The organism is Rugamonas rubra, from assembly GCF_900114705.1.
In the GTDB taxonomy this organism is placed as follows: Bacteria; Pseudomonadota; Gammaproteobacteria; order Burkholderiales; family Burkholderiaceae_D; genus Rugamonas; species Rugamonas rubra.
Map to the genome: position 1 here is coordinate 113,664 of NZ_FOTW01000016.1, position 83,344 is coordinate 197,007.

Annotated in this window: 77 protein-coding genes and 1 pseudogene (1 of these 78 running past the window's edge); 43 read left to right on the forward strand and 35 right to left on the reverse strand. The window is 66.1% G+C overall.

Annotated features, from left to right (window positions below):
* Positions 1-84, reverse strand: a pseudogene (locus BM252_RS17330) (LysR family transcriptional regulator); its annotated part reaches 69 nt to the left of the window's first position; the annotation flags it as partial.
* A 215-nt stretch (positions 85-299) separates the two neighbouring features.
* On the opposite strand from BM252_RS17330, the gene BM252_RS17335 reads away from it, so the two are divergent.
* The 4 genes from BM252_RS17335 to BM252_RS17350 all read left to right on the forward strand — a co-directional run bounded on the left by BM252_RS17335 (position 300) and on the right by BM252_RS17350 (position 6,815).
* Positions 300-932 (forward strand): FABP family protein, encoded by a 633-nt coding sequence (locus tag BM252_RS17335; protein WP_093388916.1) that lies wholly within the window; start codon positions 300-302, stop codon positions 930-932.
* A gap of 9 nt (positions 933-941) precedes the next feature.
* The gene (locus tag BM252_RS17340) at positions 942-1,412 is read left to right on the forward strand and encodes a GNAT family N-acetyltransferase (RefSeq protein WP_093388917.1); all 471 of its coding nucleotides are present in this window, start codon (positions 942-944) and stop codon (positions 1,410-1,412) included.
* A 145-nt stretch (positions 1,413-1,557) separates the two neighbouring features.
* Positions 1,558-3,645: a 3-hydroxyacyl-CoA dehydrogenase NAD-binding domain-containing protein gene (locus tag BM252_RS17345; protein ID WP_093388918.1), complete on the forward strand. Its 2,088-nt coding sequence runs from the start codon at positions 1,558-1,560 to the stop codon at positions 3,643-3,645.
* Between the two features lie 197 nt (positions 3,646-3,842).
* On the forward strand, positions 3,843-6,815 hold the full coding sequence (locus BM252_RS17350) for an EAL domain-containing protein (protein ID WP_093388919.1): 2,973 nt from the start codon (positions 3,843-3,845) through the stop codon (positions 6,813-6,815).
* Between the two features lie 151 nt (positions 6,816-6,966).
* Here the strand turns inward: BM252_RS17350 and BM252_RS17355 are convergent, their stop codons facing one another.
* Positions 6,967-8,670 carry an MFS transporter gene (locus BM252_RS17355; RefSeq protein WP_174900569.1) on the reverse strand — a complete coding sequence of 568 codons (1,704 nt, stop codon included), beginning with the start codon at positions 8,668-8,670 and terminating at the stop codon, positions 6,967-6,969.
* A 318-nt stretch (positions 8,671-8,988) separates the two neighbouring features.
* Between BM252_RS17355 and BM252_RS17360 the strand changes: the two genes are divergently transcribed.
* The 6 genes from BM252_RS17360 to BM252_RS17385 all read left to right on the forward strand — a co-directional run bounded on the left by BM252_RS17360 (position 8,989) and on the right by BM252_RS17385 (position 15,299).
* Positions 8,989-10,167, forward strand: coding sequence for an acetyl-CoA C-acyltransferase (locus BM252_RS17360; protein WP_093388921.1), 1,179 nt, complete (start codon positions 8,989-8,991; stop codon positions 10,165-10,167).
* A 147-nt stretch (positions 10,168-10,314) separates the two neighbouring features.
* Complete coding sequence (locus BM252_RS17365; RefSeq protein ID WP_093388922.1) at positions 10,315-12,231, forward strand: acyl-CoA dehydrogenase; 1,917 nt, start codon at positions 10,315-10,317, stop codon at positions 12,229-12,231.
* A gap of 20 nt (positions 12,232-12,251) precedes the next feature.
* Positions 12,252-12,554 (forward strand): Dabb family protein, encoded by a 303-nt coding sequence (locus tag BM252_RS17370; RefSeq protein ID WP_093388923.1) that lies wholly within the window; start codon positions 12,252-12,254, stop codon positions 12,552-12,554.
* A 32-nt stretch (positions 12,555-12,586) separates the two neighbouring features.
* Positions 12,587-13,369: an SDR family oxidoreductase gene (locus BM252_RS17375; protein WP_093388924.1), complete on the forward strand. Its 783-nt coding sequence runs from the start codon at positions 12,587-12,589 to the stop codon at positions 13,367-13,369.
* Positions 13,370-13,380: 11 nt separating this feature from the next.
* Positions 13,381-14,376 carry an NADP-dependent oxidoreductase gene (locus BM252_RS17380; RefSeq protein ID WP_093388925.1) on the forward strand — a complete coding sequence of 332 codons (996 nt, stop codon included), beginning with the start codon at positions 13,381-13,383 and terminating at the stop codon, positions 14,374-14,376.
* Complete coding sequence (locus BM252_RS17385) at positions 14,376-15,299, forward strand: SDR family oxidoreductase (protein WP_093388926.1); 924 nt, start codon at positions 14,376-14,378, stop codon at positions 15,297-15,299. The genes BM252_RS17380 and BM252_RS17385 overlap by 1 nt, the downstream gene beginning before the upstream one ends.
* A 102-nt stretch (positions 15,300-15,401) precedes the next feature.
* Here the strand turns inward: BM252_RS17385 and BM252_RS17390 are convergent, their stop codons facing one another.
* Positions 15,402-15,920, reverse strand: coding sequence for a hypothetical protein (locus tag BM252_RS17390; RefSeq protein WP_139236568.1), 519 nt, complete (start codon positions 15,918-15,920; stop codon positions 15,402-15,404).
* A 117-nt stretch (positions 15,921-16,037) separates the two neighbouring features.
* Between BM252_RS17390 and BM252_RS17395 the strand changes: the two genes are divergently transcribed.
* The 4 genes from BM252_RS17395 to BM252_RS17405 all read left to right on the forward strand — a co-directional run bounded on the left by BM252_RS17395 (position 16,038) and on the right by BM252_RS17405 (position 17,381).
* Positions 16,038-16,226 carry a DUF1737 domain-containing protein gene (locus BM252_RS17395; protein ID WP_093388928.1) on the forward strand — a complete coding sequence of 63 codons (189 nt, stop codon included), beginning with the start codon at positions 16,038-16,040 and terminating at the stop codon, positions 16,224-16,226.
* 100 nt (positions 16,227-16,326) lie between these two features.
* Positions 16,327-16,722, forward strand: coding sequence for a VOC family protein (locus BM252_RS17400; protein ID WP_093388998.1), 396 nt, complete (start codon positions 16,327-16,329; stop codon positions 16,720-16,722).
* 60 nt (positions 16,723-16,782) lie between these two features.
* Positions 16,783-16,857 carry a DUF7661 family protein gene (locus BM252_RS32225; protein WP_425442335.1) on the forward strand — a complete coding sequence of 25 codons (75 nt, stop codon included), beginning with the start codon at positions 16,783-16,785 and terminating at the stop codon, positions 16,855-16,857.
* Positions 16,858-16,907: 50 nt separating this feature from the next.
* Positions 16,908-17,381 carry a GNAT family N-acetyltransferase gene (locus BM252_RS17405; protein ID WP_093388929.1) on the forward strand — a complete coding sequence of 158 codons (474 nt, stop codon included), beginning with the start codon at positions 16,908-16,910 and terminating at the stop codon, positions 17,379-17,381.
* Between the two features lie 638 nt (positions 17,382-18,019).
* On the opposite strand, the gene tnpC is transcribed toward BM252_RS17405, so the two are convergent.
* Genes tnpC through tnpA form a run of 3 tightly spaced genes read right to left on the reverse strand, consistent with a single transcriptional unit; the run spans position 18,020 to position 20,354 of the window.
* Complete coding sequence (tnpC, locus tag BM252_RS17410) at positions 18,020-19,561, reverse strand: IS66 family transposase (RefSeq protein ID WP_093388930.1); 1,542 nt, start codon at positions 19,559-19,561, stop codon at positions 18,020-18,022.
* Between the two features lie 29 nt (positions 19,562-19,590).
* Positions 19,591-19,938: an IS66 family insertion sequence element accessory protein TnpB gene (gene tnpB, locus BM252_RS17415; RefSeq protein WP_093388931.1), complete on the reverse strand. Its 348-nt coding sequence runs from the start codon at positions 19,936-19,938 to the stop codon at positions 19,591-19,593.
* Positions 19,935-20,354: an IS66-like element accessory protein TnpA gene (gene tnpA / locus BM252_RS32230; protein WP_139236570.1), complete on the reverse strand. Its 420-nt coding sequence runs from the start codon at positions 20,352-20,354 to the stop codon at positions 19,935-19,937. The genes tnpB and tnpA overlap by 4 nt, the downstream gene beginning before the upstream one ends.
* A 418-nt stretch (positions 20,355-20,772) precedes the next feature.
* Here tnpA and BM252_RS17430 point away from each other — a divergent pair, with 418 nt between their 5' ends.
* The 5 genes from BM252_RS17430 (at position 20,773) to BM252_RS17450 (ending at position 27,572) form a co-directional block, all read left to right on the forward strand.
* Entirely contained in the window at positions 20,773-22,113 is a 1,341-nt protein-coding gene (locus BM252_RS17430) for a sensor domain-containing protein (RefSeq protein ID WP_093388934.1), read from the forward strand.
* A 131-nt stretch (positions 22,114-22,244) separates the two neighbouring features.
* Complete coding sequence (locus BM252_RS17435) at positions 22,245-23,342, forward strand: Acg family FMN-binding oxidoreductase (RefSeq protein ID WP_245774314.1); 1,098 nt, start codon at positions 22,245-22,247, stop codon at positions 23,340-23,342.
* Positions 23,343-23,570: 228 nt separating this feature from the next.
* Positions 23,571-24,491 (forward strand): prolipoprotein diacylglyceryl transferase, encoded by a 921-nt coding sequence (locus tag BM252_RS17440; protein ID WP_093388935.1) that lies wholly within the window; start codon positions 23,571-23,573, stop codon positions 24,489-24,491.
* Between the two features lie 133 nt (positions 24,492-24,624).
* Positions 24,625-27,006, forward strand: coding sequence for a DNA polymerase II (locus tag BM252_RS17445; protein ID WP_093388936.1), 2,382 nt, complete (start codon positions 24,625-24,627; stop codon positions 27,004-27,006).
* Between the two features lie 128 nt (positions 27,007-27,134).
* Positions 27,135-27,572 (forward strand): GNAT family N-acetyltransferase, encoded by a 438-nt coding sequence (locus tag BM252_RS17450; RefSeq protein WP_093388937.1) that lies wholly within the window; start codon positions 27,135-27,137, stop codon positions 27,570-27,572.
* A gap of 75 nt (positions 27,573-27,647) precedes the next feature.
* On the opposite strand, the gene BM252_RS17455 is transcribed toward BM252_RS17450, so the two are convergent.
* From BM252_RS17455 to ygfZ, 4 genes are all read right to left on the reverse strand, one after another.
* On the reverse strand, positions 27,648-28,034 hold the full coding sequence (locus BM252_RS17455) for a Gfo/Idh/MocA family oxidoreductase (RefSeq protein ID WP_093388938.1): 387 nt from the start codon (positions 28,032-28,034) through the stop codon (positions 27,648-27,650).
* A 511-nt stretch (positions 28,035-28,545) separates the two neighbouring features.
* Positions 28,546-29,289, reverse strand: a complete 744-nt coding sequence (locus BM252_RS17460) for an NRDE family protein (RefSeq protein ID WP_093388939.1) — start codon at positions 29,287-29,289, stop codon at positions 28,546-28,548.
* The gene (locus BM252_RS17465) at positions 29,280-29,570 is read right to left on the reverse strand and encodes a DUF4936 family protein (RefSeq protein WP_093388940.1); all 291 of its coding nucleotides are present in this window, start codon (positions 29,568-29,570) and stop codon (positions 29,280-29,282) included. Before BM252_RS17465 ends, BM252_RS17460 begins: the two co-directional genes overlap by 10 nt.
* A 1-nt stretch (position 29,571) precedes the next feature.
* Positions 29,572-30,645 carry a CAF17-like 4Fe-4S cluster assembly/insertion protein YgfZ gene (ygfZ, locus tag BM252_RS17470; RefSeq protein WP_093388941.1) on the reverse strand — a complete coding sequence of 358 codons (1,074 nt, stop codon included), beginning with the start codon at positions 30,643-30,645 and terminating at the stop codon, positions 29,572-29,574.
* A 161-nt stretch (positions 30,646-30,806) separates the two neighbouring features.
* Here ygfZ and mltG point away from each other — a divergent pair, with 161 nt between their 5' ends.
* The 5 genes from mltG to BM252_RS17495 are packed head-to-tail and all read left to right on the forward strand — an operon-like array spanning position 30,807 to position 34,441.
* Entirely contained in the window at positions 30,807-31,793 is a 987-nt protein-coding gene (mltG, locus tag BM252_RS17475) for an endolytic transglycosylase MltG (protein WP_093388942.1), read from the forward strand.
* Positions 31,794-31,807: 14 nt separating this feature from the next.
* Positions 31,808-32,440 (forward strand): dTMP kinase, encoded by a 633-nt coding sequence (gene tmk, locus BM252_RS17480; protein WP_093388943.1) that lies wholly within the window; start codon positions 31,808-31,810, stop codon positions 32,438-32,440.
* Between the two features lie 10 nt (positions 32,441-32,450).
* The gene (locus tag BM252_RS17485; RefSeq protein ID WP_093388944.1) at positions 32,451-33,488 is read left to right on the forward strand and encodes a DNA polymerase III subunit delta'; all 1,038 of its coding nucleotides are present in this window, start codon (positions 32,451-32,453) and stop codon (positions 33,486-33,488) included.
* 17 nt (positions 33,489-33,505) lie between these two features.
* Complete coding sequence (locus BM252_RS17490; RefSeq protein ID WP_093388945.1) at positions 33,506-33,883, forward strand: PilZ domain-containing protein; 378 nt, start codon at positions 33,506-33,508, stop codon at positions 33,881-33,883.
* Positions 33,884-33,922: 39 nt separating this feature from the next.
* On the forward strand, positions 33,923-34,441 hold the full coding sequence (locus BM252_RS17495) for a GNAT family N-acetyltransferase (protein ID WP_093388946.1): 519 nt from the start codon (positions 33,923-33,925) through the stop codon (positions 34,439-34,441).
* 146 nt (positions 34,442-34,587) lie between these two features.
* On the opposite strand, the gene BM252_RS17500 is transcribed toward BM252_RS17495, so the two are convergent.
* Positions 34,588-34,998 (reverse strand): tellurite resistance TerB family protein, encoded by a 411-nt coding sequence (locus BM252_RS17500; protein WP_093388947.1) that lies wholly within the window; start codon positions 34,996-34,998, stop codon positions 34,588-34,590.
* 124 nt (positions 34,999-35,122) lie between these two features.
* On the opposite strand from BM252_RS17500, the gene nhaR reads away from it, so the two are divergent.
* The 5 genes from nhaR to BM252_RS17525 all read left to right on the forward strand — a co-directional run bounded on the left by nhaR (position 35,123) and on the right by BM252_RS17525 (position 39,043).
* Positions 35,123-36,022, forward strand: a complete 900-nt coding sequence (nhaR, locus tag BM252_RS17505; RefSeq protein ID WP_093388948.1) for a transcriptional activator NhaR — start codon at positions 35,123-35,125, stop codon at positions 36,020-36,022.
* An 89-nt stretch (positions 36,023-36,111) separates the two neighbouring features.
* Positions 36,112-36,891, forward strand: coding sequence for a TatD family hydrolase (locus BM252_RS17510; protein WP_093388949.1), 780 nt, complete (start codon positions 36,112-36,114; stop codon positions 36,889-36,891).
* A 7-nt stretch (positions 36,892-36,898) separates the two neighbouring features.
* Positions 36,899-37,597 carry an ankyrin repeat domain-containing protein gene (locus BM252_RS17515; protein ID WP_093388950.1) on the forward strand — a complete coding sequence of 233 codons (699 nt, stop codon included), beginning with the start codon at positions 36,899-36,901 and terminating at the stop codon, positions 37,595-37,597.
* A 138-nt stretch (positions 37,598-37,735) separates the two neighbouring features.
* Positions 37,736-38,659, forward strand: coding sequence for a class I SAM-dependent methyltransferase (locus BM252_RS17520; protein ID WP_093388951.1), 924 nt, complete (start codon positions 37,736-37,738; stop codon positions 38,657-38,659).
* 138 nt (positions 38,660-38,797) lie between these two features.
* Positions 38,798-39,043 (forward strand): hypothetical protein, encoded by a 246-nt coding sequence (locus BM252_RS17525; protein WP_093388952.1) that lies wholly within the window; start codon positions 38,798-38,800, stop codon positions 39,041-39,043.
* 7 nt (positions 39,044-39,050) lie between these two features.
* Here BM252_RS17525 and BM252_RS30240 read toward each other — a convergent pair whose 3' ends face one another.
* The 4 genes from BM252_RS30240 to BM252_RS17535 form a co-directional block, all read right to left on the reverse strand.
* Positions 39,051-39,329, reverse strand: a complete 279-nt coding sequence (locus BM252_RS30240; RefSeq protein WP_139236572.1) for a hypothetical protein — start codon at positions 39,327-39,329, stop codon at positions 39,051-39,053.
* A gap of 290 nt (positions 39,330-39,619) precedes the next feature.
* Positions 39,620-40,129, reverse strand: coding sequence for a DUF8051 family protein (locus BM252_RS30245; protein ID WP_139236574.1), 510 nt, complete (start codon positions 40,127-40,129; stop codon positions 39,620-39,622).
* A gap of 64 nt (positions 40,130-40,193) precedes the next feature.
* Positions 40,194-40,811 (reverse strand): TetR/AcrR family transcriptional regulator, encoded by a 618-nt coding sequence (locus BM252_RS17530; protein WP_174900570.1) that lies wholly within the window; start codon positions 40,809-40,811, stop codon positions 40,194-40,196.
* 433 nt (positions 40,812-41,244) lie between these two features.
* Complete coding sequence (locus tag BM252_RS17535; RefSeq protein ID WP_093388954.1) at positions 41,245-42,150, reverse strand: LysR family transcriptional regulator; 906 nt, start codon at positions 42,148-42,150, stop codon at positions 41,245-41,247.
* A gap of 122 nt (positions 42,151-42,272) precedes the next feature.
* Between BM252_RS17535 and BM252_RS17540 the strand changes: the two genes are divergently transcribed.
* The 3 genes from BM252_RS17540 to BM252_RS17550 all read left to right on the forward strand — a co-directional run bounded on the left by BM252_RS17540 (position 42,273) and on the right by BM252_RS17550 (position 44,454).
* Positions 42,273-43,133, forward strand: coding sequence for a pirin family protein (locus BM252_RS17540; protein ID WP_093389000.1), 861 nt, complete (start codon positions 42,273-42,275; stop codon positions 43,131-43,133).
* Between the two features lie 102 nt (positions 43,134-43,235).
* A complete protein-coding gene (ycaC, locus tag BM252_RS17545; RefSeq protein WP_093388955.1) occupies positions 43,236-43,862 on the forward strand; it encodes an isochorismate family cysteine hydrolase YcaC in 627 nt (208 codons plus the stop codon).
* Positions 43,863-44,253: 391 nt separating this feature from the next.
* The gene (locus tag BM252_RS17550; RefSeq protein WP_093388956.1) at positions 44,254-44,454 is read left to right on the forward strand and encodes a hypothetical protein; all 201 of its coding nucleotides are present in this window, start codon (positions 44,254-44,256) and stop codon (positions 44,452-44,454) included.
* A 44-nt stretch (positions 44,455-44,498) separates the two neighbouring features.
* Here the strand turns inward: BM252_RS17550 and BM252_RS17555 are convergent, their stop codons facing one another.
* Positions 44,499-45,614: a phospholipase A gene (locus BM252_RS17555; RefSeq protein ID WP_093388957.1), complete on the reverse strand. Its 1,116-nt coding sequence runs from the start codon at positions 45,612-45,614 to the stop codon at positions 44,499-44,501.
* A 203-nt stretch (positions 45,615-45,817) separates the two neighbouring features.
* Here BM252_RS17555 and fusA point away from each other — a divergent pair, with 203 nt between their 5' ends.
* Positions 45,818-47,929, forward strand: coding sequence for an elongation factor G (gene fusA, locus BM252_RS17560; RefSeq protein ID WP_093388958.1), 2,112 nt, complete (start codon positions 45,818-45,820; stop codon positions 47,927-47,929).
* 12 nt (positions 47,930-47,941) lie between these two features.
* Here fusA and BM252_RS17565 read toward each other — a convergent pair whose 3' ends face one another.
* Positions 47,942-48,454, reverse strand: a complete 513-nt coding sequence (locus BM252_RS17565) for a hypothetical protein (protein ID WP_093388959.1) — start codon at positions 48,452-48,454, stop codon at positions 47,942-47,944.
* Between the two features lie 210 nt (positions 48,455-48,664).
* Between BM252_RS17565 and BM252_RS17570 the strand changes: the two genes are divergently transcribed.
* Positions 48,665-50,833 carry an EAL domain-containing protein gene (locus BM252_RS17570; RefSeq protein WP_093388960.1) on the forward strand — a complete coding sequence of 723 codons (2,169 nt, stop codon included), beginning with the start codon at positions 48,665-48,667 and terminating at the stop codon, positions 50,831-50,833.
* An 85-nt stretch (positions 50,834-50,918) separates the two neighbouring features.
* Here the strand turns inward: BM252_RS17570 and BM252_RS17575 are convergent, their stop codons facing one another.
* Together BM252_RS17575 and BM252_RS17580 are read right to left on the reverse strand one after the other, a co-directional pair.
* Positions 50,919-52,001 (reverse strand): acyltransferase family protein, encoded by a 1,083-nt coding sequence (locus BM252_RS17575; RefSeq protein WP_093388961.1) that lies wholly within the window; start codon positions 51,999-52,001, stop codon positions 50,919-50,921.
* Positions 52,002-52,037: 36 nt separating this feature from the next.
* On the reverse strand, positions 52,038-53,279 hold the full coding sequence (locus BM252_RS17580) for a DUF5009 domain-containing protein (RefSeq protein WP_093388962.1): 1,242 nt from the start codon (positions 53,277-53,279) through the stop codon (positions 52,038-52,040).
* 236 nt (positions 53,280-53,515) lie between these two features.
* On the opposite strand from BM252_RS17580, the gene BM252_RS17585 reads away from it, so the two are divergent.
* The 3 genes from BM252_RS17585 to BM252_RS17595 all read left to right on the forward strand — a co-directional run bounded on the left by BM252_RS17585 (position 53,516) and on the right by BM252_RS17595 (position 57,054).
* Entirely contained in the window at positions 53,516-54,172 is a 657-nt protein-coding gene (locus BM252_RS17585) for a response regulator transcription factor (RefSeq protein ID WP_093388963.1), read from the forward strand.
* A complete protein-coding gene (locus BM252_RS17590) occupies positions 54,169-55,560 on the forward strand; it encodes an ATP-binding protein (RefSeq protein WP_093388964.1) in 1,392 nt (463 codons plus the stop codon). Before BM252_RS17585 ends, BM252_RS17590 begins: the two co-directional genes overlap by 4 nt.
* A 93-nt stretch (positions 55,561-55,653) precedes the next feature.
* Positions 55,654-57,054 carry a DUF2799 domain-containing protein gene (locus tag BM252_RS17595; protein ID WP_093388965.1) on the forward strand — a complete coding sequence of 467 codons (1,401 nt, stop codon included), beginning with the start codon at positions 55,654-55,656 and terminating at the stop codon, positions 57,052-57,054.
* Between the two features lie 54 nt (positions 57,055-57,108).
* On the opposite strand, the gene BM252_RS17600 is transcribed toward BM252_RS17595, so the two are convergent.
* From BM252_RS17600 to BM252_RS17635, 8 genes are all read right to left on the reverse strand, one after another.
* Positions 57,109-59,790, reverse strand: a complete 2,682-nt coding sequence (locus BM252_RS17600; RefSeq protein ID WP_093388966.1) for a cation-translocating P-type ATPase — start codon at positions 59,788-59,790, stop codon at positions 57,109-57,111.
* Positions 59,791-59,915: 125 nt separating this feature from the next.
* The gene (locus BM252_RS17605) at positions 59,916-60,854 is read right to left on the reverse strand and encodes a sodium:calcium antiporter (protein ID WP_093388967.1); all 939 of its coding nucleotides are present in this window, start codon (positions 60,852-60,854) and stop codon (positions 59,916-59,918) included.
* A gap of 169 nt (positions 60,855-61,023) precedes the next feature.
* Positions 61,024-61,383 carry a carboxymuconolactone decarboxylase family protein gene (locus BM252_RS17610; RefSeq protein WP_093388968.1) on the reverse strand — a complete coding sequence of 120 codons (360 nt, stop codon included), beginning with the start codon at positions 61,381-61,383 and terminating at the stop codon, positions 61,024-61,026.
* Positions 61,384-61,416: 33 nt separating this feature from the next.
* Entirely contained in the window at positions 61,417-61,608 is a 192-nt protein-coding gene (locus tag BM252_RS17615) for a YgaP family membrane protein (protein ID WP_093388969.1), read from the reverse strand.
* Between the two features lie 115 nt (positions 61,609-61,723).
* Complete coding sequence (locus BM252_RS17620; RefSeq protein WP_093388970.1) at positions 61,724-62,551, reverse strand: SCO family protein; 828 nt, start codon at positions 62,549-62,551, stop codon at positions 61,724-61,726.
* Positions 62,532-63,827 (reverse strand): methanethiol oxidase, encoded by a 1,296-nt coding sequence (mtoX, locus tag BM252_RS17625; RefSeq protein WP_093388971.1) that lies wholly within the window; start codon positions 63,825-63,827, stop codon positions 62,532-62,534. The genes BM252_RS17620 and mtoX overlap by 20 nt, the downstream gene beginning before the upstream one ends.
* A 133-nt stretch (positions 63,828-63,960) precedes the next feature.
* Complete coding sequence (locus BM252_RS17630; protein WP_093388972.1) at positions 63,961-65,286, reverse strand: ABC transporter substrate-binding protein; 1,326 nt, start codon at positions 65,284-65,286, stop codon at positions 63,961-63,963.
* Positions 65,287-65,359: 73 nt separating this feature from the next.
* The gene (locus tag BM252_RS17635; RefSeq protein ID WP_174900571.1) at positions 65,360-67,417 is read right to left on the reverse strand and encodes a TonB-dependent receptor plug domain-containing protein; all 2,058 of its coding nucleotides are present in this window, start codon (positions 67,415-67,417) and stop codon (positions 65,360-65,362) included.
* Between the two features lie 301 nt (positions 67,418-67,718).
* Between BM252_RS17635 and BM252_RS31095 the strand changes: the two genes are divergently transcribed.
* The 3 genes from BM252_RS31095 to BM252_RS17650 are packed head-to-tail and all read left to right on the forward strand — an operon-like array spanning position 67,719 to position 73,147.
* Positions 67,719-68,210, forward strand: a complete 492-nt coding sequence (locus BM252_RS31095) for a YfiR family protein (protein ID WP_174900572.1) — start codon at positions 67,719-67,721, stop codon at positions 68,208-68,210.
* Between the two features lie 9 nt (positions 68,211-68,219).
* Positions 68,220-70,976: a response regulator gene (locus BM252_RS17645; RefSeq protein WP_093388974.1), complete on the forward strand. Its 2,757-nt coding sequence runs from the start codon at positions 68,220-68,222 to the stop codon at positions 70,974-70,976.
* Positions 70,973-73,147 (forward strand): putative bifunctional diguanylate cyclase/phosphodiesterase, encoded by a 2,175-nt coding sequence (locus tag BM252_RS17650; protein ID WP_093388975.1) that lies wholly within the window; start codon positions 70,973-70,975, stop codon positions 73,145-73,147. Before BM252_RS17645 ends, BM252_RS17650 begins: the two co-directional genes overlap by 4 nt.
* 11 nt (positions 73,148-73,158) lie before the next feature.
* Here the strand turns inward: BM252_RS17650 and BM252_RS17655 are convergent, their stop codons facing one another.
* The 3 genes from BM252_RS17655 to BM252_RS17665 form a co-directional block, all read right to left on the reverse strand.
* Positions 73,159-73,545 (reverse strand): ArsR/SmtB family transcription factor, encoded by a 387-nt coding sequence (locus BM252_RS17655; RefSeq protein WP_093388976.1) that lies wholly within the window; start codon positions 73,543-73,545, stop codon positions 73,159-73,161.
* Positions 73,529-74,035 carry an SRPBCC family protein gene (locus BM252_RS17660; protein ID WP_093388977.1) on the reverse strand — a complete coding sequence of 169 codons (507 nt, stop codon included), beginning with the start codon at positions 74,033-74,035 and terminating at the stop codon, positions 73,529-73,531. Before BM252_RS17660 ends, BM252_RS17655 begins: the two co-directional genes overlap by 17 nt.
* A 93-nt stretch (positions 74,036-74,128) precedes the next feature.
* A complete protein-coding gene (locus BM252_RS17665; protein WP_093388978.1) occupies positions 74,129-75,031 on the reverse strand; it encodes a LysR family transcriptional regulator in 903 nt (300 codons plus the stop codon).
* 140 nt (positions 75,032-75,171) lie between these two features.
* On the opposite strand from BM252_RS17665, the gene BM252_RS17670 reads away from it, so the two are divergent.
* The gene (locus tag BM252_RS17670; protein WP_093388979.1) at positions 75,172-76,623 is read left to right on the forward strand and encodes an MFS transporter; all 1,452 of its coding nucleotides are present in this window, start codon (positions 75,172-75,174) and stop codon (positions 76,621-76,623) included.
* Here BM252_RS17670 and BM252_RS17675 read toward each other — a convergent pair whose 3' ends face one another.
* The gene (locus BM252_RS17675) at positions 76,624-79,752 is read right to left on the reverse strand and encodes a patatin-like phospholipase family protein (protein ID WP_093388980.1); all 3,129 of its coding nucleotides are present in this window, start codon (positions 79,750-79,752) and stop codon (positions 76,624-76,626) included. It lies immediately after the preceding gene.
* Between the two features lie 161 nt (positions 79,753-79,913).
* Positions 79,914-80,339, reverse strand: a complete 426-nt coding sequence (locus BM252_RS17680; protein ID WP_093388981.1) for a RidA family protein — start codon at positions 80,337-80,339, stop codon at positions 79,914-79,916.
* Positions 80,340-80,475: 136 nt separating this feature from the next.
* Here BM252_RS17680 and BM252_RS17685 point away from each other — a divergent pair, with 136 nt between their 5' ends.
* Positions 80,476-81,408 carry a LysR substrate-binding domain-containing protein gene (locus BM252_RS17685; RefSeq protein ID WP_093388982.1) on the forward strand — a complete coding sequence of 311 codons (933 nt, stop codon included), beginning with the start codon at positions 80,476-80,478 and terminating at the stop codon, positions 81,406-81,408.
* 105 nt (positions 81,409-81,513) lie between these two features.
* Here BM252_RS17685 and BM252_RS30250 read toward each other — a convergent pair whose 3' ends face one another.
* Positions 81,514-81,810: a hypothetical protein gene (locus BM252_RS30250; RefSeq protein WP_139236576.1), complete on the reverse strand. Its 297-nt coding sequence runs from the start codon at positions 81,808-81,810 to the stop codon at positions 81,514-81,516.
* Positions 81,811-81,845: 35 nt separating this feature from the next.
* Positions 81,846-82,700, reverse strand: a complete 855-nt coding sequence (locus BM252_RS32235; RefSeq protein ID WP_425442333.1) for a C1 family peptidase — start codon at positions 82,698-82,700, stop codon at positions 81,846-81,848.
* On the opposite strand from BM252_RS32235, the gene BM252_RS31100 reads away from it, so the two are divergent.
* A complete protein-coding gene (locus tag BM252_RS31100) occupies positions 82,588-83,028 on the forward strand; it encodes a hypothetical protein (RefSeq protein ID WP_174900574.1) in 441 nt (146 codons plus the stop codon). The genes BM252_RS32235 and BM252_RS31100 overlap by 113 nt on opposite strands.
* Position 83,029: 1 nt before the next feature.
* Here BM252_RS31100 and BM252_RS17695 read toward each other — a convergent pair.
* Positions 83,030-83,344: integrase core domain-containing protein (locus BM252_RS17695; RefSeq protein ID WP_245774316.1), on the reverse strand; the 315-nt coding region annotated here is incomplete at its 5' end.

An 83,344-nucleotide genomic window follows, 5' to 3' on the forward strand; every position in this document is an offset into this window, starting at 1 on the left:
GGTGGCGAACTGCAACAAACCGCCGGCCATCGCCAGGTTCTTCAGCAAATGGATCAGCTGGTTCTGGTCGCCGATGGCGTGGTATGGGGCGGCATGTCCCGCCACATGGTGGCCGACGATCTGGCGCGCGGCGCGCTGGTGGCCATTGAGTTGGAGGCCAGCCCGGTGCGTGGCGCCGCCTTCTTGCGGGGCTGGCGCTGGTGCTTGGGCCGGGTATGCGCCGGGCGTGGGCTTTCACAGGCGCGCGCCCATCGCATACAATGCTTGCGATCGACGACACACAACGACAGGGGCAAGCCATGAGCGAATTTTCCGAAGACGTCTTCACCGAAGCGTCCAACATCGACACCAACACGCTGAACAACCTCGGCCCGCTGCGGCCGATGGCAGGCGTGTGGGAAGGTACGCGCGGCCTGGACATCAAGCCGAAGGCCGACGGCCCGCGCAAGCAGGCCTATGTCGAGCGCATCGAGCTGCAGCCGATCGACCCGGTGACCAACGGCCCGCAGCTGTTCTACGGCCTGCGCTACCTGATCCTGATCACCAAGCCGGACCAGGTCAAGACCTACCACGAGCAGGTCGGCTACTGGCTGTGGGAACCGGCCACCAGCACGGTGATCCAGACGTTGGCGATCCCGCGCGGGCAGATCGCCATGGCCTCGGGCGTGGTGGCGGCGGACGCCAAGAGCTTCGAGCTGGTGGCGCTGCGCGAGTCGGACACCTACGGCATCCGTTCCAACCCCTTCCTGGAGTTCGGCTTCAAGACCACCGAATACCACATCAAGGTCACCATCAACGACGACGGCACCTGGGGCTACGAGGAGGACACCGTGATGCTCATTCGCGGCAAGGAGGACGAGCCCTTCCACCATGTCGACCGCAACCTGCTCAGCAAGGTCGCCGAGCCGACGCCGAATCCGATGGTGCGCTGAGGAGATAGCATGGAATTGGATGTGCGACTCGCGGCGGTGACGGAGGAGAACTTCGAAGCCATCATGGACCTGCCGCTGCTCAAGCAGCAGGAGGACTACCTGGCCAGCAATGCCTATTCCATTGCCCAGGCCTCGTTCTATCCGGACTTCCAGGCCCGGGCGATCTACGCCGGGCCCGAGCTGGTCGGGTTTTTGATGTACGACCGGCAGTCCAACGACCGGGTCGGCGAATACGGTATCTATCGGTTCATGGTCGACCATCGACAGCAGGGCAAGGGCATAGGCCGGCGCGCGATGGAGCTGGTGTTGGCCGAGATCCGCGCCTGCGCCGACGTCGAACGCATCACCATTTGCTACCACCCGGAGAATCCGGTGGCCAAGGACTTCTACGCCAGCTTCGGCTTCGTCGAGGTGGGCTTGGACGACGACCACGAGATGATCGCCGAAATCTTGCCGGGCGCGGCGGGCACGAAGACATGACGACGGCCGTGGTGATTGCTGAGTCTGTGTCCGAATGTCGGTATCCGACCCCGGGGGGCGTAGAAAAAATAATACGACCGTTCTTTTATGCGGTATAGTTAGCTACTCGCATCCCCATCGACTTCACCAATTACAAGGAAGAGACATGAGCGCCGAATACCAAGTTAGCGGTTCCGTTGCCGTCATTACGCTGAACAATCCGCCGGTCAACGGCCTGGGCCTGGCCACGCGCGCCGCCGCCGTCGACGGCATCCAGCGGGCGCTGGCCGACGCGGCCGTCAAGGCGATCGTCATCACCGGCGCCGGCAAGGCCTTTTCGGGCGGCGCCGACATCAAGGAATTCAATTCGCCGAAGGCGCTCGCCGAGCCTAGCCTGGCCACCCTGATCGCCACCGCCGAGGGCGCGTCCAAGCCGGTGGTGGCCGCCATCCACAGCGTGTGCATGGGCGGCGGGCTGGAGCTGGCGCTGGGTTGCCACTACCGCGTGGCCCTGCCGGGCGCGCAGATCGCCTTGCCGGAAGTGAAACTCGGCCTGCTGCCGGGCGCCGGTGGCACGCAGCGCCTGCCGCGCGTGCTGGGTCTGGAGATGGCGCTGAACATGATCGTCTCCGGCACGCCGGTGCTGTCGGAAAAACTGGCCAAGACGGCGCTGTTCGACGAGGTGTTCGCCGCCGGCACCGACCTGCTGGCCGCCGCCGTGGCCTTCGCCGGCAAGGTCGCCGACGCCCGTCCGCTGCCGAAGGTGCGCGAGCGCAAGGTCGACTATCCCAACCACGAGGCCTTCCTGCAGTTCTCCCGCAACACCGTCAAGGCCATGTCCGGCCCGTTCCCGGCGCCGCTCAAGTGCGTCGAGACGGTGGCCGCCGCCGTGGCGATGAAGTTCGACGACGGCGTCAAGTTCGAGCGCGAGTGCTTCCTCGGCCTGATGCAGACCACCGAGTCGAAGGCGCTGCGCCATGCCTTCTTCGCCGAGCGCGTCGCCAGCAAGGTGCCGGACGTGCCGTCGGACACGCCGACCCGCGCCATCAAGCAGGCCGCCGTGATCGGCGCCGGCACCATGGGCGGCGGCATCGCGATGAACTTCGTCAACGCCGGCATCCCGGTGATCCTGCTGGAAACCAAGCAGGAGGCGCTCGACAAGGGCCTGGCGACGATCCGCAAGAACTACGAGAACACCATGAAGAAGGGCAAGTTGACGCAGGAGAAATTCGACCAGCGCCTGGCCCTGATCAGCGGCACCCTGTCCTACGAGGAGATCGGCCAGGCCGACATCGTCGTCGAGGCCGTCTTCGAGGACATGGGCGTCAAGGAAACCGTGTTCCGCAAGCTCGACGAGGTGATGAAGCCGGGCGCCATCCTGGCCTCCAACACCTCGACGCTGGACCTGAACCAGATCGCCAACTTCACCAAGCGTCCCGAGGACGTCGTCGGCACCCACTTCTTCAGCCCGGCCAACGTGATGAAGCTGCTGGAGATCGTGCGCGGCGCTAAGACCGGCAAGGACGTGCTGGCGAGCACGCTGGCACTGTCGAAAAAACTCAAGAAGACCGGCGTGGTGTCGGGCGTGTGCGACGGCTTCATCGGCAACCGCATGATCGAGCAGTACAGCCGCCAGGCCGGTTTCCTGCTGGAGGAGGGCTGCCTGCCGGAGCAGGTCGACAAGGCGGCCGAGAAGTTCGGCTTCGCCATGGGGCCGTTCCGCATGGGCGACCTGGCCGGCAACGACATCGGCTGGTACATCCGCAAGCGCCGCTACGTGGAATCGCCGGAGATCAGCTATTCGAAGACCGCCGACCTGCTGTGCGAACTGGGTCGCTACGGCCAAAAGACCGGCGCCGGCTGGTACGACTACAAGGCGGGCGACCGCAAGGCCTATCCGTCCGAGCTGGTCAACGCCATGATCGTGCAGCATTCGGCCGAACTGGGCGTGGCGCGCCGCAAGGTCAGCGACCAGGAGATCGTCGAGCGGCTGGTGTTCTCGATGGTCAACGAGGCGGCGCTGATCCTGGAGGAGGGCATCGCCATGCGCGCCTCCGACATCGACATGGTCTACCTGACCGGCTACGGCTTCCCGCTGTTCCGCGGCGGCCCGATGTTCTACGCCGACACGGTCGGCCTGCCCAACGTGCTGGCGGCGATCGAGAAGTACGCCAAGGGCCACCACGGCGAGGCCTGGCGGCCGGCGCCGCTGCTGGCGAAGCTGGCGGCCGAGGGCAAGTCGTTCAACGGCTGAACCCGCAAGTAATAGTTTGAAAAATTCCAAGCCGCTAGCGATAGCGGCTTTTTTCTTGCTAGTGTTGCGCGGATGGCGGCGGCCTTCTAACAGGCAATTGGCGAAATAAAAACGCGGTAAGATTGATTTCAGGTTCATCTTTTCGCGCATGTTCTGCGCCTTGTCAAACAGGAGCCACCCGATGAAATCCCCGCGCCATGGCAGCACTCGCTAAGTTCCAGCAGAAGTTCCAGCAGCTGAGCCTGCGCACCCGCCTGCTGGTCGGCATGGCCGCCCTGGTGGCGCCGGTGCTGCTGGCGATACTGGCGGTCACCGCCAGCCAGCAATACCTTTCCTCCGCACTACAGGGATTCGTCGAGCGCGACAACCGCATCGTCGAGCTCAGCCTGCGCGCCAGCGCGGCGCTCTTGCAGGGCGCCGTCGATGGTCCGGCGCGGCTCGCGGCGCTGCGCGACGTGCGCGAAAACATGCGCCTGGCCGCCGCCGTGGCCGCCGAGCCGCTGCGCAGCGAGGCGCAGGACATCGGCCTGCTCAGCTACCAGGCCGGCGCCTATGCGCAACTGGCCCAGCGCATCGCCGCGCTGAGCGAACACGCCACCGAGGCCGGCCTGGCCGGCGAGCGGCGCCTGGGCTGGCTGCGCCACCAGGCCACGCTGCTGGCCCTGCTGGCGCCGCTGGTGGCGCTGGGCATCGGCCTGATGCTGGCCTTCGCCGTGGTGCGCGGCATCGACCGCACGCTGCGCGAATGCGTCGCCTTCGCCCGCGACGTGGCCGACGGCAAGCTGCCCAAGCGGCTGCAGGTCAACAGCGCCAGCGAGTTCGAGCAACTGGTCAACACCCTCAACGACCTGGCCGTCGACGCCCGCCACAACGAGGACGTGCGCCACCAGCAGGCCGCCAGCCTGCTGGTGCTGGAGCGCGTGGTGGCGCTGCGCGGCGCCTGCAACGCGGCGCTGGCCGGCGCCGTCGACGAGATGGCGATGCTGCAGGCCTTCTGCGAGGCGCTGGTCGAGGCCGGCCACTACCGGCTGGCCTGGATAGGCTACGCCCGCCGCGACGCCGAGCAGCACATCGAGCCGGTGGCGCACGGCGGCAGCGACCGCGACTATGTCGACCAGCTCAAGCTGAGCTGGGGCGAGGACGTGCGCCGCCGCGCCGCCGCCGGCACCGCCATCGTCCAGCGCCGCATCCTGGCCACCAGCGACGTCGCCCACGACCCATTGTTCGCCGCCTGGCGCGGCGGCGCGCTGCCGCGCGGGCTGCTGTCCTGCGTCGCCATGCCGCTGTGCTGCGGCGACGAGGTGATCGGCGCGCTCAACCTGTATGACGGCGCTGTCGGCCGCTTCGACGCCGCCGAGCTGGCGCTGCTGGGCGAGCTGCTGCGCAACCTGGAGCACGGCATCGCCCGCGTGCGCGAGGCGGCCGAGCGGCAGCGCATCGAGGCCTTGCTCGACCACCGCGTCAGCTTCGACACGCTGACCGGGCTGGCCAACCGGGTCACCCTGGAGGGCCGGCTGGCGCAGGCCGCCGAGCAGGCCAGGGCCGGCGGCAAGCAGCTGGCGGCGCTGTTCGTCGACCTGGACCGCTTCCGCGACGTCAACGACAACTTCGGCCACAAGGTGGGCGACCAGATGCTGGCCGAGGTGGCCCGCCTGCTCGAGTCGCTGGCCGGCGAGGGTGCCACGGTGGCGCGGCCGGCCAACGACGAGTTCGTCATCCTGCTGCCCGACGTCGAGTCCGGCGCGGCGGCCGGCGCGCTGGCCACCACCATTCTGGCGCGGCTGGGCCAGCCGCTGCCCGGCGGCCCGCCCAACGTGCGGCCGCTGGCCTCGATCGGCATCAGCCTGTTCCCCGACGACGGCGCCGACCCGACGGCGCTGCTGCGCACCGCCGACCTGGCCATGCAGGACGCCAAGGGCCTGGGCGGCAACACCTTCCGCTTCTTCGCGCCGGCCATGAACGCCCGCATGGCGGCGCGCTTCTCGATGGAGGCCGACCTGCGCCAGGCGCTCGAGCGGCAGGAGCTGCTGATGCACTACCAGCCGCAGGTGAGCCTGGCCAACGGCAACATCACCGGCGCCGAGGCGCTGATGCGCTGGCGCCATCCGACCCGCGGCATGGTGGCGCCGACCGAGTTCATCCGCCTGGCCGAGGAAACCGGCCTGGTGCTGCCGCTGGGCGCCTGGGCCATCGACAAGGTCTGCGCCCAGCTGCGCGCCTGGCGCGAGCAGGGCCTGGCGGTGCCGCCGGTGGCGGTCAACCTGTCGGCCCGGCAGTTCCACCAGAAGGACCTGCTGCAGGTGGTGCGCGCCGCGCTCAGCGGCAACGGCCTGGCGCCCGGCGCGCTCAAGCTGGAGGTGACCGAGAGCGCGGTGATGCACGACGTCGAGGCGGCCGTCGCCATCCTGGCCGAGCTCAAGCTGCTCGGCGTCGGCATCTCGCTCGACGACTTCGGCACCGGCTACTCCTCGCTGAGCTATTTGAAGCGCTTCCCCATCGACCAGCTGAAGATCGACCGCTCCTTCGTGCGCGACGTCACCACCGTGCCCGACGACGCCGCCATCTGCAACGCCGTTATCGGCCTGGCGCACAATATGCACATCAACGTCATCGCCGAGGGCGTCGAGACCGAGGGGCAGATGAACTACCTGCGGCGGCAACACTGCGACGAGATGCAGGGCTTCCTGTTCAGCAAGGCCGTGGCGCCGGCCGCCTTCGCCGAGATGCTGGCCGCGCACAAGAAGCTGGCGTTGCCGAGCGACAGCGCCGAGCGCACCATGTTGATCCTCGACGACGAGGTCAACATCGTCAAGGCGCTGTCGCGCACCCTGCGGCCGGACGGCTACCGCATCCTCACCGCCAACAACGCCGCCGACGCGCTGGCCCTGCTGGCGCTGCACCGGGTGCAGGTGGTGCTGTCCGACCAGCGCATGCCGGAGATGAGCGGCACCGAGTTCCTCAGCCGGGTCAAGGCGCTGTACCCGGAGACCATCCGCATCATCCTGTCCGGCTACACGGACTTGGAGTCGGTGATCGACGCCATCAACCGTGGCGCCGTCTACCGCTTCTTCACCAAGCCGTGGAACGACGAGCTGCTGCGCAACTGCATCGGCGAGGCCTTCCAGCAGCACCGCCTGATGTACCAGCATGAGGTGGCCGAACAGACCTGATGCGTTTTTTTTGATCGACTGCGGGGGCAGTGGCGCAACCCGCAACCCAGGGGTCTGACCCCGTACGGGGTCAGACCCCGTGGGGTATCGGGGTGTGGGGTCAAAAAAAAGCCGCCATCGCTGGCGGCTTTCGTCTTGCTGCGCAGGTGGATCAGTCGGCCGCGTAGATGTCGTTGTCGCGCGTCTCGCTGACGAACAGGGTGCCGATCACCACGGTCGCCAGGGCGATCACGATCGGATACCACAGGCCGTAGTAGATGTCGCCCTTGAAGGCGACCAGCGCGAAGGCGGTGGTCGGCAGCAGGCCGCCGAACCAGCCGTTACCGATATGGTAAGGCAGCGACATCGAGGTGTAGCGGATGCGGGTCGGGAACATTTCGACCAGCATGGCGGCGATCGGGCCGTACACCATGGTCACGTACAGCACCAGCACGAACAGCAGCAAGACCATCATCGGCTTGTTGATCTGCTCGGGATCGGCCTTGGCCGGATAGCCGGCCGCCTTGATGGCGGTGCCGGCCTCCTTCTTGAACTCGGCCTCCTTCTTCTTGCTGTCGGCGTCGAAGTTCAGGCCGTCGGCGGTCATGACGGCGTTGAACGAGGTCAGTTCCTTGTCGCCCACCTTGATGACGGCCATGCTGCCGGCCGGCGCGTCGATCTTGGTGTAGGCGACCGAGCCGGCGGCCAGGATCTGGGTGGCGATGTCGCAGGACGAGGGGAACTTCTTGGTGCCGGTCAGGTTGAACTGGAAGTGGCAGGAGGCCGGGTCGGCCACCACCACCACCGGCGAGTTCTTCAAGGCCGTTTCCAGCGCCGGATTGCCGAAGTGGGTCAGGCCGGCGAACAGCGGGAAGTAGGTCAGCGCGGCGATCAGGCAACCGCCGAGGATGATGTACTTGCGGCCGATGCGGTCCGACAGGGTGCCGAAGAAGATGAAGAACGGCGTCGCCAGCAGCAGCGCGATGGCGATCAGGATGTTGGCGGTGGCGATGTCGATCTTCAGCGTTTGCAGCATGAAGAACAGGGCGTAGAATTGGCCGGTGTACCAGACGACGGCCTGGCCCATGGTCAGGCCGACCAGCGCCAGGATGACGATCTTCAAGTTCTTCCACTGGGCGAAGGCCTCGCTGAGCGGCGCCTTCGAGGTCTTGCCCTCGGCCTTCATCTTGGCGAAGGCGGGCGACTCGTTCATCGACAGGCGGATCCACACCGACACGCCGAGCAGCAGCACGGAGACCAGGAAGGGCACGCGCCAGCCCCAGGCGTTGAAGCCTTCCTCGCCGATCGCCAGGCGGGTGCCCAGGATCACCATCAGCGACAGGAAGAAGCCCAGCGTGGCGGTGGTCTGGATCCAGGCGGTGAAGGCGCCGCGCTTGCCCTCGGGGGCGTGCTCGGCGACGTAGGTGGCCGCGCCGCCGTATTCGCCGCCCAGCGCCAGGCCCTGCAGGATGCGCAGGGTGACCAGGATGATGGGGGCGGCGATGCCGATCGCGGCGTAGCCGGGCAGCAGGCCGACGATGAAGGTCGAGGCGCCCATGATCAGGATGGTGACCAGGAAGGTGTATTTACGCCCGATCATGTCGCCCAGGCGGCCGAACACCAGCGCGCCGAAGGGACGCACGATGAAACCGGCGGCAAATGCCAGCAGGGCGAAAATGAAGGTGGTGGTGGGGTCGCCGATGAAAAATTGCTTGGCGATGATGGATGCGAGCGAGCCGTACAGGTAAAAATCGTACCACTCGAACACCGTCCCCAGCGAGGATGCAAAGATGACCTTGCGTTCCTCGGGCGTGATCGGGTTGGACTTTTGGCCCATCTTGCGCACATCCGCAGAACTGCCGGTTGTAACTGCCATGATTTGTCTCCTTATATTATTTATTGAGCAACGTCGGCGGATTCGGGTGTTCTCCCCGTTTTTATCAGCTTGACTGAGTGTGGGCGCTTAAGCTTACGCCAAGCTTGCTCCAAACTTACGCAAAGCTTACAGAATATTAAGGTGGATCGGGGTGAAAGCTGCTATAAAAAGTTCTCTGAAAATTTGCGAACGACCGTACTAAAATATGCTATTCTCGTCCTTATCAGTGCACACAATACCGCGCCGCGGCGTGCGGGGCGACCCGCGCGTCCGGCTTGCGGATGACAAAACAAAACACTTTTCCTCCAGGAGACTCACATGATAGATGCCGTCATCGTATCGACCGCCCGCACCGCCTTGGCCAAATCGTGGAAGGGCGCGTTCAACATGACGCACGGCGCCACGCTGGGCGGCCACGCCCTGCAGGCGGCCATCGCCCGCGCCAACATCGAGGCCGGCGAGGTGGAGGACGTGCTGGTCGGCTGCGCCAACCCCGAGGGCGCCACCGGCGGCAACATCGCGCGGCAGATCGCCATCCGTGCCGGTTGCCCGGTGAGCACCGGCGGCATGACCATCAACCGCTTCTGCTCGTCCGGCCTGCAAACCATCGCCACGGCGGCCCAGCGCATCATCGCCGGCGAGGGCGACATCTACGCCGCCGGCGGCGTCGAGTCCATTTCCTGCGTGCAGCAGGAGATGAACATGCATATGTATAAGGAAGTCTGGCTGGCCGAGCACAAGCCGGAGATCTACTGGCCGATGCTGCAAACGGCCGAGACCGTCGCCAAGCGCTACAACATCAGCCGCGAACGCCAGGACGAATACGGCGCGCAGAGCCAGCTACGGGCCGCCGCCGCCCAGGCCGCCGGCCTGTTCAACGCCGAGATCGTGCCGATGACAACCATCATGGGCGTGGCCGACAAGGCCAGCGGCATGTTGCTCAGCCGCGAAGTGACCATCTCCACCGACGAGGGCATCCGCGCCGACACCACCTACGAGGCCGTCTCCAAGATCCGCAGCGCCGTGCCCGGCGGCGTGATCAGCGCCGGCAACGCCAGCCAGTTCTCCGACGGCGGCTCGATGGCCATCGTGATGAACGCCAAGACCGCCGCCGCCAAGGGCCTGCAACCGCTGGGCATCTTCCGCGGCTTCGCCGTGGCCGGCTGCGAGCCGGACGAAATGGGCATCGGCCCCGTCTTCGCCATTCCCAAGCTGTTGAAGAAGGCCGGCTTGACGGTCGCCGACATCGGCCTGTGGGAACTCAACGAAGCCTTCGCCGTGCAGGTGCTGTACTGCGCCGACAAGCTGGGCATTCCGCTCGACCGCCTCAACGTCAACGGCGGCGCCATCGCCGTCGGCCACCCCTACGGCGTGTCGGGCGCCCGCCTGACCGGCCACGCGCTGATCGAAGGCAAGCGCCGCGGCGTCAAGTACGTCGTCGTGACGATGTGCATCGGCGGCGGCCAGGGCGCGGCCGGCTTGTTCGAAGTGGTCTAAACGGCCTCGGCCGCGACACGGCTTCAGGGTCAGACCCTAGGGTCTGACCCTATGCTCTGACCCTCGCTGCGCGCCGCCGGGTTTGCCAGCTCGCCATCTCATGCCATCTCACGCCATCAGCACATTCCACCTCCTCAAGGCACCCGAATGCAATCGACCCTGCTGTCGCGCCGCGACATCGAATTCATGCTCTACGAATGGCTGGACGCGGAGGCGCTGAACCGCCGCCCGCGCTTCCAGGACCACAACCGCGAAACCTTCGACGCCGCCATCGACACGGCCGAACAGATCGCCACCGACCTATTCGCCCCCCACAATAAAAAGAGCGACCAGCAGGAGCCGCACGCCGTGCCGGACGGCAACTGCCTGCGCGTGCAAATCGTTCCCGAGGTCAAAACCGCGCTGGACGCCTTCTGCGCCGCCGGCTTGATGGCCGCCGGCCAGGACTTCGAGCGCGACGGCATGCAACTGCCGACGGTGGTGGAAAAGGTGCTGTCGGCCTACTTCACCAGCGCCAACGTCAGCACCGCCGCCTACATCTTCCTCACCGTCAGCAGCGCCAACACCCTGCTCAAGTGCGGCACGCCGGAACAGGTGCGGCGCTTTGTCGAGCCCATGTTCGCCGGCAAGTTCTTCGGCACCATGTGCTTGTCCGAGCCGCAGGCCGGCTCCAGCCTGTCCGACATCAGCACCCGCGCCGAACCGGACCCGGCCGCCGGCGTCGACGGCGAGCGCCAGTACCGCCTGCGCGGCAACAAGATGTGGATCTCGGCCGGCGAGCACGAACTGGCCGGCAACATCGTCCACCTGGTGCTGGCCAAGATCCCCGGCCCGGACGGCAAGCCGATTGCCGGCGTCAAGGGCATCTCGCTGTTCCTCGTGCCCAAGTTCCTGGTCAACGCCGACGGCAGCCTGGGCGAACGCAACGACGTCGTGCTGGCCGGCCTGAACCACAAGATGGGCAATCGCGGCACCAGCAACTGCCTGCTCAACTTCGGCGAGGGCAAGTTCCAGCCGGAAGGCAAGGGCGGCGCCATCGGCTACCTGGTCGGCACCGCCCACCAAGGCCTGGCCAACATGTTCCACATGATGAACGAGGCGCGCATCGCCGTCGGCCTGGGCGCCGCCGTGCTCGGCTACACCGGCTACCTGCACGCGCTCGACTATGCCCGCAACCGGCCGCAGGGCCGCCATCCGGCGCAGAAGGACCCGGCCCAGCCGCAGCTGCCCATCATCGAGCACACCGACGTGCGACGCATGTTGTTGGCGCAGAAGGCCTACGTTGAAGGCGGCCTCGGCCTGGTGCTGTACAGCGCCCGCCTGGTCGACGAGCAACGCAGCGCCGAGACGCCGGAGGCGCGCGAGCACGCCGGCCGCCTGCTCGACTTCCTCACCCCGATCACCAAGTCCTGGCCCTCGCAATGGTGCGTCGAGGCCAACAGCCTGGCGATCCAGGTACACGGCGGCTACGGCTACACCCGCGAATACAATGTTGAACAGTTCTACCGCGACAACCGCTTGAACGCCATCCACGAAGGCACCCACGGCATCCACGGCTTGGACTTGCTGGGCCGCAAGGTGTCGATGCAGGACGGCGCGCTGTTCAAGGCCTTCGCCGGCGAGCTGCGCAAGACCGTGCGCAAGGTGCGCGGCAGCGTCGGCGTGCCGGCCCACGCCGGCGCCGGCCTGCCGGCCGAGCTGGCCGCCGAGCTCGCCAGCGAACTGCTGGCCCACGCCGCCGCGCTGGAGTCCAGCTGGCAACGGGTGGAACAAGTCACGCTGGCCCTGTATGCTGCCGGGGACATGAACAAGACGCTGGCCAACGCCAGCGCCTACCTGGAAGCGGTCGGCCACGTGGTGGTGGCCTGGATCTGGCTGCAGCAGGCGCTGCTGGCCGCCAGCCAATTGCCCGAGGCCAAGGCCGCCGACACCGACTTCTACCGGGGCAAGTTGCAGGCCTGCCGCTTCTTCTTCCGCTGGGAACTGCCCAAGGTCGAACAGCAGCTGGCCTTGCTCGAAAGCATAGACACCACCACGCTCGATATGCAAAACGCGTGGTTTTAACGAATCGATACGAAAAACATATGATCAAACACATCGTCCTCTGGAAACTCAAGGAACACGCCGAAGGCGCCGACCGCGCCAGCAACGCCGCCAAGATGAAAACCATGCTCGACGCCTGCGCCGATCTGGTGCCCGGCATCCTGAAATTGGAGGCGGTGGTGGCCCAGCCCGGCCTGGAGGCGACGTACGACGTGGTGCTCTACTCGGAATTTGCCGACAAGGCCGCGCTGGACGCCTACCAGAACCATCCCTCGCACCTGGCGCTCAAACCATTCTTCGGCGCCGTGCGCGAAGCGCGCCAGTGCATGGATTACGAAATCTAATACCGCAACCCCCACAACAATAAGGAAGAGACATGCGTACAACACAAGAATTGTTTTCCCTCGCCGGTAAAACCGCGCTGGTCACCGGCGGCTCGCGCGGCCTGGGCCTGCAAATGGCGCTGGCCTTGGGCGAGCAGGGCGCCAAGGTGGTGATCTCCTCGCGCAAGCAGGCCGATTTGGACGAGGCGCTGGCTTTCCTGGCCGAGCAGGGCGTGACCGCCACCGCCGTCGCCGCCGACCTGCAGGACGACGCCCAGGTCACCACCTTGGTCGACGCCGCCATGAGCCAGCTCGGCCACATCGACATCCTGATCAACAACGCCGGCGCCAGCTGGGGCGCGCCGGCCGAGGACCACCCGATCGAAGCCTGGGACAAGGTGATGAACCTCAACATCCGCAGCATCTTCCTGGTGTCGCAGGCGGTCGGCAAGCGCTCGATGATTCCGCGCAAGTATGGCCGCATCATCAACATCGCCTCCATCGCCGGCTTCAGCGGCAACCCGCCGGGTACGATGAAAACCATTGCCTACAACACCTCCAAGGCCGCCGTGATCAACTTCACGCGCACCCTGGCGGGCGAGTGGGGCGCCTACGGCATCACCGTCAACGCGGTGGCGCCGGGCTTCTTCCCGTCCAAGATGACCAAGGGCATCCTTGAGAAACTGGGCAGCGACGAGCTGGCCAAGGGCGCGCCGCTGCAACGCATCGGCGACAACGAGGACTTGAAGGGCGTGGCGGTGCTGTTCGCCTCCGACGCCGGCAAACACATCACCGGCCAGACGTTGGCGGTGGACGGCGGCGTATCCGCCGTCTAAGGAGCATCGACATGACTACATTCCAACGCATTGTTCTAGCCCAGCGCCCGCGCGGCGAAGTGTTAGCCAGCAATTTCCGCCTGGAGACGGTTGAGGTGCCCGCCCTGGCCGACGGCCAAGTGCTGGTACGCAACCATTTCCTCTCGCTGGACCCGTATATGCGCGGCCGTATGAGCGACGCCAAGAGCTACGCCGCGCCGCAGCCGCTCGACGAAACCATGATCGGCGGCACCGTCGGCCAGGTGGTCGAGTCGAAGAACCCCAAGTTCGCCGTCGGTGAGCACGTCGCCGGCATGTTCGGCTGGGCCGAAATGGGCGTCTCCGACGGCGCCCTGCTGCGCAAGCTCGACGTCAGCCGGATTCCGCTGTCGGCCTATCTGGGCCCGGTCGGCATGACCGGCATGACCGCCTGGTACGGCCTGAACCAGATCATGCAACCGAAGGCCGGCGAGACGGTGGCGGTGTCGGCCGCCAGCGGCGCCGTCGGCAGCGTGGTCGGCCAGCTGGCCAAGCTGCGCGGCTGCCGCGTGGTCGGCATCGCCGGCGGCAAGGAAAAGTGCGACTACGTCGTCAACGAGCTGGGCTTCGACGCCTGCGTCGACTACAAGGCCGGCAACCTGCAGGCCGACTTGGCCGCCGCCGCGCCGAACGGCATCGACGCCATCTTCGAAAACGTCGGCGGCGAGGTGTTCGACGCCGCGCTGGCGCGCACCAACGCCTTCGCCCGCGTCGCCCTGTGCGGCATGATCGCCGGCTACAACGGCGCCGACGTGGAGATCAAGAACGCCCGCGTCCTGCTGACCAACCGCCTGACGCTGCGCGGCTTCATCGTCACCGAGCACATGGAATTCTGGCCGCAAGGCCTGACGGAACTGGGCATGCTGGTCGCGACCGGCAAGCTCAAGTATCGGGAAACGGTGGCGCCCGACCTGGCCGCCGCCCCGGAAGCGTTCATTGGCCTGCTCAAAGGCAAAAACTTCGGCAAACAACTGGTGAAACTGATCTGATGAAAACATTCAAAGACAAAGTCGTCGTCATTACCGGCGGCGCGAGCGGTTTGGGTAGGGAATTCGCCAACGTGGCGGCGCGCCTGGGCATGAAACTGGTGCTGGCCGACGTGCAGCGCGACGCGCTCGACCGCGCCAAGGAAGAGCTGGCGGCCCAGGGCGCCAGCGTCATCGCCATGCTTTGCGACGTGCGCAAGGGCGAGCAGGTGCAGGCGCTGGCCGACGCCACCGTCGCCGAGTTCGGCGGCGTGAACCTGGTGTTCAACAACGCCGGCGTGGGTTCGGGCGGCTTGATCTGGGAAAACACCGAGGCGGACTGGGAGTGGGTGCTGGGCGTCAACGTCTGGGGCGTGATCCACGGCGTGCGCATTTTCACCAAGCTGATGCTGGACGCCGCCGCCAAGGACCCGTCCTTCGAGGGGCACATCGTCAACACCGCCTCGATGGCCGGGCTGTTGAACGCGCCGGCGATGGGCGTCTACAACGTTTCCAAGCACGCCGTGGTGTCGCTGACGGAAACCTTGTATCAGGATCTGCAACTGGTCGGCGCGCCGGTGGGCGCCTCCGTGCTGTGCCCGTACTTCGTGCCGACCGGCATCAGCCAGTCGCACCGCAACCGGCCCGACGACGTGCGCATGACCAAGGGACCAACCGCCAGCCAACTGGCCTCGCAGGCGATGACGGACAAGGCCGTGTCGTCCGGCAAGGTATCGGCCGTCGACGTGGCCGAGCTGACCTTCAAGGCGATCGCCGACGGCCAGTTCTACATCTACTCGCATCCAGACGCGCTGGCCGGCGTGCAGATGCGCATGGAAGAGATCGTGCAGCATCGCAATCCGAGCGATCCGTACAAGGCCACGCCGCATGTGCGCGAGGCCCTGCGGGCTAAGATGAAGTTGGGCGAGGCTGCGCCCAAGGCCTGAGGCTAGACTTGAATCGGCCGGCGGCGGCCAACGTCGCCGCCGGCCGGCATATGCTTCAAGGTCATATCATTTGGCTTTCTTCAGCCGCAATCCGCATCTACCTTACGGCTTGCCAACTTCGGCAAGCCGTCCATTCTTCAGTACCAACTTGATCGTTGTCCGTTTGCTCGGGAAGTTCGGTGCATCGTCCGGGCCGACTTCCAGTGCAGGGATGGTGATTTCCGCAGTGTGCGTTTTCGGATCGCGCACCAGTTTCGCGGCCAGACTCGTCACGCCGCGCCAGCCCTTGCCGCCGATGGGAATCACGTCCATCAAGGTGTAGTGGGGCCGCTTTCCGTCTTCGTCCGTTTCGTAGCTGAACATGGCGAAATACTGGGTGTGGTTGTTGCCGCCGCCAAATCCTTCCACAGTAAATACCGTCAGCGCCACTTGCTCGCCTTTTTGCGGACTCAGCATCTTGAACAGGGTCGCCTTCGGATAGCCGACCGCGTATGGATCGCGCAGTAGCTCCGTCAAGCGCTCGACCTGATCGATCAGGGGTTTCGGCGCGGTCTCCGTGGCTGGCGCAGCCATGGCGGTCGAGGTGGCAAAGAGGAGTGCAATGAGAAGTCGAAATGGCATGGGAATAATCTTGTAGAATTGACGACGTGATAATACACTTAAAGTTGGCATTGTACTAAGCGAGCTCTTCGGCAATGCTACTGCTAGCCAGCAATCATTTATAGGAATCAGCAAACCATGAGCACTCCACCGGACGACTTGCCAGTGTACCGAGTTCTAACTGGTCCAGACGATGCGAAGTTTTGCCGTCGTGTTAGCGAAGCCCTGGCACTTGGATATGTACTTTACGGTTCGCCGGCACTGACCTTCAATGGCGAAAATGTTGTTGTGGCGCAAGCTGTGGTGTGGCCTGGGGTGGCGGCATAGGGGCCTCAGCTCGGCCAGAATGGTTTTTTGCTTGCTTCGGTAAGTTTAGTGTAAATTAAGCAATTTTCGCCGCTTCTTACATGTTTACGAGGATGAATTGATGCAATTGTCCAACTATCTCTTTTTCACTACAACTTGCGAGCAGGCATTGGAGTTTTACACCCAGTGCGGGCTGGGCCGAGTAAGCGATGTTTTGCGATTTGGCGTTGATGGCATGCCGGTTCGTCATGAATCCATGCGCGGCAAAATCATGCATGCAAGATTTGAAGGGCCGGGTGTTCTGTTCTTTGCCTCTGACAATGATGATGCGGAGCCAATGCGAGGGTCCGCACATATTTTGCAGATGAATGATAAGCAGTTGACGAAACAGATTTTTGACAAATTGGCGGACGGAGGCGTAGTCACCACACCTCTAGATACGCAGGTTTGGGGCGACTATTTCGGTAAGTTGACCGACCGGTTTGGCGTGCAGTGGATGCTGAACTGTTCGGCTTGAATTAAGCCTGTTGAGAGTGGTCAATTTACCAAAACCAGCCGGAAACGCACAACTTCGGAGTTGTGTGAATATTTGGCGGACCTATTTCATGAGAATGCGACACCTCGAAACTGCAATGCGGTTCAATTAAAATAAAGTCGGTGTTCGGCCATGAGCCGCCACTCGAGATTTGGAGGAAAGCAACGATGCTCGTACGCGACTATACTGAACTAGATTTTCGCGCTGTGTGTCGTATCTATATTGACGCAAAACGGGACGAGCTTCAGTTCGAAAGCGGTGAGTTTGAAATCACTCCACTAGACCAAGATGCTGTTATTTTGGCAGCGTTCAAGGAGTCAACTGTAGTGGTTTTCGAAGATAGTGAAGTTTTAGGATTCGCAGCCGTACACGACAATCAATTACGTGCATTGTTCGTTCGCCGGGATGCTCGCGGTATTGGCGTTGGACAAGCGTTGCTTGACGCCGCGTTCTCGATGAATGCGGCTGGTCTTGTTCTTAACGTTGCGAAGTCGAATATAGGAGCGCGGAAATTTTACCTACGCAATGGCTTTTTGGCTGTTGGCGAGGCTGACCGTACGTACCATGACAAGACAATCACTTACATTCAGATGAAGTTTGCTTCGCTAAATGCGAATGTGTGGCAGCAACCTACCGATTGAAGACACTACAATCAGCTTTAGAGTTGAGTCGGTCCGCCCCAGCACTCCGGGTCAGCCCTAACTATTTAATCAAGGAAAGCAAGAATCGTACCGATTCTCGTCCCCTTATCTCAGGCGTTAGGCCTCACGAAAGCAAGCACTCGCACATGACTGTCCGTTCATAGTTCAACACCCACTCCCACCCATGATTGGATGCTGCGCATGCCCCACCACTTATACAACCCGCCCGGCCGATCTATCTGGACGTTCATGACCCTGTGTCTGCTGAGCCCAGCACACGCCCAGCAATGCATAGACCCACCAGCCCAGACCGCACCATACATTCGTGCTGCTGTAACTGCCACTCTAGCGTCAGTGACAAAGTTGGGTTCCGGCAGCGGATTTGGTATCGCCATAGAAGGCGGGATGCGTGACGTCTATCGCCAGTATCCTAATGCTGACAAGTTGGTAGTAATGCAGGCGCTCCTCGCACAATCATGCGAAGTCATCAAGGGACTTTCTCTCTCCGCGCCGGAGAAACTGTCGGCGTACAAGGATACTCAGAGTCGGGTTCTTCGTAAGCGTCTGCCCAGTGACGTCTTGAGCGGGCTGGTGATTTGATCGATGATGGCATCACACCGCTGGGAAGCGGCGTAATCTCAGAGGGCTGCCGGCAGGTTGCAGTTCCAAGGCAAGAAATCATCAACCCGGTTGACGGGATGATCGGCGATATGCGTCAGCACGTGCCGCAACCAGGCTTCGGGGTCGACACCGTTCAGTTTGGCTGTGCCGATCAGGGAGTAGATCGCGGCGGCGCGCTCCCCGCCGCTGTCGGCGCCGGCAAACAGATAGTTGCGTCGGCCGATGGCCACGCCACGCAAGGCGCGTTCGGCCGCCGAGTTGTCAATCTCGACGGCGCCGTCGTCGCAGTAGCGCAGCAGCGCCGGCCAGAGTTTGAGCGCGTACAGGATTGCCGCCGCCGTGTCGGACTTGCGCGATAGCGTGTCGAGCGTGGCGCGCAGCCAGTGCTCGAGGTCGTCGAGCAGTGGGCGCGAGCGGGCTTGCCGGGCATTTTTTCGTTCGTCGGGCGGCTTGCCACGAATCTCGGCCTCGATCACATAGAGCTCGGCGATCCGGCGCAGTGCCTCGGTGCTCAGCGGCGTCGGTCGCGCCGCGTGCAGGTCGTGGAATTTGCGCCGCGCGTGCGCCCAGCAGGCCGCTTCGCGGACCTTGCCGTCGTCGAACAAGGCGTTGAAGCCGGCGTAGGCGTCGGCCTGCAGCACACCTTCGAACTTGGCCAGGTGTGTCTGCGGATGGATGCCCTTGCGGTCGGGCGTGTAGGCAAACCAGACCGCCGGCGGCGCGGTGTCGCCGGAGGGCCGGTCGTCGCGCACATAGGTCCACAGGCGCGCTGTTTTGGTCTTGCCGTTGCCGGGCGCCAGCACCGGAATCGGGGTGTCGTCGGCATGCAACTTCGATGCGGCCAGCACATGGCGTCGAACGGCGTCGACCAACGGACGCAGCAAGGCGCTGGCGGCGCCGACCCAGCTCGCCAGCAGCGCGCGATCCAAGTCGACGCCTTCGCGGGCGTAGATGACGGACTGGCGGTACAACGGCAGGTGGTCGGCGAACTTCGCCACCAGGATGTGCGCCAGCAGGCCGGGGCCGGCGATGCCGCGCTCGATCGGCCGGCTCGGCGCAGGCGCCTGGACGATGGCGTCGCAGCAGGCGCAGGCCAGCTTGGGGCGTACATGGCGGATCACGCGGAAGCTGGCCGGCACGAACTCCAGTTGCTCGGCCACGTCCTCGCCCAGCGGCCGCAGGCCGCCACCGCAGGCGGGGCAGGCATCGGCCGTCGGCGCATACACCTTCTCGTCACGCGGAAGATGCTCGGGCAAGGGCCGGCGCACCGACTTCTTGCGCGGCGCCTGGTCGGCCGCCGGCATCTCGCGGGCCGCCTCGGCCTCGTCGGCCTGCAGGTCCTCCAGTTGCAGTTCCAACTGTTCGATCTGATGGTCCAGCTTTTCGGACTTGCGGCCGAACTGCATGCGCCGCAATTTGGCGATCTGCAGCTTGAGGTGCTCGATCTCGACGGCGCGCGTGTTCAGTTGATCGCGCAGACCTTCCACCAACTCGTCTTGGGCGAGCAGCAGCGCCTTCAAGGCGGCGATGTCGTTGGGCAGGTCGGCAAGGTTGAGCATGGGCCAAGTTTACGCGAGCCCTGCGACGTTTACAAGGCCGACGTCGGTTTCCACGTGCGTTCCGGCCGCCGCCAGTCTATCCCCTCAAGCAGCATCGACAGCTGCGCCGGTGTCAGCGCCACAGAGCCGTTGCTGGCCTGCGGCCAGATGAAGCGCCCGCGCTCAAGCCGCTTGGCCAACAGGCACAGGCCATCGCCGCTCCACCACAGTAATTTGACGAGGTCGCCGCGTCGGCCACGGAACACAAACACGTGGCCGCTGAACGGATCCTCCTCCAGCGCCGTCTGCACTTTGGCAGCCAGGCCATTGAAACCGGAGCGCATGTCGGTGGTGCCGGCGGCGAGCCAGACCTTGGTACCAGTGGGCAGGCCGATCATCGCAGCACCCGATCCAGCACTTGCGCCAGCGTCGATGCATTGGGCTGGCCTTCGATCCGCACGCGGACCTCGCCCAGCTCAAGCACGACAATACCGTTGGCATTGGCGGTGTCGTTACTCGGAGCCGGCACCGTTGACGCCAGCACCACCGGCAACAAGCCATCGTCACGCATTAACGCAGGCACGCCGAGGCGGCCTTGCTCATAAAGACGGCGCCAGCTGAACACCTGGTTGGCGTTGACGCCGTGGTCACGGGCGATGCGAGCGACCGACGCACCCGGCTCCAGCGACAGCGCCACCAATGCGCGCTTGAACTCCAGCGGGTGCTGGCGATAGTGGCCGCGCGCATTCGTGGAAATGATTGGTTGAAAATTTGTGTCCATAATCGAAATGTGTGGGCACAAATGCTGTGCCAAGATTCGATCATGAATGACGCTGTTCAGGTAGTCCAGACGGCGCTGGGAAGACGCTTACAGAAGTACGCAAAGGACGCAGACTTCTCTGTACGAGTTGGCCTGATAACCAACGACTTGTACGCAAAGTACCCTAACGCCGATCGACTCATCCTCGCGCAGGCAATGCTCGCGTCGGTTTGCAGCCTTCTAAATTCAGTGAACGTTCCAGACCGCGAGAAGATTGAGAAGTATTCAGACACCGAAGCCAAAGTACTCTCGCTGTTTGCGAACCCGCGAACGCCAGCGAGTGGCGCAGCCAAGTGAGGCCATCGCCAATCGGGCCCATCCTGCCTGTCAAACGCGCTCAAGTTGTTGGACTTTGGTAACAGCGGCTTGGATACCGGCTTGCGTTTGACAATTTGGACTAGAATCGAGCGATATGAAAAAGTCGTTTTCAGCCACAATCGCCCGCTTCACTGACTTGCTGATGGATGCCGTCTGCATTGTCGACGTCGACGGTCGTTTTGTGTTTGTCAGCTCCGCCTGTGAGCGCATCTTCGGCTACACCCAGCAGGAAATGATCGGCAGGCAAATGATCGATCTGGTGTTGCCGGCGGATAGGGCCCGTACACTGGCGGCGGCGCGCGCCATCACGGACGGCCAGGCCAATTCCAGCTTTGAAAACCGCTACGTCCGCAAGGATGGCCAGATTGTCCACATCATGTGGTCGGCATGCTGGTCCGAGGCGGACCAGTTGCGCGTTGCCGTGGCACGCGACGTTACCGCCATAAAGCAGGCCGAAGCCATGCAGGTCGCCTTGTACGCGATCTCCGAAGCGGCTCATGCGAGCGACGATTTACCGACCCTGTTCCAGCGCGTCCATCAGATCATCGGCGCGCTGCTGCCGGCGCCCGGATTCGGGGTTGCCTTACGGAGAGAAGACGGCCGGCCCCTGCAGTTCACCTACCATGCGAACGCTGACGGTCCCGCGCCGCCGCACCCGTTGGCGCACCTGCTGGGCGAGGAAGTGTTGCGCAGCGGCCTGCCGGTGCGCATTTCGCCGACGACCCTGCCGTACCTGACGGCGCAGTTGCGGGCGGCTGCCGGGCCGGCGCCGGACTGTTGGATCGGCGCACCCCTGGCAACTACCAAGGACCTGATCGGCGTGCTGTTGTTGCAGAGCAGCGGTGGACAAAGCCAGGACAGCTACACCGACCGCGACCAAGACTTGCTGATGTTCGTGTCCAAGCAGGTGGCGACGGCGATTCAGCGCAAGCAGTTGCATAGCAGTCTGCGCTTTATGGCGCAGCACGACGAACTGACCCAACTGCCCAACCGGCGCCTGTTCCACGATCGGCTCGAGATGGCGCTGGCCCGGGCGCAGCGCCACCAGAGCATGCTGTCGCTGCTCTTCATCGACCTGAACAAATTCAAGGAAGTAAATGATTCCTTTGGCCATGCCTGCGGAGACTTGCTGCTGCGCAAAGTGGCGCAACGCCTGAAGGAATGCGTGAGGGAAGCCGATACCGTGGCGCGTCTCGGCGGCGACGAATTCGTCATCATCCTGGAGGAAATGTTGGTGCCCGAGGATGCTGCGCAGATCAGGGACAAAATCCACCAGGTGCTGTTGGCACCCATTCTGCTGCCCGATGGCAGTAGTCTGACTATCACAGCGAGTATCGGGGTGGCGCACTACCCCGAGCACGGCAGTGACGGGCAGCAGTTGCTACGCTATGCCGACCAGGCTATGTACGGCAGCAAGTTGCAGAAGGTGGACTAAACCACCTGGCCGCTCCGGCCGCGTTGCACATATCTAGCATGAAAAGTTATCCGGTAGAATTGATGGGCTGATCATAGCCTCAAAGTTGGCATGATACTAAGAGCAGCACTTCGATCTAGCTGGGGACTATTATGCTGAACAGACGAACAATCCTGCTGGGCGGCGGCGCCGTGGCGCTGGCCGGCGTTGGCGGCGCTTATCTCGGAATGCGTAGCATGGGCTCCATGGAGGAATACAACTCCTCCATTGCGGCAAACCGCGCAGCGTTAGCACGTAGGCCGGAAACGAGCGAGTTGGTACGTTGCGCAGCGCTTGCAGCGAACAGCCACAACACTCAACCATGGTGGTTTAAGATCAAGCAGAGCGGGATTGAAATCCACCCCGATCTGGCGCGGCAGCTTGCCGCCGTGGACCCGGACAATCACCATTTGTATGCAAGTCTGGGCTGCGCGGCGGCAAATCTGGGCGTCGCCGCAGCGATGGGCGGCAGGCCCGGCGAACTCAGCTTCAACCCGGCCGACCAAGGCGCGGTGGTGTTCTCGTTCGGCGGTGGCGCGGCCGCCGAGCCTGCGCTGTTCGAGGCCATCGCAAAGCGGCAATCAACCCGTGGCGACTATGACGGCAAGCCCGTCAGCCCGGCGGACCTGGCAACGCTGGCCAGGGCCGCAGCGCTACCAGGCGTCGATCTGCACCTCATTTCGGATCGGCCGCGGATGGAGCGCGTGCGCGATCTCGTCGTTGCCGGCAACAGCAAGCAGATGGCGGACCCCGCTTTCATGCGGGAACTGAAAACGTGGCTGCGTTTCAGTCCTCGACAAGCGATGCAGACCGGCGACGGCTTGTTCAGTGCCTCGAGTGGCAATCCCCCCTTGCCGGCATGGCTTGGGCCGGTGCTGTTCGATGTCGGCTTTAAGGCGGCGGCCGAGAATGACAAATACTCCCGACAGATCGCGTCATCGGCAGGTGTCGCGGTGTTTGTCGCGCAGAAGAGTGATCCCGAGCATTGGGTACTTGCCGGCATGGCCTGCCAGCGCTTTGCGCTCGCTGCCACCGCGCTCGGCCTCAAGCACGCCTTTATCAACCAGCCGGTGGAGGTGGCCGGCCTGCGACCGGAACTTGCCGCCCTGGTTGGCGTGCCCGGGCGCCGACCGGATATCGTGATGCGCTTTGGCTACGGGCCGGCGCTTCCGTTCTCGTCGCGTAGGCCGGTCAGCGCGGTGCTGGCGTAAGCAGCTTCGGCAAAGTTTCGCAGCGGGGGATGATCGTCTGCGCATGATCACCTGCGCGCGAGGTGGCGGCAATCGACATCTGGTGTAGGCTTGCTGCCAAACAGGCCTGCGCTGGCCACGGCTTAATCCGGGCTGAAGGTTTGCGACCATCTCCGTTTTGACGGGCCGGACGTGCTACATTTGCGGCTTCCGCTCGCGCGGCCACCTGCATCGATGAAGAGAGAATTCATGTCGTATCCGTATTTGAGCGATGTCATCAAGGCCTACACCGGCTACGACCTGCCCATGCCGCTGGCCACCTTCGGCCTGCTGGTCGCCCTGGCGACGCTGGCCGCCGGCGCCTGCATGAAGGTGGAGATGCGCCGGCTGTACCAGGCCGGCCGCTTGGGCAAGGCCTGGCGCCACGTCAAAGGCGCGGACGGCGTGCCCGTGCTGGTCGAGAAGCCGCCGCAGGACATCGTGCCCGACCTGACCATCGCGGTGCTGATCGCCGGCGTGCTCGGCGCCCGCATCTTCCACATCTTCGAGCATCTGGACAGCTTTGCCGCCGCGCCTTGGGACATGATCTTCAGCCGCTCTGGGCTGAGCATCTTCGGCGGCCTCATCTTCGGCACGCTGACCGGCATGCTGTTCGTCAAGCGCTGGAACCTGACACCGCGTCCCTTGCTCGACGCCGCCGCCGGCGCCATGATGTTGGGCTACGGCATCGGCCGCATCGGCTGTCAGATCTCCGGCGACGGCGACTGGGGCGGCGTAGCCAACATGGCCCTCAAGCCGGACTGGTTGCCCACCTGGGCCTGGGCGCAGACCTACGACAACAATATCTACGGTGAACTGATCGCCGCCCCCGGCGTCTATCCGACACCGATCTACGAGACCTTGATGGCCTTCGCCTGCTTCGCGCTGTTGTGGGCGCTGCGCAAGCATCCGTTCAAAACCGGCTGGCTGTTCTCGGTCTATTTGGTGCTGGCCGGCCTGGAGCGGCTGCTGATCGAGCAGATCCGCGTCAATCCGGTGCTCGACTTCGCCGGCATCCACGCCACGCAGGCGGAGATGATCGCCGTCGCGCTGACGGCCTGCGGCGTGCTGGGCCTGTCGCTGTTGAGCCGGCGGGCAAGCCAGCCGGCGCCGCTAGTTGCTACCCGGTAAAGATCGCTCAGCGCGCGTTGGCGCTTTGCTTTAAGATGCGGGGCCGCCGCCCGTGCGCCGCCGGCGGCGCCATGCGATAAGGCATCAAGAATAATGCAAGAACACGCCTGAGCGGCGCTTTGAAGGTAGTACCTTGGATCAACCACAACAGGGCTTTTTGGGTTTCCTATTAACCCGCCACTGGCGCGACACGGCCGCCGGCACGGAGGTCGACTTCTGGCTGGCGACCGACGACGGGCCGCGCCACCTGCGCCTGCCGCCGCAGACGTCGGTGGCCTTCATCCCGGCCGAGCAACGCGAGCAGGCCGAACTGGTGCTGCGCGGCGAGCGCCATTGCGAGCTGCGGCCGCTGGCACTGACCGATTTCCACCACCGCCCCGTGCTGGGCCTGTATTGCCGCCAATACCGCGTGTTGATGAAGCTGGAGAAACGCCTGCGCGAGCACGGTGTCGACGTCTACGAGGCCGACGTGCGGCCGCCCGAGCGCTACCTGATGGAACGCTTCATCACCGCCCCGGTCAGCTTCGACGGCCGCGCCGGCGCCGGCACCAAGGGGCCGCTGCTCGACAGCCACATGCGGCCGGCGGCCGGCTACCGGCCCACGCTGCGGCTGGTGTCGCTGGACATCGAAACCACCTCCCATGGCGAGCTGTACTCGATCGCGCTGGAGGGCTGCGGCCAGCGCCAGGTCTACATGCTGGGGCCGCCCAACGCCGAGGCCGGCGCGCTCGACTTCGAGCTGGAGTATTGCGACAGCCGCGCGCAGATGATCGAGCGGCTGAACAGCTGGATGGAACGGCACGATCCGGACGCCATCATCGGTTGGAACCTGGTGCAGTTCGACCTGCGCGTGCTGCGCCGGCACGCCGAGCGCTACAACATGCCGCTGCGCTTCGGCCGCGACGGCAGCGAGATGGAGTGGCGCGAGCACGGCGGCAAGCAGCAGCATTTCTTCGCCGCCGCCGCCGGCCGCCTGATTATCGACGGCATCGAGGCGCTCAAGTCGGCGACCTGGAGTTTCCCCTCGTTCAGCCTGGAGCATGTGTCGCAGGCGCTGTTGGGCGAGGGCAAGTCGATCGACAATCCCTACGACCGCATGGCCGAAATCGACCGCCGCTTCGCCGAGGACAAGCCGGCCCTGGCGCGCTACAACCTGAAGGACTGCGAGCTGGTCACGCGCATCTTTGCCAAGACCGAGCTGCTGACCTTCCTACTGGAGCGGGCCAGCGTGACCGGCCTGGCGGCCGACCGCAGCGGTGGTTCGGTGGCCGCCTTCGAGCACCTGTACATGCCGATGATGCACCGCCAGGGCTATGTGGCGCCGAACCTGGGCGACGTGGTGGGCGACAACAGCCCGGGCGGCTACGTGATGGACTCGCGCTCCGGCCTGTACGACTCGGTGCTGGTGCTCGACTACAAGAGCCTGTACCCTTCGATCATCCGCACCTTCCTGATCGACCCGGTCGGCCTGGTGGTCGGCACGGCGATGGCGGACGAGGCGGCGACGGTGCCGGGTTTCCGTGGCGGCCGCTTCGCGCGCGACAAGCATTGCCTGCCGGCCATCGTCAAGCAGATCTGGCAGGGGCGCGAGACGGCCAAGCGCGAGCACAACAAGCCGCTGTCGCAGGCCCTGAAGATCATCATGAACGCCTTCTACGGCGTGCTGGGCTCGGACGGCTGCCGCTTCTTCGACCCGCGCCTGGCCTCGTCGATCACCTTGCGCGGCCAGGAGATCATGCACCGCACGCGCGCGCTGATCGAGGCGCAGGGCTACCAGGTGATCTATGGCGACACCGACTCGACCTTCGTCTGGCTCGGCCATGCCCACGACGACGCGCAGGCCGGCGTGATCGGCCGCGCGCTGGTGGCCCAGGTCAACCTGTGGTGGAGCGCCCACCTGCGCGAGGAGTTCGGCCTCGACAGCGCGCTCGAGCTGCAGTACGAGACGCACTACCGCCGCTTCCTGATGCCGACCATCCGTGGCTCCGAGCTGGGCAGCAAGAAGCGCTATGCCGGCCTGGTCGGCAAGCCGGACGGCACGGAGGAGATGATCTACAAGGGCCTGGAGACGGTGCGCAGCGACTGGACGCCGCTGGCGCAGCAATTCCAGCAGGCCTTGTACCAACGCATCTTCAAGGGCGAGGCCTACCAGGACTATCTGCGCGACTATGTGCGGCGCACGGCGGCCGGCGAGTTCGACGAGCTGTTGGTCTACCGCAAGCGGCTGCGACGGCCGCTGGAGGAGTACGAGCGCAACGTGCCGCCGCATGTGCGAGCGGCGCGCATCGCCGACGAGTACAACCGGCGCCACGGCCGGCCGCAGCAGTATCAGCGCGGCGGCTGGATACGCTATGTTATGACGACGGCCGGGCCGGAGCCCTTGGAGGTGCGCCGCGCGCCGATCGACTACGAGCACTACCTGACGCGGCAGTTGCAGCCGGTGGCCGACGCCATCCTGCCTTTCCTGCGCGACGACTTCGCCACGCTGACCAGTTTGCAGCAGACCTTGTTCTAAATGGATGGCTAGAAAGTAATGGCTATCCGGGCGGAGGGGTGAGTATTTGGCGGCCGGTGCTGGGCCGCTTCCATCCGGCGCGGGCGGCGTGCGACAATCGTCGCTTCGCCACCCTTTGCCTCCGCAATATGACCAATACAGCCAAGCACGACATCCGTTTCGGCAACTGGGACGCCCTGAGCGCCGATGCCAAACTCATCCGTTTCGAAGTCTTTGTCGACGAACAGAAGGTGCCGGCCGAGATCGAACTCGACGACATGGACGCCGTCTGCCTGCACGCCGTCGCCTACGACGCCGCCGGCATGCCCATCGGCACCGCGCGGCTGCTGCCGGACGGGCATATCGGCCGCATGGCGGTGCGCAAGGTCGCGCGGGGGAGCGGTGTCGGCGGCGCGTTGTTGCAAGCCCTGATGGCGCAGGCCAAGGCGCGCGGCGACCGCAAGGTGGTGCTGAGCGCACAGACCCAGGCCGCGCCGTTCTACCAGCGGCACGGTTTCGTTATCGACGGCGAGGAATTCTTCGAGGCGGGCATCGCCCACATCCAGATGCAGCTGACGTTCGCCTGATTTTGGCTGCGGGCGAGCGGGGCAGGGTGGCGCCGCCTATGTACCCGGCGGCGCGATGTCGGCTTCGATGTCGGCTTAGTAGCCGGTCTTGCGGCCTTCGATGACGGGCATGGCGTGGTCGCTGATCAGCGCCCCGATCAGCCGGGCGATGGTTTCCGAGGCGATGACGGTGTGGTGGTTGTCCGCCGCGGCGAGCTTGTGGCGCAGTTCGTTGCGCACTTCCGGCAGGCCGCTCAGGTCGAAGATGACGTCGAGCTTGTCGCCCAGTGCGACCAGCTCGTCCAGGCCGACCACGGCGATGCCGGCGGCGACGGCTTGGGCCTTGCCCGGCGTGTCCATCTTCTCCGCGACGTGGGTCAGGTGAACGCCGCCGCGTTTCTTCTTCAACATCTCGGTGAGAAATGCCGATCCAATACGTCCAAGACCAATGATGGCGATGTTTTGATTGCTCTGACTATCCATGCGTTTCTCCGGAAAATAGCTGCGCTTGCGGTGGGTGTGCGGCTGGGCCTTTTGCTGTTGCCTGCCGGTAAAGTATAAACTTGCTATTTACTTTCCCACAATAACTATTTTGGATTAGAACCTTCGACGGATGGACGGTGACGGATGGCCCGGCCCGGATGGCTACTTCGCCCGGCCGGCAACGCTGCCGTAAGCGTTTTCGCAGCTACAGGCGCTGCCCGGTGGCAAGGGATGGCGCAAGCTGCAGCAGCCGGAGGGCGAGCCCCGGCCCCGGGGTCAGTGCCCCGGGGTCAGTGCCCCGGGGTCAGTGCCCCGGGGTCAGTGCCGACATTCGGACACGAGTTCAACCGTAGCATTTGGCAGCAAGGGGGGGGGGGGCTACTGCTGTGTCTGTGTCCAAATGTCGGCACTGACCCCGGCTCTCCTGCTGTGTCTGTGTCCGAATGTCGGCACTGACCCCGGCTCTCGCTGACCCCGGCTCTCGGTCCTTTTCGGGGGGCGTGGGATTAGGCTATTGGACCAGCACTTCGTGCAGCACCGCCGGGGCGTCGGCGTAGAGCTTGACCACGGTCGAGGTGCGCGTGCCGTAGCCCGGCGTTTCGATGCGCACCGCCGACAAGACCCGCTCCAGGTCGAGCGGCACGCCGGTTTCCGGCAGGCGCATGTCGGGCGCCAGCGTGGTGTCGGAGAGCATCTCGAAATAGGCGTCGTCGGGCGCGCCCAGGCACAGCAGGCTGGCGAACTGCGCCTTGGTCTTGAGCACCTTCGGCCACGGCGCGTCGAGTAGGGCGTTGGACAGACCGTAGACGCCGGGCTCGAGCGGTTGGCCGTTGCGCGGGTCGCCCTGGCCCTTGTTGGAGAACCAGATCAGGGTGTCGCGGTCGGCCAGCACCAGGTTGAAGCCGTTGTAGGCCTCGCTGCCGGCGCGGATCGATTCAACATACTGCTGCGGCGTCATATTGCCGGCCAGGTAGTCGGCCACCAGGTGGCCGCGCGAGGGCGCGTCCGGCTTGTGCTCGGCCGGCGCGCGGATGTTGGTGATGGCGGCGAAGCGCGACGACTGTGTCGCCGCCTCGCCCCGGCTGATGCCCATCCAGCTGCCGCCGGCCTTCAGGTCGCGGCCGGCAAAAATCTGCGGCTGGTCCGGCCAGGCGCCGGCCGGCGCGCTGGCGCGCGCGTAAAATTCGTCGCGGTTGGCGGCCGCCACCAGCGGCACGGCCGGGATGACCTTCCAGGCGAAAACGATCAAACACATGAGATTACATCCGTAAAGACTTCGGTGTGGCGCGCGCCGGCGATCCAGGCGGACAGGCCGGCCTGTTCGACGGCCCCCTCCAGCGCGGCCGGAAAGCTGGCCGGCACGGCCGGGTAGACTTCCATCCAGGTTTGCAGGCCGTCCTTGGCCTGCGGCCGCCGCTTCAGCTGGGCGGCGACGCCGTGGCGCTGTGCCAGGCCGGCCTGCATGGCCGTGACGGCCCCTTGCAGGGCGGCCGTGTCGGCTTCGCGCACCTGGTAGTAAATGTACAGGTCGGCCATGTCAGAGGTCGAGCGCGTCCAGCACATACGGCATGGCGAGGAAGCGCAGCGGCGTGCCGGCGGCCGAACCGAGCCGCACGGCGCCCTCGGCGACGCCGGCGTCGATCGCCGCCAGCTTCATCTCGACCAGCGCGTCGACGCCGCCGGCGCCGTTCGGCGCGGCGTTGACCACCATGCCGCAAGGCTGTTCGGGATCGGCCGTGGCGAACACCTCGGCGCCGGGAATGGCGGCCTTGTCGGCGATGCTGACCAGCGTCGTGCGACGCTTCAGCTTGCCCAAATATTGGCTACGGGCGACGATCTCCTGGCCAGGGTAGCAACCCTTCTTGAAGTTGACGCCGCCCAGCAGCTCGTAGTTGACCATCTGCGGCACGAACTGCTCCTGCGTCGCCGCGCCGATCTGCGGCACGCCGGCGTGGATCTCGGACAAATGCCAGGCGTCGTTGCCGCCCACGGCCAGGCGCTCGGCCAGCAGCGGCCAGACGGTGGCGGCGGTGGCGCCCGAGGTCAGCCATTGGTAGCGCGGCGCGCCGAACACGTCGCCGAGGCGCAGCAGCGTGCCCAGCGGATGGTCGATGCGGCTGTACGCTTGCGCCGGCAGCACGTCGAACCAGGTGCGCAGCACGGCCTCGGCCAGGGCGCCGCCCAGGCCCAGCACCACCTCGTTGGCGGGCTGCGCGGTGGCGTCGCTGAGTTTTGTTTTGGCGCGCAGCACGAACATCTGCAGGCGTTTTTGCAGCGGCGCCTGGATCGCGCGCGGCAGCTGCAAATAGATGGTTTCGGCGTCGCGCCACAGCAGGAAGCTGGCCAGCAGCCGGCCCTTGGGCGAGCAGTAGCCGGCCAGGCGCACTTGCTCCGCGTTCAGGTGCTCGACGTCGTTGGTCAACTGGCCGTGCAGGAAGCTGGCCGACTCCTCGCCGTTCAACGCGATCAGGCCCAGGTCGGTGACGGGGGCGGCGAAGCCGGCGGCCAGCTCGGTGGCGCCGAGGGCGCGGCCGAAGTCCAGCACCTGATCCGGCGCCTGCTCGGCGCGGCGCGCACCCTGCGCGTCCAAAAGTTGATTCCAAGTATTCATAATTTCCAATAATTTGACGATTAAAGCATTATCATTACGGGTTCATTATAGTGATGTCGCGCAAAACGCGCCGAACGCGGCCAAAAACCGTATCGGGTTCGGCTGGCTTAGCCTGCATTTCTGGTCCACACTGGTGGATAACCACTTGGCTTGTTTGAGAGATGGCTTTCATAAAAAAAATCATAGTTAGCGGCATGATCGTTGCGGTGGCGGCGGGCGGCTATTTCGCCTATTGGGCGACGGACGCCATCACCACCGAGGAACCGGCCATCGAATTCAGCATCGCCCCCGGCAGCGGCGCCCACGCCGCCGGCCAACAGATCGCCGAGGCCGGCGTGCCGATCGAACCGCTGCTGTTCAATCTGCTGGCCCGTGTCACCGCCAAGAGCGGCAAACTGAAGGCCGGCGCCTACGAACTGAAACCCGGCACCACGCCGCTGCGCTTGATAGATCAACTGGTGCGCGGCGAGTTCGCCCAGGAAACGCTGACCATCATCGAGGGCTGGACCTTCCGCCAGATGCGCCAGGCGATGGCGGCGCACAAGGGCCTCAAGCATGATACCGTTGCCTTGTCGGACAAGGAGTTGATGGCGCGCATAACATCCGACTATAAGCAGCCGGAGGGCTTGTTCTTTCCCGACACCTACCTGTTCGCCAAGGGCGCCAGCGACCTGCAGATCTTCCGTCAGGCGCACAGCATGCTGATCACCCGCCTCAACGCGGCGTGGGAAAAGCGCGACCCGGCGCTTCCCTACAAGAACCCCTACGAGGCGCTGGTGATGGCCTCCATCGTCGAGAAGGAGACCGGGCAAAAGTCCGAGCGCGGCATGATCGCCGGCGTCTTCGTCAACCGTCTCAAGCTGGGCATGCTGCTGCAGACCGACCCGACGGTGATCTACGGCATGGGCGCCAGGTACGAGGGCAAGATCCGCAAGCGCGACCTGGAAACGGACACCCCTTACAATACCTACACGCGCAGCGGCCTGCCGCCGACGCCGATCGCCTTGCCGGGCGTGCAGTCGCTGACGGCGGCGCTGGCGCCGGCCAAGACGCCGGCCCTGTATTTCGTCTCGCGCGGCAACGGCACCAGCCAGTTTTCCGACAACCTGACCGACCACAACCGGGCAGTGAACCAATTCCAACGATAGGCCTTTCAGTTTTCATGACTCAACAACGCGGCAAATTCATCAGTTTCGAAGGCATCGACGGTGCCGGCAAGTCGACCCATATCGGCTTCGTGGCGCAATTCCTGCGCAGCCACGGCGGCGCCGACATAGAACTGGTCACCACCCGCGAGCCGGGCGGCACGCCGCTGGGCGAAAAGCTGCGCGACCTGCTGCTGCACGAAAAGATGCACCTGGAGACGGAGGCGCTGCTGATGTTCGCCAGCCGCCGCGAGCACATCGCCCAGGTGATCGAGCCGGCCTTGGCGCGCGGCGCCTGGGTCATCTCCGACCGTTTCACCGACGCCAGCTTCGCCTACCAGGGCGGCGGCCGGGGCATGGACCGCGCCAAGATGGAGGCGCTGGAGCAGTGGGTCCACCCGCATCTGCAACCGGACCTGACCTTCCTGTTCGACGTGCCGCTGGAAGTGGCCCGCGCCCGCCTCGACGCCACCCGCTCGCTCGACAAGTTCGAGCAGGAGCAGGCCGACTTTTTCGCCGCCACGCGCCAGGAGTACCTGCGCCGCGCCGCCCAGTTCCCGCAGCGTTTCCGCATCATCGACTCGACCCAGACGATCGCCGCGATCCAGTTGCAGCTGAGCGGCATGCTGCAAGCGGAACTTTCAGCATAGAATACTACTGATGAGCAATTCAATTTATCCTTGGCAAGAATCGTCCTGGCAACAGCTGCAACAGCTGCGCCAGCGCATGCCCCACGCCATCCTGTTCCATGGCGCCGCCGGGATAGGCAAGTCCGACTTCATCGAGCGCTTCGCCCAGGGCCTGCTGTGCGAGGCCGTGCTGCCCAGCGGCCACGCCTGCGGCCAGTGCGCCTCCTGCGGCTGGTTCACCCAGCACAACCACCCCGACTACCGCCGCGTGCGCCCCGAGGCGCTGGAGGACGAGCCGCCGGCCGACGGCGAGGAGGGCGGCGACAGCGAGTCCAAAAAGACCGCCAAGTCGGCCAAGGCGCCGTCGAAAGAGATCAAGATCGAGCAGATCCGCAATCTGGCCGACTTCATGAACATTTCCACCCACCGCCAGGGTCTGCGCGTGGTGGTGCTGTACCCGGCCGAGGCGCTCAACATGCCGGCCTCGAACGCGCTGCTGAAGACCCTGGAGGAGCCGCCGCCGGGCACCGTCTTCCTGCTCGCCTCGAACAGCCTGGACCGGCTGCTGCCGACGATCTTGTCGCGCTGCCGCAAGTTCGCCCTGCCCATGCCCAGCCACGCCGAGGCGCTGGCCTGGCTCAAGGCGCAGGGCGTGGCCGACGCCGACAGCTGGCTGCGCGAGCAGGGCGGCGCGCCGTTGGCGGCGATGGCCCAGGCCGAAACCGGCAACCGCGACGACATGGACGCGCTGCTGCAACTGCTGGCCCATCCGAGCATCGAGGGCGCGCTGAAGACGGCGGAAAAATTGCAGAAGGTGAGCCTGTCGGCGCAGGTTTCCTGGGTTCAGCGCTGGCTTTACGACCTGTTTTCCTACAAACTGGCAGGCAGCGTGCGCTACTACCCGCGTTACCAGCGCGAGCTGGCCAGCCTGGCCGACAAGATCCACGTCAGCCGCCTGCTGGCCGCCATCAAGAGCGCCAACGAGCGCCGCGCCACCGCCGACCACCCCTTGTCGCCCAAGTTGTTCATCGAAGACATGCTGCTCGACTACACGGCCTGCTGCGCCTGAAACCTGAAAGGGACGACATGAGCGCCAGCCCCTCCGACCCGAACACCGCGCCCCTGGCGCGGCCGACGGTGCTGTCGCTGGCGATCAAGGAAAAGGCCGCGCTGTACGCCGCCTACATGCCGTTTCTGAAAAATGGCGGCATGTTCGTGCCGACCCAAAAGCCCTACAAGATCGGCGACGAGATCTACCTGATCCTGGCGCTGATGGACGACGTCAACAAATACCCGATCGCCGGCAAGGTCGCCTGGATCACGCCGCCCGGCGCGCACAACAACAAGGCGCAGGGCATCGGCGTACACTTCCCGGACGACGACAGCGGCACCCGCACCCGGCTGCGCATCGAGGAGATCCTCGGCGCCGCCCTGCGTTCCTCGCGGGCTACCCACACCCTGTAGCCGATTTCTGCAAGATTCCACCCCTTCATTTTTCCGCTCATGACCGCATTCCGCCACCGCAACGCCACGCTCGACGACCTGCCCGCCATCGTCGCCATCTACAACAGCACCGTCGCCTCGCGCGAAGTCACCGCCGACACCGAGCCGGTCTCGGTCGAATCGCGCCTGGCCTGGTTCCACGAGCACACGCCGGAGCGCCGCCCGCTGTGGATCATCGAGGCGGCCGACGATGCGTCGGTCCCGGCGGCGACGCTGGGCTGGATCTCGTATTCGAACTTCTACGGCCGGCCGGCCTATTCGGGCACGGCGGAAATTTCCGTCTACATCGCCGAGGCCTGGCGCGGCAAGGGCATCGGCCGCTACTGCCTGGAGCAGGCCATCGCCTACGCGCCCAGCATCCAGGTGCACACCTTGCTCGGCTTCATCTTCGGCCACAACGCCCCCAGTCTGGGCCTGTTCGCCAAGTACGGCTTCGCCACCTGGGCCAATCTGCCCAAGGTGGCCAATCTGGACGGCATCGAGCGCGACCTGATCATCCTCGGCAAGCGCGTCGCCTGAGCTGGGGTTTTGGCATCCAGCCGGAACCAGGCTAAGCTAAGAAGACCCACTGGCGCAATTAAGGGTCAGACCCTCGGGTCTGACCCTGGCTTTGAGCCTGTGGATGGTTTGGAGGCCGCTGGCGTCTTAGCCGGGCCCCGCCCCCCCTAGGCCAGCCGGCGCGGCCGGTCGCTGAAGTTCGACTCGGCCGACCAGGCCGCGCTGGCGCGCGCCAACAGCACCGCCTCGGCGTCGGCCAACCAGCCGTCGGCGTCGGCGATGGCCCACATCGCCTGCAGCAGATGGCGGCGCAGATCGGGCTCGCGGATCTCGTCGAGCAGGCTGTCGATCAAGCCGTGGTCCATCTGCACCGCGCCATGGACGACGGTTTGCAACATGTCGTCGCACAAGTCTTGCAGCAACTGCTCGAAGCCAGCCACGTCGAGTTCGATGTAGGTTAGGATCTTGCTGCGGTCCAAGGCGCGCAATTCGGACGGCGTCAAGTTGCCGTCGACCACCATTGCCAGCGCGAGTATCCGTCCCGCCGCTTGTGGACTGTTTGTTTGGTAAGCGCGCATAGCCTTTACTCCAGTATGAAAAGTTTTTGTCGAAACCGACGAGAAACAGTCTAATGCCCCGCGCCACAAAAGAATAATCGATTAATATTGCACAATACATCGATTTTTTGGAGCTATCGCCGGCATGTCCTCACTCAACTACAAGCATTTGCGCTACTTTTGGATGGTCGCCAAGGCCGGCAGCATCGCCCGCGCGGCGGAGCAGTTGCACCTGACGCCGCAGTCGATCTCCGGCCAGTTGAGCGAGTTCGCCGACACGCTCGGCGTCGAGCTGTTCCGCCGCAACGGCCGCAACCTGGAGCTGACCGACACCGGCCGCAGCATCCTGCGCCACGCCGAGGACATCTTCCGCGCCGGCGACGAGCTGCTCGACATCGTGCGCGACCAGTCGCCGACGGCGACCGTCGCCTTCCGGGTGGGCTGCGCCGATTCGGTGTCGAAGACCATCGCCTGCCGCTTGGTGCAACCGGCGCTGGCGATGGCCGAGCCGCCCCGTTTGATCTGCCGCGAGGGCCGCCTGGCCAGCCTGCTGGCCGACTTGGCGGTGCACCGGCTCGACATGATCATCGCCGACCGGCCCATGCCCAGCCACCTGAGCGTGCGCGGCTACAACCACTTGCTGGGCGAGAGCGGTCTGGCCGTGTTCGCCAACGCGGAGCTGGCGGCGGGCCTGGTGGGCGACTTCCCGGCCTGCCTGCACCGCGCCCCCATGTTGCTGCCCGGCGAGGACTTCGCCATCCGCCACAAGCTGCTGGCCTGGCTGGAGGGCAGCGGGCTGCGCCCGCGCGTGGTCGGCGAGTTCGACGACAGCGCGATGATGAAGGCCTTCGGCCGTTCCGGCGCCGGCGTGTTCTTCGCGCCCAGCGTGATCGCCGCCCATGTCTGCGCGCAATACGGCGTGGTCCAACTGGGCGTGGTCCCCAGCCTGCTGGAGCAGGTCTACGCCATCACCACGGAGCGGCGCATGAGCCACCCGGCCACCCTGGCGATCAGCCAGGCGGCGCGGCGCGAGGTGTTCGTCTAGCGCGGCCGGCGGCGCGGGGATGGCCAGGCGAGGACGGCCGGGCGCGGGCGGGCCAGCGGCGCCGGCACGCTCCGGGGTACAATTGCGCCATGTATATCGATTCCCATTGCCATATCAATTTCCCCGAGCTGGCCGCTCGCATGCCCGAGATCCTGGCCAAGATGGCCGACAACCACGTCACGCACGCGCTGTGCGTGTCGGTCGACCTGCCGGATTTTCCGCAGGTGCTGGCCCTGGCCGAACAGTATCCGCACATCTACGCCTCGGTCGGCGTGCATCCCGACTACGAGGACACGCCGGAACCCAGCGTCGAGCAGCTGGTGCAACTGGCCGACCACAAGAAGATCATCGCCATCGGCGAGACCGGGCTCGACTATTTCCGCCTGACGGGCGACCTTGAATGGCAGCGCGAGCGCTTCCGCACCCACATCAAAGCCTCAAGAATCACCCGTAAGCCCTTGATTATTCACACCCGCGCCGCCAGCGAGGACACCATCCGCATCATGCGCGAGGAGGGCGCCGGCACCGAGGCGGGCGGCGTGGCCGGCGTCATGCATTGCTTCACCGAATCGCTGGAGGTGGCCCGCGCGGCCATCGAGATGGGCTTCTACATCTCCTTCTCCGGCATCGTCACCTTCAAGAGCGCCAAGGACTTGCAGGCGGTGGCGTTGGAGTTGCCGCTCGACCGCATCCTGATCGAAACGGATTCACCCTACCTGGCGCCGATGCCGCACCGTGGCAAGATGAACGAGCCGGGCTTCGTGGCCCACGTCGGCGAGTACATCGCCAAGCTCAAGGGCATTCCCGTGGAGCAGGTGGCGCAGCAGACGACGGACAACTTCTTCAAACTATTCAACGTGGTACGCTGATATTCTCATGCCGAATCCCATCATCAAACCGGCCGCCAAGCGGCGCTTTTGGCTGGCCGCTCTGGCCGCCGGCCTGTTCGCCGGCCACGCCGGCCCGGCCCTGGCCGACGCGGCCGAGGACGCCGTCGACTACTTCCGCGCCGTCCAGATCGACAACGTCGGCGTGGTTCGCCGCGTGCTGGCCAAGGGGCTCGATCCCAACATCCGCGAACCGGAACGGGGCGAGACCGGCTTGATCGTGGCGATGCGCTACGAGGCCAAGGACACGCTCAAGGTGCTGCTGGCCCAGCCCGGCATCGACCTGGACGCCAAGGCGCCCAACGGCAACACCGCCTTGATGATGGCGGCCTTCCGCCAGAACAAGCCGGCCGTGCTGACCCTGCTCGGCGCCGGCGCAAGCATCAACCAGACCGGCTGGACCGCCTTGCACTACGCGGCGGCGGCCGGCAGTATCGAGATCAGCAATTTGCTGCTGGACCGCAAGGCACAGATCGACGCCGAGTCGCCGTCCGGCATGACGCCGTTGATGCTGGCCGCGCGCGAGGGCCAGGAGGAGATCGTCAAGCTGCTGCTGGCGCGCGGCGCCGACGCCACCTTGAAGGACGGCGGCTTCCACCTCACCGCCGCCGAGTTCGCCACCAAGGCGGACAAGCCCTGGATCGCCAAGGCCATCCAGGCCCATCTGGCCGCCCAGCCCAAGCGCTGAGGCGGGTCTTGCCTTGCCGCAAGCCCGCGAACAGGCGGGTCTTTCCCGCTCACCTCCCGGTTTGGCCGTTTAGCAATGTTAACGATAATGGTTGCGTCGTATTGATTCCTCCATGCAATGCGCTAACAAAGGATACCCATGCTGAACGAACGCGAGATTGAGAGCTGCTACCTGGGGCAGTTCATTCCAGTCCACTACCATCACAATATGTTGATGGACCAAAACCGCATGCACGGCTTCAAGTCGGCCATCGACTACGCCGTCAAGCCGGGCGCCAAGGTGCTGGAACTGGGCGGCGGCACCGGCGTGCTGTCCTGGTTCGCCGCCGCCAAGGCGGCCAAGGTGTACTGCGTCGAGTTCAATCCGGACATGGTCAAGGAAGCGCGCAAGATGCTCACCCTCAATCCGAACGGCGAAAAGGTCGAGGTGGTGCACGCCGACGCCTTCGAATACCTGCCGCCCGAGCCGGTCGACGTGGTCATCTGCGAAATGATCCACGTCGCCATGCTGCGCGAAAAGCAGGTCGAGGTGATCGAATCGTTCAAGCGCCGCTATCTGGAACGCTTCGGCGGCCCGCTGCCGATCTTCCTGCCGGAGGCGGTCATCATGGCGGTGCAGCCGCTGCAACAGGAATACGATTTCGAGGGCTTCTACGCTCCCATCGTGCAATTCCAGGAAACCGGCATGATCTATTCCGGCACCCAGGAAATGGCGCCGCCTGCCGTCTACAGCATCATCGACTTCAACCAGCCCAACGAGCTGAGCTACAGCTGGGAAGGCAAGTTCGTGGTCGAGCGCAGCGGCCAGATCAACGCCTTGCGCTTCGTCACCAAGAATATTCTGGCCGTGGTGCCGGAACGCTCGACCACCATCGACTGGCTCAACCACTACATGACCTTGCCGCTGGCCAATCCGGTCAAGGCCAACGAGGGCGACGTGTTGCAGGTCAGCTTCCAGTACCGCGCCGGCGGCTCTATCCCCTCGCTGCAAGCGTCGCTGCGCGCCGACATCCTGTACGAGGCCGCGCTGCAACCGCAGCAATACATGCCGGCCTTCGCCTAAGTACGCTTAGCAAGCGGGCAATATTGCCCAGCGCCCGCCGTCATGCGACGGCGGGCCGCGTCGAAAAAGCTTCCCCCTCGGGCGTTCCGCAGCGTATATTTCGTCTTTTACACTTAACACCGATTAGACGGCATTTATATGGAACAGAACGACCAGCGTTACCTCGTGCGACAAAACAAGATCAGCGATGCGGAGAAACCACCCGTGTTCGCCAAGGTCATGCGCAGCAAGGAGGGCGTGTTCGAGGGCGTGTCCTTCATCAAATCGAAGGAAAAAGCGACGGTGATGACCATCGCCGAGGCCAATGAGGCCATCGCCTGGGCAGGCAAGAAGAAGTCCAACGCCCACGAGTACGTCACCAAGATCATCTGCCTGGGGCAATAAGCCAGTCCTAATGCCGGTGAGTTCGCTGCTTATTGGACTCTGCGGTAGCTGGTCTGGGCTCTATCGGTGGGCGGCGAACCACGACAACTGATTCGTCCGGCTCGAACCAAAATTCACCGTGGGGGCCGTCGAGATGGCCTGTAATCAGTTGAATCAGTCCGTCCACCGAATTGACCTGGGTGATAGCTTCCCAAGCGTAGGTCGGATGTTTGCCAGTGCCAAGTCCGTTGTAAATAATATCGCCGATCCTGGTGTGGTCAGCGGCTACAGTGATCCTGGTTGTCATGCCAATTCCCTCCTAAACCGTCCGCAGCCAGTTTGCGGCCCTTGCTGAGATCATGCTCCCCTCCGAACATTCCCGCTACGATATTTCGATCCTGTCCCAGCTAAGTTCACGCCGCCCGGTAGAACGCCTGCCCCCCTGAGGCGTGACTGACGGTCAGTCGGCCGACGACAGAGATCACCAAATGACCGGGGCTGGCCGAAGCCGGCGGGTGACGTTCAGGATAGCAGCTTGCCTCCTGCAAAATCGAGTCAGTGGCGCGCTTCGCCCGCGCTGACCGCGATCTACTGGATTCATCTATGCATTGCATGATAGCTAGCAAAGATGACGATGCCTGCGCCGATGAGAATTGCCACTCCACCGGCAATCAGAAATGTTGGCTTTGCGCCCATCTTTGTTTTCGGATCATTCCCTGATGAGTTTTCACGTGCCAGTGCGAAGGACGCTCCTATCAGTGCCAGCGAGATGATCATTGCAATAATTTCCCGCCTTTGCAAGAGGCTTGGCATCGGATCAAGCGAAACCGGAAAAATACGTAGGAGATCGAGAGCGTAGACGATGGCAAAGCCTAAACCAGCGATGGCTGTGGCATGCGCAACCCATCGGCTGCCTTTCAGGACAAAGTAGACGAGTGCCAAGCTGCCTATGCCCAGCGTCGTAAGGAATATATTGAATAGGATGACCGAAGCCTCCCCAATACTGGCAAAGTTCCTAGTCTCGATTGGTCCACCTGGAACCATAGTTGAAAACAGCAGAACCGAAACCAAGGTCAGCGCAGCGACGAGTTTTCGAGTTGGTGTCATACTTTTTCCTGTCGTCTCGCCCCCGGCACAACGGAAAGGCGCTAGTTGTGTTCAAAGCGTCCGATTAACTTTGCTCTAACCGCAAGGCTGCCGTTATTAGCATGACAAAGCCTGTGAGTTGCGCCTCCGCCGATATGGGGGTGAAAGCGATACGGCTCATGAATCCGTCAATGCAGGCGATGATAGTCGCGGCCGCTTGACGGGTGCTGATCTCATCTGGAACTTCGCCACTAACTTGTGCCTTGCCTATGACGGCGCCAAGAGTGTCGATCATGCGGATTTCCGCGCGCCTGAGGGTCGCTGCGACCTCTTCTTGCCGAAAGGATTCTGCCAAGATTTCTAGCCTCAGAGCATGGGATTGCCGGTCAGGCGGTGTCTCAAAGAGCGCCTTTCCCAAGCTCATAATTCCTTGTTTGAGACTTTTCGCGTCGTTGAGGCTTTCGATGAGCGCAAGATCGCCGGCGAGATTTTCCTCGATCAGAGACATTATCAGATCGTCCTTGGTCGCGAAGTATTGATAGAGATTGGCCCCGCTCACGCCGGCCTCGGCACTGATCTCTGCCGTGCTCGCGGCGTGGAATCCCTTGCGGGCAAAGACGCCTCGCGCTCCATTTATGATTTGCCGCCTTCGCGCGGCACGCCTGTCGGCGTTGACGGGACGTCCTAGTCGCGATGGATTCATTGTGCTCATCCCCTTAATAAAACTGATTAGTTCATTATGTAACTAGCAGTAGCATTGTCAACCTCCGTTTTGGACGATTTTTTTCTCAGAGGGGACTGCATAGTGCCGGGTGTCGGCGGCAATTTCGTGAGCAGGATTGTGCGGTTTCGACCGAGTTACCGATTGCCCGGAAAGAAGCCCCCCGCCCCAGGCCTCGAATGGATGCCCGCCAATCCATATGTTTAGCCGTTTGATGCACACCGAACGGCGGCTTGAAGGCGAACGCGAAAGCGGAAATGGCCTGCGGGCGACTGTACCTTCCGGGTGCACCCACGCGAGGCGCTACCATCGAACTACTTTTCGCGTCTCACAAGGGTTAGTGGTCCACCTTGGATATTCAACGCGATGAGTCTAGACCCAGAGCACGACCATTTTCAAATGCGAGTCGTCACGTTTAGTCCTCGTCCAGCACCTTGTAACGCAGCCCCAGATAGTCGATCAAGGCGCGCACCGACGGCAACTGGCCACGGCGCGACGGGTAGACCACGTGGATGAGTTCCCGTCGCGGCGCCCAGTCCGGTAGCACGCAAACCAGCGAGCCGTCGGCCACTTGCTCGCGCATCATCATGGTCGGCAGTTGCACCACGCCGATGCCGGCCACCGCCGCGCTGCGCAGGGCGATCATGTCGTTGCAAATCATCCGGGGCGTGTGGTGCAGGTCGGCGCGCGCGCCGTCCGGACCGAACAGCTTCCAAATGTACGGCTCGGCCGGCGTACCCAGGCCCAGACTGGGCCAGTCGGCCAGGTCGGCCAGCGTCGCCGGCACGCCCAGCCGGCTCAGCAGCGCGGGGCTGGCCACGAGGCACTGGCTGCGGTCGGCCAGGACGCGCATGATCAGCTCGCTGTCCTGCAGCGGCGGCGGGCGCACCCGGATGGCCACGTCGAGCGCCTCGGCGATGACGTCGACGCGGCGGTTGGTGGCCTCCAGTTGCAAGGTTACATGGGGATGGCTGGCCATGAAGTCGGCCAGCATGGCCGCCACGTTGGTCTGCAGCAGGGCGATCGGGCAGCTCAGCCGCACCAGGCCGCGCGGCTCGGCGCGCGTCACTTCAATGGCTTCCTGGGCGGCGTCGGCCTCGACCAGCATGGCCTTGCAGTGCTCGTAGTAGGTCTGGCCGATCTCGGTGACCGAGAAGCGCCGCGTCGAACGCTGGATCAGGCGCACGCCCAGGCGCTCCTCCAGCATGGCGATACGCCGGCTCAACTTGGATTTGGGTATGCCCAGGGCGCGCCCGGCCGGGGCGAAGCCGGCGTGCTCGACCACGTGGACGTAGTAATAGAGGTCGTTTAGATCTTGCATGCTGCCTTCATCGTTCACAAAATAGGACTCTGAAGGTGAATTTTACCAACTTATCAGTGCATCGTCCTGAATCTATACTGTTTACTCGTAATCAAATTTGAGTCCACCGTATGGAGAACAGCATGAAACGAGTACTTGGTGTGTATAGCTCCCCGCGCGGCCATTGGGTCGGCGACGGTTTCCCGGTGCGGTCGATGTTTTCTTATCAGGACCACGGCAAGCAGCTCAGCCCCTTCTTGCTGCTGGACCATGCCGGTCCGGCCCAGTTCACCCCCACCAGCCGCCCGCGCGGCGTGGGCCAGCATCCGCATCGCGGCTTCGAGACGGTGACCATCGTCTACAAGGGCGAGGTGGCGCACCGCGATTCGACCGGCAAGGGCGGCGTGATCGGCCCCGGCGACGTGCAGTGGATGACGGCCGGTTCCGGCATCCTGCACGAGGAGTTCCATTCCGAGGCCTTCAGCCAATCGGGCGGCGAGTTGGAGATGGTGCAACTGTGGGTCAACCTGCCGGCCAAGGACAAGATGACGGCGCCGGGCTACCAGGCCATCGAGGACCGGACGATTCCCAGCCTGGACCTGCCAAACGGCGCCGGCACGGTGCGGGTAATCGCCGGTTCCTATGCCGGCACGGCCGGCCCGGCGCGCACCTTCACGCCGATGAACGTGTTGGACCTGCGGCTGAAGATGGGCGCGAGCACCGAGCTGCCGATCGCCGCCGGTTGGACCTCGGCGCTGATCGTGCTGCACGGCACGGTGCTGGTCAACGGCGAGACCGTGGCCCACGAGGCGCAGATGGTGGTGCTCGACCGCAACGGCAGCGACGTACTGCTCGAGGCCAACAACGACGCCGTCGTCCTGCTGCTCAGCGGCGAGCCGATCGACGAGCCGGTGGTGGGGCAGGGGCCTTTCGTCATGAACAGCCGGGAGGAAATCGGCCAGGCGATCGCCGACTTCAACAGCGGCCGCTTCGGACAAATGTAAGAGAGATTCGCCGCGATAGCAAACCAGCGGCGGCGGGCAGCCTGCGGCGAATTGGAAAGCCGTCCGCCGCCACATTCACATTCACCAAGAAAGAGAAATATCATGAGCAAATCCTATTCCCGTTTGGACAAAGACCAAGTCGCCGTGCTGCTGGTGGACCACCAGGCCGGCCTGATGTCCCTGGTGCGCGACATCGACCCGGACAAGTTCAAGAACAATGTGCTGGCCCTGGCCGACATCGCCAAGTATTTCAAGCTGCCGACCATCCTGACCACCAGCTTCGAGGACGGCCCGAACGGCCCGCTGATGCCCGAGTTGAAGGAAATGTTCCCGGGCGCGCCCTACATCGCCCGTCCCGGCCAGATCAACGCCTGGGACAACGAGGACTTCGTCAAGGCCATCAAGGCCACCGGCAAGAAGCAACTGCTGATCGCCGGCGTGGTCACCGAGGTGTGTGTGGCCTTCCCGGCGTTGTCCGCGTTGGCCGAGGACTTCGAGGTGTTCGTCGTCACCGACGCCTCCGGCACCTTCAACGAGGTCACCCGGCTGGCCGCCTGGGACCGCATGACGGCCGCCGGCGCCCAGCTGATGAGCTGGTTCGGCGTGGCCGCCGAGCTACACCGCGACTGGCGCAACGACGTGGTTGGCCTGGGCACCTTGTTCGCCAACCACATTCCCGACTACCGCAACCTGATAAACAGCTACAACGCCGCTAGCGCGGCCAAGTAAGCGATAGCCAGCGCCACCCACGATCTAGTGGGCGGCGCTGGCTAGCTTGCGAAACCACAGAGGCACAAGCTGCGCCACCGGCCACCGGGGTCAGCCACCGGGGTCAGCAGCCACCGGGGTCAGTGCCGACATTCGGACACAAACTCAGCAATAAAGAGCTTCGGTGGCTAGGGATATGGTTGAGGTCGTGTCCGAATGTCGGCACTGACCCCGGCTTTGTGCCTGCGGGTGGTTTTGGAGCCGCTGGCGCCTTGGCCGTATGCCCCCTCATGCCCCGGATTCCACCGTTAGTCGCCGCCACGCGCAGTTGGTCGCATGCCGCTTGCCGCTCCGCGCGCGCGGCCCTACAGTGACGCTGTCGATATCGCCTCACCTGATTCTGGAGCATCCCATGCTGAGCTTTGTGTTGTGGTTGGTTCTGTTGTTCCTGTGCTGGCCGCTGGCCTTGCTGGCCCTGCTGCTGTATCCGCTGCTGTGGCTGTTGTTGCTGCCGTTCAGGCTGCTCGGGATAGGCGTCGACGCGGTGTTCGAACTGCTGCGCGCCATAGTCATGCTGCCGGCGCGCATTCTGCGCGGCACGCCGGGACGATAGGTCAGCCGGCGAGCCGCCGCTGGCGGCCGTGGCCGCCATCTCACTTAGAAATCGATCAGGAAACCCGCGCCCAGCGATTTTTGCGAATAGTTGTAGTCGATCAGGCTCTGGCCGTAGCCGGTGAAGGCCTGCAGGTAGCCCTTCAAATTGGCCGTCATCGGGAAGGCCCAGCCGAACTGCAGCGAGCCGTGGCGCTTCTGGAAGTTGCGCCGGCCCGTCACCGACAGCTCGTGGCCGTCGAAGCGGTAGGTGGCGCGCAGGTCGCCGTGGCCCATGTAGTCGACGATGTCGACGTTGTCGTTGTTCGACTTGGTGTTGTCCAGCCGCTTCCAAATCCGCAAGGCCAGCGCCAAATCGCCGTGCTCGGCGCCCACCTCCGCATACACCCGGTTCCAGCTGCGCGATAAGCTCGAGGTCTGGCCGTTCGACTGGTGCACCGCGCCCAGCGCGGCGTAGCGGATGTCCAGGCCGGGCAGCTTGATGGCCAGCGGCGTGGTCAGCATCAGCTCGGGCTGGTAGTTGGTCTCGCGGAATGGGCTGGAGGCGGCCCGGTTGTAGGCCTGCCAGTAGCTCTGCTGGGTGTAGCCGAACCACAGGTCGACCGGCGTGCTCAGCACTTGTTCGATCATCTTCATCTTGAAACTGATCTGGTAGGTCAACTCGGTGTGCTGCGACTCGATGCCGGCCGGGGTGAAGTCCTTGAACGGGCCGTCGTTCGAGCTGGTGCTGTAGTTGGCCAGCACCAGGTAGTTGTCGCGGTGCGGGCGGAAATTGAACACGCCGCGCTTGGACGGCTGGTCCAGCTCCCACCACTGCACCATGCGCGAGATCGACGCCTCGGGCGGGATGGTGGTGACGGCGACCACGGCGGCCGGCAACGGCCGCGGCGGCGCCGGCGGCGCCGGCTGGGTGGCGGCCGGCGCCTCGGCGACGGCGTTGATGATGGCGACGGCGCCGTCCGGCGCGGCCTTGGCTAGCGCGTCATAACAGGCCAGGCGGGCGCTGGCGTCGCCCAGCACCGAGCAGCGCTCAAGGCGCAGGCTCAGCTCGGAGGCGTGGCCGGGGGCGGCCGCCAGGCACAGGCTGGCCAGCAGGACGGGAACGGCGACGGGAAGGCGGCGGGTAGAGGCGAATGCGGTGGGGCGAAGGTTGGTTTTCATTGGGTCTTAGAGTTCGGGAGACATGGCGTGTCACTTATACACTGCGGCACAGTATATTGACTAGAAGAAAAACCCGGCGCACGCCATAACTTGTCGTCCCCAGCCTTGAAATCGCGCATGTGCGGCATACCTGAGTTTTCCTTTACTGTTAGAATTTAGGCACGACCTGCCGTCGTCGACGGCCGCCGTCCAAGGAGATTGTGATGACCCGCAAGACACCTATCGAACGCTACCGCAACATCGGCATCAGCGCCCACATCGACGCCGGCAAAACCACCACCACCGAGCGCATCCTGTTCTACACCGGGGTCAACCACAAGATTGGCGAGGTGCACAACGGCGCCGCCACCATGGACTGGATGGAGCAGGAGCAGGAGCGCGGCATCACCATCACCTCGGCCGCCACCACCGCCTTCTGGAAGGGCATGGCCGGCAACTATCCCGAGCACCGCATCAACATCATCGACACGCCGGGCCACGTCGACTTCACCATCGAGGTGGAGCGCTCCATGCGCGTGCTCGACGGGGCGGTGATGGTCTACGACGCCGTCGGCGGCGTGCAGCCGCAGTCGGAGACGGTGTGGCGCCAGGCGAACAAGTACGCCGTGCCGCGTCTGGCCTTCATCAACAAGATGGACCGGGTCGGCGCCGACTTCTTCCGTGTGCGCCAGCAGATCGCCGACCGCCTGAAGGGCGTCGCCGTGCCGATCCAGATCCCGCTGGGCGCCGAGGACGACTTCCACGGCGTGGTCGACTTGGTCAAGATGCGCGCCATCAACTGGGACGACGCCAGCCTGGGCGTCAAGTTCAGCTACGAGCCGATACCCGCCCACCTGGTCGCGCTGGCGCAGGAGTGGCACGACAAGATGGTCGAGGCGGCCGCCGACGCCAGCCCCGAGCTGACCGAGAAATACCTCAACGGCGAAGCGCTGAGCGAGGCCGAGATCAAGGCCGGCCTGCGCGCGCGCACCATCCGCAACGAGATCGTGCCGATGCTGGCCGGCAGCGCCTTCAAGAACCGTGGCGTGCAGGCCATGCTCGACGCGGTGATCGACTACCTGCCGTCGCCGCTGGACGTGCCGGCCATCGCCGGCCACGACGAGCAGGACCGCGAGATCGAGCGCCACCCGGACGACGCCGATCCGTTCTCGGCGCTGGCCTTCAAGATCATGACCGACCCCTTCGTCGGCCAGCTGACCTTCTTCCGCGTGTATTCCGGCGTGGTCAACTCGGGCGACACGGTGTACAACCCGACCAAGAGCCAGCGCGAGCGGCTCGGCCGCATCCTGCAGATGCACGCCAACGAGCGCAAGGAGATCAAGGAGGTCTACGCCGGCGACATCGCGGCGGCGGTCGGCCTGAAGGCGGTCACCACCGGCGACACGCTGTGCTCGCCCGACCACATCATCGTGCTGGAAAAAATGATCTTCCCCGAGCCGGTGATCTCGCAGGCGGTCGAGCCGAAGACCAAGGTCGACCAGGAGAAGATGGGCATCGCGCTGAACCGGCTGGCGCAGGAGGACCCCTCGTTCCGCGTCCACACCGACGACGAGTCGGGCCAGACCATCATGTCCGGCATGGGCGAGCTGCACCTGGAGATCCTGGTCGACCGCATGCGCCGCGAGTTCGGCGTCGAGGCGACGGTGGGCAAGCCGCAGGTGGCCTACCGCGAGACGATACAGCGCAGCGTCAGCGAGGTCGAGGGCAAGTTCGTCAAACAGTCGGGCGGGCGCGGCCAGTACGGCCACGTCGTGCTGACCCTGGAGCCGATGGAGCCGGGCAAGGGCTATCTGTTCGTCGACGCCGTCAAGGGCGGCGTGGTGCCGCGCGAGTTCATCCCGGCGGTCGACAAGGGCGTCCAGGAGACGCTGCGCAGCGGCGTGTTGGCCGGCTACCCGGTGGTCGATGTCAAGGTGACGCTGACCTTCGGCTCCTACCACGACGTCGACTCGAACGAGAACGCCTTCCGCATGGCCGGTTCGATCGCCTTCAAGGACGGCATGCGGCGCGCCGACCCGGTGTTGCTCGAGCCGATGATGCAGGTCGAGGTGGAAACGCCGGAGGAGTTCATGGGCAACGCCATGGGCGACCTGACGGCGCGCCGCGGCATGGTGCAGGGCATGGACGAGATTCCCGGCGGCGGCGGCAAGATCATCCGCGCGCTGGTGCCGCTGGCCGAGATGTTCGGCTATTCGACCACGCTGCGTTCGCTCAGCCAGGGCCGCGCCACCTACACGATGGAGTTCAAGCACTACGCGGCGGTGCCGCGCCACGTGCTCGACCAGGTGGCCAGCTCGGCCAAGGCCAGGCACTAGGATTCTCCAAGCCTACTCCCAGGCCTTCACCTTGAACTGTATCGACAGGGCGCCGTACAGCCGGTCCTTGTAGCTCGGAACCAGCGCCACGTTCACGCCGACCCGCTGGTACTCGAAGCTGAGCATCGGCACCACGGCGGGGAACCAGCCGCCGTCGCGCATCTTCGGATAGCCGCTGAAGGCGCCCGCCACCACGCCCAGCCGCACCGGGCCGACGGCGACCGGCTGGTAGTAGACCCCGGCGTAGTTCGAGTAGGCGCGGTCGCTGTTGTAGAAGCGGCCGGCGGTGGCCGAGGCGACGCTGGAGAAGCGGTATTCGACGCCGATGCCGGGGTTGCTGTCGTTCAGGTTCTTGTCGCGTTGGAAATGGTAGGAATAGAAGCCGGCGTTGAGCCAGACCTGCGACATTGGCTGGGCCTCTATGGTGTGGAACAGGTCGGCGGAATCGGCCAGCGCGGCGCCGCAGGCGGTGGTGAGCAAGAGCAGGGCGCCCAGGCGGGCGGCGGACAGCGGGGTGGTGGGCATCGTCGTATCGTTTCCTGTGGATATGGCCTGAAGCGGCGCCAGCGATTATAGCCAATCGGCGCCGCCCGCGTGGCGGCCGCACCACGGCCTGACCCGCCAAAACATTCTTTGAAGCAGCACAACTGGTGTACATTGACCATAGCAGCGGGCATGCAGTGGCGCGCGCCGGGGGGGCGCGACTGCGCCGCGCCAGCCATTGCCGGAGAGCAGATGATTAGTCAGTCCAGTATTTTCGCCGCCAAGCTCCTGATCGTCGACGACCAGGAAATCAACACCAAGCTGCTCGAACACATCCTGTTGCGGGCCGGCTACAGCAACGTGCATACCGAGCTCGATTCGCGCCGCGTGGTGGCGCGCCACCAAGCCGAGCAATTCGACCTGATTCTGCTCGACATGAACATGCCGCACATGGACGGCTTCGAGGTGCTGGCCGGGCTCAAGGCGCTCAATCCATTGGGCTATCTGCCGGTGCTGGTGGTCACCGCCGCGCCCGACCACAAGCTGCGGGCGCTCAACGCCGGCGCGCGCGACTTCGTCAGCAAGCCCTTCGACCGCATGGAGGTGCTGACGCGCATCCACAACCTGGTCGAGGTCAGGCTGCTGTACAAGGCCAGCCGCGACTACGGCGAGCAGCTGGCCCATTTCGACCCGCTGACCGGGCTGCCCAACCGCAGCCAGTTCCGCCGCCTGCTTGGCGAGGCGCTGGAGCTGGCGCGCAGCCGGGCCGCTCCGCTGGACGTGCTGATGCTCGACCTGGACCACTTCAAACAAATCAACGATCCGCTGGGCCACGCCTGCGGCGACGAGCTGCTGTGCCAACTGGCGCTGCGGCTGGCCGCCTGCCGGGGCGAACGGGCCACGCTGGGCCGCCTGGGCGGCGACGAGTTCGGCTTGATCCTGGCCGGCGGCGGCGACGGCGACGACGCCTCGGACGCGGTGGCGCTGGCGGCGCGGGTGCGCCAGGCGCTGCGCGCGCCGTTCGCGCTGGCCGGGCGCGAGGTGAATCTCAGCGTCAGCATCGGCGTGGCGAGCTTCCCAGCCGACGCCGACGACGCCGACACCATGTTGCGCTACGCCGACACGGCGCTGAGCCGGGCCAAGGAGGGCGGCCGCGACGCCTGCTGCTTCTTCACCAGCGGCATGAACGAGCGGGCCCAGCACCGGCTGGAACTGGAGACCGGGCTGCGCCGCGCCATCGAGCTGCGGCAATTCGAGTTGCACTACCAGCCCAAGGCCAGCGTCGGCGACGGCCGCGTCGGCGGCGCCGAGGCGCTGTTGCGCTGGAACCGGCCGGGCCACGGCATGGTGGCGCCGGCCGGCTTCATCCCCTTGCTGGAGGAAACCGGCCTGATCGTGCCGCTGGGCGCCTGGATCATCTTCACCGCCTGCCACCAGATCGCCGCGTGGGACCGGCAGGGCCTGGGGGCGGTGCGGGTGGCCGTCAACGTGGCCAGCCGCCAGTTCGCCAGCGGCGAGCTGGAGGCGGTGGTGGCCAACGCGCTGGCCGACAGCGGCATCGACCCCGACCTGCTCGAGCTGGAGCTGACCGAGGGGTCGCTGATGAGCGACGCGGAGGCGGCCATCGCGACCATGCGGCGGCTCAAGGCCGGCGGCGTGCGCATCTCGATCGACGACTTCGGCACCGGCTATTCCAGCCTGGCGTACCTGAAACGTTTTCCGATCGACACATTGAAGATCGACATCGCCTTCATCCGCGAAGTCACCAGCGACGCCGGCGACGCCGCCATCGTCCTGGCCATCATCGGCATGGCGCACAGCCTGGGCCTGAGCGTGGTGGCCGAGGGCGTCGAGACGGCGGCCCAGCTGGGCTTTCTGGCGCGCCACCATTGCGACTACATCCAGGGCTACTACTTCAGCAAGCCGCTGCCGGCGGCGCAATTCGCCGAGCTGCTGCACGACCAGCGCCGCATGCCGCTGCCGGACGGCATGTCCGCGCCCCCGGCGCCGACCCTGCTGGTGGTCGACGACGATGCCGACATCCTGCTGTCGCTGCAGCGCCTGCTGCGCGGCGACGGCTACCGGGTGCTGACGGCCGGCAGCGCGGCCGACGGCTTCGCCCTGCTTGCGCAACACCCGGTGCACCTGATTCTGTGCGACCAGCGCATGCCCGACATGAGCGGCAACGACTTCCTCGACAAGGCCAAGGACATGTATCCGGACACCTTCCGCATCGTCCTGTCGGGCCACACCGACATCGCCGCGATCATGGGGGCGATCAACCGGGGCTCGCTGTACCGCTTCTACACCAAGCCCTGGGACAACCGCGTCCTGCGCGACAACATCCGCGCCGCCTTCCGCCACTACTGGCAGCTGCACGGCGCCCGCTTCGAGCTGCCGGCGCCGCTGCCCGGCGAATAGGGCGGCCGCACAGCCATCCGCACCAACACCTGCCGTTGACGCACAGCCACGCCCACTTCCCCGACATCCACCACCGCCACCGCCACTAAACAACGATGCGCCAGCCGCGCGCGGCGAACCAGCGCATCAGCAGCCAGAACGCGCCGGTGAACACCAAGGCGAACAACAGCGAGGGCAGGAAGGGGCCGGCGAGCGGCGTCAACGGAGCGAACAGCGCCCGGTACAGCGGCGTCATCAGTCCGCTGCCCTCGAGCAGGCAGGTCGCCAGCCACGAGCCGGCATAGGCGGCGATGGCGTTGACGCCCAGGCTGCGGCCCAGCGCCGGCCAGCCGCGCTGGTCGATCAGCCAGTGCGCCGCCACCACCGCGAGCAGGCCGAAACCACCCGTCCACAGCACGAAGGACGAGGTCCACAGCTGCTTGTTGAAAGGCAGCAGCAGCGACCAGGCGGCGCCCAGTGCCAGCGCGCCCGCCCCGGCCAACAACAGTTTTCCCATCTGGCCGCTGCGCAACCAGGCGCCGGCGCGCACGCCCAACAGCACGGTGGCCAGCGCCGGCAGGGTCGACAAGACGCCCTCGGGATCGTGCGCCAGCCCGCTGCTGGCGTCGTATTGGTAGGCCAGACGGCCGAGCAGGGCGGTGTCGACGCGGTCGGCCAGGTTCAGCCCGGGCAGCAGCGGGCCGCCCCAGGCCAGCAGCGCCCAGTAGCCGAGCAGGATGGCGCTGAAGGTGGCCCACTGGCGGCGCGCATCACGCAGGTAGATCGCCGCCAGGCCGGCGGCGCCGAAACAGATACCTATCCTTTGCAGCACGCCCATCAGGCGGAAGCCGCGTCCATCCAGCAACAACGTGGCCGCCAAGTGCAGGGCCAGGCCGAGCAGTACGATGCGCCCGCCGCGCACCAACACGGCGCGCGCCAGCGGTCCCGGCGCGGCGCCGGCGTCCAGCGGCCGGCCCACCGCCAGCTCGATCGAGATGCCGACGATCAGCAGGAAGAAGGGGAAGATGAAGTCGGCCGGGGTGCAGCCGTGCCACTCGGCGTGCTCCAGCCAGGTATAGACGTGGCCCCAGTCGCCGGCGTCGTTTACGACCAGCATGGCGGCGACGGTCAGGCCGCGCAGCGCGTCGATGGAGGAGATGCGGGTCTTGCTTGCTGTTGATGCTTGCATAGTTGAAAACAAATCAGGTTGGAGGAAAGGGGCGCGCTACAGTTGCAAGCGGATCTGCAGGCGGTTCAGGCCGCGCACTACGTAGAGCACGGCGACGGCGTAGGCGAGCGACCACAACAATCCCGGCAGGCCGGCGTCTAGCACGCTGGGCAGGCCGATATGCAGGGTTTGCAGCAGCGCGTAGACGATGTAGGGAATGATGTAGGCGAGCAGGGGATTGGCCGCCGCCGGGCGCAAGAAACCGGTCCAGCCGCTCAGCTGGCGCAGGTCGATGAGCCAGTACAGCAGACCGAACAGCAGAATGCAGATCGCCGCGCTGTACAAGGCCCAACTCGGCGTGGCGTGGATCTTCGAGATGCCGAAATACGGCCGCAGCAGCCAGGCGGCGCCGGCCAGGCCCAAGGCCAGCGCGGCGGCCAGCGCGTAGCGGCGCGCGCCGGCGTTGCCGTCCAGGCGCTCGAAGAACAGCAGGCTGGTGCACACGCCGGCCAGCGCGATGGCGGTGTGGATGGCGTTTTCCGCCTGGCCGGCCAACAGGCGCGCCAGCGGCGCTGTCGCCTCGGCGTGGCCCCGAGTCAAACAGTACAGCGCGACGCAGGCGGCCAGCGCGCCCAGCAGCGGCAGCAGGCGCCCGCGCGCCAGCGTGTGGCACAGGCTGGCGTACAGATAGGCCCAGCCGATCAGGCCGAGGATGCCCCACCATTGCGGCGCCAGCCGCTCCTTGCCGTCCGGCCCGGCGCGGTAGGCCAGGGCCAGCCACAGCAACAGCGCCAGGCCGGCAAGACGCAGCGCCTTGCCCCACAGGGGATTGTCGAAGCGGTAGACGTTCCACAGCAGGATGGCGGCGGTGTAGAACAGCAGGCTCCACAGGTGGATCGAGAAGCCCATCGCCGCCTCGTTGTAGCCGGCCTCGGCGTTGACCATGAACACGCCCAGCGCCAGCAGTCCGGCGGCGCGCGCCAGCATGTGGCCTTGCAGGCGCCAGGCGCCGTCGCCGGCGGCTTGCCGCTGCGCCACGGCGAAGGGGATCGACATGCCGACGATGAACAGGAAGGCGGGGAAGACCACGTCGGGGAAGGTCATGCCGTCGAGCTCGGCGGGGGCGTGCTCCAGCCAGGCCGGCATGCCGCGCACGCCGGCCAGCGCGTTGACGAAGATCATCACCAGGATGGTCAGGCCGCGCATGGCGTCGATGGCCAGCACGCGGCGCGCCGGCAGGGCGCGCGGCGGCGCGCCGGCTTTGCGCCTCGTCCTCATCCCTGCAAAAACTGCGTCCATCTCGTCTCCTCGTTGTGGCCTCTGGCGGGCCGGTTGTCTGCTATTGACCGTGGCGACGATTGTCCATCTTCTTTCTTAATGGTAAACAAACGAAATCTTAAGGTTGGCTAAAGCCTGTCGCGTTTACGCCGTTGACAAGGCGCCAAGAAGATGCGTTCATGGCGGCTCCGCCGGGCGAACAGGTACCGCAGCAGTACCGCAGACAACACCACACAAGAACACGAGGTCGCACTGACATGAAGATTTGCCTGGTCGAGGACGACCTGGAACTGGGACGGGCGCTGCAATCGGCGTTGCAGGACGCCGGCCAGGAGGTGATGTGGGTGCGCCGCGAGGCCGACGCGCGGCGCTGGATCGCCAGCGACCCGTTCGACGCCGTGGTGCTCGACCTCGGCCTGCCCGACGGCAACGGCATTGAGCTGCTGCGCCACCTGCGCGCCGAGGGCCAGACCCTGCCCATCGTCGTCATCACCGCGCGCGACAGCCTGGAGGACCGCCTAAACGGCCTCGACCGTGGCGCCGACGACTACCTGGTCAAGCCCTTCGTCGTCAGCGAGCTGCTGGCGAGGCTGCGCGCGGTGGTGCGCCGCGCCACCGGCTGGGGCGAGGCGGGCGAGCCGGTGTGGAAGATCAAGGACCTGGTGCTGGACGACCGCCGCATGGTGCTGACCCGCGCCGGCGCCACGGTGCTGCTGTCAAAGACCGAGTTCGCCCTGCTGCACGCGCTGATGCGCTACCCCGACCGCGTGCTGACCCGGCGCGAGCTGGAGTCGCGCGCGCTGCCGCACAGCGAGGGCGCGGCGCTGGACGTGCACATGTCGCACCTGCGGCAAAAGATCGGCGAGGGCTATATCCGCACCGTGCGCGGGGTCGGCTACGTGGTCGACAAATGAAGGGCCTGCCGCAGCGCTCGCTGTTCCGCCGCCTGATGCTCGGTTTCACTGCGGTGGTGCTGGCGATCTGGCTGTGCAACCTGGCGCTCGACGTCTACGAGACGCGCACCGCCAAAAAGCGCGACATGCAGCGCGAGCTGCGCGCCAGCGCGCTGCGCATCCTGGTGCTGATGCAGACCGTCGGCCAGCACAGCCCGGAGCAGATCGTGCCGCTGGTGCGCAAGATGGAAAAGCTGCACTACGCGCTGTACACCGAGCTGGGCTGGTACGTCCCGGCCTTGCAGACCCAGGTGTGGAAGGACGGCGCGCTGATTTACAGCAGCGACGAGGCCGGCCTGCCGCCCACCTTGGCCGGCGCCGGGCCGCAGGGCCAGCCGCTCAAGGACGGCTGGGTGGTGTCGGTCGAGAGCGACGCCGCCAGCGGCGCGACGGTGCGCATGGCCACCGAGGTGATCGGCGAGTGGATGCTGCAAACGGCCAGCATCGGCTACTACTTCGCGCCGCTGCTGTTCAGCCTGCCGTTCCTGCTGCTGCCGGCCTGGTTCATCATCCGCGTCGGCCTGCGGCCCTTGAAAACCATCGTCGGCCAGATCGAGGAGCGTTCGGCCACCGACCTGACGCCGCTGGCGCCGTCGCCCTATCAGGAGCTGGCGCCGCTGGTCGGCTCGGTCAACAGCTTGATGGAGCGCTTGAGCGAGCGCCTGGAGCGCGAGCAGGAGTTCCTGGTCGACGCCGCCCACGAGCTGAAGACGCCGCTGTCCATCATCCAGATCAACGCCGAATCGCTGGGCAACTCGCGCACGCCGCAGCGCTTGCAGGAGGCCAGCGCCGGGCTGCACCAGGGCGTGCTGCGCGCCAGCCACACGGTGCACCAGTTGCTCGCGCTGGCCCGCTCCGGCGCCGACCGCGACCATGCGCCGCTGCAGCGCCACGACCTGGTCGAGCTGGTCTGCGACCGGCTGGCCCTGGCCGGACAGATCGCCCGCCCCCGCGCCGTCGAGATCGAACTGCAGGCGCCGCAGGCCTGCGCGCTGCCGTTGCACCGCGAAAGCATGGCCGCGCTGCTCGACAACCTGGTCAGCAACGCCGTCAAGTATTCGCCCGACGGCGGCCGCGTCGGCGTCACGCTGACGGTGGCGCCGGGCCTGGTCGAACTGAGCGTGGCCGACCAGGGACCGGGCATTCCGGCCGGCTTGCAGCGCAAGGTGTTCGAACGCTTCTACCGCCTGCCGGACCAGGACCAGCCCGGCAGCGGCCTCGGCCTGGCCATCGCCGACCGCGCGGCGCGGCGCAACCACGGCCGCATCCAACTGTGTAACCGTGACGAAGGCGGCCTGCTGGTGACGGTGGTGTTCGCCGGCACGGCGGCGCCAAGGCCGGCGGCCTGAGCAAAGACCGGCGCCGCAGCCGACCTTGGGACAGCGGCCTGCACTATAATCGCATTTCGATAACGAAACACCAACAACGACCACGGCCGAACCATGACTTTGAACCCACGTTTTCTCAAAACCCTGGCGCTGTTGTTGCCGCTGCTGCTGGCCGGTTGCCAGACCACGATGCAGCGCATCGCCGACTGCAAGGTGGGCGACTGGAACATGATCGGCCACAAGGACGGCGCGGCCGGCGAGAACCAGAATTTCGCCGAGCGCAAGGACTTCTGCGCCGACTACGAGACCGACAAGGCCAAGACCGACTCGGCCGGCAACTACCTGTCCGGCTGGGTACAGGGCAACTGGGACTTCTGGTCCGGCCGGGGCGTGGCCGACGGCCGCCTGGCCTTGCCGGTCAGCCAGTTCGAGGCGCGCCTGGCCAGCGACGAGGTACGCAAGAACAACACGCCGCTCAACCGTCCGGCCTACGAGTCCGGCTGGAACATCGGCAACGGCGAATACTGGAACGGCCTGGGCAAGCGCGACGGCACCGCCGGCCTGCCGCTGAGCAGCCAGACGGACAAGGCCCGCAACATCGCCCAGGACAAGCAGATCCGCTTCGACGAGCCCAGCTATGCGTCCGGCTGGCAAACCGGCAACCGCACCTTCTGGCAGGACGCCGGTTTCAGCGACGCCCGCAACGGCCTGCCGGACAGCGAACTCAAGGGACGCGCCGCCAAGGCCCGCGGCGCCGGCGTGCAGGTGCTGGAGGACGCCTATCGCGGCGCCTGGAACGCCGAACTGGTCAATTACTGGCGGAATCTGGGAACGCAGGACGCCGTGTCCGGCAAGGAATTCGGCATGCGCCGCGCCGAGGCCAAGCAAAAGGGCCTGAAGATCCTCGAGTCCGACTACCGCGCGGCGTGGGAGGAGCGGCTGGCCGTCTACTGGCGCCAGGCCGGCACCGACGACGGCTACGGCAAGCCTTTCCAGCTGGAGGAGCGCATCGCCAACGCGGCGCGCAACGGCGTGTTCGTCATCGGCCGCAGCCGCGCGTTGTACACCGAGGCCTGGGACGCGCAGAACGCGCGCTACTGCACGGTGGAAAACGCCTTCGAGTTCGGCCGCGCCAACAGCGGCATGGCCGTCGAGGTGTGCCAGGGGCCGCTGCGCGACCGCCTGAAACACGCCTACGCCAGCGGCCAGGACTACAACAACGCGGCCGCCCGCCACGCCCGCGCCGCCGCGGACGCCAACGAGTTGCACGGCCGCCTGGACGACTTGCAGCGCCGGCTGGGCCGCCTGGAGCGGGAGATCCGCGCCGAGCTGGAGCGCAAGGACCGCGTCGTCAACGACGACACCAAGCGGCAGGACCGACGCCGCGAGCTGGACCGGCGCGACCTGATCGACGCCATCAACCACACCGAGCGCATGGCCATAGATGCCGGCCGCCAGGCCGACCGGCTCGAGCGCGAGATGCAGCGTCTGCGCCGCGAAATATTCCTGAACTAGTGCGGTGTTGAACTGGGGGCAGGGTTCGGACGGCAAATCGGCCGCAAGGGAGTATTAGCTCGGCGAGCCCCGCCGCAAACGAACGACCCATTTTCGAAGCTCCTCCACCCACAGGACGCCGCTGGCGATAGCCAACAGCGGAAGCAGGTCGGCGAGGGGCATGGGTACCGTATGAAACAGACGGTTCAACGGCGCCCAGTACAAAACGGCAGCCTGCAGCACGATGCTGAGCGCCAGGCCGCCGACGAGCCAGCGATTGCGCAGGATGCCGAAGCGCAGCGCGGACCGCGTCGCGGACTGGCAGTTGAGCACGTTGAACCACTGGCACAGCGCCAAGATGGTAAACGTTTCGGTCCGAACCAGCTCGTAAGGCAGCCCGCCGGACTGGCGCCATACGTACCAGCCGAAGGTGGCAGCGACCGCCATGGGCGTCAGTGTGGCAATGCGCATCAGCATGGCGCGGTCGACCAGGCGGTCGTTCCGGGGCACCGCCGGGCGGCGCATCTCGTCGCCATCGGGCGGATCCATGACCAGATTGATGGTCAAGGTGCTTTCGGTAACGATGTTGATCCAGAGGATCTGCACAGCCGCCAGGGGCAGCGGATAGCCGGCCAGCAAGGCCAGTAGAAGGATGAGCACTTCGTCGACGGAGGTGACGAACAGGAACAGAATCACCTTTTTCAGGTTGCCATAGACGACACGGCCCTGCTCGATTGCGCCAACAATGGTGGCGAAGTTGTCATCGGTGATTACGATCTTGGCCGCGCTCTTCGCCACTTCCGTTCCTGTGATTCCCATCGCTACGCCGACGTCGGCGCGGGCCAAGGCCGGCGCGTCGTTGACCCCGTCCCCGGTCATGGCGACAACGTCGCCACGGGACTGCAAGGCTTCGACAATGCGCAGCTTTTGGGCCGGGTGCACGCGCGCGAACACGGCGATGTTGTCCAGGCCTTCGAGCAACTCGGCATCGCCCATCCGTTCGAGTTCGGCGCCATCGACGCCGCGATCATCTCCCTGGGCAATGCCCAAGGCGCGCGCGATGGCCAATCCGGTCAATTTGTGGTCTCCCGTGACCATGATCGGGCGGACACCCGCCGCACGGCACGCGGCCACCGCTACCTTGACTTCCTCGCGCGGTGGGTCGATCTGGCCCAGCAGGCCGAGCAGCGTGGCGTGGCCGGCCAGTTCGTCGAAGCCGCCGCCCACATCAAGGGCGAAGTCATCGATGCGTGCGACCGCAAGAACCCGCAGCGCGCGGTCGGCCATGTCCTCGGCGGCGTTGGCCGCCGCCAGCAACGCGGCTTTGCCGTCCCTATGGCACAGTCGCAGCACAGCCTCGGGGGCACCCTTGATGTAGACGGTGGTGCTGCCAGACAAACGACTGTGGCAGGTCGCCATCATCTTGCTATCGGAGTCGAACGGAATTTCCGCCGTGCGGGGGTGCTGCTGGCGAAGCGCGGCAATGTCGATGCCGGCCTTGCCGGCGGCCACCAGCAGCGCCGCCTCCGTTGGGTCGCCCAGCACGCTCCACTGCGTGAGCTCTTCCTCGGGCGGCACCAGCGCGGCGTCGTTGCAGAGTACGGCGGACTCGAGCAGCGCCATCACCGCGCCATCGACCGCTCCGCTCAACTCGCCTTGTGGCGCATAGCCGACGCCGGAGATCGCCAGTTCGCGCCCGCCGGGCAACCAGAGGGTGCTGACGGTCATTTCGTTGCGGGTTAGGGTGCCCGTCTTGTCACTGCAGATGACCGTGATCGAGCCCAGCGTTTCGACCGCGGAGAGGCGCCGGATAATCGCTCCACGGCTGGCCATACGCTGCATGCCGACGGCAAGCGCAATCGTCATCGCCACCGGCAGGCCCTCCGGGATCACCGACACCATCTGGCTGATGGCGACCATCAGGACGTCGAAAAAGGGAAGGCCGCGCGCCAGACCCAGCGCCACGACCGCGAAGAAGAGCGCAATCGAGGCGTACACCAGGTAGCGTCCGAATTGGCTGATGCGCACCTCAAGCGGCGTTCTGGGTTCCCGGGCACCTTCGGTCATCCGCGCAATCCCGCCGACTTCGGTGTGCACGCCGGTGGCCGTGACGACGGCGCGTGCCCGGCCGGCCGACACGTAGGTGCCGGAGAACACCATATTTCGACGGTCCGCAAGCCCGGTCGCCTCCGGCAAGGCAGCTATGTGCTTGGACACCGGGACGGATTCCCCTGTCAGCGTCGCCTCGGCGACGGCCAACGACGCTTCGTCAAGCAGGCGCGCATCCGCGCCGACGGCGTCGCCAGCGGCCAGCAATAGCATGTCCCCGGGGACCAGGTCATGCGCGGCCACGGCCTGTTCGGTGCCGTCGCGCAACACGCGCACTTGCAAGGTGGAGAGCTTGCGCAAGGCGGCCATCGAACGTTCGGCACGCCCCTCCTGGTAGGTGCCGATCAAGGCGTTGGCCAGCACGACGCCCAGAATAACGGCGGCGTCGGCCCAATGGCCCATGAAGCCGGCGAGCGCGGCGGCAACGAACAGGATATAGATCAATGGACTTTGAAATTGGCGCGCGAAATGGAGAAATGGCGAACGCGCGGCCGGCTCCGGCAGCGCATTCGGCCCGTGCTCGATGGCGCGTTGTGCGACCGCTTGCGAACTTAGTCCTGTCCCCGGATCGCTCTCCAGGCGCGCGATGACGGCGTTCGGATCAAGCGCGTGCCAGGCCTGAGGCTGATTTTGGCTTGGCGCGTTCATAAATCAATACGGAGGGCGACGAGGCGCTCTATTCCTGTTGCGAACTCGGCGCCGCAGGACGGGCGTTGCTCGCGTGCGCCAGTGGTATCACGGCCGATAAGAATATTTGCCATTTTTCTTCCAGGTTATAGTGCGCCGGCTGCAGTGAAGAGGACAAAAGCACTGTAGGCAGCTATTAACAACGCTCCACGCCAAGGGGAAATTGTACTTCGACGTGAAAAGAGCAGCAGTAGCGTGATCACGCCGAATGCCAAGGCCGGTGCCACCTCGCCGAACGGCACAGCAATCGGATGGATGGTTGCGGCAACACCAATCACCGCAAGACCGTTAAACAGGTTGCTACCCAGTATCGTGCCGAGACCGACATCGTCGTGGCCGCGCCATCGCGCAAGTACGACTGTTACCAATTCCGGCATCGAGGTGCCGACTGCGACCACCGTCGCCCCGATCACGTATGGATGCAAGCCCATTGCCAAGGCGATGCTGGACGCGCCGGAGACGAACAACTTTCCGGCGACAAGCAGCGCGGCCATGCCAACAACCAGCAATATCCACGCGCGCGCGATGCCGCTCTGGATAGCAGGATCTGCCGGCGTGTGCCGCCGATGACCGATAGCTTGCTTTACGACCAGGATCAACCACAAGGTGAACAGCGTCAGGAACAGCATCCCTTCCACGCGCGACAGCATGCCGTCCAGCGCGAGGATGAACGTGAGTGGCGGGACAATGAGAGCGAGCATGAAGTCGCGCCGACATTGGGCAACACAGATGGCCATTGGACCGAACAGCAGAGCTATGCCTAAGATCAGCCCAAGGTTGACCACGTTGCTGCCGAGCGCGTCGCCCAGGCCGATACCCGGCTTGCCTGCAATGGCCGCCAGGCTGGATACGGCCATTTCCGGACCGGAAGTTGCAAAGGCGGCGATGGTTGTTGCAACCAACAGCTTTGGAAGGCGCAGCCAGCTTGATACCGCGAGCATTCCTTTGAGAAAACTTGCTCCCCCTATTGCTGCGAGCAGAATTGCTGACACGACCATCAGCATGTCAATGAAGGCAGCGCTCACTCTTGAAAGCGGGCGCTTGGCAATCGGACGAGAGTACCACTTACTTGAAGCATGTCGTCTTCCGGTAGCGCTCTCATGGTCGCGCTCATTTCATGTCTAGTATGTTTAGCATTCTAGCCGCGATTGCCGAGATCCCAAACCAGTGTTGCCGCTACCAAGTCGCGGAGGCTTACTCTACGCCGGCGGAGAACTCGTCGAAGGCGGCCAGCGCGTTGGCCGAGTACATCAGCGACGGTCCGCCGCCCATGTAGACGGCCATCGCCAGCGCCTCTTCCAGCTCGGCCTTGGTGGTGCCCAGGCCGACCAGGGCCTGCACGTGGAAGCCGATGCAGGCGTCGCAGCGCACCGCCACGCCGAGGGAGAGGGCGATCAGCTCCTTGGTTTTCTTGCTGAGGGCGCCGTCGCGGGTGGCCGCGCGGGCCAGGTCGCCGAAGCCTTTCATGACGTCCGGCAGGTCGGTGCGCAAGGTGTTGAGTTGTTTGGAAACGGACTGCGTCAGTTCCTTGTATCCGCCGAGTGTTGCGGCCATAGTGATTCCTTGTTCTGTGGGTGAATGTTGCGCTTACTTCTTGGTGGCGCAGGTGCGCATGCCGAACGGCAGGTAGGCCGGGCAGAAGCGGAACACGCCGGTGAGCAGCGGCACCACGCCGAGCCAACCCCAGGCGCCGATGAAGCCGAGGATGGTCGCGCCGATCAGGCACAGGCCCAGCACGATGCGCAGGATGCGGTCGACGCCGCCGACATTGCTAGTCATAATTTTCTCCATTGAAATGATGCACGACAAACAGTGTCGCGATAACTAGACGATACGCCGGAGGGGAGTGTCGATACTTTGATGTAGGTCAAGAACTTCGTGATGCGAACCAGGCCTATTTGCGGGCGGACCGGGTGGCGTCCTCTTCCAGCAACAGCGTGCGGATGTCGTTGTAGATCATGTCCGGCTGGAGGAAGGCGGAACTGTAGATCTCCCTTACCCGGCCTTGCCGGTCGAACAGGAACAATTTCGGCATGTGGTAGTACAGGCGGCCCGGCTTGCCCTGGGCGTCCAACTGGATGGCGACCGGCTGGCCCAGGTCGGCCAAGATCGGTTGCAGCTCGGCCACCGAGCGGCCGGTGAGGAAGTCCCAGCGCAGCGGCTGGTCGGCGCGCGCCAGCACGCCGGCGTAGCGGGCCATCGTCTCCGGCGTGTCGTTGACGGGGTCGAAGGACAGGCTGACCAGACGCACCCGGCGCGCCAGCTCCGGCGTCGTCTGCAGGCGCTCGCGCAAGCCGTACAGTGTGGAGAACAACAGCGGACAGCCGGCCGGGTCGACGCAATAGGTGTACATGAAGCTGAGCAGGGTGACGCGGCCGCTGGTGTGCGCGCGCAGCGGCACGGCGCGGCCGGCCGTGTCGAGCACGCTGCCGTCCGGCCCGGGCTGGATCACCGGCAACTCATAACTGCCGGGCGGCGGCGCCACCAGCCGCGGCCGCGCCGCATCGCCGCGCGCCGCCGGGCCGTTCGAATGAGTTGCCGGGGTTTCCAGACGCAGCGCCGGGGCGGGCGGCTGCTTCACTTGCGCGGCGCTGGCGATCATCAGGGCGACCGTCGCGGCGGCCAGCGGCACGGCGGGCAGCCGGGCCAGCGCCCGCCCCAGGCGCCGGCTGCCCAGCGCCCGGCCGCAACGCAGGGCCAGCCTAGCGCAGCGACGCCACATTCGTTGCCGCTTTGGCGCCGAACTTCATGTGGTGCGGCCGGCCCAGCTTTTCCTTGTAGAAATCGATTTTCCACTGTTGCTGCAGTTCGCGGCCGTCCCAGTGGTAGAGCTTGAGGAAGTGGTCGTCGTTGTCCAGGTCCCAGTGTTCGAGCAGGCTGGTGGTGATGTAGAGGCGCTTGCCGTCCCAGCTCTGGCTGACCATGTTGACGTGCTTGCCGGTGACTTTTTCGTAGACCTGGCGCGGCGCCTCCGGATTGCTCAGGTCGAACAGGCGGGTCTTGCCGTCCATGAAGGTGTTGACCCACAGGCCCTTGCCGTCGGCGGTGATCGACATGTCGACCGGCAGCGGGGTTTGCGCCGGGTCGCCGATGGGGCCGACGTCGCGCGCCTGCCAGCGGCCGGCGGCGTCCGGCTTGACCAGCCACAGCTTGGAGCCGAGCGCGGTGGCGGTGATGGCCCAGTTGTCGCCCTCGGCCTGCGACCAGCGGATCTCCAGCGGCGCGCCGGGCGTGCTGAAGATCTGCTGCGGCTTCATCGCCTTGAAGTCCCACAGCACCATGGTGTTGCCGAACTTTTGCATCGCCGCCGGGTCCTTGATCAGTTTGGGCAGCTCGGTGCGGTAGTTGGTGTAGCCGGTGAAGCTGGAGGTCAGCATGGCGTTGCGGCCCGGATTGATGGCCAGGTCGTAGCCGTAGCCGTCGCCCTGGACGTCGCCGATCTTGCCGGTCGGATTGTCATACTTGGAGATCAGGTCGCCCTTGTTGTTGTAGACCGCCATGCCGGTGGCGCCGCCCATGTCGCGCTTGTTCGACAGGAAGCCGACCAGCATGCGGCCGGGCAGGGCGTAGAAGGTGTGCGGGCCGACGAAGCCGCTTTTTTGCACCACGTCGTGCATGGTTTTGACCAGGCGCGGCTTGGCCGGATCGGTGCCGACGTCGAAGACGAAGATCTTGCTGTCCTGCAGGCGGCCGGCCCACAGGTATTTGCGGTCGTCGGTGAAGCCGACGTGGTGGGCGTCGCCCCGCCCGCCGACCGACAGCGAGGCGATCACCTTGCCGAAGCGCGGCGAGGCCGGGTTGACGTCGACGGTGACCAGCTTGTCGCTGCCGTCGCCGATGCCCTTGATGCCCAGCGTCCAGACGTGGATGTAGTCCTCCTGGCCCTTGATCAGGTTGGCCATGTAGGGCGAGTTGCAGGTTTCGTCGGCGCGGCTGGCGCCGGCGAAGGTGGCGGCCAACACGGTCAAGGCGAGGCAGGCGGCGGACAATGTTTTCATTCGGGACTCCGGGGAGGATTGAGCGACCGAGCTTATCCCCGGCAGGGGGCGCCAGTTTGATCTATATCAATACCTATCGATCTTCCTGCTCTCGCGCAAGCCGCCGTGCCGGCGAACGCGCTAGCGCGGATCCTCACGGGAAGGTGATGACCTGGCGTTCGACAAAGCTGGCCTGGCCGTCGGCGCCGCGCACCGCCTCGAGGAACAGGTAGGTGCCGCTGGCGGGGTCGCCGGCCGCGTCGAAGTCGATGCGGCCGCCGGCGCCCTGGTAGTCGATGTCGGCGCCCTGGCGGATGGCGGCGACGGCCTTGGCGAACTCGCCGGGGTGGATCTCGACCGCCTGCGCCGAGTCCGGCCGCGACACCTGGCGCAGCGAGCGGCTGACGGCGGCGCCGCTGTTGCTGCCGGACTGGGCCAGCGAGAGGGCGATCAGGTACACCGCGTCGTAGCCGGTGAAGGAGGTGCCCTCCGGTTCGAGGCCGACCTCGCGCACGAAGTTGTCGCGGTAGCGGGTGTAGTCGGGCGCGTTGCGCGGCGCCGTCGGCGACACCACCTGCATGCCGATGCCGGCCTCGCCGGCGTTGCTGAGGAAGGCCGTGCCGAAGTTGCCGGCACCGAAAAGCTTGGGCATCTGGCCGCCCAGCTTTTCCTTGAGCTCGCGGGCGATGCTGGCGCCGTCCAGCGCGAAGCCGACGATCAGCACGGCCTGCGGCACGCCGTTGGCGCTCAAGGCGGCCAGCTCGGCGCCGAAGCCGACCGTTTTCGTGGTCGCGTAGCCGATGTCGGCCAGCGGCGTCACGTCGTGTTGTTGGAGTCGCGCGCGCACCGCCTCGGCGGCGCCCTGGCCGAAGGCGTCGTCGACGTGGATGATGGCGACGCGGCGGTGGCCTTGGGCCAGTATGTAATCGGCCAGCGCGGCGCCCTGCAGCGCGTCGGAGGCGACGGTGCGCCAGACGCTGGCGTTGTCGTCCAGGGCGGTGATCGAGGGCGAGGAGCCGCTGGTGATGAAGGGCATGCCGGCGGCGATGGTCACCTGCTGCGCCACCGGCAGCGCCACCCGGCTGGAGAAGACGCCGAAGATGGCCACCGGGTCCAGTGCCAGCAGCTCGCGCGCGCTGGCCACGCCGGCCAGCGGGTCGAGCTTGTCGTCGCGCAGCAGCAGTTCGAGCTGTTGGCCGTTGACGCCGCCGGCCGCGTTGATCTCGCGCACCGCCAGGCGCGCCGCGTACTCGACAAACAGGCCCTGGTTGGCGGCGGCGCCGGTCTTGGTGGTGAGCAGGCCGAGCTTGAGGGTGTCGGGTGCCGGCCGTACCGGGTTGCTGTCGACGCTGGTGCCGCCGCAGGCGGCCAGGGACAGCGCCACGGCCAGCGCCAAGCTCGGCGCCAAGGTCGGGGGCCGGGAGCGGGCCGGGGACGGCGGCGCCTGCGGCGGGCTGGTGGGCGTGGGGCGGCTTGGCATGGCGCGGGCTCCTTGCACTGGGGCGGTTGGCTGGGTGGCGGACAGGGCGGGCGGGGGGGGCGGGAAACGCCGGCTAGAAATGGTAGCCGTAGCTGAGCACGACGCTGCGCGCCGCGCCGGGCAGGTCGACGCCGCCGTAGCCCGGCTCGGCGTAGCGGCGGTCGCCCAGGTTGGCGACGCGCAGCGCCAGCGCGTGCGGGCCGAAGTCGCGCCGCCAGTTCAGGTCGAGCAGCTGGTAGGCGGCCAGCTGGTAGGGCTTGAGCAGGTTTTCCTGGCTGTTGACCTTGCTGGCGCGGCGCGGCGAGACGTGGCGCGCCGACAGCGCCAGCGCGCCCCAGCGCGGATGCAGGTACTGCCAGCTCAGGCGCAGGGTCAGCAGCGGATAGCTGGCGGTGGGCGCCACCTGCAGCTCCTGCAGACGCGGCTGGTCCTCGTTGTTGGTCTCGGCCCAGGCGAACTGGGCGCGCACGCGCTGGGCGCCGGCCTGCCACAGCAGCTCGCTCTCCAGGCCGTGGCCCTTCTGCCGGCCGCTGTTCTGCGGCTGCAGGTTGACGCCGGCCGGCAGCAGCTCGGTCTTGTCCTTGACCGTCAGCAGGTAGGCGTTGGCCGACCAGGCCAGCGAGGGCGCCAGCTGCCAGTGCAGGCCGACCTCGCCGCTGCGCGAGGTTTCCGGGCGCAGCAGCGGGTTGCCCAGCACCTCGCCCGGATACAGTGGCTGGGCGTACAGCTGCAGCGCCGACGGCGCCTTGTAGGATGTGCCATAAAGCAACTTGTAGGACAGGTCGGCGCCCAACTCGCCGACCAGCGCCAGGCGGTAGTTGGTGTTGTCGCCGAAGACGGAATGGTGGTCGCGCCGGGCGTTGGCGGTCAGCCCCAGCCAGGACCAGGGGCGCACGCTGTACTGCAGGTAGACGCCGCGCTGGCGCGTGCTGCTGCTGCGCCCGCTGCCGGCCAGCAGCACGCGCTGGCCACTGGCGAGGTCGACGTTGTAGATGCGCAACTGGCGCTCGCGGTCGTTGCTGGCGTCCAGCCCGGCGGCGATGCTCTGGCCGTCACCCAGCCGGCGCTCGACGTCGACGCTGGCGCTGCGCTCGGAAAAGCCGAAGTCGCGCTGCGGATAGCTGGCGGCGGCGCCCAGGCTGAGCCGTTCGCGGCTGTCCGGGCCGCCGCTGCTGGCGGCCAGGCTGGCGCGCAGCGTCCAGTCGGCCAGGCCGCGGTACTCGTGCATCAGACGGGTAGTGGTCTGCTCGACGGCGAGGCGGTTGCGGTGGCTGAGCGTGCCGAAGTCGAGGAACTCGGCGTCGCTGTCGAGGCGGTAGCTGTGCAGCATCAGCTCGGTGTCGCTGTGCGTGCCCTGGTAGCCCAGCTTGGCCAGCAGGGTGCGCGGCCGGGCGATATCGTCGCGCGAGACGGCGCCGGCCGCCGCCGCGCGGGCGTACAGCGGCGACGAGCGCGGCAGCTCGAGGCCGCTGCGGTCGGCGTTGGCGGCGGCGGCCGACAGCAGCCATTGCAGCTGGGGCAGCCGTTCGCTGTGGCCGGCGCTGAACAGGCTCAGGCCGTTGCCGGCGTCCTGGCCGGCGCTGCGCCGCAGCGTCAGGCTGCGCTCGGCCCGGGCGGCGCTGCGGGTGATGATGTTGACCACGCCGAGGAAGGCGTCGGCGCCGTACAGGGCCGAGGCGGGGCCGCGCACCACCTCGATGCGCTCGATCGCCTCCATCGCCAGCAGGGCCGGGCCGAGGAAGTTGCTGGCGTCGGCGCGGAAGGCCATGGTCTGGCCGTCGATCATCACCTTGAGGATGCGCGAATAGGCGCGCAGCCCGGCGTTGACGCCGCGCACGCCGACGTTCGGGCTGACGCCGTCGTCGACGCCGTACATGCCCGGCACTTGTACCAGCGCCTCGGCCACCGAGCGGTAGCCGAACTGGCGGATGTCGTCGGCGGTGACCACCGAGATGATGGCCGGCGCCTCGCGGCTGCCCTGCAGGTGGCGGCTGGCGGTCTCGATGGGCAGGTTGAGCAGTTCCTGCACACTGATGTTGAACAGGTCGTCGGTGCCGGCCGCGCCGGCCGGCGCGGCGGCCAGCAGGCCGGCCGCGAGGGGCCAGGCGGCATAGCGGCGGAGTCTGGGCATCGGCACCTCCTGACGGGTGGACATGGGCAAGCGTGGCGGCAAGACGCGCCGGTGCCGGGCCCGGCCGGCGTGCGGCGGCTGGCAGGCCGGCGGCGCCATCTGGCCGATGGTAGACCAGTTTCGGCCGGCTGTGTCGGGTTTTGCATTTTGTTCACACCTGCTGGCATGCAGCCACTTTCCCGGCGGAACTGGTCTATACTTTGTCGGATTCCAGCACGCCAGGCCAGCCGCCACCGCCATGCAGAAGACAGACCGCCAGCTGCGTTCAGGCCAGTGCCGCCGGCGGCGCAGAGGGGCACTGTTGCTGTCGCTGTTGGCCGTCTGGGCGCCGCGGCTGGCGGCGCAGGGCGTGGCCGCCACCGCCGAAGTGAAGGCGGCGTTGGTCTACAATTTCCTCAAGTTCACCGAATGGCCGGGCGACGCCGCCGGTCCGCTGGTGTTGTGCGTGGTCAACCCCGACCGCCGCACCGAGGCCGCCTTCGCCGCCGTGCACGGCCGCACCATCGAGCAGCGCGCCATCCAGGTCCGCACGCTGGCGGCGGCCGACAGCGCGGCGCGCTGCCACCTGTTGTATATCCACGACGGCGGCGGCCGCGAACTGCAACAGCTCGGCGCCGGCCAGCCGGCGCTGCTGACGGTGGGCGACCGCGACAACTTCGTCGACGCCGGCGGCGCCATCGGCCTGGTCGAGCTGGACGGCCGCATGCAGTTCAAGGTCAACCTCGAGGTGATGCGGCGCGGCAGCTACAAGGTCAGCGCCCAGTTGCTCAAGCTGGCGATCAACAACCGATAGGACGGCGCGATGACGATCTGGCGACAACTGCTGCTGCGACACAAGATCACCGCGATGGTGGTGGCGGCCTGCGCGCTGGCCCTGGTGTTGTTCGAGCTGGTGTTCCTCAGCATCCAGTTCGCCACCCTGCGCAGCCAGGCCCAGCGCTCGCTCAGCAGCCTGGCCGAGACGGTGGCCATCAACAGCGCCGCCGCGCTGACCTTCGACGACCGCAAGTCCGGCCTGCAGACGCTGGAGTCGCTGAAGGCGGTGCCCGAGGTGGCGCGCGCCAGCATCGTGGCGGCCGACGGCCGCGAGTTCGCCGCCTACCACGGCGGCGGTGCCGCCGCCGACACCGCCGCCGGCACCCTGGCGGCGCGCGCCCCCATCGTCAACCGGGGCGCGACCATCGGCCGGGTCGAGTTGCTGGCCTCGCTGGCCCAGTTGCGCCAGGCGCAGTTCCAGGCCATGTTGCTGGCCGGCGGCCTCGGCCTGGGCGCCCTGGCGCTGGTGTCGGCGCTGGCCTGGCTGGCCGCCAGACGGCTCAGCGCGCCGCTGCTGCGCCTGTCCGAGCTGGCCAACCAGGTCGGCCGCCAAGCCGACTACGCGCTGCGCGCCACGCCGGGCGAGGGGCGCGACGAGGCGGTGCAACTGGCGCTGCGCTTCAACGACATGCTGGCCCAGATCGAGACCCGCGAGGCCGAGCTGGCCGGCCACCGCGAGCACCTGGAGGAGGAGGTGGCGCGCCGCACTGCCGACCTGGTGCGGGCGCGCGACGCCGCCGAGGCCGCCAACCGCGCCAAGAGCGAGTTCCTGGCGATGATGAGCCACGAGATCCGCACTCCGCTGAACGGCGTGATCGGCATGACCGACCTGCTCGGCAACACCGGCCTCGACGAGGGCCAGCGCCGCTACGTGCGCATCGTGCGCCGCTCCGGCGAGGACCTGCTGGCCATCCTCAACGACATCCTCGACTTCTCCAAGATCGAGGCCGGCAAGATGGAGCTGGAGCAGGCCGTGTTCAGCCTGACGCTGCTGCTGGAGAACATCGCCGAGCGCTTCGCCCCGCTGGCCCACGGCAAGGGCCTGGTGCTGCACCTGCGCCCGCCGACGCGTCCGCTGATGCTGCGCGGCGACAGCAAGCGCCTCGGCCAAGTGCTGACCAACCTGGTGGCCAACGCCATCAAGTTCACCGAGCGCGGCCAGGTGGTGCTGCGCGCCGAGCTACTGGCCGAGACGGCCGAACGCTACACGCTGCGTTTCGCCGTCAGCGACAGCGGCATCGGCATCGCGCCCGAGCAGCTGGCGGCGTTGTTCCAGGCCTTCAGCCAGGCCGACAGCTCGACCACCCGGCGCTACGGCGGCACCGGCCTGGGCCTGGCCATCTCGCAGCGCCTGGCCGGCCTGATGGGCGGCCGCATCGAGGTGCTCAGCACGCCCGGCGGCGGCAGCGACTTCCACTTCACGCTCGAGCTGGCCGGCGCCGGCCCGGCGGCCGAGCCTCGGCCCGACGCCATGCTGGAGGCGATGGGCATCCTGGTGGTCGACGACAACCAGATCAATTTGGAGATCCTCACCGAGCAGCTGCGCTCCTGGCACTGCCGGGTGGTGCAGGCGGGCGATGTGGCGACCGCCATGGCGCTGCTGCAACGGCCCGAGCATGGCTTCGAGCTGGTGCTGAGCGACATGATGATGCCCGACGAGGACGGCCACGGCCTGCTAGCCCGGATGCGCGCCGAGCCGATGCTGGCGGCGCTACCGGTGATCATGCTCAGCTCGGCGGGCGACGCCGGTCCGGGCGAGCCGGACGGCCCGCTGCGCCTGGTGCTGAGCAAGCCGGTGCGCCAGTCCGAGCTGTACAACGCGCTGTGCGCCGCGCTGCGCAAGAGCGCGCCGGGCGGCACGCCGGCGGCGCCACGGCCGGCGCGCCGGCTGGGCGGGCGCGTGCTGTTGGCCGAGGACAACCTGACCAACCAGGAGGTGGCGCTGGCGATGCTGAAGAACCTCGGCGTGGCCTGCGAGGTGGCGGCCAACGGGCTCGACGTGATCGCCCTGCTCGAGCGCGAGCGCTTCGACCTGATCCTGATGGACTGCCAGATGCCGCAGATGGACGGCTACCAGGTCACGGCGGCGATCCGCGCCGGCGAGCGCGGCGGCCGCCTGCCGATCGTCGCGCTGACCGCCAACGCCATCGCCGGCGACCGTCAGCGCTGCTTCGACGCCGGCATGGACGAATACCTGGCCAAACCCTTCACCCAGGACCAACTGGGCGACCTGCTGGCGCGCTGGCTGCCGCTGCGCCCGGCGGCCGGCGCGCGCGCCGGCACTGGGGCCGCAAGCGGAACCGGTGGCGGCGGCGGCACCGGCGCGGCGGCCGCGGCCGGGGGCGGCATCGGAGCAGGGACCCGATTCGTGGCGGCGGCGGCAAGCGGCGCCGGCGCCGCCAGCATCGACGCCGGCGCCATCGACACCATCCGCCGGCTGCGCCCCGGCCTGCTGCCGCGCGTGCTCGACGCCTGGCTGTTGGAGTCGCCCGGCCTGCTGCGCGACATGCAGGCCGCCGTCGACGGTGGCGACCACGCCGCCCTGGTGCGCGGCGCCCACTCGCTCAAGAACGGCTCGGCCAACGTCGGCGCGCGCCAGCTGGCGCAGCTGTGCGTCGAGCTGGAACAGCGCGGCCGCAACGGCCAGACCGAGCAGATCGGCGAGGCCATGGCCGAGGCCAGCCTGGCCTTCGCCCGCGCGCTGGGCGAGCTGCGCGCGCTGCGCGAAGGGGAGCCGGCATGAGGCAGACGGCGCCGGCGGCGCGCCCACGGCCGCTGATCCTGATCGTCGAGGACGAGCTGGCGGCCCGCCTGCTGATGCGCGCGACGCTGGAGGAGGGCGGCTTCGACGTGGTCGAGGCCGACGGCGTGGCACAGGCGCTGGTGCAGTTCCAGCTGGCCCGGCCGGACCTGCTGCTGCTCGACGTGATGCTGCCCGACGGCGACGGCGTGGCGCTGTGCGCGCGCCTGCGCAGCCTGCCCGGCGGCGACGTGCCGATCGCCATGGTCACCGGCCTCAACGACGCCGAGGCCATCCTCCTGGCCTACCAGTCCGGCGCCACCGACTTCATCGCCAAGCCGATCAACTGGGGCACCATGGCCTACCGCATCCGCTACATGCTGCGGGCGCGCCAGGCCCTGCTCGACCTGTCGCACAGCGAGCGCGAGACGCGCCTGGCGGCCAAGGTGTTCGACGCCTGCAACGAGGCGATCATGATCACCGACGGCGCCAACCGCATCGTCTCGGTCAACCCGGTGTTCGCCAGCACCACCGGCTACGCCGCCGGGCAGCTGCTCGGCCGCGACCCGCGCATCCTGGCCGACGGCGCCGCCGCGCGGCGCCATTTCGGCGCCATGTGGACGGCCTTGCGCCAGGGCGGCAGCGGGCAGGGCGAGCTGGCCTGCCGGCGCCGCGACGGCGCCGCCTATCCGGCCTGGTTCTCGCTGAGCCTGCTGCGCGACGCCGACGGCCGGCCCGAGCACCACATCGCCATCTTCTCCGACATCAGCGCGCGCAAGGAACAGGAGCGGCGCATCGCCCACCTGGCCTACCACGACGAGCTGACCGGCCTGGCCAACCGCGCCCTGCTGGCCGACCACGCCGGGCTGGCGATCGCCAAGGCCAGGCGCGAGCAGGGCACGCTGTCGCTGCTGTTCGTCGACATCGACCGCTTCAAGAACATCAACGACTCGCTCGGCCACAGCGCCGGCGACGAGCTGCTGCGCCAGGTGGCCGGCCGCCTGCGTGGCGTGGTGCGCGCCTGCGACACGGTCAGCCGCATGGGCGGCGACGAGTTCGTCATGCTGTGCCCCGGCGCCGCCGACAACGGCCAGCTGGCGCTGCGCGCCGACGCCATCCTGCGCGAGCTGGCGCGCCCCTTCGAGATCTTCGGCATGGCCCTGCACGTCAGCGCCAGCATGGGCGTGGCGCGCTTCCCGGCCGACGGCGCGACCTTCGAGCTGTTGATACGCAACGCCGACGCCGCCATGTACCGCGCCAAGGAAAGCGGCCGCAACACCTTCCAGTTCTACACGCCCGACCTCAGCGTCAACGTGCTCGAGCGCCTGCAACTGGAGATGGACCTGCGCCGCGCCCTGGCCCAGCAGGAGTTCGTGCTGTACTTCCAGCCCAAGCTGGACGCCGTCAGCGGCGCGCTGACCGGCGCCGAGGCGCTGATCCGCTGGCGCGACCCGCGGCACGGCCTGATCCCGCCCAACCGCTTCATCCCGGTGGCCGAGGAGGCCGGCCTGATCGAGCCGATCGGCCAATGGGTGCTCAGCGAGGCCTGCCGCCAGCTGCTGCGCTGGCAGGCGCTGGGCGTGGCCGGGCTGAGCCTGGCGGTCAACGTCTCGGCACGCCAGTTCAAGCAGGCCGACTTCGTCGCCTCGACCGAGGCGCTGGTGCGCGCCGGCGGCGTGGCGCCGGCGCTGATCGAGCTGGAGCTGACCGAGAGCATGCTGATGAGCGACGCCGGCCAGACCGCCGAGAAACTCCACGAGCTCAAGGCGCTGGGCTTCTCCATCGCCATCGACGACTTCGGCACCGGCTTCTCCAGCCTGCACTACCTGCGCCACTTCCCGGTCGACGTGCTGAAGATCGACCAGTCCTTCGTGCGCGAAATGTTCGACGACGCGGCGGCGCTGGCCATCATCGACGCCGTCATCGCGCTGGCCAACGCGCTGGGCATGGGCTCGGTGGCCGAGGGCGTCGAGACCGAGGCGCAGCGCGCCACGCTGCGCGAGCACGGCTGCCGCACGGTGCAGGGCTATCTGATCGCGCGGCCGATGCCGTCCGACGAGTTCGTCGGATGGGCGCGCGCCTACCGCGCCGGCCTGGCCGCCGACGCGCAAGCCGACGGCGACGTGGACGTGGACGTGGACCAGCCAGCGGGCTGGTCCGCCCGGCCGGACTAGTTGTTCCCGGACTAGTCGTTCTTCTCGACGAAACTCTTGATCCGTGCCAAGGCCCGCTCCCATTCGCGGCCGATGGCCTCCAGGGCCAGCTTGGCCTCGTCGATGCGGGCCGGTTGCAATTGCCACAGGCGTTCGCGGCCGATTTTGACGTCGCGCACCAGGCCCGCCTCGGCCAGCACGCCCAGGTGTTTGGTGACGCCCTGGCGGCTGATCGCGGTGCTTTGGGTCAAATGGGCGATCGAGTAGGCGCCGCCGGCGCACAACTCGCTCACCAGCTTCAGGCGCGTCGGGTCGCCCAGGGCGGCGAACACGTCGGCCAGCGACTGCCCGGCAGCGACCGTGGTCGCCGCCGGGCAGTCGGCCCCGGGCCGGGCCGCTTGGCTAGTTGCTGCCGGCATAGCGCGCCACGTTGTCCAGCTGCGCGGTCCAACCCCGGCCGTGCATCTCGAAGGCCTCGCCGCGGCGCCGCGCCGGCACCTTGTCAAAGCCGGACTCGACCACCGTCAGCAGGACGGCGCTGCCGGGCGCGTCCTGCAGCGTGAAGGTCACCAGCGTCGGCGTCTCCTTTGAATAGTCGACGGCCTTGTCGAAGGCGTAGGGATGCCAGTGGAACGAGAACAGGTCCTGCGGCTCGACGCGCTCGACGACGACGTCGAAAAAATGCTCCGTGTGGCCGGGGATGGTCATCTGGCCGCGCGCGCGCTGGCCCGGCTGGAAGTGTTGGCCGCTCAGGTCGGCGCCGAACCAGGCGCCGAACTCGTCGGCGCTGGACAAGGCCCGCCAGACCCGCTCGCGCGAGGCCTTGATGAGGATGCTGCGTTCGATGCGGTCGGTGCTCGAGGTGCTCGCCGAACCGGTCTGCGTTGCGCTGCTCGATAGTGTAGTCATGTTGCTGCACTCCTTTCCACTGGCTAATTTAAGCAACCATTTGGCTGCTTGTTTATTATGTACCGTCCCCGCAGAAATGCAACCATTCGGATGCTATTTATTTTGCGCCGCCGCGCAACTTTGCAGGACCAGGCCGCGCAACCAGCTGTGTGCCGGGTCGGCGTCCATTCTTGGGTGCCACAGCATGGACACAGTGAACTCCTGCACCGTGAAGGGTAGCGCGAAGCTATGCAGGCCGGCGCGCAGCTTGCCGCTGTGGCGTTCCGGCACCGTGGCGATCAGGTCGGAGGCGCGCGCCAGCGCCAGCGCGCTGGAAAAACCGGCGACGATGGCGGCGATCTGCCGTTCCAGCCCCAGCGTGCGCAACACGTCGTCGATCGGCCCGCCGGCCAGCCCCTGGCGCGAGACGTTGATGTGTCGGCCCGCCGCGTAGAGGGCCGGCGTGATCCCGCCCCGGCTCAGGGCGTGCCCCTCGCGCACCACGCCGATGAAGCGGTCGCGGAACAGGGCACGGCTGCGCACCTCCGGCCCGGTCGCCTTGCCGACCACGCCGGTCTCCAAGTCGACGCTGCCGTCGCGCAACGAGGCGCTTTCCTTGTTGTCCTTTTGCAGGAAGCACAGCCGCACGCCGGGCGCCTCGGCGGCGACGCGGGCGATCAAGTCGGCGCCGAAGTTTTCCACGAAGCCTTCGCGGCTACGCAGCGTGAAGGTGCGCGCCAGTTGCTTGAGCTTGAGCACGTCGGCCGGCCGCAGCGCCGCCTCGGCGTCCTGCACCAGCTGGCCGACGCGGGTGCGCAGCTCCAGCGCGCGCGGCGTGGGCACCAGGCCGCGTCCGGCACGCACCAGCAGGGGATCGCCGGTGGTCTCGCGCAGGCGCGCCAGGGCGCGGCTCATGGCCGACGGGCTCAGCCGCAAACGGCGGGCGGCGCCGGCGACGCTGCCCTCGGCGAGCAACGCGTCCAGGGTGATGAGTAAGTTGAGGTCGGGGATGGCCATGGCTTGAGTTTAGCGCAATTGGCGTTTGGCATGGCGTTGGACGCATGAACAAAGTGCAAATGCTGCGTCTTCCGCCATGTCAACCGCAGGCGTAAGGTTCGCTTAGCTCCATGTGGAGAGCTATTCAAGCAGTGGAGGGTATGTTGAAAACTATTCATGCAAAACCGGATGGCATGGCCGCCGGGCCGGCGCGGCTAGCCGCCTCGGTGCGCTGGGCGCTGGCCGCGCTGGCGCTGTCGATGTTGCTGTCGTCGCTGGGCACCAGCATCGCCAATGTCGCGCTGCCGACGTTGGCACTGGCCTTTCACGCCTCCTTTCAGCAAGTGCAGTGGATCGTGCTGGCCTATCTGCTCGCCATCACCAGCCTGATCGTCAGCGTCGGCCGCTTGGGCGACCTGGTCGGCCGGCGCCGCCTGCTGCTGGGCGGCATCGCGCTGTTTACTGCGGCATCCGTCCTGTGCGGCCTGGCGCCCACGCTCGGCCTGTTGATCGGCGCCCGCGCGTTGCAGGGCCTGGGCGCCGCCGCCATGATGGCGCTGACCATGGCGTTTGTCGCCGAAACGGTGCCGAAGGCGCGCACAGGCAGCGCGATGGGCCTGCTCGGCACCATGTCCGCCGTCGGCACGGCGCTCGGGCCGACGCTGGGCGGCGTGCTGATCGCCGCGCTCGGCTGGCCGGCGGTGTTTTTAGTCAATGTCCCGCTGGGTCTGGTGGCGCTGCTGCTGGCCTACCGCTTCCTGCCGGCGGACCGCCGGGAGCGGGGCGCCGCGCGGCCGCGCTTCGACCATGTGGGCACCCTGTTGCTGGCCTTGAGCTTGGCGGCCTACGCCCTGGCCGTGACGACCGGGCGCGGCAGCTTCGGCAGGCTCAACCTAGCGTTGCTGTTGATGGCCGTCGTCGGCGCCGGCGTGTTCGTGCTGGCCGAGGGCAGGGCCGCCGCGCCGCTGGTGCGCCCGGCGTTGTTCCGCAATCCTCTGCTCAGCGCCGGCTTCGCCATGAGCGCGCTGGTCACCACCGTGGTGATGGCGACGCTGGTGGTCGGCCCCTTCTACCTGTCCGGCGCGCTGGCGCTCGACGCCGCCCGGCTCGGCCTGGTGATGTCGTCCGGCCCGATCGTCGCCGCGCTGGTCGGTGTGCCGGCCGGCCGTCTGGTGGACCGCTTCGGCGCGCAGCGCATGAGCGTGCTCGGGCTGCTCGGCATGCTGGCCGGCTGCGCCGCGCTGCCGCTGACAGCCGCAGGCGCCGGCGTGGCGGGTTATGTCGTGCCGCTGGTGGTGCTCACCGCCGGCTATGCCTTGTTCCAGGCGGCCAACAACACCGCCGTCATGACGACGGTGCCGGCCGATCAGCGCGGCGTGATCGCCGGGTTGTTGAGTTTGTCGCGCAACCTCGGCCTGGTCACCGGCGCGGCGCTGATGGGCGCCCTGTTCGCCTTCGGCGCGGCAACGGCCGACGCGGCAGCGGCGGGGCCGGCGGCCGTGGTGGCCGGCATGCGCTTGACCTTCTGCGTCGCCACCGTGTTGATCGCCGGCACACTCACCATCGCGCTGCTGAGCCAGGCGCTGGCGCGCCGCGCCGCCGCTGCTGCTTAACTACCCGTCCGAGGCCCGCCGCCGCTCCACGCGCCGGTCCGACAGCGGCACCACGTTGCCGCTCCTCGGCACCGGCGCCGGCTGGCTCAGCAGACGGCAGATGTAGCTGATGCGCCATTTCCGCCGCGCGCCCTGCCAGCGCGGATGGGCCGACTTGGCGGCCACCTGCCGCAGCGCGCCCAGCGCGATCTGGTAGCCGAGCGAGCGGTAGCTTTCGAACTGGTCCTCGTCGAACCACTGGTCGGCCGTGCTCTGGTGCGGGAACTCGGGGTGCGTCTTGCTGTAGTTGAAGATGTCGGCGTTCTCGTCGCCGACGATGGTCGGTTTGATGTAGAGCAGCACGCCGTCGCTCGCCTTGCCGTCGGCCTGCTTGTAGTGGACGCGGCCGCTGACGCAGCTGGCGCCGAAGGTGTCGCCGTCGCCGACCTTGCGGATCTTGCGCGCGTCGAGCGTGATGGCGACGTTCAGGTCGGTCGCGCACTTGCGGATCGCGTTGCCCAGGTCCTCGAAGTTCTGCTTGTCGTCGCAGCCGGCGTCGACCACCACGATCAATTTGCAGCGCCGCCGCACCAACTCGTACAGGGCCAGGTTCTCGAAGTGCCCGCCGTCGGACAGGTAGAGGAAGTCGGCCTCGGCGTCGGTCATGCCGAACAACTCGGACAGGATGCAGAACAGGCCGATCGGCGGCGACGACTGCTGCCAGCTCTTTTCCTTCATCGGATTGGGCGACCAGCGGCCCAGCCGCAGGTTGAACAAGGTCATCAGGAAGGTCAGCGGCGGCGACGAGTGGTAGCCCATGTTGGGGCTGGCCGCCGCGCCGGAGACGGCCACGGCCGTGCCCAGCTTGACGACGGTGTCGTCGTCCTTGAGGATGGTCGAGGTGGCGGCGTAGCTGGCGGTGGGCCGAAAGGCGCCGCGTTGCGGGCACACGGCGGCCCGGTCGGCGCCGCGCATGGCCGGCATTTCGAAGCCGCAAAACGCCGGCGTGAAGCAGAAATTGGCCGCCTTGCGGGTTTGCCAGGCCAGCTCCTTGCCGTTGACCAGGTTGATGGCGGCGCTGATCAGATGGTAGGGCCGCTGCAGCTTGGCCCTGGCCGGGGCCGCACCCGGCGCCGACCCGGCGGGCGCCGTTGCGGCCGCGCCCGGCGCGCCCGGCATGGGCGCGGCGCCGCTCTGGCGCAGCAGGGATTCCAGCGGCGGATCGTCGTTGGGGTCGAAGCCGGTGAAGGGATGGGGGCAGCGGCTGGGGCTGCTGGCGCCGAAATAGGCGCGCACCAGGCGCATGCGGTACATCATGTACAAGGAGAACTTGTTGATGTCGACCCGCCAACCGAGTATCAAGGCGACGGCCAGCAGCTTGAGGAAGAGGGCGCCGACGGCGACGATGCCGACCTTGCTGCTGGCGGCCAGATAGCTGTCGAAGTAGGCCACCAGGCCGGACTTGGCCAGCTTCAGCACCGGCTGCTCGGCGACCACGTATTGCAATCCCGTCGTCAGCGCGGCGATGGCCAGCAGGCTGAAGGCGTAGGGGGCGACCTGCGCCACCAGATCGAGCCTGGTGCCCGCGCCGGCCTTGCCGGTGGCCTTGTCGCTGCCCGACTTCAGGCCGAAGAAGGTCACCGCCGAGGTCAACGCGGCGCCCAGCGTGGTGCTCGCGGCGTAGTGTTGAAAAGCCCAGTCCAGCAGCGGCGGCAGATAGAAGGTGCAGACGAACAGCGCCAGCCAGGCGATGGCGAAGATGAAGGTCCAGGCGCCTTGGCGCGCCCACCATTCGCGGCTCTGGTCGAGGTACATGCGGCCGATCAGGCCTATCATCAGCGTGATGGTGACGGCGAACAGGCCCAGCATCAAGGGCATGCCCAGGCAGGCCAGTTGCACCGCGTCGAAGCTGGCGAAGGACGAGTGGCTGGCCAGCGACAAGCCCTTCAACAGCAGCAGCGTGCCCACCGCCAGCGCGCCCAGCGCGCAGAGCAGATGACCGAGGCCCTCCATCAGCATTTTGCGCGGCGGGTCGTGGCGCGGCGCGGGCGTTGCCACCGCTGCGGCCCTGTCGTCGCGGCGGTTGAGCAACTGCGCCGCGCCCCAGCCCAGCGACCAAGCCAGGAAATACACCGCGCCCGGCAGCAGCAGCCAATGGTAGGGATAGGCGCTCAGCGAGTCGGGAGTGGCATCCCAAAAGCGCACCAGCTCGGCGCGCTTCTCCCACACGGCCAGGCTGCCGAGGAAGCCGGACAGCATCAAGGGCAGGCAGATGTAGAGCAGGATCTTGCCCTGGGTCTGGCCGAGCCAGCCGGCGCCCACCTTCGGCCCCTTGCGCGAGATGCTCAGCGCGATGAAGGCGACCGCCGCCAGGAACAGGGCGGCGGCATAGGGCCAGGCTTCGGCCGTCGGCGTCGCCATTTCGCTGCGCACGCCCGACACCACCATGCGCGGCAACAGGAACAGCGCCGCCAGCCAGGCCACCAGCATGGTCAGGTTGAGCAAGGTGTTGCGGGCGTAGGTGCAGATCAGGGTCCAGGTGTCGGCGCTGAACAGCCCGGTCTTCGGCGTCAGATAGTTGCTGTACTGGCGCAGGAACTGCACCGGCGCCGGCTCGCTGCGCGGCCGCCGCTTGTCGTTGGCGGCCACCAGTTCCTCCTCGACCGCCTCGACGCTGCCGCCTTTCTCCTTGATCCACTTGGACAGCCAGCCGCCGATGTAGCCGCCGCCGGAGACGGTCGACAGGTAGTCGAAGTCGCGCAGCAGGCGCATTTCCGCCAGCGCCTGCAGCACGCCCAGGTTGAAGGTGGCGCTGCGGATGCCGCCGCCGGAGAACGCCAACCCGGCCAGCTTCTGTTGGTGGGCGCGCTGGTTGACCTCGGCCAGGCTGACCGGCCGGGTGGCGTCCGGCACGCCGTCGGCCAGGGCGTCGAGCTCGAACTGGAAGACTTCGCTGAACACGCTGCCGGCCTTGCCGTTGAGCGCCCGCCACAGCTCCTCGTCGGACAGCTTGCGGCCCGGGTTGAAGGCCTGGCGCGCCCGGTCGAAGTCCTTGCTGGCGTCGAAGCCCAGGCTGTCGAGCTTGCGGGTTAGGTTTCCTCGTAACTCATCGGCGCGGCTGGGCGCGTTGGCATCGACATCGGCAGGCATGTTTCCTCCGGCTGTGGGCGTTTGCTGACAAGGTGCGGCAGCTCTCCAATATAGACAGTTTTATACCGGGAAAGATCACACATTGTTGCGCGGGGAAGCCATTGCGCAAGCAAGTTGCATTCATTTTACTGGGACTTCTTGATGTCCACCTGAGGTAGCGCCTACGCTGGGCCATTTTTGCGCATATCCCGGCTCCCCCGCGTGCTGTGGCGGATAGCGGCAATGGCCTCGATCTCGATCATGGCCGCTGGATCGTACAGGGCCCTGATTTCGGCGATTGTGTCGGCCGGGTAGGGGGCGCTGAAGAACTGGCGGCGCAGTGCCACGACCTCCTTGAAGTTGCCCATATCGGTCACGAAGATGGTTACCTTGATGACGTCTGCAAGGCCCGATCCGCCGGCTTCGAGCGCGCGCCGGAGGTTGGCGAACGCCTGCTCGCCCTGGGCGCGGAAACCGCCGGCGACGATCTCGCCATCGTCGTCGGCGCCCGCTTGGCCGGAAACGAACAGCAGCTTGCCGAACTTGATCGCCTGAGAAAGCAGAAAGGGTTCGTAGTTGTCCGGTTGGGTAATAATTCGTTCGAGCATGATTTGCTCCTTTCGTTACGGTAGGGGAGAAGTGTTCGGCCTGTCGGGGCCGCAGTGGGAAGATAGGCGCGCGCCGTTGGGTTGACAAACTCTAAGTTGTCAGGCATAAGATGAACTATTTTCATCTATATGCACAATGCGGCGCCTCCTACCACTCTCGGCACTACGCGCGTTTGAAGCGGCAGCCCGCCACGGCAGCTTCAAGCAGGCCGCCAATGAACTTGGCGTCACGCCGACCGCGGTCAGCCATCAGATTCGCCTTCTCGAGGAATTCACCGGCCTAAGCCTATTCGAGCGGCAGGTGCGCAAAGTGGTATTGACCGACGCCGGTGCGGAGCTGTATCCGGTGCTGCGCGACGGTTTCAATACTTTCGAGACGGCCCTGCAGCGCCTGGGAACGCCGCAGGCACGCCGCCGCGTCATCATTTCGACCACCAATGCGTTCATGGCGCGCTGGTTGGCGCCCCGAGTGGCGGGCTTCCGAAAGCTGCATCCGGAAATCGACCTGGAGCTGCACGCATCCGATCAGGCCGTCGACCTTGGGCCCGACGACGCCGACCTGGCGATTCGCTACGGACGGGGGCCGTATCCCGGCATGGTAGCGGAGCCGCTGTTCACCGACTGCTTCGCGCCGGTGGCCAGCCCGCAGCTCGGGCCAATAGGACAGGCGGATCTGGACCGGTTCCCGTTGATCGATTTCAAGTGGTGCCACGACCATCCGCTGAACCCGACGTGGAAGAACTGGTTCGCGGCGGCAGGCTTACCTTGGAAGGCACGTCATGGCCAGCTTCTTTTTTCGGACGAAGGGCATGCGATCCAGGCGGCCTTGGCCGGACAAGGTATCGCACTGTTGAGCCTTGAGTTGGTGGCGGACGACATCGCGGCCGGGCGTTTGACGCGGCCGTTCGGCCCGAGCCTACCCGGCCATACGTATCATCTCGTCCGCAGCGCGGGCCATATGCCCGGGCCGCATGTCGACTCGGCGTTAGAGTGGCTGCGCGGACAAATACACGGGCCGGCGAATCCTTCCGGCCGACCGGCGGAAACGGATGATTTCGCTCAGCCATGAAGTGAGCGTGCTATGCGGCTCGCCGCCATAGTCGTCCCGTGAAGTGTGGAATGCGCGCCGCCCGCGCGCTCGCGCGCGATGACCGGGTAGATGAGCGCCAGAATATCAGCCCAGGCCGTAGACTCTAGGCGGGCTCGCCACGACTCGCAAGACTCCGGCGTTGGACAACTGATCACTAAGGCGCTGCGCTGCGGCTGCCGCCGCCGCAGGCTTCCAGCCCAAAGAAGCGGCCACTGCGGATGGAAAGGTGCGCGCGTAACCGGCAAACTCCTCGGCAGATTGCAAATGCTGGGCCTGGGCCAAATCGGCCAGCACAGAGGGGACAAGCAGAACGCCGCTGTCAATTCGGGAAGCAAAGTTTCCCGGCTTAGCTTCAATTTTGCTATCGGCACACATTCTCATGTTGTCCTCCTTGCAGGAAATAATGCAAGAATGCACTATAACGAGCACATTTCCCACAGATACAAGTCCACATACGACCAGCTAATTTGCCCATATCCCGGCTCAGGCCCCCAGTATGCACCAGCCGCCGGCAATTTACTTCCCCATGGGCTTACTCCCCAGGAATTTCGTATGATGAACCAGCCGCGACCTGCGGGTTCTGTTGGATCGGGTTCAAATCCCACAATGCACACGGCGTGGCCGCCGATCACAACGGAGCTGGGCTGTGGGTCCAGCACGCGGCCGAATTCCATCAGCCCGCCAGCATTCCAGTTGTCGTTCGTGGGCAGGACCGGGTCCGCGAATACGGGCACGCCGATTGCAACTGGCGCCTGGCACAAGGCCGCGTACAGCAGAGTTGCGTTGCCAGGAGCGGTAACAGATCCGCCAACGTGCCGCTTGTTGGATGCCGCCAAGACCGCCGTGCCCGGAGGCGGGCCTTGGTCCACGGTGGCGAGCGGCAACGGGTTGTATGGCCAAGTTGCTTCGTCGCACAAGCCGTGGTTTTGTAGTGCTTGAAGCGTGTACGGGTGTGTTGTGCCATCCGTGGCGCTGGGGTCAAACTGCTTTGCCCCCCAGAACAGGAACTGCTCTGATCCATCGAAAGTCGGGACGGGGGGCACTGACTGAAACGCCAAGACTTCTGTGCACGCTGCCAATGCGTGGGCCACGCAAGTGCCTCGCTGTCCTTGATCACGAACCTTCCAGCCACTCAGACGCGGTGCCGTATGGTGGTCGATGGAGGTCAGCGGAAGTGAGGTGGCTGCGGAAAACGACTTAGCCAGGGTTGAATTTGCTTTTGCTCCGAGTGGAAAACGCGCATTGGGCGGTGGCGTATTGGCCGGTCCCAACCTGGAGCTGCGGAAAGATCTGTTCGACTTCATCGTTGCCGAGCTTGGCCGGCGCGAGTCCGACAATCCGCGTCGCATCCGCCCGGTACGGGTCGCGTTGCAAAACCAGCGCGACGATCTGCTCGCCTTCGCCGGCGTACTCGACGACAAGCTGGCGACGATCTCGCGTGCTCACGAATTGCCAGAACACCTCGTGCGCGCCGTTTGCGTGTTGCACCGCAAGCCGAGCACCTCGCCTGCGTACTGGCAAGGATGGAACCGGCTGCGCGCCAGGATGGGCGCACAATTTCTAAAGTGGACCCGTCAGTCAAGACACTCTGCCAGTTAATTTAAGCTGTGCCCATTTCCACTTCATCAGCTGCTCGGCGCTGTCCCGTACCACTCTTTTCCTGCGGCGTCTCGCCGTCATCGCCGTACCTGTCGACGATCAACGCACCGCCGCCAATCCCATCGCGATGGACTTGATCGGGCGTCTGATACCTCAGCGACTGGTGCGGCCGCTGTGCGTTGTAGAACGCGAAATACTGTGCCAGGCCCACCATCAATTCCGCCATGTTGGCGTAGCCCTTCAGGTACACGTCCTCGTACTTCACGTTGCGCCACAAGCGCTCGACGAAAATATTGTCCAGCGCCCGTCCGCGCCC

Bases quoted from the DNA above. Each gene is read 5' to 3' on its own strand.
- BM252_RS17335 (WP_093388916.1), top strand. From the start codon at position 300: ATGAGCGAATTTTCCGAAGACGTCTTCACCGAAGCGTCCAACATCGAC.
- BM252_RS17340 (WP_093388917.1), top strand. From the start codon at position 942: ATGGAATTGGATGTGCGACTCGCGGCGGTGACGGAGGAGAACTTCGAA.
- BM252_RS17345 (WP_093388918.1), top strand. From the start codon at position 1,558: ATGAGCGCCGAATACCAAGTTAGCGGTTCCGTTGCCGTCATTACGCTG.
- BM252_RS17350 (WP_093388919.1), top strand. From the start codon at position 3,843: ATGGCAGCACTCGCTAAGTTCCAGCAGAAGTTCCAGCAGCTGAGCCTG.
- BM252_RS17355 (WP_174900569.1), bottom strand. From the start codon at position 8,670: ATGGCAGTTACAACCGGCAGTTCTGCGGATGTGCGCAAGATGGGCCAA.
- BM252_RS17360 (WP_093388921.1), top strand. From the start codon at position 8,989: ATGATAGATGCCGTCATCGTATCGACCGCCCGCACCGCCTTGGCCAAA.
- BM252_RS17365 (WP_093388922.1), top strand. From the start codon at position 10,315: ATGCAATCGACCCTGCTGTCGCGCCGCGACATCGAATTCATGCTCTAC.
- BM252_RS17370 (WP_093388923.1), top strand. From the start codon at position 12,252: ATGATCAAACACATCGTCCTCTGGAAACTCAAGGAACACGCCGAAGGC.
- BM252_RS17375 (WP_093388924.1), top strand. From the start codon at position 12,587: ATGCGTACAACACAAGAATTGTTTTCCCTCGCCGGTAAAACCGCGCTG.
- BM252_RS17380 (WP_093388925.1), top strand. From the start codon at position 13,381: ATGACTACATTCCAACGCATTGTTCTAGCCCAGCGCCCGCGCGGCGAA.
- BM252_RS17385 (WP_093388926.1), top strand. From the start codon at position 14,376: ATGAAAACATTCAAAGACAAAGTCGTCGTCATTACCGGCGGCGCGAGC.
- BM252_RS17390 (WP_139236568.1), bottom strand. From the start codon at position 15,920: ATGCCATTTCGACTTCTCATTGCACTCCTCTTTGCCACCTCGACCGCC.
- BM252_RS17395 (WP_093388928.1), top strand. From the start codon at position 16,038: ATGAGCACTCCACCGGACGACTTGCCAGTGTACCGAGTTCTAACTGGT.
- BM252_RS17400 (WP_093388998.1), top strand. From the start codon at position 16,327: ATGCAATTGTCCAACTATCTCTTTTTCACTACAACTTGCGAGCAGGCA.
- BM252_RS17405 (WP_093388929.1), top strand. From the start codon at position 16,908: ATGCTCGTACGCGACTATACTGAACTAGATTTTCGCGCTGTGTGTCGT.
- tnpC (WP_093388930.1), bottom strand. From the start codon at position 19,561: ATGCTCAACCTTGCCGACCTGCCCAACGACATCGCCGCCTTGAAGGCG.
- tnpB (WP_093388931.1), bottom strand. From the start codon at position 19,938: ATGATCGGCCTGCCCACTGGTACCAAGGTCTGGCTCGCCGCCGGCACC.
- BM252_RS17430 (WP_093388934.1), top strand. From the start codon at position 20,773: ATGAAAAAGTCGTTTTCAGCCACAATCGCCCGCTTCACTGACTTGCTG.
- BM252_RS17435 (WP_245774314.1), top strand. From the start codon at position 22,245: ATGCTGAACAGACGAACAATCCTGCTGGGCGGCGGCGCCGTGGCGCTG.
- BM252_RS17440 (WP_093388935.1), top strand. From the start codon at position 23,571: ATGTCGTATCCGTATTTGAGCGATGTCATCAAGGCCTACACCGGCTAC.
- BM252_RS17450 (WP_093388937.1), top strand. From the start codon at position 27,135: ATGACCAATACAGCCAAGCACGACATCCGTTTCGGCAACTGGGACGCC.
- BM252_RS17455 (WP_093388938.1), bottom strand. From the start codon at position 28,034: ATGGATAGTCAGAGCAATCAAAACATCGCCATCATTGGTCTTGGACGT.
- BM252_RS17460 (WP_093388939.1), bottom strand. From the start codon at position 29,289: ATGTGTTTGATCGTTTTCGCCTGGAAGGTCATCCCGGCCGTGCCGCTG.
- BM252_RS17465 (WP_093388940.1), bottom strand. From the start codon at position 29,570: ATGGCCGACCTGTACATTTACTACCAGGTGCGCGAAGCCGACACGGCC.
- ygfZ (WP_093388941.1), bottom strand. From the start codon at position 30,645: ATGAATACTTGGAATCAACTTTTGGACGCGCAGGGTGCGCGCCGCGCC.
- mltG (WP_093388942.1), top strand. From the start codon at position 30,807: ATGGCTTTCATAAAAAAAATCATAGTTAGCGGCATGATCGTTGCGGTG.
- tmk (WP_093388943.1), top strand. From the start codon at position 31,808: ATGACTCAACAACGCGGCAAATTCATCAGTTTCGAAGGCATCGACGGT.
- BM252_RS17485 (WP_093388944.1), top strand. From the start codon at position 32,451: ATGAGCAATTCAATTTATCCTTGGCAAGAATCGTCCTGGCAACAGCTG.
- BM252_RS17490 (WP_093388945.1), top strand. From the start codon at position 33,506: ATGAGCGCCAGCCCCTCCGACCCGAACACCGCGCCCCTGGCGCGGCCG.
- BM252_RS17495 (WP_093388946.1), top strand. From the start codon at position 33,923: ATGACCGCATTCCGCCACCGCAACGCCACGCTCGACGACCTGCCCGCC.
- BM252_RS17500 (WP_093388947.1), bottom strand. From the start codon at position 34,998: ATGCGCGCTTACCAAACAAACAGTCCACAAGCGGCGGGACGGATACTC.
- nhaR (WP_093388948.1), top strand. From the start codon at position 35,123: ATGTCCTCACTCAACTACAAGCATTTGCGCTACTTTTGGATGGTCGCC.
- BM252_RS17510 (WP_093388949.1), top strand. From the start codon at position 36,112: ATGTATATCGATTCCCATTGCCATATCAATTTCCCCGAGCTGGCCGCT.
- BM252_RS17515 (WP_093388950.1), top strand. From the start codon at position 36,899: ATGCCGAATCCCATCATCAAACCGGCCGCCAAGCGGCGCTTTTGGCTG.
- BM252_RS17520 (WP_093388951.1), top strand. From the start codon at position 37,736: ATGCTGAACGAACGCGAGATTGAGAGCTGCTACCTGGGGCAGTTCATT.
- BM252_RS17525 (WP_093388952.1), top strand. From the start codon at position 38,798: ATGGAACAGAACGACCAGCGTTACCTCGTGCGACAAAACAAGATCAGC.
- BM252_RS30240 (WP_139236572.1), bottom strand. From the start codon at position 39,329: ATGACAACCAGGATCACTGTAGCCGCTGACCACACCAGGATCGGCGAT.
- BM252_RS30245 (WP_139236574.1), bottom strand. From the start codon at position 40,129: ATGACACCAACTCGAAAACTCGTCGCTGCGCTGACCTTGGTTTCGGTT.
- BM252_RS17530 (WP_174900570.1), bottom strand. From the start codon at position 40,811: ATGAATCCATCGCGACTAGGACGTCCCGTCAACGCCGACAGGCGTGCC.
- BM252_RS17535 (WP_093388954.1), bottom strand. From the start codon at position 42,150: ATGCAAGATCTAAACGACCTCTATTACTACGTCCACGTGGTCGAGCAC.
- BM252_RS17540 (WP_093389000.1), top strand. From the start codon at position 42,273: ATGAAACGAGTACTTGGTGTGTATAGCTCCCCGCGCGGCCATTGGGTC.
- ycaC (WP_093388955.1), top strand. From the start codon at position 43,236: ATGAGCAAATCCTATTCCCGTTTGGACAAAGACCAAGTCGCCGTGCTG.
- BM252_RS17550 (WP_093388956.1), top strand. From the start codon at position 44,254: ATGCTGAGCTTTGTGTTGTGGTTGGTTCTGTTGTTCCTGTGCTGGCCG.
- BM252_RS17555 (WP_093388957.1), bottom strand. From the start codon at position 45,614: ATGAAAACCAACCTTCGCCCCACCGCATTCGCCTCTACCCGCCGCCTT.
- fusA (WP_093388958.1), top strand. From the start codon at position 45,818: ATGACCCGCAAGACACCTATCGAACGCTACCGCAACATCGGCATCAGC.
- BM252_RS17565 (WP_093388959.1), bottom strand. From the start codon at position 48,454: ATGCCCACCACCCCGCTGTCCGCCGCCCGCCTGGGCGCCCTGCTCTTG.
- BM252_RS17570 (WP_093388960.1), top strand. From the start codon at position 48,665: ATGATTAGTCAGTCCAGTATTTTCGCCGCCAAGCTCCTGATCGTCGAC.
- BM252_RS17575 (WP_093388961.1), bottom strand. From the start codon at position 52,001: ATGCAAGCATCAACAGCAAGCAAGACCCGCATCTCCTCCATCGACGCG.
- BM252_RS17580 (WP_093388962.1), bottom strand. From the start codon at position 53,279: ATGGACGCAGTTTTTGCAGGGATGAGGACGAGGCGCAAAGCCGGCGCG.
- BM252_RS17585 (WP_093388963.1), top strand. From the start codon at position 53,516: ATGAAGATTTGCCTGGTCGAGGACGACCTGGAACTGGGACGGGCGCTG.
- BM252_RS17590 (WP_093388964.1), top strand. From the start codon at position 54,169: ATGAAGGGCCTGCCGCAGCGCTCGCTGTTCCGCCGCCTGATGCTCGGT.
- BM252_RS17595 (WP_093388965.1), top strand. From the start codon at position 55,654: ATGACTTTGAACCCACGTTTTCTCAAAACCCTGGCGCTGTTGTTGCCG.
- BM252_RS17600 (WP_093388966.1), bottom strand. From the start codon at position 59,790: ATGAACGCGCCAAGCCAAAATCAGCCTCAGGCCTGGCACGCGCTTGAT.
- BM252_RS17610 (WP_093388968.1), bottom strand. From the start codon at position 61,383: ATGGCCGCAACACTCGGCGGATACAAGGAACTGACGCAGTCCGTTTCC.
- BM252_RS17615 (WP_093388969.1), bottom strand. From the start codon at position 61,608: ATGACTAGCAATGTCGGCGGCGTCGACCGCATCCTGCGCATCGTGCTG.
- BM252_RS17620 (WP_093388970.1), bottom strand. From the start codon at position 62,551: ATGTGGCGTCGCTGCGCTAGGCTGGCCCTGCGTTGCGGCCGGGCGCTG.
- mtoX (WP_093388971.1), bottom strand. From the start codon at position 63,827: ATGAAAACATTGTCCGCCGCCTGCCTCGCCTTGACCGTGTTGGCCGCC.
- BM252_RS17630 (WP_093388972.1), bottom strand. From the start codon at position 65,286: ATGCCAAGCCGCCCCACGCCCACCAGCCCGCCGCAGGCGCCGCCGTCC.
- BM252_RS17635 (WP_174900571.1), bottom strand. From the start codon at position 67,417: ATGCCCAGACTCCGCCGCTATGCCGCCTGGCCCCTCGCGGCCGGCCTG.
- BM252_RS17645 (WP_093388974.1), top strand. From the start codon at position 68,220: ATGACGATCTGGCGACAACTGCTGCTGCGACACAAGATCACCGCGATG.
- BM252_RS17650 (WP_093388975.1), top strand. From the start codon at position 70,973: ATGAGGCAGACGGCGCCGGCGGCGCGCCCACGGCCGCTGATCCTGATC.
- BM252_RS17655 (WP_093388976.1), bottom strand. From the start codon at position 73,545: ATGCCGGCAGCAACTAGCCAAGCGGCCCGGCCCGGGGCCGACTGCCCG.
- BM252_RS17660 (WP_093388977.1), bottom strand. From the start codon at position 74,035: ATGACTACACTATCGAGCAGCGCAACGCAGACCGGTTCGGCGAGCACC.
- BM252_RS17665 (WP_093388978.1), bottom strand. From the start codon at position 75,031: ATGGCCATCCCCGACCTCAACTTACTCATCACCCTGGACGCGTTGCTC.
- BM252_RS17670 (WP_093388979.1), top strand. From the start codon at position 75,172: ATGTTGAAAACTATTCATGCAAAACCGGATGGCATGGCCGCCGGGCCG.
- BM252_RS17675 (WP_093388980.1), bottom strand. From the start codon at position 79,752: ATGCCTGCCGATGTCGATGCCAACGCGCCCAGCCGCGCCGATGAGTTA.
- BM252_RS17680 (WP_093388981.1), bottom strand. From the start codon at position 80,339: ATGCTCGAACGAATTATTACCCAACCGGACAACTACGAACCCTTTCTG.
- BM252_RS17685 (WP_093388982.1), top strand. From the start codon at position 80,476: ATGCGGCGCCTCCTACCACTCTCGGCACTACGCGCGTTTGAAGCGGCA.
- BM252_RS30250 (WP_139236576.1), bottom strand. From the start codon at position 81,810: ATGAGAATGTGTGCCGATAGCAAAATTGAAGCTAAGCCGGGAAACTTT.
- BM252_RS31100 (WP_174900574.1), top strand. From the start codon at position 82,588: ATGGAGGTCAGCGGAAGTGAGGTGGCTGCGGAAAACGACTTAGCCAGG.